Origin of the sequence: Streptomyces sp. NPDC002328, assembly GCF_042890065.1 — a bacterium.
In the GTDB taxonomy this organism is placed as follows: Bacteria; Actinomycetota; Actinomycetes; order Streptomycetales; family Streptomycetaceae; genus Streptomyces.
The window spans coordinates 114263-229605 of sequence record NZ_JBIARQ010000007.1 but is presented as its reverse complement, the minus strand read 5'-3'; the positions used below and the strand labels follow the sequence as shown (position 1 = coordinate 229605).

The 115343-nt window shown below is 71.8% G+C and carries 100 protein-coding genes and 2 pseudogenes (2 of these 102 running past the window's edge); 68 read left to right on the top strand and 34 right to left on the bottom strand.

Annotated elements, in window-relative coordinates:
• Together ACFYX4_RS20410 and ACFYX4_RS20405 are read right to left on the bottom strand one after the other, a co-directional pair.
• Positions 1-2142, bottom strand: partial view of a helix-hairpin-helix domain-containing protein gene (locus ACFYX4_RS20410; RefSeq protein ID WP_389334790.1) — the 5' portion only. Its footprint begins 429 nt before the window's first position; 2142 of the gene's 2571 nt are visible here — the first part of the coding sequence; the start codon lies at positions 2140-2142; its stop codon lies off the left edge, out of view.
• Positions 2139-3125 carry an aldo/keto reductase gene (locus ACFYX4_RS20405; protein ID WP_389334788.1) on the bottom strand — a complete coding sequence of 329 codons (987 nt, stop codon included), beginning with the start codon at positions 3123-3125 and terminating at the stop codon, positions 2139-2141. Before ACFYX4_RS20405 ends, ACFYX4_RS20410 begins: the two co-directional genes overlap by 4 nt.
• A 163-nt stretch (positions 3126-3288) precedes the next feature.
• Here ACFYX4_RS20405 and ACFYX4_RS20400 point away from each other — a divergent pair, with 163 nt between their 5' ends.
• A complete protein-coding gene (locus ACFYX4_RS20400; protein WP_389334785.1) occupies positions 3289-4344 on the top strand; it encodes an LLM class F420-dependent oxidoreductase in 1056 nt (351 codons plus the stop codon).
• A gap of 248 nt (positions 4345-4592) precedes the next feature.
• Positions 4593-5381: a ferritin-like domain-containing protein gene (locus ACFYX4_RS20395; RefSeq protein ID WP_389334782.1), complete on the top strand. Its 789-nt coding sequence runs from the start codon at positions 4593-4595 to the stop codon at positions 5379-5381.
• A 34-nt stretch (positions 5382-5415) separates the two neighbouring features.
• On the opposite strand, the gene corA is transcribed toward ACFYX4_RS20395, so the two are convergent.
• Positions 5416-6411, bottom strand: coding sequence for a magnesium/cobalt transporter CorA (corA, locus tag ACFYX4_RS20390; RefSeq protein WP_389334779.1), 996 nt, complete (start codon positions 6409-6411; stop codon positions 5416-5418).
• Positions 6412-6473: 62 nt separating this feature from the next.
• Between corA and ACFYX4_RS20385 the strand changes: the two genes are divergently transcribed.
• The 4 genes from ACFYX4_RS20385 (at position 6474) to mshC (ending at position 9980) form a co-directional block, all read left to right on the top strand.
• Complete coding sequence (locus ACFYX4_RS20385; protein ID WP_389334776.1) at positions 6474-7160, top strand: histidine phosphatase family protein; 687 nt, start codon at positions 6474-6476, stop codon at positions 7158-7160.
• Positions 7161-7247: 87 nt separating this feature from the next.
• Entirely contained in the window at positions 7248-7838 is a 591-nt protein-coding gene (locus tag ACFYX4_RS20380) for a DUF3090 domain-containing protein (protein ID WP_389334773.1), read from the top strand.
• Entirely contained in the window at positions 7802-8635 is an 834-nt protein-coding gene (locus tag ACFYX4_RS20375) for an SCO1664 family protein (protein WP_389334770.1), read from the top strand. The genes ACFYX4_RS20380 and ACFYX4_RS20375 overlap by 37 nt, the downstream gene beginning before the upstream one ends.
• A gap of 115 nt (positions 8636-8750) precedes the next feature.
• Entirely contained in the window at positions 8751-9980 is a 1230-nt protein-coding gene (gene mshC, locus ACFYX4_RS20370) for a cysteine--1-D-myo-inosityl 2-amino-2-deoxy-alpha-D-glucopyranoside ligase (RefSeq protein ID WP_389334767.1), read from the top strand.
• A 52-nt stretch (positions 9981-10032) separates the two neighbouring features.
• On the opposite strand, the gene ACFYX4_RS20365 is transcribed toward mshC, so the two are convergent.
• The 6 genes from ACFYX4_RS20365 to ACFYX4_RS20340 all read right to left on the bottom strand — a co-directional run bounded on the left by ACFYX4_RS20365 (position 10033) and on the right by ACFYX4_RS20340 (position 17147).
• Positions 10033-10959 carry a PAC2 family protein gene (locus ACFYX4_RS20365; protein WP_389334764.1) on the bottom strand — a complete coding sequence of 309 codons (927 nt, stop codon included), beginning with the start codon at positions 10957-10959 and terminating at the stop codon, positions 10033-10035.
• 142 nt (positions 10960-11101) lie between these two features.
• Entirely contained in the window at positions 11102-11773 is a 672-nt protein-coding gene (locus ACFYX4_RS20360) for a FadR/GntR family transcriptional regulator (RefSeq protein ID WP_389334761.1), read from the bottom strand.
• 167 nt (positions 11774-11940) lie between these two features.
• Positions 11941-13557, bottom strand: coding sequence for an FAD-dependent oxidoreductase (locus tag ACFYX4_RS20355; RefSeq protein ID WP_389334758.1), 1617 nt, complete (start codon positions 13555-13557; stop codon positions 11941-11943).
• A 66-nt stretch (positions 13558-13623) separates the two neighbouring features.
• Positions 13624-15162, bottom strand: coding sequence for a glycerol kinase GlpK (gene glpK, locus ACFYX4_RS20350; protein ID WP_389334755.1), 1539 nt, complete (start codon positions 15160-15162; stop codon positions 13624-13626).
• Between the two features lie 84 nt (positions 15163-15246).
• Entirely contained in the window at positions 15247-16041 is a 795-nt protein-coding gene (locus tag ACFYX4_RS20345) for an MIP/aquaporin family protein (protein ID WP_389334752.1), read from the bottom strand.
• Positions 16042-16382: 341 nt separating this feature from the next.
• Entirely contained in the window at positions 16383-17147 is a 765-nt protein-coding gene (locus tag ACFYX4_RS20340; protein WP_389334750.1) for an IclR family transcriptional regulator, read from the bottom strand.
• Between the two features lie 325 nt (positions 17148-17472).
• Between ACFYX4_RS20340 and metH the strand changes: the two genes are divergently transcribed.
• The 4 genes from metH to ACFYX4_RS20320 all read left to right on the top strand — a co-directional run bounded on the left by metH (position 17473) and on the right by ACFYX4_RS20320 (position 25596).
• A complete protein-coding gene (gene metH / locus ACFYX4_RS20335; RefSeq protein WP_389334747.1) occupies positions 17473-20988 on the top strand; it encodes a methionine synthase in 3516 nt (1171 codons plus the stop codon).
• A 179-nt stretch (positions 20989-21167) separates the two neighbouring features.
• On the top strand, positions 21168-21863 hold the full coding sequence (locus ACFYX4_RS20330) for an HAD family hydrolase (RefSeq protein ID WP_389334744.1): 696 nt from the start codon (positions 21168-21170) through the stop codon (positions 21861-21863).
• A gap of 460 nt (positions 21864-22323) precedes the next feature.
• Positions 22324-23931 carry an ABC transporter substrate-binding protein gene (locus ACFYX4_RS20325; protein WP_389334741.1) on the top strand — a complete coding sequence of 536 codons (1608 nt, stop codon included), beginning with the start codon at positions 22324-22326 and terminating at the stop codon, positions 23929-23931.
• Between the two features lie 84 nt (positions 23932-24015).
• Positions 24016-25596 (top strand): ABC transporter substrate-binding protein, encoded by a 1581-nt coding sequence (locus ACFYX4_RS20320; protein ID WP_389335208.1) that lies wholly within the window; start codon positions 24016-24018, stop codon positions 25594-25596.
• Between the two features lie 70 nt (positions 25597-25666).
• On the opposite strand, the gene ACFYX4_RS20315 is transcribed toward ACFYX4_RS20320, so the two are convergent.
• Together ACFYX4_RS20315 and ACFYX4_RS20310 are read right to left on the bottom strand one after the other, a co-directional pair.
• Positions 25667-26338 carry a response regulator gene (locus tag ACFYX4_RS20315; RefSeq protein ID WP_389334738.1) on the bottom strand — a complete coding sequence of 224 codons (672 nt, stop codon included), beginning with the start codon at positions 26336-26338 and terminating at the stop codon, positions 25667-25669.
• A 14-nt stretch (positions 26339-26352) separates the two neighbouring features.
• A pseudogene (locus ACFYX4_RS20310) lies at positions 26353-27311 on the bottom strand (RecB family exonuclease).
• Positions 27312-27474: 163 nt separating this feature from the next.
• Here ACFYX4_RS20310 and ACFYX4_RS20305 point away from each other — a divergent pair.
• Positions 27475-29073 carry a site-2 protease family protein gene (locus tag ACFYX4_RS20305; RefSeq protein ID WP_389334735.1) on the top strand — a complete coding sequence of 533 codons (1599 nt, stop codon included), beginning with the start codon at positions 27475-27477 and terminating at the stop codon, positions 29071-29073.
• A gap of 81 nt (positions 29074-29154) precedes the next feature.
• On the opposite strand, the gene ACFYX4_RS20300 is transcribed toward ACFYX4_RS20305, so the two are convergent.
• Complete coding sequence (locus tag ACFYX4_RS20300) at positions 29155-29775, bottom strand: class I SAM-dependent methyltransferase (RefSeq protein WP_389334732.1); 621 nt, start codon at positions 29773-29775, stop codon at positions 29155-29157.
• 272 nt (positions 29776-30047) lie between these two features.
• Here ACFYX4_RS20300 and ACFYX4_RS20295 point away from each other — a divergent pair, with 272 nt between their 5' ends.
• Positions 30048-30950: a tRNA (adenine-N1)-methyltransferase gene (locus ACFYX4_RS20295; protein WP_389334729.1), complete on the top strand. Its 903-nt coding sequence runs from the start codon at positions 30048-30050 to the stop codon at positions 30948-30950.
• 208 nt (positions 30951-31158) lie between these two features.
• A complete protein-coding gene (locus ACFYX4_RS20290; RefSeq protein WP_389334726.1) occupies positions 31159-31737 on the top strand; it encodes a hypothetical protein in 579 nt (192 codons plus the stop codon).
• Positions 31738-31837: 100 nt separating this feature from the next.
• Here ACFYX4_RS20290 and ACFYX4_RS20285 read toward each other — a convergent pair whose 3' ends face one another.
• Positions 31838-32143 carry a ferredoxin gene (locus tag ACFYX4_RS20285; RefSeq protein ID WP_389334723.1) on the bottom strand — a complete coding sequence of 102 codons (306 nt, stop codon included), beginning with the start codon at positions 32141-32143 and terminating at the stop codon, positions 31838-31840.
• Between the two features lie 243 nt (positions 32144-32386).
• Between ACFYX4_RS20285 and arc the strand changes: the two genes are divergently transcribed.
• From arc to prcA, 6 genes and pseudogenes are all read left to right on the top strand, one after another.
• Positions 32387-34153, top strand: coding sequence for a proteasome ATPase (gene arc, locus ACFYX4_RS20280; protein ID WP_389334720.1), 1767 nt, complete (start codon positions 32387-32389; stop codon positions 34151-34153).
• A gap of 229 nt (positions 34154-34382) precedes the next feature.
• The gene (gene dop, locus ACFYX4_RS20275; protein WP_389334717.1) at positions 34383-35894 is read left to right on the top strand and encodes a depupylase/deamidase Dop; all 1512 of its coding nucleotides are present in this window, start codon (positions 34383-34385) and stop codon (positions 35892-35894) included.
• Positions 35895-36083: 189 nt separating this feature from the next.
• Positions 36084-36302 carry a ubiquitin-like protein Pup gene (locus ACFYX4_RS20270; protein ID WP_030955201.1) on the top strand — a complete coding sequence of 73 codons (219 nt, stop codon included), beginning with the start codon at positions 36084-36086 and terminating at the stop codon, positions 36300-36302.
• 131 nt (positions 36303-36433) lie between these two features.
• Positions 36434-36640: pseudogene (locus ACFYX4_RS20265) on the top strand (endonuclease domain-containing protein); the annotation flags it as partial.
• On the top strand, positions 36592-37437 hold the full coding sequence (gene prcB / locus ACFYX4_RS20260; RefSeq protein ID WP_389334713.1) for a proteasome subunit beta: 846 nt from the start codon (positions 36592-36594) through the stop codon (positions 37435-37437). The pseudogene ACFYX4_RS20265 and the gene prcB, both read left to right, overlap by 49 nt.
• A gap of 60 nt (positions 37438-37497) precedes the next feature.
• Complete coding sequence (prcA, locus tag ACFYX4_RS20255; protein WP_389334710.1) at positions 37498-38253, top strand: proteasome subunit alpha; 756 nt, start codon at positions 37498-37500, stop codon at positions 38251-38253.
• 59 nt (positions 38254-38312) lie between these two features.
• Here prcA and ACFYX4_RS20250 read toward each other — a convergent pair whose 3' ends face one another.
• Positions 38313-39329, bottom strand: a complete 1017-nt coding sequence (locus ACFYX4_RS20250) for a LacI family DNA-binding transcriptional regulator (RefSeq protein WP_389334707.1) — start codon at positions 39327-39329, stop codon at positions 38313-38315.
• Positions 39330-39416: 87 nt separating this feature from the next.
• Between ACFYX4_RS20250 and ACFYX4_RS20245 the strand changes: the two genes are divergently transcribed.
• The 16 genes from ACFYX4_RS20245 to ACFYX4_RS20170 all read left to right on the top strand — a co-directional run bounded on the left by ACFYX4_RS20245 (position 39417) and on the right by ACFYX4_RS20170 (position 56002).
• Positions 39417-40676, top strand: coding sequence for an MFS transporter (locus tag ACFYX4_RS20245; protein WP_389334704.1), 1260 nt, complete (start codon positions 39417-39419; stop codon positions 40674-40676).
• Positions 40677-40685: 9 nt separating this feature from the next.
• A complete protein-coding gene (gene pafA, locus ACFYX4_RS20240; RefSeq protein WP_037670540.1) occupies positions 40686-42047 on the top strand; it encodes a Pup--protein ligase in 1362 nt (453 codons plus the stop codon).
• 189 nt (positions 42048-42236) lie between these two features.
• Positions 42237-43244 carry an FKBP-type peptidyl-prolyl cis-trans isomerase gene (locus tag ACFYX4_RS20235; protein ID WP_389334700.1) on the top strand — a complete coding sequence of 336 codons (1008 nt, stop codon included), beginning with the start codon at positions 42237-42239 and terminating at the stop codon, positions 43242-43244.
• Between the two features lie 59 nt (positions 43245-43303).
• Complete coding sequence (locus ACFYX4_RS20230) at positions 43304-43675, top strand: FKBP-type peptidyl-prolyl cis-trans isomerase (RefSeq protein ID WP_389334697.1); 372 nt, start codon at positions 43304-43306, stop codon at positions 43673-43675.
• Between the two features lie 172 nt (positions 43676-43847).
• Entirely contained in the window at positions 43848-44810 is a 963-nt protein-coding gene (locus tag ACFYX4_RS20225) for a helix-turn-helix transcriptional regulator (protein WP_389334694.1), read from the top strand.
• 19 nt (positions 44811-44829) lie between these two features.
• Positions 44830-45930: a helix-turn-helix transcriptional regulator gene (locus tag ACFYX4_RS20220; RefSeq protein ID WP_389334691.1), complete on the top strand. Its 1101-nt coding sequence runs from the start codon at positions 44830-44832 to the stop codon at positions 45928-45930.
• Positions 45931-45952: 22 nt separating this feature from the next.
• Positions 45953-46243 (top strand): hypothetical protein, encoded by a 291-nt coding sequence (locus tag ACFYX4_RS20215; protein ID WP_389334688.1) that lies wholly within the window; start codon positions 45953-45955, stop codon positions 46241-46243.
• A 20-nt stretch (positions 46244-46263) separates the two neighbouring features.
• A complete protein-coding gene (locus ACFYX4_RS20210) occupies positions 46264-46458 on the top strand; it encodes a hypothetical protein (RefSeq protein WP_389334685.1) in 195 nt (64 codons plus the stop codon).
• Positions 46459-46718: 260 nt separating this feature from the next.
• Positions 46719-47009: a Sec-independent protein translocase subunit TatA gene (tatA, locus tag ACFYX4_RS20205; protein WP_389334682.1), complete on the top strand. Its 291-nt coding sequence runs from the start codon at positions 46719-46721 to the stop codon at positions 47007-47009.
• A 47-nt stretch (positions 47010-47056) separates the two neighbouring features.
• Positions 47057-48001 (top strand): twin-arginine translocase subunit TatC, encoded by a 945-nt coding sequence (gene tatC, locus ACFYX4_RS20200; protein WP_389334679.1) that lies wholly within the window; start codon positions 47057-47059, stop codon positions 47999-48001.
• Positions 48002-48117: 116 nt separating this feature from the next.
• Complete coding sequence (locus ACFYX4_RS20195; RefSeq protein ID WP_389334676.1) at positions 48118-50967, top strand: DEAD/DEAH box helicase; 2850 nt, start codon at positions 48118-48120, stop codon at positions 50965-50967.
• A gap of 370 nt (positions 50968-51337) precedes the next feature.
• On the top strand, positions 51338-52993 hold the full coding sequence (locus tag ACFYX4_RS20190; protein ID WP_389334673.1) for an ATP-binding protein: 1656 nt from the start codon (positions 51338-51340) through the stop codon (positions 52991-52993).
• Positions 52990-53397: a roadblock/LC7 domain-containing protein gene (locus ACFYX4_RS20185; protein WP_389334670.1), complete on the top strand. Its 408-nt coding sequence runs from the start codon at positions 52990-52992 to the stop codon at positions 53395-53397. The genes ACFYX4_RS20190 and ACFYX4_RS20185 overlap by 4 nt, the downstream gene beginning before the upstream one ends.
• On the top strand, positions 53394-53807 hold the full coding sequence (locus ACFYX4_RS20180; protein WP_389334667.1) for a DUF742 domain-containing protein: 414 nt from the start codon (positions 53394-53396) through the stop codon (positions 53805-53807). Before ACFYX4_RS20185 ends, ACFYX4_RS20180 begins: the two co-directional genes overlap by 4 nt.
• Complete coding sequence (locus ACFYX4_RS20175) at positions 53788-54408, top strand: ATP/GTP-binding protein (RefSeq protein ID WP_389334664.1); 621 nt, start codon at positions 53788-53790, stop codon at positions 54406-54408. Before ACFYX4_RS20180 ends, ACFYX4_RS20175 begins: the two co-directional genes overlap by 20 nt.
• A gap of 91 nt (positions 54409-54499) precedes the next feature.
• Positions 54500-56002 carry a cytochrome P450 gene (locus tag ACFYX4_RS20170; protein WP_389334661.1) on the top strand — a complete coding sequence of 501 codons (1503 nt, stop codon included), beginning with the start codon at positions 54500-54502 and terminating at the stop codon, positions 56000-56002.
• 39 nt (positions 56003-56041) lie between these two features.
• Here the strand turns inward: ACFYX4_RS20170 and ACFYX4_RS20165 are convergent, their stop codons facing one another.
• Positions 56042-57016 carry an RluA family pseudouridine synthase gene (locus tag ACFYX4_RS20165; RefSeq protein WP_389334658.1) on the bottom strand — a complete coding sequence of 325 codons (975 nt, stop codon included), beginning with the start codon at positions 57014-57016 and terminating at the stop codon, positions 56042-56044.
• Positions 57017-57124: 108 nt separating this feature from the next.
• Here ACFYX4_RS20165 and ACFYX4_RS20160 point away from each other — a divergent pair, with 108 nt between their 5' ends.
• Positions 57125-57706 (top strand): GNAT family N-acetyltransferase, encoded by a 582-nt coding sequence (locus ACFYX4_RS20160; RefSeq protein WP_389334655.1) that lies wholly within the window; start codon positions 57125-57127, stop codon positions 57704-57706.
• Positions 57707-57775: 69 nt separating this feature from the next.
• Here ACFYX4_RS20160 and ACFYX4_RS20155 read toward each other — a convergent pair whose 3' ends face one another.
• Both ACFYX4_RS20155 and ACFYX4_RS20150 read right to left on the bottom strand, forming a co-directional pair.
• A complete protein-coding gene (locus ACFYX4_RS20155) occupies positions 57776-58621 on the bottom strand; it encodes a siderophore-interacting protein (protein WP_389334652.1) in 846 nt (281 codons plus the stop codon).
• Between the two features lie 160 nt (positions 58622-58781).
• A complete protein-coding gene (locus ACFYX4_RS20150; protein ID WP_389335205.1) occupies positions 58782-59687 on the bottom strand; it encodes a 5'-3' exonuclease H3TH domain-containing protein in 906 nt (301 codons plus the stop codon).
• Positions 59688-59931: 244 nt separating this feature from the next.
• Between ACFYX4_RS20150 and ACFYX4_RS20145 the strand changes: the two genes are divergently transcribed.
• From ACFYX4_RS20145 to ACFYX4_RS20130, 4 genes are all read left to right on the top strand, one after another.
• Positions 59932-61014, top strand: a complete 1083-nt coding sequence (locus ACFYX4_RS20145; RefSeq protein WP_389334649.1) for a glycine betaine/L-proline ABC transporter ATP-binding protein — start codon at positions 59932-59934, stop codon at positions 61012-61014.
• The gene (locus ACFYX4_RS20140; RefSeq protein ID WP_389334646.1) at positions 61007-62821 is read left to right on the top strand and encodes an ABC transporter permease/substrate binding protein; all 1815 of its coding nucleotides are present in this window, start codon (positions 61007-61009) and stop codon (positions 62819-62821) included. Before ACFYX4_RS20145 ends, ACFYX4_RS20140 begins: the two co-directional genes overlap by 8 nt.
• A gap of 468 nt (positions 62822-63289) precedes the next feature.
• The gene (locus ACFYX4_RS20135) at positions 63290-63856 is read left to right on the top strand and encodes a helix-turn-helix domain-containing protein (RefSeq protein WP_389334643.1); all 567 of its coding nucleotides are present in this window, start codon (positions 63290-63292) and stop codon (positions 63854-63856) included.
• Entirely contained in the window at positions 63856-64575 is a 720-nt protein-coding gene (locus ACFYX4_RS20130) for a helical backbone metal receptor (protein ID WP_389334640.1), read from the top strand. The genes ACFYX4_RS20135 and ACFYX4_RS20130 overlap by 1 nt, the downstream gene beginning before the upstream one ends.
• Here the strand turns inward: ACFYX4_RS20130 and ACFYX4_RS20125 are convergent.
• Positions 64487-65620, bottom strand: coding sequence for a TDT family transporter (locus ACFYX4_RS20125; RefSeq protein ID WP_389334637.1), 1134 nt, complete (start codon positions 65618-65620; stop codon positions 64487-64489). The genes ACFYX4_RS20130 and ACFYX4_RS20125 overlap by 89 nt on opposite strands.
• Before the next feature lie 70 nt (positions 65621-65690).
• Here ACFYX4_RS20125 and ACFYX4_RS20120 point away from each other — a divergent pair, with 70 nt between their 5' ends.
• The gene (locus tag ACFYX4_RS20120; RefSeq protein WP_389334634.1) at positions 65691-66635 is read left to right on the top strand and encodes a LysR family transcriptional regulator; all 945 of its coding nucleotides are present in this window, start codon (positions 65691-65693) and stop codon (positions 66633-66635) included.
• A gap of 43 nt (positions 66636-66678) precedes the next feature.
• Here the strand turns inward: ACFYX4_RS20120 and ACFYX4_RS20115 are convergent, their stop codons facing one another.
• The 3 genes from ACFYX4_RS20115 to ACFYX4_RS20105 all read right to left on the bottom strand — a co-directional run bounded on the left by ACFYX4_RS20115 (position 66679) and on the right by ACFYX4_RS20105 (position 69763).
• Positions 66679-67374: a gamma-glutamyl-gamma-aminobutyrate hydrolase family protein gene (locus tag ACFYX4_RS20115; RefSeq protein WP_389334631.1), complete on the bottom strand. Its 696-nt coding sequence runs from the start codon at positions 67372-67374 to the stop codon at positions 66679-66681.
• A 71-nt stretch (positions 67375-67445) separates the two neighbouring features.
• The gene (eat, locus tag ACFYX4_RS20110; RefSeq protein ID WP_389334628.1) at positions 67446-68903 is read right to left on the bottom strand and encodes an ethanolamine permease; all 1458 of its coding nucleotides are present in this window, start codon (positions 68901-68903) and stop codon (positions 67446-67448) included.
• Between the two features lie 125 nt (positions 68904-69028).
• Positions 69029-69763, bottom strand: coding sequence for a FadR/GntR family transcriptional regulator (locus ACFYX4_RS20105; protein ID WP_389334625.1), 735 nt, complete (start codon positions 69761-69763; stop codon positions 69029-69031).
• Between the two features lie 120 nt (positions 69764-69883).
• Between ACFYX4_RS20105 and ACFYX4_RS20100 the strand changes: the two genes are divergently transcribed.
• The 3 genes from ACFYX4_RS20100 to ACFYX4_RS20090 are packed head-to-tail and all read left to right on the top strand — an operon-like array spanning position 69884 to position 73421.
• Complete coding sequence (locus ACFYX4_RS20100) at positions 69884-71242, top strand: glutamine synthetase family protein (RefSeq protein ID WP_389334622.1); 1359 nt, start codon at positions 69884-69886, stop codon at positions 71240-71242.
• 11 nt (positions 71243-71253) lie between these two features.
• Complete coding sequence (locus ACFYX4_RS20095) at positions 71254-72633, top strand: aldehyde dehydrogenase family protein (RefSeq protein ID WP_389334619.1); 1380 nt, start codon at positions 71254-71256, stop codon at positions 72631-72633.
• Positions 72630-73421 (top strand): 3-oxoacyl-ACP reductase, encoded by a 792-nt coding sequence (locus ACFYX4_RS20090; RefSeq protein WP_389334616.1) that lies wholly within the window; start codon positions 72630-72632, stop codon positions 73419-73421. The genes ACFYX4_RS20095 and ACFYX4_RS20090 overlap by 4 nt, the downstream gene beginning before the upstream one ends.
• 19 nt (positions 73422-73440) lie before the next feature.
• Here the strand turns inward: ACFYX4_RS20090 and ACFYX4_RS20085 are convergent, their stop codons facing one another.
• Entirely contained in the window at positions 73441-74643 is a 1203-nt protein-coding gene (locus tag ACFYX4_RS20085; RefSeq protein ID WP_389334613.1) for an amino acid deaminase/aldolase, read from the bottom strand.
• A gap of 974 nt (positions 74644-75617) precedes the next feature.
• Between ACFYX4_RS20085 and ACFYX4_RS20080 the strand changes: the two genes are divergently transcribed.
• Together ACFYX4_RS20080 and mycP are read left to right on the top strand one after the other, a co-directional pair.
• Positions 75618-77726 carry a hypothetical protein gene (locus ACFYX4_RS20080; protein ID WP_389334610.1) on the top strand — a complete coding sequence of 703 codons (2109 nt, stop codon included), beginning with the start codon at positions 75618-75620 and terminating at the stop codon, positions 77724-77726.
• Positions 77723-78934 carry a type VII secretion-associated serine protease mycosin gene (mycP, locus tag ACFYX4_RS20075; protein WP_389334607.1) on the top strand — a complete coding sequence of 404 codons (1212 nt, stop codon included), beginning with the start codon at positions 77723-77725 and terminating at the stop codon, positions 78932-78934. Before ACFYX4_RS20080 ends, mycP begins: the two co-directional genes overlap by 4 nt.
• An 18-nt stretch (positions 78935-78952) precedes the next feature.
• Here the strand turns inward: mycP and ACFYX4_RS20070 are convergent, their stop codons facing one another.
• Positions 78953-79996 (bottom strand): hypothetical protein, encoded by a 1044-nt coding sequence (locus tag ACFYX4_RS20070; protein ID WP_389334604.1) that lies wholly within the window; start codon positions 79994-79996, stop codon positions 78953-78955.
• A gap of 149 nt (positions 79997-80145) precedes the next feature.
• On the opposite strand from ACFYX4_RS20070, the gene ACFYX4_RS20065 reads away from it, so the two are divergent.
• Positions 80146-80877, top strand: a complete 732-nt coding sequence (locus tag ACFYX4_RS20065) for an SseB family protein (protein WP_389334601.1) — start codon at positions 80146-80148, stop codon at positions 80875-80877.
• A gap of 65 nt (positions 80878-80942) precedes the next feature.
• On the opposite strand, the gene ACFYX4_RS20060 is transcribed toward ACFYX4_RS20065, so the two are convergent.
• Positions 80943-81320: a DUF1844 domain-containing protein gene (locus tag ACFYX4_RS20060; protein ID WP_389334598.1), complete on the bottom strand. Its 378-nt coding sequence runs from the start codon at positions 81318-81320 to the stop codon at positions 80943-80945.
• Between the two features lie 383 nt (positions 81321-81703).
• On the opposite strand from ACFYX4_RS20060, the gene infC reads away from it, so the two are divergent.
• The 9 genes from infC (at position 81704) to ACFYX4_RS20015 (ending at position 91823) form a co-directional block, all read left to right on the top strand.
• A complete protein-coding gene (infC, locus tag ACFYX4_RS20055) occupies positions 81704-82420 on the top strand; it encodes a translation initiation factor IF-3 (RefSeq protein ID WP_389334595.1) in 717 nt (238 codons plus the stop codon).
• A 114-nt stretch (positions 82421-82534) separates the two neighbouring features.
• Positions 82535-82729, top strand: a complete 195-nt coding sequence (rpmI, locus tag ACFYX4_RS20050; RefSeq protein WP_004933563.1) for a 50S ribosomal protein L35 — start codon at positions 82535-82537, stop codon at positions 82727-82729.
• A 102-nt stretch (positions 82730-82831) separates the two neighbouring features.
• Entirely contained in the window at positions 82832-83215 is a 384-nt protein-coding gene (rplT, locus tag ACFYX4_RS20045; protein ID WP_004002577.1) for a 50S ribosomal protein L20, read from the top strand.
• Positions 83216-83522: 307 nt separating this feature from the next.
• Complete coding sequence (locus ACFYX4_RS20040) at positions 83523-84407, top strand: TrmH family RNA methyltransferase (protein ID WP_389334592.1); 885 nt, start codon at positions 83523-83525, stop codon at positions 84405-84407.
• Positions 84408-84481: 74 nt separating this feature from the next.
• A complete protein-coding gene (locus tag ACFYX4_RS20035) occupies positions 84482-85621 on the top strand; it encodes an ATP-binding protein (protein WP_389334589.1) in 1140 nt (379 codons plus the stop codon).
• A gap of 151 nt (positions 85622-85772) precedes the next feature.
• Positions 85773-86894 carry a phenylalanine--tRNA ligase subunit alpha gene (pheS, locus tag ACFYX4_RS20030; protein ID WP_389334586.1) on the top strand — a complete coding sequence of 374 codons (1122 nt, stop codon included), beginning with the start codon at positions 85773-85775 and terminating at the stop codon, positions 86892-86894.
• A complete protein-coding gene (gene pheT / locus ACFYX4_RS20025) occupies positions 86894-89437 on the top strand; it encodes a phenylalanine--tRNA ligase subunit beta (protein ID WP_389334583.1) in 2544 nt (847 codons plus the stop codon). Before pheS ends, pheT begins: the two co-directional genes overlap by 1 nt.
• A 407-nt stretch (positions 89438-89844) precedes the next feature.
• The gene (locus tag ACFYX4_RS20020; RefSeq protein ID WP_389334580.1) at positions 89845-91185 is read left to right on the top strand and encodes a transcriptional regulator; all 1341 of its coding nucleotides are present in this window, start codon (positions 89845-89847) and stop codon (positions 91183-91185) included.
• A 110-nt stretch (positions 91186-91295) separates the two neighbouring features.
• On the top strand, positions 91296-91823 hold the full coding sequence (locus ACFYX4_RS20015) for an NUDIX hydrolase (RefSeq protein ID WP_389334577.1): 528 nt from the start codon (positions 91296-91298) through the stop codon (positions 91821-91823).
• 24 nt (positions 91824-91847) lie between these two features.
• Here ACFYX4_RS20015 and ACFYX4_RS20010 read toward each other — a convergent pair whose 3' ends face one another.
• Together ACFYX4_RS20010 and ACFYX4_RS20005 are read right to left on the bottom strand one after the other, a co-directional pair.
• Positions 91848-92105 carry a hypothetical protein gene (locus tag ACFYX4_RS20010; protein WP_389334574.1) on the bottom strand — a complete coding sequence of 86 codons (258 nt, stop codon included), beginning with the start codon at positions 92103-92105 and terminating at the stop codon, positions 91848-91850.
• A gap of 203 nt (positions 92106-92308) precedes the next feature.
• Positions 92309-93184: a 3-hydroxybutyryl-CoA dehydrogenase gene (locus ACFYX4_RS20005; RefSeq protein WP_389334571.1), complete on the bottom strand. Its 876-nt coding sequence runs from the start codon at positions 93182-93184 to the stop codon at positions 92309-92311.
• 194 nt (positions 93185-93378) lie between these two features.
• Between ACFYX4_RS20005 and ACFYX4_RS20000 the strand changes: the two genes are divergently transcribed.
• Entirely contained in the window at positions 93379-94695 is a 1317-nt protein-coding gene (locus tag ACFYX4_RS20000) for a glycoside hydrolase family 10 protein (protein ID WP_389334568.1), read from the top strand.
• A 1-nt stretch (position 94696) separates the two neighbouring features.
• On the opposite strand, the gene ACFYX4_RS19995 is transcribed toward ACFYX4_RS20000, so the two are convergent.
• Both ACFYX4_RS19995 and ACFYX4_RS19990 read right to left on the bottom strand, forming a co-directional pair.
• Positions 94697-94909, bottom strand: coding sequence for a DUF1918 domain-containing protein (locus ACFYX4_RS19995; RefSeq protein WP_389334565.1), 213 nt, complete (start codon positions 94907-94909; stop codon positions 94697-94699).
• Between the two features lie 51 nt (positions 94910-94960).
• Entirely contained in the window at positions 94961-95881 is a 921-nt protein-coding gene (locus ACFYX4_RS19990) for a DMT family transporter (protein WP_389334562.1), read from the bottom strand.
• Here ACFYX4_RS19990 and ACFYX4_RS19985 point away from each other — a divergent pair.
• Complete coding sequence (locus ACFYX4_RS19985; RefSeq protein ID WP_389334559.1) at positions 95880-97346, top strand: PLP-dependent aminotransferase family protein; 1467 nt, start codon at positions 95880-95882, stop codon at positions 97344-97346. The genes ACFYX4_RS19990 and ACFYX4_RS19985 overlap by 2 nt on opposite strands.
• 115 nt (positions 97347-97461) lie before the next feature.
• Positions 97462-98061 (top strand): histidine phosphatase family protein, encoded by a 600-nt coding sequence (locus ACFYX4_RS19980; protein ID WP_389334556.1) that lies wholly within the window; start codon positions 97462-97464, stop codon positions 98059-98061.
• On the opposite strand, the gene ACFYX4_RS19975 is transcribed toward ACFYX4_RS19980, so the two are convergent.
• Entirely contained in the window at positions 98043-98486 is a 444-nt protein-coding gene (locus ACFYX4_RS19975; protein WP_389334553.1) for a DUF6314 family protein, read from the bottom strand. The genes ACFYX4_RS19980 and ACFYX4_RS19975 overlap by 19 nt on opposite strands.
• A gap of 131 nt (positions 98487-98617) precedes the next feature.
• Here ACFYX4_RS19975 and ACFYX4_RS19970 point away from each other — a divergent pair, with 131 nt between their 5' ends.
• The 6 genes from ACFYX4_RS19970 (at position 98618) to ACFYX4_RS19945 (ending at position 106188) form a co-directional block, all read left to right on the top strand.
• Positions 98618-101128: an alpha-L-arabinofuranosidase C-terminal domain-containing protein gene (locus ACFYX4_RS19970; protein ID WP_389334550.1), complete on the top strand. Its 2511-nt coding sequence runs from the start codon at positions 98618-98620 to the stop codon at positions 101126-101128.
• A gap of 223 nt (positions 101129-101351) precedes the next feature.
• Positions 101352-102380, top strand: coding sequence for an N-acetyl-gamma-glutamyl-phosphate reductase (gene argC / locus ACFYX4_RS19965; protein ID WP_389334547.1), 1029 nt, complete (start codon positions 101352-101354; stop codon positions 102378-102380).
• Positions 102377-103528, top strand: coding sequence for a bifunctional glutamate N-acetyltransferase/amino-acid acetyltransferase ArgJ (gene argJ / locus ACFYX4_RS19960; protein WP_389334544.1), 1152 nt, complete (start codon positions 102377-102379; stop codon positions 103526-103528). Before argC ends, argJ begins: the two co-directional genes overlap by 4 nt.
• A complete protein-coding gene (argB, locus tag ACFYX4_RS19955; RefSeq protein WP_389334541.1) occupies positions 103525-104442 on the top strand; it encodes an acetylglutamate kinase in 918 nt (305 codons plus the stop codon). Before argJ ends, argB begins: the two co-directional genes overlap by 4 nt.
• Positions 104439-105635 (top strand): acetylornithine transaminase, encoded by a 1197-nt coding sequence (locus ACFYX4_RS19950; RefSeq protein WP_389334538.1) that lies wholly within the window; start codon positions 104439-104441, stop codon positions 105633-105635. The genes argB and ACFYX4_RS19950 overlap by 4 nt, the downstream gene beginning before the upstream one ends.
• 7 nt (positions 105636-105642) lie before the next feature.
• Positions 105643-106188 (top strand): arginine repressor, encoded by a 546-nt coding sequence (locus ACFYX4_RS19945; protein ID WP_389334535.1) that lies wholly within the window; start codon positions 105643-105645, stop codon positions 106186-106188.
• Positions 106189-106442: 254 nt separating this feature from the next.
• Here the strand turns inward: ACFYX4_RS19945 and ACFYX4_RS19940 are convergent, their stop codons facing one another.
• The 5 genes from ACFYX4_RS19940 to ACFYX4_RS19920 form a co-directional block, all read right to left on the bottom strand.
• Positions 106443-107180, bottom strand: a complete 738-nt coding sequence (locus ACFYX4_RS19940) for an FAD:protein FMN transferase (RefSeq protein ID WP_389335202.1) — start codon at positions 107178-107180, stop codon at positions 106443-106445.
• Positions 107181-107235: 55 nt separating this feature from the next.
• A complete protein-coding gene (locus tag ACFYX4_RS19935; protein ID WP_389334532.1) occupies positions 107236-108399 on the bottom strand; it encodes an FMN-binding protein in 1164 nt (387 codons plus the stop codon).
• Positions 108400-108478: 79 nt separating this feature from the next.
• A complete protein-coding gene (locus ACFYX4_RS19930; RefSeq protein ID WP_389334529.1) occupies positions 108479-109861 on the bottom strand; it encodes a ferric reductase-like transmembrane domain-containing protein in 1383 nt (460 codons plus the stop codon).
• Between the two features lie 96 nt (positions 109862-109957).
• Positions 109958-110539: a pyridoxamine 5'-phosphate oxidase family protein gene (locus ACFYX4_RS19925; RefSeq protein ID WP_389334526.1), complete on the bottom strand. Its 582-nt coding sequence runs from the start codon at positions 110537-110539 to the stop codon at positions 109958-109960.
• A 73-nt stretch (positions 110540-110612) separates the two neighbouring features.
• Positions 110613-111539, bottom strand: coding sequence for a hypothetical protein (locus tag ACFYX4_RS19920; protein ID WP_389334523.1), 927 nt, complete (start codon positions 111537-111539; stop codon positions 110613-110615).
• 217 nt (positions 111540-111756) lie between these two features.
• Between ACFYX4_RS19920 and ACFYX4_RS19915 the strand changes: the two genes are divergently transcribed.
• From ACFYX4_RS19915 to ACFYX4_RS19905, 3 genes are all read left to right on the top strand, one after another.
• Positions 111757-112950: an argininosuccinate synthase gene (locus tag ACFYX4_RS19915; RefSeq protein WP_389334520.1), complete on the top strand. Its 1194-nt coding sequence runs from the start codon at positions 111757-111759 to the stop codon at positions 112948-112950.
• 114 nt (positions 112951-113064) lie between these two features.
• Positions 113065-114492: an argininosuccinate lyase gene (argH, locus tag ACFYX4_RS19910; protein WP_389334517.1), complete on the top strand. Its 1428-nt coding sequence runs from the start codon at positions 113065-113067 to the stop codon at positions 114490-114492.
• 143 nt (positions 114493-114635) lie between these two features.
• Positions 114636-115343 carry the 5' portion of an aldo/keto reductase gene (locus ACFYX4_RS19905; protein ID WP_389334514.1) on the top strand. It continues 264 nt past the right edge of the window, so 708 of the gene's 972 nt are visible here — the first part of the coding sequence; it begins with the start codon at positions 114636-114638; its stop codon lies beyond the right edge, outside the window.

Genomic DNA, 115343 nt, shown 5'->3' with positions numbered 1-115343 from the left:
GTTGAGCCGCTCCTTGAGCGCGGCGTTCAACGCGCGGGCGCCCGCCGCGCCGCCGTGGCCCGGGGTGATGACCACGGTCTGGTCCGGCGTGATGTCGAAGGCGCGCGGCACGGATTCCGCGACGAGCTGCACGGTCCGGTGCACGGCCTCGCCCGCGTCCCGCACCGGCACGATCACCAGCTCCTTGCCGGGCGCGTCCACCTGGTTCAGCTCGCCGACGCCGATGCCCGAGACCAGTTCGCCCAGCGGCCCCGGGTCGGGCGTGCGTGAGGCGATCTGCGGGCACACGCGCGCGGCGAGCAGGTCGGCGAAGACGCGGCCGGGGCCGGCCGACCACAGCAGCGCCGGATCGCCGCTGAGCACCAGCCGGGCGCCGTCCGGCAGGGACTCCACCAGCACGGCGGCGGTCTCCACGTCGAGCTGCGGAGCGTCCGGCAGGATCAGCAGGTCGAGGCTCAGAGCCCCGTCGGCTTCCCGGCCGGGACCCTCTACGCCGGAGAGCAGACCGGGGACGGTGACGACGGCCTCGTCCGCCTCCTTCAGGAGCGCGGCGAAGCGGCGTCGTCCGTCCGGGGTGTGGCAGGCGGCGACGGCGCGCAGCCCCAGGGCGCGGGCGGCGGCGACCAGGGCCGCGGGTTCGGCGCGGGCCGCCTCGCCGCCGGTGTGCAGCACCAGGCCGTGCGCGGCGACCGCGCGGATCAGCTCGGCCGCGCTGCCGGACGCACCGGCCGCGGCCGGCTCCCACCGCGTCGACGTCTCCTTGCTCAGGGAGTTGACCACGCGGGCGAGGCCGTCGGCGAGGCTCTCCTCCGCGAGCGCGTACCGCTCGAGGCCGACCAGGACCCGTACCGGACGGGCCTCTTCCGCGTCCTCGGCGTCCTCGTCGGCCGCGCCCGGGGCGGGCGCCGGGGCGCCCGGCTCCTCCAGGGCGTCCTGGAAGACGAGGGCCTCGCCCTCGGCGAGCGTGCTCTGCACGGCCGCGTCGGCGTCCGGCACGCCCTGGCGGCCGAGCGCGGTCGTCAGCGTCGGCAGCTCCAGGGCGGTGTGCCCGGCGAGGGCCGCCTGTTCCAGCAGCCACACGGTGACCGCGCGGACCCGGCGTTCGTCGTCGGGCGCGCAGTCCGGGCCGAGCAGCGCCCGCGCGAAGCCGTCGGCCTGTTCCGGCCGCACCCCGGGGACGCGCAGCAGCTGCCACGGGTCCTCGGCGAGCGCGCCCTCGGCGCTGTCGCCGAGGACGGCGGCGACCTGCGGCGCGAGCGACTCGGGAGCGCCGCCGCCGGTGAGCACCCGGCGTACCGCGTCGACGGTCTCCGGAGCCGGCCCCTGCGGGGCGGCTGCCGCCACCGGCTGCGGCCGGCGGGCGGGCTCCGGGGCGGCCTGGCGGCGCGGGGCGGGCTCCGGGTCGGCGAAGACCGTGGCGGACGGCTTCTCCCCGCCCTCGACGGCCCGCACCGCCGCGAGCAGATCGGCGGCCTTGCCGCTGAGCTTGCCGCCGGCGCTGATGGGCCCCTGCCGCTCGGCCTTGCGCCGCTCGATCCGCTCCCGCTCCACCTTCTGAGCAGCAAGCTCCCCCTGAGCCTCAGAAACCCCGGCACCCTCACCATCGGCCGAGCCCTCACCACTGGCCGCAACAGCACCGGCGTCACCCTCACCCGCGTCGCCACCGCCCTCACCCGCGCCGACCTCGCCACCGACCGCCCCAGAACCGGCCTCGCCTCCCTGGGCGTCGGCCTCGCCCTCGTCCGCGTCAGCCTTGCCACCGTCCACCGCAGCACCGGCGTCGTCCTCGGCCCCACGGAACGAGCCATCGCCGTCGGCCCCGGACCCCGCCAGTTCCTCGGCCTCGCCCTCGCCCGCGTCAGCCTTGACACTGTCCGCCGCAGCACCGGCCGAGCCCTCGCCCGCACCGGCCCCGCCGTCGCCCCCGGCCCCCGCCGACTCACCGGCTCCGCCGTCTGCCCCCGCCGACTCCTCGCCCCCGCCCTCGGCCGCCCCCGCGTCGGCCGTGGCCTCGGCTCCGGCTTCCTGCGCCGCCCCGGCAGCCGCAGCCCCGGTAGCCGCCGGTTCGGCAGTCGTCTCGTCGGCCGGGGTCGCCGGCCCGGTGGTCTCCTTGGGCTTCGGGGGGTCCGGCTCCGTGGTCACAGCGTGCTCCAGTCGTGATCGGGATAGCGGTGCACCGGCGCCGACACGTCGTCGAGCGCACGGCAGATCTCGTCAGGAAGACTAAGGGCCTCCACTGACAATGCCGCCGTGAGCTGCTGCGCGTTGCGCGGGCCGACGATCGGCGCGGTCACGCCCGGCCGGTCGCGCACCCACGCGAGGGCGACCTGGAGCGGCGTCACCGCAAGCCCGTCCGCCGCCGTCGTCACCGCGTCCACGATGCGGCTCGCCGTGTCGTCGAGGTACGGCTCCACGAACGGCGCGAAGTGGTCGGAGGCGGCGCGGGAGTCCGGGGGCAGCGCGTCCCCCCGGTACTTGCCGGTGAGCACGCCCCGGCCCAGGGGAGAGGACGGCAGCAGCCCGATGCCCAGGTCCAGCGCCGCAGGCAGCACCTCGCGCTCCACCCCCCGCTGGAGCAGCGAGTACTCCATCTGCGTGCTCGCCAGCCGCGTACGCGTGCCCGGCGCGGCGAGCTGCCAGGTCGCGGCCTTGGCCAGCTGCCAGCCGCAGAAGTTGGAGACGCCGGCGTACCGCGCGCGCCCGCTGGAGACCGCGATGTCGAGGGCCTGGAGCGTCTCCTCCAACGGCGTGTCCGGGTCGAACGCGTGCACGTGCCACACGTCGACGTGGTCGGTGCCGAGCCGGGTGAGGGAGGCGTCGAGCGCGGCGAGCAGATGCCCGCGTGAGCCGTCGAAACGCCGGTCCGGATCCGGCACGCTGCCCGCCTTGGTGGAGATGATCAGATCCCGGCGCGGGATCAGCCCCTCCATGAGCCGCCCCAGCAGGTACTCGGCCTCCCCATCGCCGTACACGTCCGCCGTGTCGACGAGGGTGCCGCCCGCCTCCCAGAACGTCTTCAGGAGGTCCGCGGCGTCATGCTCGTCGGTGTCGCGGCCCCAGGTCAGGGTGCCGAGCCCGATGCGGGACACGCGCAGGCCCGTGCGGCCGAGATGCCTCTGCTCCATGGACGCCGAGATTACTGGCCAGAACTGGGCCGTGGGTTGCCTGTGGATAACCGATTCCCGCCTGGTCGACGCGACCCTCGCCACACCGGCCTGCCCCCGCGGCGGCCCCCGCGCTACTGTCTCCGGGGACAGCGTCGTTACTGATCAGTAAGGGGAATCGGCCATGCAGCTCGGGATCAACCTCGGCTACTGGGGTGCCGGAATGGACGGGGACAACCTCGCCGTGGCCCAGGAGGCCGACCGGCTGGGGTACGCCGTGTGCTGGGCCGCCGAGGCCTACGGCTCGGACGCGGCCACCGTGCTCACCTGGGTCGCCGCCCAGACCGAGCGGATCGACGTCGGCTCGGCCATCTTCCAGATCCCGGCGCGCCAGCCCGCGATGACCGCGATGACCGCCGCCACCCTCGACTCCCTCTCCGGCGGCCGGTTCCGCCTCGGCCTCGGCGTCTCCGGCCCGCAGGTCTCCGAGGGCTGGTACGGCGTCAAGTTCGACAAGCCGCTGTCACGCACGCGTGAGTACGTCGAGATCGTCCGCAAGGCGATGACGCGGGAGCGGCTGTCGTACGAGGGCGAGCACTGGACGCTGCCGCTGCCCGGCGGCCCCGGCAAGCCGATCAAGCTGACCGTGCACCCGGAGCGCGAGCACATCCCGCTGTACATCGCCGCGATCGGCCCGAAGAACCTGGAGCAGACCGGCGAGATCGCCGACGGCGCCCTGCTGATCTTCCCCTCCGCGGACCACCTCGAGGACACCGCGATCAAGCACCTGCGCGCGGGCCGCGAGAAGGCCGGCAAGACGCTGGACGGCTTCGACGTCTGCCCGACCCTGCCGCTGGCCGTCGGCGAGGACAAGGACGTCGAGCGGCTCGCCGACACCTTCCGCCCGTACACCGCGCTGTACGTCGGCGGCATGGGCAGCCGCAAGCAGAACTTCTACAACCAGCTCGCCCGCCGCATGGGCTACGACGAGGCGGCCACCGAGATCCAGGACAAGTACCTGTCCGGCGACAAGCAGGGCGCCGCCGCGGCCGTCCCGCACGAGCTGATCGACCGGACGACGCTGCTGGGGTCCGTGGAGCGCATCGCCGACCGGATGAAGGCCTACGAGGCGGCCGGCGTCACCACCCTCACCCTCGCGCCCGCCGGCTTCTCCCTCGACGAGCGCCTCGCCTCGCTGCGGGCCGGCGCGGAGGCCCTGGAGCTCGCCGGCCTCGCGTAAGAAGAGCGGCTCTCCGCGGAGGGGAGTTTCAGCGGCCGTGGTGGGGGCTCGGGGGTCTTCCCCGCCACGGCCGTCACGAGGAACAACGCGCCGGAGCGCGGGCGGTTACGCCCACGGGGCGACTCCTGCGGTCATCCGGCGGTGATCCTGCGGTCATCCTTTTGGCGGAGCCGCCGGACACACCTGTTGCAGCCCGTTCCGCATCGCATTTGACTCGATCTCCACGGGATGCGGAGAGGCGGCTCACGATGCTCACGGCCAAGAGTCTGTTCCAGGAGATCGTCGACCACGACGAGTCGTTCCGCCTGTTCTGCTCCATCGCCGCCGGCGGGGAGGCGCAGGGCGGCTGGGAGAACGCCCGGATCGCCGCCCTCGTCCCGGCCGGCGAACGCGACCTCGCCCCCAAGATCGCCCGGCACGGGGCCGACGAGGACAAGCACGGCCGGATCTTCGACGCCCTCCTCAAGAGGCGCGCCCTCGCGCCCGTCCCCGTCCCTCCGGAGACCGACTACACGATGCTCCTGGAGCGGGCCGGCATCGGCCTCGCGCACGACAGGCTCAGCGCCGACGCGCAGTTGACGGTGCGGGACATCGTCACCTACCTCGCGCACAGCCGGGTCACCGAGCAACGCGCCTCCGAGCAGATGCAGTTGCTGCGCAGGCACTTCGGCGACCACCCCGACCTCGGCCGCGCGGTGACGATGATCTCCCACGACGAGGACAACCACCTCGCCTACTGCCACGAGGAGTTGCTGCGCCTCGCGCGCGCGGGGCACGGCCGGGCCATCCAGCGGACCCTGCGCGAGAGCGCGCTGACCGAGATCCGCGTCTACCGCGACGTCAGCCTCGCCGTCATGTCCCACATGGGCCGCCTCCTCGGCTGGTCCCGCCCCAAGGCGACCGCCCTCGCGGCCGGCATCCACGCCGTGTACGCCTGGGAGCGCTTCGCGGGCTGGCACCGCATGGTGACCCTGGAGCCCCCGAAGCGGACCGACGCCCTCGGCGGCCCCGCCCCCGCGACCCCGGAGTTCGCCTGACCCGCGCCGCCGCCGCCGCACGCCCGCCGCGGGACTACAACCAGCCCCGCCGCTTGAACAGCCGGAACAGCAGCACCTCCAGCGCGGCCATCACGGCTATCACCACCGGGTAGGACCATGTCCAGCGCAGTTCCGGCATGTGCTCGAAGTTCATGCCGTAGATGCCGGCGATCATCGTCGGCACCGCGGCCATGGCCGCCCACGCGGAGATCTTCCGCATGTCGTCGTTCTGCCGGACGCTCATCTGCGCCAGATGCGCCGACAGGATGTCCGACACCAGCCGGTCCAGGCCCTCCACGGACTCGTTCACGCGCGTGAGGTGGTCGCTGACGTCACGGAAGAAGGGCCGCGCCTTGTCGTTGACGAAGGGCAGTGGCGAGACCGCCGTACCGGTGCCGGCCAGCCGGGACATCGGCGGCGCCAGCGGGCCGCTCGCCCGGCGGAACTCCAGCACCTGCCGCTTGAAGGTGTAGATCCGCGACGCGGTGTGCCGTGAGCCGCCGCCGTCCGGGGAGAACACCTCCGCCTCCAGTTCCTCCAGGTCGGTCTGGAGCTCGGTCGCCACCTCCAGATAGTGGTCGACGGTCGCGTCGGCGATCGCGTACACCACCGAGGTCGGCCCCTTCGCCAGCATCTCCGGCTCGCGCTCCAGGCGCTGCCGCACCGCCGCCAGCGGCGAGCCCTCGCCGTGCCGGACGGTCACCACGAAGGAGTCGCCGAGGAAGACCATCACCTCGCCCGACGAGACCGTGTCGCTCTCCGGCTCGTACACCACCGGCTTCAGCACCAGGAACAGCGAGTCGTCGTACACCTCCAGCTTGGGCCGCTGATGGGCCTTCAACGCGTCCTCCACCGCCAGCGGGTGCAGCGCGAACTCCCGCGTGACGTGGTCGAACTCCTTCTCGGTGGGCTCGTGCAGCCCGATCCACACGAAGCCGCCCGCGGCACGCGCCTCGTCGAGCGCGTCCGAGAAGTCCTGCGGGCCCTCTGTACGGCGCCCGTCTCGGTAGATGGCACAGTCCACGATCACGGAGTGTGTTCTCCTTTCAGCCGGTCCTTTTCGTCCCCCGGCGTACGCCTACCCTGGGCCGCATGCCCACGCTGATCCTCGTCCGGCACGGACGGTCCACCGCCAACACCTCCGGCCTCCTCGCCGGCTGGACTCCCGGCGTCGCCCTCGACGAGCGCGGCAACGAGCAGGCCGCCGCGCTCCCCGGGCGGCTCGCCGACCTGCCGATCGCCGAGGTCGTCGCGAGCCCCCTCCAGCGCTGCCAGGAGACGGTACGGCCCCTCCTCGACGCCCGCCCCGGCCTGTCCCTGCACACCGACGAGCGGATCGGGGAGTGCCACTACGGCGACTGGTCCGGGCGCAAGCTCGCCGAACTCAAGGACGAGCCGCTGATGGAGGTCGTGCAGTCGCACCCGTCCGCGGCCGCCTTCCCGGGCGGCGAGTCGATGCGGGCCATGCAGACCCGCGCCGCCGAGGCGGTGCGCGAGTGGAACGCGCGCGTGGAGCGCGACCACGGCCCCGACGCCGTCTACCTCATGTGCTCGCACGGCGACATCATCAAGTCGCTCGTCGCGGACGCGCTCGGACTTCATCTCGACCTCTTCCAGCGGATCTCCGTCGAACCGTGTTCCATCACCGTGATCCGTCACACCCGTCTGCGGCCCTTCCTGGTACGCCTCGGGGACACCGGGGACTTCGCCTCCCTCGTACCCCGTGAGGAGCCGCCCACCGGGGACGCCGCGGTCGGGGGCGGTGCGGGCGCACCGTGATCGTCGGCCGCAGTAGGGTGAAGCGGTCCGCATACGCGCGTTCACACATGGACGTTCACGTACCCACGATTCCCATGGAGACAGGACGTGTCCCGTCAGGTGTTCCTCTACGACCCCCCGGACCGCTTCGTGGCCGGTACGGTCGGACTGCCCGGGCGCCGTACCTTCTTCCTCCAGGCCACCGCCGGCTCCCGGGTGACCAGCGTGGCCCTGGAGAAGACCCAGGTCGCCGCGCTCGCCGAGCGCATGGACGAACTGCTGGACGAGGTGGTGCGCCGTAGCGGCGGCAGCGCCGCCGTGCCGGCCATGGCGCCCAACGAAGTCGCCGACACCGCCCCCCTCGAGACGCCGGTCGAGGAGGAGTTCCGGGTCGGCACCATGGCCCTCGCCTGGGACGGCGAGGAACAGCGCATGATCGTCGAGGCGCAGGCCCTCGTGGAGCTGGACGCCGACTCCGAGGAGGACCTCGCCGAGGCCGAGGAGCGGCTGCTCCAGGACGAGGAGAACGGGCCCCCGATGCTGCGGGTCCGGCTCAGCGGCGCGCAGGCGCGCGCCTTCGCCAAGAGAGCCCTCGACGTCGTCAACGCCGGCCGTCCGCCGTGCCCGCTGTGCAGTCTGCCGCTCGACCCGGAAGGACACGTATGTCCGCGCCAGAACGGATACCGCCGCGGGGCGTGACGACCGCCGGCCCCGCCCACGCCGAGCTGCTCGCTCGGGGCGAGCTGACCGTGCGCGGACGCATCCGGGACGCCTCCAACGCCGCCCTGTACTGCACGGTCGCCCACGACGGCCGTGAGGCCGCCTGCGTCTACAAGCCCGTCGCCGGCGAAAGACCCCTGTGGGACTTCCCCGACGGCACCCTCGCCCAGCGGGAGGTCGCCGCCTACGCCGTCTCCGAGGCGACCGGCTGGGGGCTCGTGCCGCCCACCGTGCTGCGGGACGGGCCGTACGGCGAGGGCATGTGCCAGCTGTGGATCGAGGCGGCCCCGGAGGACGGGCTGCTCGCCCTCGTCGACGCGCAGGAGCCGGAGCCCGGCTGGAAGGCGATCGGATTCGCCGAGGTCGGCGAGGGGCGCACGGCCCTCCTCGTGCACGCCGACGACGAGCGGCTGCGGCGGCTCGCCGTCCTCGACGCGGTCGTCAACAACGCCGACCGCAAGGGCGGCCACCTCCTCACCACCGGCGACGGACAGTTCTACGGCATCGACCACGGCGTCACCTTCAACGCCGAGAACAAGCTGCGCACCCTGCTGTGGGGCTGGGCGGGGGAGCCCCTGACCGCGGAGGCCGTCGAGGTGCTGGAACGCCTCAGGACCGCCCTGGGGCCCACCGGGGAGCTGACGGGCACGCTGGGCGCGCTCATCACCCAGGCGGAGACCGACGCCACCCGCGCGCGTGTCGACGCGCTGCTGACGTCCGGCACGCACCCGGAGCCGACCGGGGACTGGCCCGCGATCCCCTGGCCGCCGGTCTGAGGCCGCCGGTCCGACCGCGCCACGCACACGGACCCGTCCGGCGCAAGAGTGCCTTCCCGGTCATCCGGGCCGCTCCGGTTCGTGGGCGCAACTTCCGGCCGGTTAGGCTCATGACATGCATGCCTGGCCCGCTTCCGAGGTCCCCGCCCTGCCTGGTCAGGGCCGCGACCTGAGGATCCACGACACCGCGACCGGCGGCCTCGTGGCCCTCGATCCCGGTCCCGTCGCCCGTCTCTACGTGTGCGGCATCACGCCGTACGACGCCACCCACATGGGTCACGCGGCGACCTACAACGCGTTCGACCTCGTTCAGCGCGTGTGGCTCGACACCAAGCGGCAGGTCCACTACGTCCAGAACGTCACCGACGTCGACGACCCGCTCCTGGAGCGCGCCCAGCGGGACGGCGTCGACTGGGTCGCCCTCGCCGAGAAGGAGACCGCCCTCTTCCGCGAGGACATGACCGCCCTGCGCATGCTCCCGCCGCGGCACTACATAGGCGCCGTCGAGGCGATACCCGGCATCGTGCCGCTCGTCGAACGCCTGCGGGACGCCGGCGCCGCCTACGAGCTCGACGGGGACGTCTACTTCTCCGTCGGGTCCGACCCGAACTTCGGCAAGGTGTCCGGCCTCGACGCCGCCGCCATGCGGCTGCTGTCCGCCGAGCGCGGCGGCGACCCCGACCGGCCCGGCAAGAAGAACCCGCTCGACCCGATGCTGTGGACCGCCGCCCGCGAGGGCGAGCCCAGCTGGGACGGCGGCTCCCTCGGCCGCGGCCGGCCCGGCTGGCACATCGAGTGCGTCGCCATCGCCCTGGACCACCTCGGCATGGGCTTCGACGTGCAGGGCGGCGGCTCCGACCTCGCCTTCCCGCACCACGAGATGGGCGCTTCCCACGCCCAGGCCCTCACCGGCGAGTTCCCCATGGCCAAGGCGTACGTCCACGCCGGCATGGTCGGCCTGAACGGCGAGAAGATGTCGAAGTCCAAGGGCAACCTGGTCTTCGTCTCCGGGCTGCGGCGCGACGGCGTCGACCCGGCCGCGATCCGGCTCTCCCTGCTCGCCCACCACTACCGCGCCGACTGGGAGTGGACCGACCAGGTGCTCCAGGACGCGCAGGACCGGCTCGGGCGCTGGCGCGCGGCGGTCTCTCGGCCCGACGGCCCGCCCGCCGAGGCCCTCGTCGACGAGATCCGCGAGGCCCTCGCGAACGACCTCGACGCCCCGGCCGCGCTGGCCGCCGTCGACCGCTGGGTCGCGCTCCAGCAGGAGCGGGGCGGCGCGGACATCGGCGCGCCCGGTGTCGTGTCGCGGGCGGTGGACGCGCTGCTGGGCGTGGCGCTCTAGTCCCCCACGGGCAGAGGGCGGTGCGCTCGGCGCACCGCCCTCTCTCCGCAGCTCATTCCTCCGACGAATCCTCGTCGTCGGACGCGGGCTTGGGCGGCTTCGGCGGCCGGGTCCGCTCCCCGGGGTCGGGCGGCCCGCCGCCGTCCCGGCGCCGCAGATACCGCTCGAACTCGCGGGCGATCGCATCGCCCGACGCCTCCGGCAGCTCCGCGGTGTCGCGGGCCTCCTCCAGCGTCTGCACGTACTCGGCCACCTCGGTGTCCTCCGCGGCGAGTTGGTCCACGCCGACCTGCCACGCGCGCGCGTCCTCGGGCAGCTCGCCCAGCGGGATCCGCACGTCGATCAGGTCCTCCAGGCGGTTGAGGAGGGCCAGCGTCGCCTTCGGGTTGGGCGGTTGCGACACGTAGTGCGGAACGGCCGCCCAGAGGCTGACGGCGGGCACGCCCGCGTGCGTGCACGCCTCCTGGAGGACGCCGACGATGCCCGTCGGGCCCTCGTACTTGGTCTCCTCCAGGTCCATCCGGCGCGCCAGGTCGGCGTCGGACGTGGTCCCGCTGATCGGCACCGGACGCGTGTGCGGGGTGTCGCCGAGCAGCGCGCCCAGGATGACCACCAGCTCCACGCCCAGCTCGTGCGCGAAGCCGAGCAGCTCGTTGCAGAACGAGCGCCAGCGCATGGACGGTTCGATGCCGCGCACGAGCACGAGGTCGCGCGGCTTCTCGCCGCCGACCCGCACCACCGACAACCTTGTCGTCGGCCACGTGATCTTGCGTACGCCGGCCTCCATGAACACCGTGGGGCGGTTCACCTGGAAGTCGTAGTAGTCCTCGGCGTCCAGTGCCGCGAACACCTCGCCCTTCCACTCCCGCTCCAGGTGCGCGACCGCGGTGGAGGCGGCGTCGCCGGCATCGTTCCAGCCCTCGAACGCGGCCACCATGACCGGGTCGATCAGCTCGGGAACCCCCTCGAGCTCGATCACCCAGCGCCTCCTTCCGACGTGCCCTCGCCTGACCACCCAACCTTACGGCGTCGCGCGGGGGCGCCCGCAGCCCCCTTGCACGGGGGAGTGAACGGATCACTGCCCCGTTCACCATGCCCGGACACCCGTCTGACGCAGCCGCTCACAAGGTCGAACGCAGCCACTGCTCCACGCTCGCGATGTGCACGGTCGCCCATGAGCGCGCCGCCTCCGCGTCCCGGTCGCGCAGCGCGGCAAGGATCGCCCGGTGCTCGCGCAGGGTGCCGGCGACGGCGTCCTCCTGGGTCAGACCGCGCCAGATACGGGCCCGGGTGGTGGGCCCGGAGAGGCCGTCGAGGAGCGAGCACAGCACCGAGTTGCCGGCGCTGCGCACGATGCCGCGGTGGAACTCCAGATCGCCGGCGACGAGTTCCTCGACCGACGGCTCCTTGCCGAGCTTGTCCAACTGGGCGTCCAACGCGTCCAGTTGCTGCTCGCTGATGCGCAGGGCGGCCATCGCGGTCGCGGCCGGCTCCAGGATGCGCCGCACGGCGAGGAACTCCAGGACCGTGTCGTCGCGGTGGAAGTCCACGACGAAACTCAGCGCCTCCAGCAGCAGTTGGGGATCGAGGCTCGTCACATAGGTCCCGTCGCCCTGCCGCACGTCCAGGATCCGGATCAACGACAGCGCGCGCACCGCCTCCCGCAACGAGTTCCGGGACAACCCCAGTTCGGCCGCGAGTTCGCTCTCCTTCGGCAACCGGTCCCCGGGCCGCAGCGCACCGGAGACGATCATCCCCTTGATCTTCTCGATCGCCTCGTCCGTGACAGCCATCCCCGACCTCCCTGCCGGCCCGCACCACCCGCATCCAGACATCGGATGTCTGGCCGCCATTATGCGGGCTGACGGCAGACGAGCGGGCTGACGGCAGACGAAAGCTGACGGCAGACGAAAGGGGCGGCTCCGCCGACGCGGAGCCGCCCCCTATGGTCAAGCCGCCGTCACTTCTTGTCGAGGAGCGTCTCCACCTTGGCGCGGACCTCGTCCGTGGCCAGGCCGCGGATGGTCAGGGTGGTGCGGCGGCGCAGGACGTCGTCCGGGGTCTCGGCCCACTCGTTGTCGCGGGCGTAGACGACCTGCGCCCAGATCTCCGGGGCCTCCGGGTGGACGCGCTCGCCCAGTTCCGGGTTCTCGTTGGCCAGGCGGGCGATGTCGAAGGCGAGCGAGCCGTAGTGCGTGGCCAGGTGCTTGGCGGTGTCGGCGGCCATGCGCGGGCCGGGCGCCGGGTTGTCGACCAGCAGCCGGTGGGCGACCGCGCGCGGGTTGGCGACGCCCGGCAGCGGCAGCTTCTTCGGCAGCGAGGAGATCGGCTCGAAGTCGTCGCCCAGCGGGTGGCCCGGCAGCGCCTCCAGCTTCTGCATCACCGTGCGGCCGATGTGCCGGAACGTCGTCCACTTGCCGCCCGCGACCGACAGCATGCCGCCCCGGCCCTCGGTGACGACGGTCTCGCGCTTGGCCTTCGCGGTGTCGCCGGGCCCGCCGGGCAGCACCCGCAGACCGGCGAAGGCGTAGGTGATCAGATCGCGGTCGAGCTGCTGGTCGCGGATGGAGAACGCGGCCTCGTCGAGTATCTGGGCGGTGTCCTTCTCGGTGACCGAGACGTCCGCCGGGTCGCCCTCGAACTCCTCGTCGGTGGTGCCGAGCAGGAGCATGTCCTCCCAGGGGAGGGCGAAGGTGATGCGGTACTTGTCGATCGGGGTGGCGAGCGCCGCCCGCCACGGGGAGGTGCGCTTCAGGACCAGGTGGGCGCCCTTCGACAGCCGGATCGACGGCGCGGCCTTCGGGTCCTCCATCCGGCGCAGGTGGTCCACCCAGGGACCGGTGGCGTTCAGCACCAGGCGGGCGTTCGCGCCGAACTCGTCGCCGGAGAGCCGGTCGCGCAGGTCGGCGCCGGTCACCCGGCCGTTGGTGAAGCGCAGCCCGGTCACCTCGGCGTGGTTCAGCACCACCGCGCCCGCCTCGACGGCCGCGCGGACCGTCATCAGGGCCATCCGGGAGTCGTTCATCTGGTCGTCGCCGTACACGGCCACGGCCTTGAGGTTGTCGGTGCGCAGCTCGGGCACGTCCTGCGCGGCCTTGGCGGGGGAGAGCAGGTGGCCCACCCCGTCGCCGAAGGCCGACAGGGCGGAGTAGGCGAACACGCCCGCCCCGAGCTTCGCCGCGCCGTGCGGCCCGCCCTTGTACACGGGGAGGTAGAACGTGAGCGGGTTCGCCAGGTGGGGGGCCACCTGGCGGGAGACCGCACGGCGCTCGAAGTGGTTCTCCGCCACCAGCTTCACCGCGCCGGTCTGCAAGTAGCGCAGACCGCCGTGGAGCAGCTTGGAGGAGGCGGAGGAGGTGGCGCCGGCGAAGTCGCCGGCGTCGACCAGGGCCACCCTCAGGCCGGACTGCGCGGCGTGCCAGGCGGTGGAGATGCCCAGGATGCCGCCGCCGATCACGAGGAGGTCGTACGACGCCTTGGAGAGCTGCTCCCGGGTCTCGGCCCGGCTCGGGTTGGAGCCGGAGGCCGGGTGCGTACCCAGGGCAGGCACGGACTGGAGGGTGGACTGACTGGTCATATCGGGTTCTTACTCCTCATCAGAGCTCCGGCCGGGGCCGGCTTCGAAGCGGGGAGCCGGCTCTCGTCAGCTCTCGTCCTCGAGCCAGCCCATGGTCCGCTCGACGGCCTTGAGCCAGCTCTTGTACTCACGGTCGCGGGTCTCCGCGTCCATGCGGGGGGTCCATTCGGCGGCCCGTCGCCAGTTGGCGCGCAGGTCGTCGGTGTTGGTCCAGAAGCCGACGGCGAGGCCGGCGGCGTAGGCGGCGCCGAGGCAGGTCGTCTCGGCGACCATCGGGCGCACCACGGGCGCGTCCAGGAAGTCCGAGAGGGTCTGCATCAGCAGGTTGTTGGAGGTCATGCCGCCGTCGACCTTGAGGGCCGCGAGCTCGACGCCGGAGTCCTTCGTCATGGCGTCGGTGATCTCACGGGTCTGCCAGGCGGTGGCCTCCAGGACGGCGCGCGCGAGGTGCGCCTTGGTGACGTACCGGGTGAGGCCGGCGATCACACCGCGGGCGTCGGAGCGCCAGTACGGGGCGAACAGGCCGGAGAAGGCCGGCACGAAGTACGCGCCGCCGTTGTCCTCGACCGAGAGCGCGAGGGTCTCGATCTCGGCGGCGGTGGAGATCAGCCCCATCTGGTCGCGCATCCACTGCACCAGCGAACCGGTGACGGCGATGGAGCCTTCGAGGGCGTACACCGGCTTCTGGTCGCCGATGCGGTAGCCGACGGTGGTGAGCAGCCCGGAGTACGAGTTGATGATCTTCTCACCGGTGTTCATCAGCATGAACGTGCCGGTGCCGTACGTCGACTTGGCCTCGCCCTCGGCGAAACAGGTCTGGCCGAACAGGGCCGCCTGCTGGTCGCCGAGCGCGGAGGCGACCGGGATGCCGCCGAGCAGGTCGCCGAGCTTGCCGCCGGTGATCTCGCCGTACACCTCGGCGGAGGAGCGGATCTCGGGGAGCATCGCCAGCGGGACGCCGATGGACTCGGCGATCTTCTCGTCCCACTCCAGCGTGTGCAGGTTCATCAGCATGGTGCGCGAGGCGTTGGTGACGTCGGTGTAGTGCTTGCCGCCGTCGACGCCGCCGGTCAGGTTCCAGATGACCCAGGTGTCCATGGTGCCGAAGAGGATGTCGCCGGCCTCGGCGCGCTCGCGCAGGCCCTCGACGTTGTCCAGCAGCCAGCGGGCCTTGGGGCCGGCGAAGTAGGAGGCCAGGGGCAGGCCGGTCTCGCGGCGGAAGCGGTCCTGGCCGACGTTGCGGCCGAGTTCCTTGCAGAGGCCGTCGGTGCGGGTGTCCTGCCAGACGATGGCGTTGTGGACGGGCTCGCCGGTGTTCTTGTCCCACAGCAGCGTGGTCTCACGCTGGTTGGTGATGCCGATGGCCTTGATGTCGTCGCGGGTGATGCCGGCCTTCTCGACGGCTCCGGCGACGACCTCCTGGACGTTGGTCCAGATCTCGTTGGCGTCGTGCTCGACCCAGCCCGGCTTGGGGAAGATCTGCTCGTGCTCCTTCTGGTCGACGGAGACGATGCGTCCGTCGCGGTCGAAGACGATGCAGCGGCTGGAGGTGGTGCCCTGGTCGATCGCCGCGATGAAGGGGCCGGCGGTGTGGGCGTCGGTCACTGTGTGCTCCTGGGAGTTCCGTGGGTGAGGGGCGTTACGTACGGCGCGTGCTCGCTGTGCAAGGTGTGCAAGGTGCAGCCTGGTCTAAGCGAAAGCGACGTTGTAGATGCCCGCGGCGATCGCCGCGCCGATCAGCGGACCGACGACCGGGATCCAGGCGTAGCTCCAGTCCGAGCCGCCCTTGTTGGGCAGGGGCAGCAGGGCGTGCACGATGCGCGGACCGAGGTCACGGGCCGGGTTGATCGCGTAGCCGGTCGGGCCGCCGAGGGACAGACCGATCGAGACCACCACGAGCGCGGTCACGAGTGCGCCCAGGGTGCCCAGGCCGTTGCCCTTGTCGTTCAGGCCCTGCGTGAGGACGGCGAGCACCAGCACGATGGTGCCGATGATCTCCGTGGCGAGGTTCTGCACCGCGTTGCGGATCTCCGGGCCGGTGGAGAAGACGCCCAGGACCGGGCCCGCGCCCTTCTCCTGGGCCTCCACGGCCTTGGCCGTCGTGTCCTGCGCGCCCGGACCGCCGACGATCTCACGGTCGGTGAGGTGGGCGTGGAACTGGCCGTAGTAGGCCACCCAGACCAGCGCCGCACCGATCATGGCGCCGAGCACCTGTCCGGCCCAGTAGGTCGGAACGTTGCTCCAGTCGCCGTCCTTGATCGCGATGGCGAGCGTGACGGCCGGGTTCAGATGGGCGCCCGAGAGCGGGGCCGAGGTGTAGACCGCCGTGAGGACGGCGAAGCCCCACCCGAAGGTGATGGCGAGCCAGCCGGCGTTACGGGCCTTGGAGGCCTTCAGCGTGACGGCCGCGCAGACGCCGCCGCCGAGCAGGATGAGTATGGCGGTACCGATGGTCTCGCCGATGAAGATGTCGGAGCTGGACACCCGCGACTCCTTTGTCCTTCGTCCAGGGGACCGAACCCCGGGTCCCTCCGGGGGTTCGAGCCGCCCTCGGGGGTGAGAGCGATGCCGGCCCATGGCGTTGTCACACTCTAGCGCGTATTGCCGGTAGGTGTTCGACAATGCCGACCGATGGACGGGAGTCTTGCTCCGGCGTTCCGCGCACGTCAAGAGCTCTGTAATCGAAAGCAGGATCGTTATTGATCGGCCCCGGCTATCGAACCGGCGCTCGACGGTGTCCCTGATGTCCCTTTCAGGGTATGGCGAGGGCCGGAACGCCGTACGGCGTCCCGGCCCGCTCACACGTACTTCTCAGAACCGCTTTCTCAGAACCGCGCGGCGCCCAGGTCGCGCGAGACCGCGCGGGCGCAGTCCCGCACCGCCGCGATCAGCTCGGGGCGCAGCTCGCCCTCCCGGCACAGCCGCTCCACGGCCCCCGTGATGCCGACCGCCCCCACCGGCATGCGCCGCCGGTCGTGGATGGGCGCGGCGATCGAGGCGACGCCCTCCCAGGTCTCCTCCACGTCGGCCGCGTAGCCACGCGCGCGCGTGAGGTCCAGGAGCTGCTCGAAGTCCTCCGGCTCGCACACCGTGCGGTCCGTGAAGGGTTTGCGGTCGGCCTCCAGCGCCTCGCTGTGCGCGACCGGGTCGTACGCCGACAGCACCTTGCCCAGCGCCGTGGAGTGCAGCGGCTGCATGGCCCCGATCTCCAGCACCTGCCGGCTGTCGTCGGGCCGGAAGACATGGTGCACGACCAGCACGCCCTGCTGGTGCAGCACGCCCAGATGGACGCTCTCACCGCTGGAGCGGGCCAGGTCGTCCGTCCACACCAGGGCGCGGGCCCGCAGCTCGTGCACGTCGAGATAGGTGGTCCCCAGGCGCAGCAGCTCCGCGCCCAGCTGGTACCGCCCGGAGGCGTCGTCCTGTTCGACGAAGCCCTCCTGCTGGAGGGTGCGCAGTATGCCGTGGGCGGTGCCCTTGGCCAGGCCCAGCGACGAGGCGATGTCCGACAGGCCGAGCCGCCGCTCGCCGCCCGCGAGGAGCCGCAGCATCGCGGCCGCCCGTTCGAGCGACTGGATGTTCCGTGCCATCGCCGTCCTGCCTCCGTCCCCTCGCGCGTCCACGCGCGGCAACCGCCGTCGTCGTTCGGCAATGTCGAACACTACCGGTCCATGCCGACCTCTCGCTAATGGTCGGTCGGAAGGTGTCACATCCCTTGCCCCTCACGGGTGAACCCTCGTCGATCTCGTCCGTCCCGTGGACGCCCTGACCATAAGCCCACCGACCCGGCTACTCTGGCGGCGAGCGCCCTCCACGGGAAGATCCGTGCGCCGCCCCGACCGGGCGGCTCCCGGGAGCGACCGCGGGGCCGGCGCCGAAGAAGCCGACAGCCGTCGCATCCGAGGGAGCCCTTACATGGCCTCTGTGCCGCCGACCCCTTCCGCCGACAGCCGGACCCGTGTGTCCGCGCTCCGTGAGGCCCTCGCCACCCGGGTGGTGGTCGCCGACGGAGCCATGGGCACCATGCTCCAGGCGCAGGAGCCCAGCCTCGAGGACTTCGAGCAGCTCGAGGGCTGCAACGAGATCCTCAACGTCACCCGTCCGGACATCGTCCGTTCCGTCCACGCCGCGTACTACGACGCCGGCGTCGACTGCGTCGAGACCAACACCTTCGGCGCCAACTACGCGGCCATGGCCGAGTACGACATCCCCGAGCGCGTCCACGAGCTGTCCGAGGCGGGCGCCCGCATCGCCCGCGAGACGGCCGACGAGTTCGCCGCCCGCGACGGCCGCACCCGCTGGGTCCTCGGCTCCATCGGCCCCGGCACCAAGCTGCCCACCCTCGGCCACGTCGCCTACACCACCCTGCGCGACGCCTTCCAGCAGAACGCCGAGGGCCTCATCGCCGGCGGCGCCGACGCGCTCATCGTCGAGACCACGCAGGACCTGCTCCAGACCAAGGCGGCCGTCCTCGGCGCCCACCGCGCCCGTGAGATCGCCGGCCTGGACGTGCCGCTGATCGTCTCCGTCACCGTCGAGACCACCGGCACCATGCTGCTCGGCTCCGAGATCGGCGCCGCCCTGACGGCCCTGGAGCCGCTCGGCATCGACATGATCGGCATGAACTGCGCCACCGGCCCCGCCGAGATGAGCGAGCACCTGCGCTACCTGGCCCGCAACGCCCGCATCCCGCTGTCCTGTATGCCCAACGCGGGCCTGCCGGTGCTCGGCAAGGACGGCGCCTCCTACCCCCTGACCGCGCCGGAACTCGCCGACGCGCAGGAGACCTTCGTCCGGGACTACGGCCTCTCCCTGGTCGGCGGCTGCTGCGGCACCACGCCCGAGCACCTGCGCCAGGTCGTCGAACGCGTCCGCGACCTCACCCCCGTCGAGCGCAGCCCGCGCCCCGAGCCCGGCGCCGCCTCCCTCTACCAGACGGTCCCCTTCCGCCAGGACACCTCCTACCTGGCCATCGGCGAGCGCACCAACGCCAACGGCTCCAAGAAGTTCCGCGAGGCCATGCTGGAGGCCCGCTGGGACGACTGCGTCGAGCTGGCCCGGGAGCAGATCCGCGAGGGCGCGCACATGCTCGACCTGTGCGTGGACTACGTCGGCCGGGACGGCGTCGCCGACATGGAGGAACTGGCCGGCCGCTTCGCCACCGCCTCGACCCTGCCGATCGTGCTGGACTCGACCGAGGTCGAGGTCATCCGGGCGGGCCTGGAGAAGCTCGGCGGACGCGCCGTCATCAACTCCGTCAACTACGAGGACGGCGACGGCCCGGAGTCCCGCTTCGCCAAGGTCACCCGCCTGGCCCAGGAGCACGGCGCCGCGCTGATCGCCCTGACCATCGACGAGGAGGGCCAGGCCCGCACCCCGGAGAAGAAGGTCGAGATCGCCGAACGGCTCATCGACGACCTCTCCGGCAACTGGGGCATCCGCGAGGAGGACATCCTCGTCGACACCCTGACCTTCACCATCTGCACCGGTCAGGAGGAGTCCCGGGGAGACGGCATCGCCACCATCGAGGCGATCCGCGAACTCAAGCGCCGCCACCCCGACGTGCAGACCACGCTGGGTCTGTCGAACATCTCCTTCGGCCTCAACCCGGCCGCCCGCATCCTGCTGAACTCCGTCTTCCTCGACGAGTGCGTCAAGGCGGGCCTGGACTCGGCGATCGTCCACGCGTCGAAGATCCTGCCGATCGCCCGCTTCAGCGAGGAGGAGGTGGCCACGGCCCTCGACCTCATCTACGACCGTCGCGCCGAGGGCTACGACCCCCTCCAGAAGCTGATGCAGCTCTTCGAGGGGGCCACCGCCAAGTCCCTCAAGGCCGGCAAGGCCGAGGAACTGGCCGCCCTCCCGCTGGACGAGCGCCTCAAGCGCCGCATCATCGACGGCGAGCGCAACGGCCTGGAGGCCGACCTCGACGAGGCCCTCGCGAGCAGGCCCGCCCTCGACATCGTCAACGAGACCCTCCTGGACGGCATGAAGGTCGTCGGCGAGCTGTTCGGCTCCGGCCAGATGCAGCTGCCGTTCGTCCTCCAGTCCGCCGAGGTCATGAAGACCGCCGTCGCGCATCTCGAACCGCACATGGAGAAGTCGGACGCCGAGGGCAAGGGCACCATCGTGCTGGCCACCGTGCGCGGCGACGTCCACGACATCGGCAAGAACCTCGTCGACATCATCCTGTCCAACAACGGCTACAACGTCGTCAACCTCGGCATCAAGCAGCCGGTCTCCGCGATCCTGGAGGCGGCCGAGGAGCACCGGGCCGACGTCATCGGCATGTCCGGGCTCCTGGTCAAGTCCACGGTGATCATGAAGGAGAACCTGGAGGAGCTCAACCAGCGCGGCCTGGCGGCCAGTTACCCCGTCATCCTCGGCGGCGCCGCCCTCACCCGCGCCTACGTCGAACAGGACCTCCACGAGGTCTACGAGGGCGAAGTCCGCTACGCCCGCGACGCCTTCGAGGGACTGCGCCTGATGGACGCCCTCATCGGCGTCAAGCGCGGTGTGCCCGGCGTGAAGCTGCCCGAGCTGAAGCAGCGCCGGGTCCGCGCCACGGCCGCCGTCGAGGTGGAGGAGCGCCCCGAGGAAGGCCACGTCCGCTCCGACGTCGCCGTCGACAACCGCGTCCCCGAACCGCCGTTCTGGGGCACCCGCGTCATCAAGGGCATCCAGCTCAAGGAGTACGCCTCCTGGCTGGACGAGGGCGCCCTCTTCAAGGGCCAGTGGGGCCTGAAGCAGGCCCGCACCGGCGACGGCCCCACCTACGAGGAGCTCGTCGAGACCGAGGGCCGGCCCCGGCTGCGCGGCCTGCTCGACAAGCTCCAGACCGAGAACCTCCTCGAAGCGGCCGTCGTCTACGGCTACTTCCCCTGCGTGTCCAAGGACGACGACCTCATCCTCCTGGACGAGCACGGCAACGAACGCACCCGCTTCACCTTCCCCCGCCAGCGCCGCGGCCGCCGCCTGTGCCTCGCGGACTTCTTCCGCCCGCAGGAGACGGGGGAGACCGACGTCGTCGGCCTCCAGGTCGTCACCGTCGGCTCCCGCATCGGCGAGGAGACCGCCAAGCTCTTCGCCTCGGACTCCTACCGCGACTACCTCGAACTGCACGGCCTGTCCGTGCAGTTGGCGGAGGCGCTCGCCGAGTACTGGCACGCGCGCGTGCGTTCGGAACTGGGCTTCGCCGGCGAGGACCCGGCCGACATCGAGGAGATGTTCGCGCTGAAGTACCGGGGCGCCCGCTTCTCCCTCGGCTACGGCGCCTGCCCCAACCTGGAGGACCGCGCCAAGATCGCCGAACTGCTCCAGCCCGAGCGGATCGGCGTCCAGCTCTCGGAGGAGTTCCAGCTCCACCCCGAGCAGTCCACCGACGCCATCGTGATCCACCACCCGGAGGCCAAGTACTTCAACGCACGGTGACGACCCCGCGCGTCGGGCCCGCGGCGAACGCCCCCACCCGACGCGGCACGCCCCGACGCGGCGCGCCACACAGAGCACACTGATCGGATAAGTCGTACACTGGTCGGTCCCCCGTAGGCCGGTTGCCTCTTCGTGAGAATTGGGCAGCCGGCCTGCTCGTCCCTCAAGGAGGTACGTGGATGACCAGTACGGTTCCCGCGCTCGGCACCCGCACGGCCGAGGGCTCGGCCTTGCAGGCCGTGCTCCTCGACATGGACGGCACCCTGGTGGACACCGAGGGCTTCTGGTGGGACGTCGAGGTCGAGGTCTTCGCCGGCCTCGGACACGCCCTCGACGACTCCTGGCGCCATGTCGTGGTCGGCGGCCCCATGAGCCGCAGCGCAGGGTTCCTGATCGAGGCCACCGGCGCCGACGTCACCCTCGCCGAACTCACCGTCCTGCTCAACGACGGGTTCGAGGACCGCATCACCCGCGCCCTGCCCCTGATGCCCGGAGCCGCCCGGCTGCTCGCCGAACTCGCCGAGCACGAGGTCCCCACGGCCCTCGTCTCCGCCTCGCACCGGCGCATCATCGACCGTGTCCTCGCCTCGCTGGGCCCGCAGCACTTCGCCCTGACCGTGGCCGGCGACGAGGTCGCGCGGACCAAGCCGCACCCCGACCCGTATCTGTTCGCCGCCGCCGGACTGGGCGCGGATCCGGCCAGATGCGCCGTCGTCGAGGACACCGCGACCGGCGTCGCGGCGGCCGAGGCCGCGGGCTGCCATGTCGTCGCGGTCCCCTCCGTGGCGCCCATCCCGCCGGCCGCCCGCCGGACCGTCGTACCCTCCCTGGAACACGTCGACCTGACATTTCTGCGCGGCCTGATGGCCGCCTGAAGACCGAGAGGCATCGTCCGGCGACCGAAATAGGTCACCACGTTCACCCAGCGTGCACCGCCGATAACAAAAGAATTCGGCGGGCGTGCGCGCGGTGAATTCGGATCATCACCGACGGCTGAATTCCGCTTCCCGCGCACCCCCCGGAGCCTGTGACGTTCCCCACGCGAAGCGGGGTCGACAGGGACGCCTCCGTGTGCTGTTCGCCCCCGTACGGGCGGTCTCGGCGCGCCCTTGTGTCCCGATTGGCGGTGCGCTGCACGAAACATTCCCCGCTCGGGTTTTCGGTGTGTCCACGCCCGGTTTCGCTGCGTGATGGGCTTTCAACTCCGGTGGCTGCGAACCGTCGTGCCGACGCGGACTAATCTCGACGCGAGAACATCGCAGTTACCCCCGTGATCCGCCGCGACACCCCTGCATGCCGGGTACACGGACTTGAGAGCTCTGGAGAAACTCGAGCATGAACCGCAAGACTTTGGTGTTGCCGGCCGTCGTCGGTCTGCTCGCGCCCGCGCTCGCCGCGTGCGGTGGGTCCGACAGCGGGAGCGGGAGCGGGAACGCCATCGTCGTCGGCACCACCGACCGGTTCACCGCCACGAAGGACGCCCCCGCGCCCTTCGACCCGGCGTACTCCTACGACGTCGGCACCTGGAACATCCTGCGCCAGACCGTGCAGACCCTGATGATCCAGCCCAAGGGCGAGGGCGACCCCGTCCCGGAGGCCGCCAAGAGCTGCGGCTTCACCGACAGCGGCAACGAGCGCTACGCCTGCAAGCTGCGCGACGGCCTGAAGTTCGCCAACGGCGACGCCATCACCGCCGAGGACGTCAAGTTCTCCATCGACCGTGCCCGCGCCATCAAGGCCGACTCCGGCGTGTTCGCACTGCTGTCCACCATCGACACGGTCGAGACGCAGGGCGACGACGAGGTCATCTTCCACCTCAAGACCGCCGACGCCACCTTCCCGTTCAAGCTGTCCACCCCCGTCGCCGGCATCGTCAACCCCGACGACTACGACAAGGGCAAGCTGCGCGACGGCTTCGCGGTGGACGGCTCCGGCCCGTACACCCTGAAGACGGAGACCGACGGCGACGCGGTGACCAAGGCCGTCTTCACCAAGAACCCCGACTACCAGGGGACGCTCGACGTGAAGAACGACACCGTCGAGATGGTCTCCTACGAGGACGCCGACGAGATGGGCACCGCCCTCGACAAGGGCGACATCGACGTCATGACCCGCACCATGACGCCGGAGCAGATCAAGAAGCTCTCCGACACCTCCGGCGAGAAGAAGGAAGACCTCGTCGAGCTGGCCGGCCTGGAGATCCGCTACCTCGCCTTCAACACCACCGCGCCCACGGTCAAGACCAAGGCCGTCCGCCAGGCGATGGCCCAGCTGATCGACCGCAGCGAACTCGTCTCCGCGGTGTACGGCACCCAGGCCGAGCCGCTCTACTCGCTGGTCCCGGCCTCGATCACCGGCCACTCCAACTCGTTCTTCAACACCTACGGCGACCCCGACCCCGCCAAGGCCAAGGCGCTGCTCAAGGCCGCCGACGTCAGCACCCCCGTGAAGCTGACCCTGAACTACACCACCGACCACTACGGCGCCGCCACCAAGCAGGAGTTCGAGCAGCTCCAGAAGCAGCTCAACGCCGGCGGGCTGTTCGACGTCACCATCAAGGGCACGCCCTGGGAGACGTTCGTCCCGGCCGAGCGCAAGGGCGAGTACGAGGTCTACGGCATGGGCTGGTTCCCCGACTTCCCCGACGCCGACAACTTCCTCGCCCCGTTCCTGGACAAGGACAACTTCCTCAAGTCCCCCTACGCCAACGGCGAGATCATCGACGACCTGATCCCGCAGTCCCGCCGGGTGGCGGACCGGCTGACCGCCGCCAAGAGCCTGACGGAGATTCAGGACATCGTGGCCAAGGACGTCCCGGTCATCCCGCTCTGGCAGGGCAAGCAGTACGTCGCATCCAGCGACGACATCACGGGCACGGCCTACGTGCTCAACTCTTCGGCCACCCTCCAGCTGTGGGAGCTCTCCCGCGGCGTGAGCGGCTGACGCACCTCCCCCACATCCTCGGGGCCAGGACCTGCGGCGGCCGCGGCTTTCGAGGACATGAGAACGACGACAAGGCACACCTACGTGAACATGCGCAACCAGTGGCCGCTCCTGCCGATCATGGCGGGGCTGGCCTCCGGCCTGTTGACCGGATGCGGCTCGGAGAACGGGGACTCCGGGGGCGACGGCTCCTCCGTGGTCATGGGAATGTCCGACGACGTGCTCGCCACGGACCCCGCCTCCGGGTACGACCCGGGCTCATGGCTGCTGTTCAACAACGTCTTCCAGTCGCTGCTGAGCTTCCCCAAGGGCGGCACGGAGCCCGAGCCCGACGCGGCCGAGAAGTGCTCCTTCACCGACACGCAGACCAAGGTCTACAAGTGCACGCTGAAGGACGGCCTGAAGTTCAGCAACGGTGACGCGCTCACGTCCGAGGACGTCAAGTTCTCCTTCGACCGCATGCTGAAGATCAACGACGACGCCGGCCCGGCGATCATGTTCCCCATGCTCGACAAGGTCGAGACGCCGGACGACAGCACGGTGATCTTCAACCTGAAGGTGCCCGACGCCACCTTCCCCAGCAAGATCGCCTCGGGCGCCGGCTCCATCGTCGACCACCGGTCCTACGACGCCGACGGCCTGCGCGAGGGCGGCGAGGCCCTCGGCTCCGGCCCGTACAAGCTGGAGTCCTTCGGCGAGAACGAGGCCGTCTTCTCCGTCAACGAGAACTACAAGGGCAACGCCGAGGTACAGAACACCGGCGTCACCCTGAAGTTCTTCAAGGGCGACCAGGGCGCCCTGAAGAAGGCCCTCCTCGCCGACGACATCGACATCGCCTACCGCGGCCTCACCGCCGCCGACATCTCCGAGGCCGAGCAGAGCACCGACACCTCGGGCGTGGAGATCGTCGAGGGCAGCAGCGCCGAGGTCCAGCACCTCGTCTTCAACATGGACGACCCGGTCGCCGGGAAGCTCGCCGTCCGCAAGGCGATGGCGTACCTCATCGACCGCGAGGCCCTGATCGAGGACGTCTACCGGGGCACCGCCACCCCGCTGTACTCGATCATCCCGGCCGGCATCGGCGGCCACAACACCGCCTTCTTCGACCGCTACGGCGCCCGCCCCTCCAAGGCCAAGGCCGCCGCCGCGCTCGAGAAGGAGGGCATCACCGAGAAGGTGAAGCTCACCCTGTGGTCCACCCCGTCCCGCTACGGACCGGCCACCGACCAGGAACTGAAGGCGATAGCCGCCCAGCTCAACGCCAGCGGCCTGTTCACCGCCGACGTCAAGTCCGTCGCCTTCGACCAGTACGAGAAGGACATCGCCGCCGGCAAGTACGGCGTCTACGTCAAGGGCTGGGTGCCCGACTACCCGGACGCCGACAACTTCACCGCCCCGTTCTTCGGCGACGGCAACGTGCTGGGCAACAACTACGCCAACGACACCATCACCGGCACGCTCATCCCGCGCACCGCCGCCCAGAGCACCCGCTCCTCCACCGAGGAGGACTACGGGCAGCTCCAGGACATCGTCGCCGACCAGCTGCCCGTCCTGCCCGTCTGGCAGGCCAAGCAGTACGCCGTCGTCCACGAGGACGTCTACGGCCTGGAGAACTGCCTCGACGCCTCGACGGTGTTCCGCTTCTGGGAACTCCGCAAGGGCTGAGCCCCCTCGCAGCGACCACGAAGGGCGCCCCCCGTCGACACGACAGGGGGCGCCCTTCGCCGCACTACGGCTACTGCGCCCCGGGGCGCACCAGCCCGCTCTCGTACGCGTACACCGCGGCCTGCACCCGGTCGCGCAGCCCCAGCTTGGTCAGCACATGCCCGACATGCGTCTTCACGGTCGTCTCGCTGACGAACAGGTCCGCCGCGATCTCGGCGTTCGACAATCCGCGCGCCACCAGCTTCAGCACCTCCACCTCACGGTCGGTGAGCGTGTGCAGGGTGTCCGGCACCGGCTCCTCGCCCGACGGCAGATGCGTCGCGTACTTGTCGAGCAGCCGACGGGTGATGCTCGGCGCGAGCATCGCCTCGCCGTCGGCCACCACCCGGATCGCCTGCACCAGTTCGTTGGCCGGCGCGTCCTTCAGCAGGAACCCGCTCGCCCCCGCCCGCAGCGCCTCCACGACGTACTCGTCGAGATCGAAGGTCGTCAGCACCAGCACCTTCGCCGGACCGTCCCGCTCCGGTCCGGTGATCTGCCGAGTCGCCTCCACACCGTCCATGCGGGGCATGCGGATGTCCATCAGAACCACATCGGGCTGGAGGGCCCGCACCTGATCGAGGGCCTGCAAACCGTCACCGGCCTCGCCGACCACCGCGATGTCCTGCTCCGCTTCCAGAATCATCCGGAAGCCGGTGCGCAGCAGCGGCTGATCGTCGACCAGTAGGACGCGGATGGCCACGTAAGTCTCCTTCGCTAGTCCGGCCCCATTCTGCCCTGCGCCCCGACCGCGGACGTGACCGCCCTCACCCCACGGGCAGCGGATAGGGCGGGGGAGTGCCGCCGAACTCCGGGCAGTGCGCCCGGTGATCGCACCAGCCGCACAGCTTCGTCGGCCTCGGCCGCCACTCGCCCGTCTGCGTGGCCCGCCGGATCGCCTCCCACAACGCCAGCAGCTTGCGCTCCACCCGCTCCAGGTCGGCCTGGACCGGGTCGTACGTCAGCACGTCCCCGCTGCCCAGGTACACCAGCTGGAGCCGACGCGGGATCACGTTCTTCAACCGCCAGACCACGAGGGCGTAGAACTTCATCTGGAACAGCGCGCCCTCGGCGTACTCCGGCCTCGGCGCCTTGCCCGTCTTGTAGTCGACGATCCGCACCTCGCCGGTGGGCGCCACGTCCACCCGGTCGATGATCCCGCGCAGCGTCAGCCCCGACTCCAGCTCGGCCTCCACGAACAGCTCACGCTCGGCGGGCTCCAGCCGCGTCGGGTCCTCCAGCGTGAACCACCGCTCGACGAGCCCCTCCGCCTCCGTCAGCCAGCCGGCCAGCCGCTCGCCCTCCGGATCGTCCGCGAACAGCTCCACCAGCTCCGGCCTGGACTCCCGCAGCCGGTCCCACTGGCCGGGGATCAGCGACTTGGCCCGCGGGGCCGTCCGCTCGACCGCCGGGGCGTCGAAGAGCCGCTCCAGGACCGCGTGCACCAGGGTGCCCTTCGTCGCCGCCGCGCTCGGCTTCTCCGGCAGCCGGTCGATCACCCGGAACCGGTACAGCAGCGGGCACTGCATGAAGTCACCGGCGCGGGACGGGGACAGCGAGGCGGGCGGCACGGCGACGGCCTTCCTCTCGCCGGCCGGTCCGACCGCCGCCCGCGGCTCCGGCTCCGCCGCACCTCCGTCGCCCGCTCCGGCGACCTGCTCGCTGCTGCTCTCCATGCCCACAGACCTTACGGCCCGCCACTGACAGTCACCCACTCCCGCCCACGACGGCGGGAACTCAGGGTGCCGGGGCGAAACAGGTCACCACGGCCGCATACCATCGGTCCCGAGACCCTTCCGCCCGGCTGGAGCGGAAGACGCTTCGAAACGAGGGGACACCGTGGTGGAAAGCGGCGGGAGCGGGCGGCCGCGGCCGGAGAACGACAAGCCGGCCGACCACCCCACGACACCTCCACCCCCCTCCACCCCCACCCCGGCCACCGAGCCGCCCCCCAACCCCAGCTCGCCGCCCGCGACTTCCCCCACGCCGGGCCCCGAAGCACCGGAACCGGGCGCCCCGGAGCCCGACGAAACACCCACGCGAGACGGCGCCCCGGAGCCCGGGGAAGCGCCTGCGGGTGGGGGTACGCCTGCGGACGATGGGGCGGCTGCGCCAGGGGGTTCGCCTGCGACGGGCCCGGGTGGTGGCGGTTTCGGGGAAGGCGGTTTCGGGGAACGTGGTGATCTTCACCCTGAGCGGCCTCATGCGCATAGCTCCGCCGGCGGTGGTCGCGGGACCGTTCTCGGGGAGGGGGGCGAGGGGAAGGGGCGGCCGCCCAAGGCTCCTGAGCCTCGTGGGGGGCTGCTGATGGGACGGCCCTTCGGCGTGCCCGTCTACGTGGCCCCCAGCTGGTTCCTCGTCGCCGCCCTCATCACCTGGGTGTTCGGCGGCCAGCTCGACCGGGTCCTGCCCGAGCTCGGCGCCGCCCGCTACCTGGTCTCCCTCTTCTTCGCGGTCGCCTTCTACGCGTCCGTCCTCGTCCACGAGCTGGCCCACACCGTCGCCGCCCTCCGCTTCAAGCTCCCGGTGCGCCGCATCCAGCTCCAGTTCTTCGGCGGGGTCTCCGAGATCGAGAAGGAGGCCGAGACGCCCGGCCGCGAGTTCTGGCTGGCCTTCGTCGGCCCGCTGCTCTCCCTCGTCCTCGCCGGCGTCTTCTACCTCGCCCTGCAACCCGTCGAGCCCGGCACCGTCCCCGGCGTGCTGCTGGCCGGCCTGATGATCTCCAACCTCATCGTGGCCGTCTTCAACCTGCTGCCCGGCCTGCCCCTCGACGGCGGCCGGATGCTCCGCGCCGTCGTCTGGAAGATCACCGGCAAGCCCATGAGCGGCACCGTCGCCGCCGCCTGGGTCGGCCGCGCCCTCGCCGTCTCCGTCCTCGTCGGACTGCCGCTGCTCACCCAGTCCGGCGCGCTCGGCGACGCGGCCGAGGACAGCGTCGGCATGGACACCGTGATGGACGCCCTGCTCGCCGCCATCCTCGCCGCGATCATCTGGACCGGCGCCGGCAACAGCCTGCGCATGGCCCGGCTGCGCGAGCACCTTCCCGAGCTGCGCGCCCGCAACCTCACCCGCCGCGCGGTCCCCGTCGAGTCGGCCACGCCGCTCTCCGAGGCCCTGCGCCGCGCGAACGACGCCGGCGCCCGTGCGCTGGTCGTCGTCGACGCCCACGGCGAACCGCTCTCCCTGGTCCGCGAGGCCGCCATCGTCGGCGTACCGGAACACCGCCGCCCCTGGGTCGCGGTCAGCGGCCTCGCCCAGGAGCTCACCGACGGCATGCGCGTCTCCGCCGAACTGGCGGGCGAGGACCTGCTGGACGCCCTGCGCGCGACCCCCGCCACCGAGTACCTGGTCGTCGAGAACACCGGCGAGATCTACGGAGTGCTGTCCGCGGCGGACGTGGAGCGGGCCTTCGTCAAGGCGATGGCCAGGCCGAGCTGAGCACGGGCCGAGCCGGGCACCGGCCGAGCCGAGCACCGGCGTTCCCCGGTCTCAGCCCGGCCCCGGCCCCGGGCCAGCGCCTCAGCTCGGAGCGGTCCCCACCAGCACGAACTCGTTGTACGGGAACACCTTGCCGACCGCCCGGGGGAACGGGAAGGAGAACGTCCGGGCCACGCTCAGGCCCGCCTTGTCGGCGTGCCGGCGCAGTTCCTCGAAGCCCACGAAGCGGACGTGGGTCGCGTCGGTCTTGTAGCCGGCCTCCTGCGGAGTGATCAGCACGACCCGGCCCCCCGGCTTGACCAGCGGCAGGTACTGGGCGAGGACGTCGACCGCCAGGGACTCGTCCATGTGCTCCAGCACGTGCGCGCAGAGCAGGCTGTCGAACGAACCCGGACCGCAGTCCGGCGCCTTCGCGAGCTCCTCGGGCACGTACGCGTTCAGGCCACGCTCACGACAGGTCGCCACCGAGTGGGCGTTGTGGTCGACGCCCACACTGTCCGGACCGCAGTTCAGCAGGTTCCGCCCCAGGCCACAGCCCACGTCGAGGACCCGGCCGAGCCGCAGCCGTTTGAGGTTCCATCGATAGGGCGCCTGGGTGGGCAGGAACCGCTTGATCCCCGAGGTCTCCAGCCGGGCGAGCCGCTTGGTGTAGTCGGAGCCCTCCGTGCTCGCCTCGGGCTTTCCGTTCTTGGCCTCGGACATCGATGACCGCCATTCCCAGGAGTGAAAGATCGACCTTACGGCCATCGTGGGGGATCCTCATCGGGCCGAGGTCGGGCCGAGCGCAGAGCTGTCCCGCCCACCTCGTGTCCCATGTCCCATCCGACACGTGACCTGATCCACAAGGCTAAGAGCCCCAAGGGGACTGGTAAAGCTGAACCGGCCGATGCGCCGGAAGGCAATTCGGATCGCGCCCCGCCCCACCCGCCCCCCGCGTGGTCGGCGACCCCCGCAAACGCCGGTAGGCTGTTCACATGTCCGAACCGACCGGTGCCGCCCGCAGGCGCGGGCCCTTCAAGGTCGGGGACCAGGTTCAGCTGACCGACCCCAAGGGCCGCCACTACACGTTCACGCTCGAGGCCGGGAAGAACTTCCACACCCACAAGGGTTCCTTCCCGCACGACGAACTGATCGGCGCTCCCGAGGGCAGCGTTGTCCGCACCACCGGGAACGTCGCCTACCTCGCGCTGCGCCCCCTGCTCCCCGACTACGTCCTGTCCATGCCCCGCGGGGCAGCCGTCGTCTATCCCAAGGACGCGGGGCAGATCCTCGCCTTCGCCGACATCTTCACCGGCGCGCGCGTCGTCGAGGCCGGCGTCGGCTCCGGCTCCCTCAGCAGCTTCCTCCTGCGCGCCATCGGCGACCAGGGCATGCTGCACAGCTACGAGCGCCGCGAGGACTTCGCCGACATCGCCCGGCAGAACGTCGAACGCTACTTCGGCGGCCCGCACCCGGCCTGGCAGCTCACCGTCGGCGACCTCCAGGACAACCTGAGCGACACCGACGTCGACCGCGTCATCCTCGACATGCTCGCCCCCTGGGAGTGCCTGGAGGCCGTCTCCAAGGCGCTCGTGCCCGGCGGCATCCTGTGCTGCTACGTCGCGACCACCACCCAGCTCGCCCGGACCGTCGAGTCCATCCGCGAGATCGGCTCCTTCAACGAGCCGACCGCCTGGGAGACGATGATCCGCAACTGGCACATCGAGGGCCTCGCCGTCCGCCCGGACCACCGGATGATCGGCCACACCGGCTTCCTGCTCACCGCTCGCCGCCTCGCCGACGGCGTCGAGCCCCCCATGCGCCGCCGCCGCCCCGCCAAGGGCGCCTACGGCGAGGACTACGCCGGCCCCAACGCCGACGGAGGCACCGGCCGCTAGGAACGCCTCAGCGCAACGCGACGACGCCGTGGCCGAGTTCCGGGGACGACCCCGGAACTCGGCCACGGCGTCACCGTGTTGAGACGTTCATCCGGGTCTACGCCCCTCGTCCGGATCCGCACCCCGCCGTTCCCCCGCGTCTGTGACGTGTGGCACGATGCTGGCCTCCCCACCCCCACCGGCACAGCCCTCACAGGAGACGCTCCTAGTGCAGCAATCCGCCGTCCCGGAACTGGCACACACCCACGCCCGACCGATCCACTGGGTCGCGACCGCCACCGCCGTGGCCGCCGTCGTCGCCCTCTCCTCGGTCCTCGGACCCGGACCGGCGACAGCCGCCCAGGCGGCCGGCCCGAACGCCGAGCCCGCCCCCGCGAGCACCGCGCCGCCGGCCACCACCGGAGTCGACTTCCCGATCGAATGCGGCCCGGTGAGGGCCCTCGTCGTCAAGAAGGCCACCGGAGACCTCGACGGCGACGGCAGGCCCGAGACGATCGCGGTCGTCCACTGCGACTCCGCCATGGGCACCCCGCCCGACGGCGTCTACGTCCTCACCCAGGGCCCCGGCGTGAGCGGTCCGCGCCTCGTCGCCACCCTCGTCGCACCCAAGGAACGCCGCACCGTCACCGCCCTGTCCGTGCGGGACGGCGCCGTGCTCGCCTCGTACCTCGGCTACTCCTCGGCCGACGTGCCCAGTTGCTGCCCCGACGTCAAGGAAGCGGCCAAGTGGCGCTGGAAGGACAACGTGTTCGTCCGCTCCACGCCCGCCGACGCCCACAGCGTCTGACGCCGCCCGGCGCCCGCCCGACGGTCCTGTGAGAAATCAGACAGCGCCGAACGCGAGCAACTGGCGTATCACACAGGCGTGACGGGCCGTGCGCGCCCGCTCACTCCGCGTCAGGGCCGTAGACCTCGACGCTGTCCGAAACCCTTCGCACATGGATGCACTCACCGGGACACTCCCGCGCCGAGTCCACGACATCGGTCAGCAACGGCAGGGGAATCGGCGTCGTCGCGCCCTTGGCCTGAAGAAGCTCCTCGTCCGCACCTTTGACGTAGGCCAGCCCGTCGATGTCCAGCTCGAACACCTCCGGCGCGTACTGCGCGCAGATGCCGTCGCCGGTACAGAGATCCTGGTCGATCCAGACCTCCAGCGCCTCGCCGCCGACAGCCGCCTCCTGCTGCACGCCCATATCTCCTGCCGTTTATTGCCGAGTCGCACGGGAACCATGCGAGCTCTGACGGGTGTTGAACACTTCGACCCTACCTCCGGCAGCTTTCCAATCATGTTCGGTGGGTATTCCCCTGGCGTGAGGGAGAGCGCAAGGGTGAAGATCGGACACACCTCGACAGTCTTTGTGATCTAGGGGTTTCAATCGACACCCACCCAGGTAGGGTCTGGAAGCGTCCAGCTCCCCTTGGAGGAGGTGAGGACCGTGGCAGCCCACGACGACGACATGAACCGCGGCATCCGCCCGGGACGAGGGTCCGACGACCCGGCCGGGCAGATTGCCTACCTTGAGCAGGAGATCGCCGTCCTGCGGCGCAAGCTCGCCGACTCTCCGCGACACACGAGGATTCTCGAAGAGCGGATCGTCGAGCTACAGACCAACCTGGCCGGCGTGTCCGCTCAGAACGAGCGACTCGCCAACACACTCCGTGAGGCCCGCGACCAGATCGTGGCCCTCAAGGAAGAAGTCGACCGGCTCGCCCAGCCGCCGGCCGGCTTCGGTGTCTTCCTTCAGGCGAACGAGGACGGCACCGCCGACATCTTCACCGGCGGCCGCAAGCTCCGGGTGAACGTCAGCCCCGGCGTCGAGCTCGAAGAGCTCCGGCGCGGCCAGGAACTGATGCTCAACGAAGCGCTCAACGTGGTCGAGGCCATGGAGTTCGAGCGCGTCGGGGACATCGTCACCCTCAAGGAGATCCTCGAGGACGGCGAGCGCGCCCTGGTGCTCGGGCACACCGACGAGGAACGGGTGGTACGGCTCGCCGAGCCGCTGCTGGACGTCACCATCCGGCCCGGCGACGCCCTCCTGCTCGAACCCCGCTCCGGCTACGTCTACGAGATCGTCCCCAAGAGCGAGGTCGAGGAACTCGTCCTCGAAGAGGTCCCCGACATCGGCTACGAGCAGATCGGCGGACTCGGCGGCCAGATCGAGGCCATCCGGGACGCGGTCGAGCTGCCGTACCTCTACCCGGACCTGTTCAAGGAGCACGAACTGCGGCCGCCCAAGGGCGTCCTGCTGTACGGGCCCCCCGGATGCGGAAAGACGCTCATCGCCAAGGCCGTCGCCAACTCGCTGGCCAAGAAGGTCGCCGAGGTCACCGGCCAGGCCGCCGGCAAGAGCTTCTTCCTCAACATCAAGGGCCCCGAGCTCCTGAACAAGTACGTCGGCGAGACCGAGCGGCAGATCCGCCTCGTCTTCCAGCGGGCCCGTGAGAAGGCCAGCGAGGGCACCCCCGTCATCGTCTTCTTCGACGAGATGGAGTCCCTCTTCCGCACCCGCGGCTCCGGTGTCAGCTCGGACGTGGAGAACACCATCGTCCCGCAGCTGCTCGCCGAGATCGACGGCGTGGAAGGCCTCCAGAACGTGGTCGTGATCGGTGCCTCCAACCGTGAGGACATGATCGACCCGGCCATCCTGCGCCCCGGCCGGCTCGACGTGAAGATCAAGATCGAGCGTCCGGACGCGGAAGCCGCCAAGGACATCTTCGGCAAGTACCTCACCGAACGCCTCCCGCTGCACGGAGACGACCTCGGCGAGCACGGCGGCGACAAGACCACCACCGTCCAGAGCATGATCCAGACGGCCGTGGAACACATGTACGCCGAAACCGAGGAGAACCGCTTCCTGGAAGTCACCTACGCCAACGGCGACAAGGAAGTCCTCTACTTCAAGGACTTCAACTCCGGCGCCATGATCGAGAACATCGTGGGCCGCGCCAAGAAGATGGCGATCAAGGACTTCCTGGAGAAGAACCAGAAGGGCCTCCGCGTCTCCCACCTCCTCCAGGCCTGCGTGGACGAGTTCAAGGAGAACGAGGACCTGCCCAACACCACCAACCCGGACGACTGGGCCCGGATCTCCGGAAAGAAGGGCGAGCGGATCGTCTACATCCGCACCCTCATCACCGGAAAGCAGGGCTCGGACACCGGACGCTCCATCGACACGGTGGCGAACACCGGACAGTACCTGTAAAGACAGGGCGGCTGCGGGTGCCCTCCAGGGGGTACCCGCAGCCGACTGTTTTTCGGGCACGGCTGGAGCAGGCAATGACGCAAATGATCTCCCCACCAGCGCAGAGCCGTTCTAGGCTCTTCCGTACCGCCGGGCGCAGTGCGGGGACGGGCACCGCACACGCACCGGAGCACCCGCGGTACTGGAGTGGCGCCCATGACCGAGGGTGCCGCCGGGCAAGGAGGGCCGCATGACCGTACGGCGAGTAATGGGCATCGAGACGGAGTACGGGATCTCCGTCCCCGGCCACCCGAACGCCAATGCCATGCTCACCTCGTCCCAGATCGTCAACGCCTACGCGGCGGCGATGCACCGGGCCCGCCGGGCCCGCTGGGACTTCGAGGAGGAGAACCCGCTGCGGGACGCGCGAGGCTTCGACCTCGCCCGCGAGGCCGCCGACGCCAGCCAGCTCACCGACGAGGACATCGGGCTCGCCAACGTGATCCTCACCAACGGCGCCCGTCTCTACGTCGACCACGCGCACCCCGAATACAGCTCCCCCGAGGTCACCAACCCCCGCGACGCCGTCCTCTGGGACAAGGCCGGCGAGCGGATCATGGCAGAGGCGGCGGAGCGCGCCGCGGCGCTTCCCGGCGCCCAGCCGATCCACCTCTACAAGAACAACACCGACAACAAGGGCGCCTCCTACGGCACGCACGAGAACTACCTGATGAAGCGGGAGACCGCCTTCTCGGACATCGTGCGCCACCTCACGCCCTTCTTCGTCTCCCGGCAGGTCTTCGCCGGCGCCGGACGCGTCGGCATCGGCCAGGACGGGCACGAGCACGGCTTCCAGCTCAGCCAGCGCGCGGACTACTTCGAGGTCGAGGTCGGACTGGAGACCACCCTCAAGCGCCCCATCATCAACACCCGCGACGAGCCCCACTCCGACGCCGAGAAGTACCGCCGGCTCCATGTGATCATCGGCGACGCGAACCTCTCGGAGATCTCCACCTACCTCAAGCTGGGCACGACCGCGCTGGTCCTGTCCATGATCGAGGACGGCTTCATCGCCGTCGACCTCGCCGTCGACCAGCCCGTCCGCACCCTGCACCAGGTGTCGCACGACCCGACGCTCAAGCGCCTGGTCACCCTGCGCAGCGGGCGCACGCTCACCGCGGTGCAGTTGCAGATGGAGTACTTCGAGCTGTCGCGCAAGTACGTGGAGGAGCGGTTCGGCGCGGACGCCGACGACCAGACCAAGGACGTCCTCGCGCGCTGGGAGGACACCCTCACCCGGCTGGAGAACGACCCCATGAGCCTCGCCGGCGAACTCGACTGGGTCGCCAAGCGGGAACTCATGGAGGGCTACCGGCGCCGTGACGACCTCGACTGGGACGCCGCGCGGCTGCACCTCGTCGACCTCCAGTACGCCGACGTACGGCCCGACAAGGGCCTCTACAACCGGCTGGCGGCCCGCGGGCGGATCAAGCGCCTGCTGGACGAGCCGGAGGTCGAGCGGGCGAAGTCCAAGCCCCCGGAGGACACACGCGCGTACTTCCGCGGCCGCTGCCTGGAGCAGTACGCCGACGACGTCGCCGCGGCCTCCTGGGACTCGGTCATCTTCGATCTCCCGGGCCGGGACTCGCTCCAGCGCGTCCCAACCCTCGAACCTCTTCGCGGAACGCGAAATCACGTCAAGGAGCTTCTGGACCGCTGCCGGACGGCAGAAGACCTGGTCAGGGTCTTGTCGGGCGGCTGAGCGGGTACTCGGCCGGACCCGGGCGCGCGGGGTGGAAACCCCGCCGTCCGGGAATCATCGAGGCAGCCCCCGTACGTTGAGGAAACTGCGGGGCCGATGTCGGACCCTGCTTGTAGGGTCTGATCATCACCGATCGGCAGGATGCCGACCTGTCGACCCATGTCGGGCGAACTGAGCGGGGTGAGGGTTATGGCGACCAAGGACACCGGCGGCGGCCAGCAGAAGGCGACGCGCTCCACGGAGGAGGTCGAGGAGCAGGCCGCGGAGACGCAGGCCTCGGAAGACCTCAAGGAACGCCAGGAGAAGCTGAGCGACGACGTCGACTCGGTTCTCGACGAGATCGACGACGTCCTCGAGGAGAACGCCGAGGACTTCGTTCGAAGCTTCGTCCAGAAGGGCGGCGAGTAGCCTTCGAATCGAAGGCCTCGGGGGTGCTCGAATTGGATGGCGAAGGTGGCGTCAGGCGTCGCTCGCGGTGGGAGAGCTCCATGCCGCGAGCGACGTCCGCCGTCGACGCCGGCGGCGCCCGAAGCGCCCGCGTGATCTGCGCAAATGCCCCCGCCGCGGATGTGGATCACCGCCACAAGACGGGTAGGGTCCGTGGCGTACCGTGCTTCAACTGCAATTCGGCCATCGGCAAGTTGGGAGACGATCCCGACGCTGTTCGTCGGGCAGCCGCTTACCTGGAAGGAACTCCGTGGAAGCCAACACTCGTAGCACCGGGCGTCTGCCAGCTGCCTTCCTGACGCCTGGGTCCTCGTCCTTCATGGACTTCCTCGCCGAGCAGCAGCCCGAGCTGCTGCCCGGGAAGCGGCAGCTGCCTCCGACGCAGGGTGTCCTGGAGGCGCCGCACGGGACGACGATCGTGGCCGTGACGTTCCCCGGCGGCGTCGTGCTCGCCGGTGACCGCCGGGCGACCATGGGCAACGTCATCGCGCAGCGGGACATCGAGAAGGTGTTCCCGGCGGACGAGTACTCGGCCGTCGGCATCGCCGGCACGGCCGGTCTGGCCGTCGAGATGGTCAAGCTGTTCCAGCTGGAGCTGGAGCACTTCGAGAAGGTCGAGGGCGCCCAGCTGTCCCTGGAGGGCAAGGCGAACCGGCTGTCGACGATGATCCGTTCCAATCTGGGCATGGCGATGCAGGGCCTGGCCGTGGTGCCGCTCTTCGCCGGCTTCGACGTGGACCGGGGCAGGGGCCGGATCTTCTCCTACGACGTCACGGGCGGCCGTTCCGAGGAGCACAACTTCGCGGCGACGGGCTCCGGCTCGATCTTCGCGCGCGGGGCGATGAAGAAGCTGTTCCGTGACGACCTGAACGAGGAGCAGGCCACGACGCTCGTCGTGCAGGCCCTCTACGACGCGGCAGACGACGACTCGGCGACCGGCGGTCCCGATGTCGCCCGCCGGATCTACCCCATCGTCACCGTGATCACCGAGGACGGATTCCGCCGTCTCACCGAGGACGAGTCCTCCGAGATCGCCCGCTCGATCCTGGCGCGCCGTCTGGAGCAGCCGGACGGTCCGCGGGCCGCGCTGCTGTAGCGGGCCGGTTCTCCCGCTTGAGGTGATCGAGTGACTTCCACAGAAAGGGACGGATAACCGGTGTCGACGCCGTTCTATGTCTCACCCCAGCAGGCGATGGCCGACCGCGCGGAGTACGCGCGCAAGGGCATCGCCCGTGGCCGCAGCCTGGTCGTGCTCCAGTACGCCGACGGCATCGTCTTCGTCGGCGAGAACCCGTCCCGCGCGCTGCACAAGTTCAGCGAGATCTACGACCGGATCGGCTTCGCCGCGGCCGGCAAGTACAACGAGTACGAGAACCTCCGCATCGGCGGCGTCCGCTACGCCGACCTGCGCGGATACACCTACGACCGGGACGACGTGACCGCGCGCGGTCTCGCCAACGTCTATGCCCAGACGCTGGGCACGATCTTCTCCTCGGCCGGTGAGAAGCCGTACGAGGTGGAGCTGGTCGTGGCCGAGGTCGGCGAGACGCCGGACGGCGACCAGATCTACCGGCTGCCGCACGACGGGTCGATCGTCGACGAGCACGGTTCGGTGGCGGTCGGCGGCAACGCCGAGCAGATCAGCGGGTATCTCGACCAGCGTCACCAGGACGGCATGTCGCTGGCGGAGGCGCTGAAGCTGGCGGTGCAGGCCCTGTCCCGGGACACCAACGGCACACAGCGGGAGATCCCGGCGGAGCGTCTCGAGGTCGCGGTGCTGGACCGGACGCGACCGCAGAAGCGGAAGTTCAAGCGGATCGTCGGCCGGCAGCTCGGGCGGCTGCTGGAGGCGGGCGGCGCGGCCACGGAGGCCGAGAGCGCCGAGGACGCCGACGGTTCCGACGAGGAGTGAGCGGCTTCGTGCCCGCGTGTGCCCCCGGCCGGTGATGGCGGCCGGGGGCACACGGCGTCTCAGGGGCCGCCGGGCGGCGCTGTGGAGCCCCGGACGACGAGCTGGACGGGGATGTCGCCCTCCTGCGGTGCGCGGCCGTCCAGGACCGCCAGGAGGGCGTTCATGCCCCGTTCCCCGAACAGCTCGGCGTCCAGGCGGACGGTGGTCAGCTCCGGGTCGAGGGCGCCGGCGAGGGCGAGGTCGTCCAGGCCGGTGACGGAGAGGTCGTCGGGCACGCGCAGGCCCAGGCGGCGGGCCGCCTTGTAGACGCCGGCGGCCAGTTTGTCGTCGTCGCACACCACGGCCGTCGGGCGGGCGTCGGGGTTGTTGAGGGCGGCCTCGGCGGCGGTCAGGGCGCCGTCGATGGAGATCGGCGCGGGCGCCGTGCGCACCGTGGTCCCCGGGGTCGCGCCGAGCCGTGCGGCCAGCTCACGCGCGCGTACCCGGAACGTCCAGGAGGGGATGTCGGCCGCGAGGTGCAGGAAGCGCCGGTGTCCGAGACCGAGCAGGTGGTCGGCGATCTGGCGGACGCCGTCGGCGATGTCCAGGTTGACGGTGGCCGCGCCGAGGCTGCCCGCGGGGTCGCTGTCGAGCATGACCAGGGGCAGCTGGTCGCCGCTGATGGCGGTGAGGGCGTCGGCGGCCATGGAGGAGGCGATCACGCCGTCCACGGCGGCCTGCGCGGAGGCGAAGGGGTCGCGGGCGGGGCCGACGCCTTCGGGGGAGGGGTACAGGACGACGCCGAAGCCGTGCTCGGCGGCGACGCGGGCCGCGCCGGTGTAGACGCCCGCGAAGAACTCCGTGGTCAGCGCCGGCACCACCAGCAGGACGGTGCGGGTGCGGCCGAGGCGCAGATGGCGGGCGGCGAGGTTGGGCCGGTAGCCGAGTTCGCGCGCGGCCTGCCGTACGCGTTCGGCGGTGGTCTCGGAGACGCGGCCGCGCCACTTGTCGCCCAGGACCAGCGAGACGGCGGCCTGGGACACTCCCGCGGCCTGCGCGACGTCACGGCTGGTGGGGCGGGTGCTGCCTCGTGCCACCGTGGGCGTGCTCCTTCGTCTGGACTGGCGAACAGCGCACATGGTACGTATGACGGAGGACGTTATACGTACAACGGAGGCGGGACGATGGCCGCGGGATACGCCGAGATCCTCAAGGCGAGGCACGCCGCCCGGCTGCTGGCCGGCACGCTCGTGGGGCGGCTGCCCAACGCGACGGCCGCCATCGCGATCGTGCTGTACGTCCGGGGCGAGGGCGGCGCGTACAGCCTCGCGGGGGCTCTCGCGGCCGTGTACGGCGTCGCCAACGCCGTCGGCCAGCCCCTGCTCGGACGGCTCGTCGACCTGTACGGCCAGCCGCGCGTGCAGCTGCCCGCCGCGCTCGCCTCGGCCGTCGCGATGGCGGCCTTCGCCCTGGCCGGCACCGGCTCGCTGCCGCTCGCGTACGCCGCCGTGGCCGCCGCCGGGCTCTTCACCCCGCCCCTGGAGGGCGGCCTGCGGGCGCTGTGGCCCTCGGTGCTCCGCCGGGAGGACCAGGTGCACACGGCGTACGCGCTGGACGCGGTGGCGCAGGAGGTGATGTTCACCGTCGGCCCGCTGCTGGTGACCGTGTGCGTGTCGCTGTGGTCGCCGCAGGCGGCCCTGATCGTCATCAACGCCATAGGCGTGCTCGGGGCGCTCTCGGTGGTCGTCTCGCCGCCCTCGCGCGCGTGGCGCTCCGCCCCGCGCGAGGCGCACTGGCTCGGCGCGCTGCGCTCACCGGGGCTGCTCGTGCTGCTCGCGGCCTTCCTGTTCGTCGGCATCGCGCTCGGCTCCATCACGGTGGCGTCCGTGCCGTACGCGGACGACCACGGGGGTGACGTCGTCTACGGCTGGCTGATGGCCGCCGTGGGCCTCGGGGCGCTCGTGGGCGGCATGGCGTACGGGGCGCGGCAGTGGACGGGCGCGCCCGAGCGGCGACTGCGGGTCCTGGTGGCGTTGCTGGCGGTGTGTTACCTGCCGCTGATGCTGATGCCGGACGCGGTGGGCATGGTGGCGCTGACGGCGCTCGCAGGGGTGTTCCTGGCGCCCGCGCTCGCCTGTGCCTTCGTCATCGTCGACCGGCACGCGCCGCGTGGCACGGTCACCGAGGCGTTCTCCTGGCTGGTGACCATGTTCACCGTGGGCATGTCGGTCGGAACGGGCGTGGCGGGGCCGGTCGTCGAGGAGGGCGGCGCGCTGTGGGGATTCGCCGTGCCGGGCGCGGCGGGCGCGGTGGCATTGCTGGTTCTGCTGGCCACGGGAAGGGTACTCGCAGTTCCCGCCGTGAGTGCGGTGGTTGCGGCTTCATCGGAAAATGATCCAAACCGTGCTGCCGAACCCCGTTTCAGTTCCGGTGATCGGGCGTAATGTTCAGTCATGGACCGCCGCATTTTCGGGCTGGAGAACGAGTACGGCGTCACGTGCACGTTCAGGGGACAGCGCCGCCTGTCGCCTGACGAGGTGGCGCGGTACCTCTTCCGCCGTGTCGTGTCATGGGGCCGAAGCAGCAATGTCTTTCTGCGGAACGGCGCCCGCCTCTATCTCGACGTGGGATCGCATCCGGAATACGCGACGCCGGAATGTGACAACGTGACCGAACTGGTCACCCACGACAAGGCCGGCGAGCGCATTCTAGAAGGACTCCTGGTGGACGCGGAACGACGCCTGCACGAGGAAGGAATCGCGGGCGACGTCTACCTCTTCAAGAACAACACCGACTCGGCGGGCAACTCCTACGGTTGCCACGAGAACTACCTGGTGGCCCGGCACGGGGAGTTCTCCCGGCTCGCGGACATCCTCATCCCGTTCCTGGTGACCCGGCAGCTGCTGTGCGGGGCGGGCAAGGTGCTCCAGACGCCCCGCGGGGCCGTCTACTGCGTCAGCCAGCGCGCCGAGCACATCTGGGAGGGCGTCTCCTCGGCGACGACCCGTTCCCGGCCGATCATCAACACCCGCGACGAGCCCCACGCGGACGCCGAGCGCTACCGCCGGCTGCACGTCATCGTGGGCGACTCGAACATGTCCGAGACGACCATGCTGCTCAAGGTCGGCGCGACCGACCTGGTGCTGCGCATGATCGAGGCGGGCACGGTGATGCGGGACCTGACCCTGGAGAACCCGATCCGGGCGATCCGAGAGGTCAGCCATGACATCACCGGCCGGCGCAAGGTGCGGCTGGCCAGCGGCCGTGAGGCCTCGGCGCTGGAGGTGCAGCGCGAGTACTACGAGAAGGCCGTGGACTTCTGCGAGCGGCGCGGCATCCGCACGGGCACCGTCGAGCAGGTGCTGGAGCTGTGGGGCCGCACGCTGGACTCCATCGAGTCCGAGGACCTCGACCGCATCGGCACCGAGATCGACTGGGTGATGAAGTACAAGCTCATCGAGCGGTACCGGGCCAAGCACAACATGACCATGTCGCATCCGCGGGTGGCGCAGATAGACCTCGCGTACCACGACATCCACCGTCGTCGGGGTCTGTACTACCTGCTGGAGAAGAAGGGTCAAGCCACCCGGATCTGCAACGACTTGAAGATCTTCGAGGGCAAGTCGGTTCCGCCGCAGACCACTCGGGCCCGGCTGCGCGGCGACTTCATCCGCCGGGCGCAGGAGCAGCGCCGGGACTTCACCGTCGACTGGGTGCATCTCAAGCTCAACGACCAGGCGCAGCGCACCGTGTTGTGCAAGGACCCGTTCCGTTCGGTGGACGACCGGGTGGAGAAGCTGATCGCCGGAATGTGATCGCCGGTAGGTGAGCGAGCGCGTCGCGGCGGAAGAGCCGGAACGCGAGGAGGGCGCTGTACGTTTCCCGTACGGCGCCTTTCGCGTGTCGGCGGCGCTGTCCCGGGCCGGAACCGGGATCGGCGCGCAAACGTCAGTAAGGTAGCGCGCACGCCATCAGTAAGATCGACCGATTACGAGGCCCCCACCGTGCGCCGACGCTCACTCATTCTCGCCGCCGTACCCGCAGGACTGGTCACGCTCGCCGGATGCGGCGACGAGAAGTCCGACTCGTCGAGCACGGCGGACGGCAGCGCGTCGCCCTCGGCGTCGGCCCCTTCCGCGGCCGCCACGCCGAAGATCGTGGACGGGCCGCTGCCGGCCATCACCGCGGGCACGAAGTTCGACGAGAAGCCGACGGTCGCCAAGGGCTCGGGCAAGCCCTCCGACCAGCTCGCCGTGAAGACCGTGATCGCGGGCGGCGGCAGGACCGCCGCGGAGAACGACTATGTCCAGGCCAACTACCTCGGCCAGATCTGGGACACGGCGAAGGTCTTCGACAACTCCTACGACCGGGGGACGCCGCTGCTGATCCAGCTCGCCCAGGGCAGCATCATCGACGGCTGGCGGTACGCGCTGACGGGCAAGAAGACCGGCAGCCGGGTGGAGTTCTCCGTCCCGCCGACCTGGGGTTACGGCCCTGAGGGCAACGCGCAGGCGGGTATCAAGGGCACCGACACGCTGGTGTTCGTGGTCGACCTCCAGGCCACGTTCAACGCGAAGAGCTCCGCCGAGGGCAAGGACGTCCCGCAGACCGACGCCGCCCTGCCCAAGGTCGGCACCAACACCGACGGCAAGGCGCCCTCGGTCGACGTGCCCAAGACCGACCCGCCGAAGAAGCTCGTGTCGAACTACGTCATCGAGGGGGACGGCGAGGAGGTCAAGGCCGAGAACACCCTGTTGGTCCAGTACCAGGGCGTGCTGTGGGACACCGGCAAGGAGTTCGACTCGACGTACGGGCGCGGCGCGCTGACGTCGTTCCCGCTCCAGAACGTCGTCAAGGGCTGGGCGCAGGGTCTGACCGGCAAGAAGGTGGGCAGCCGCGTCGTCATCGTGATCCCGCCGGAGCTCGGCTACGGCGACAACCCGCCCGCGGACAGCGGCATCAAGAAGGACTCCACGATGGTGTTCACGGTGGACATCCTCGCGAAGATGTGACGCCGCCGTGATGTAAGACTGTGGTGTTGCCTTTCCGCGAACCAGCAGGAGCGTAAGACGTGAGCATCGACAAGCCCGAGATCGACTTCCCGGAGGGCGCGCCCCCGAAGGACCTCGAGATCAAGGAGATCTGGGAGGGCGACGGCGAGGTGGCCCAGGCCGGCCAGACCGTCACCGTGCACTACGTCGGCGTGTCCTTCAGCACCGGCGAGGAGTTCGACGCCAGCTGGAACCGCGGGACGCCGTTCCGCTTCCCGCTGGGCGGCGGCCGGGTCATCAAGGGCTGGGACCAGGGTGTGCAGGGCATGAAGGTGGGCGGCCGTCGTCAGCTGACGATTCCGGCCCACCTCGCCTACGGCGACCAGAGCCCCACGCCGGCGATCAAGCCGGGCGAGACGCTGATCTTCGTGGTGGACCTGCTCGGGGTCTGATCGCCGTACGTGAAGCATCGCCGTACGTGAAGCCACGACTGATCATTGTGTGACCGGTCGTGATCACTTGGAGCCCATGCCTGTCCGGGCATGGGCTCTCGGCTTTTGCCGGGACACCGCGGAGCGGTACGGTCATCCGTCAGAAGCACCATAAGGAAGGCGAAGGGCGTCGATGGCCATTGCCAAGGCCGAGCGGCTGATGAACCTGGCGCTGTGCCTGCTGGGGACGCGGCGGCCGCTCAGCAAGCGCGAGCTGCGCGACTCCATTGAGGCTTACGTGGAGGCCGGTGCGGCGGGGGCCGACGACTCCTTCAACCGGATGTTCGAGCGGGACAAGGACGATCTGCGCGAGCTCGGCCTGGTCATCGAGACCGTGGAGAGCCTCGACGGCGAGATCGGCTACCTCGCCCGACGCGACAGCAACCGCCTGCCGCCCATCACCCTCGACGCCGAGGAGGCCGCCGCCCTGGGGCTGGCCGCCAAGGTGTGGCAGCAGGCCCGCCTCGCCGGCGCCGCCAGTGGTGCCCTCCAGAAGCTGCGCGCCGCGGGGCTCCCCGAGGACGTCGACCCGTACGAGGCGCACGGGGCGCTGGAGCCGCGCATCCCGGTGCACGAGGCCGCGTTCGAGCCGCTGATGCTGGCCTGCCGCGACCGCCGCCCGGTCGTCTTCGACTACCGCAAGGCCACCGCCGCGCACCCCGAGCCCCGGCACGTCGAGCCGTGGGCGCTGGAGTGCTGGCGCGGCCACTGGTACCTGGCGGGCTTCGACCGCGACCGGGGCGCCGAGCGGGTCTTCCGGCTGTCCCGGATCACCGGCAAGGTGCGCTCGCGCGGCGGGCGCTTCACCGTGCCCGTCCCCGACGTCGTCACCGTCCGCGAGACCGTCGCGAGCTGGGCGGGGGAGACCGCCGACCGCAGCGCTCTGATCCGGCTGCGCGCCGACGCCGGGTACCCCTTGCGGGCGAAGGCCACGGCGGTGCGGGAACTCGGCGACGGCTGGGACGAGTTGGAGATTCCGTACGGGCACGGGCTGGACGCGTGGCTGGTGGAGTTCGGGCCGGACGTGGTGGTCCTGGAGCCCGCCGAGCTGCGGGCCGACGTGGTGGACCGGCTGCGTGCCGTGGCCAAGGGCTGAGGGGGAGCGGAAGAGAACTGTGGCAGGCAAACCGGTCAGGCCCGCGAACGCCATCGACCAGACGCGGCGGATGCTCTCCCTGGTGACGTATCTGCGCGAGCGCCCCGGCGCGCGCGTCGAGGACGTGGCGCGCGCCTTCGGGATCACCGAGGACGAGCTGGTCTCCGACCTCGACGTGCTGCCCATGTGTGGCACGAGCTTCCGGGGCGGCGATCTGCTGGACATCGACACCGACGGCGAGCGCATCTGGTGGCACAACCCGGCGGCGCTCGGCGCGGAGGCCGCCGAGCCGCTCCGGCTGGCCGCCGACGAGGCGACCGCGCTGCTGGTCGCCGCGCGGGCCGTGGCGACCCTGCCCGGACTGCGCGAAGGCGACCGCCAGGCGCTGCTGCGCGCCACCGCGAAGGTGGAGACCGCGGCCGGCGAGGCGGCGGGCGCCAGCTCCCGGCTCTCGGTCACCTTCGAGTCCGAGGGCGGCGTCTTCGCCGACGTGGACCGGGCGATCTCCGAGCGGCGCCGGCTGTGGATCCGGTACTACTCGCCCGCGCGGGACGAGCTCACCGAGCGCGAGATCGACCCCATCCGCCTGGTCAGCGTCGGGCACACGTACGTGGAGGCCTGGTGCCGCCGCTCCGAGGCGCGCCGCACGTTCCGTCTCGACCGGGTCGCCGAGATCCGCATCCTCGACGAGCCGTCCGCCCCGCCCGAGATCGAGCTGCGGGACCTGTCGGAGGCGCTGGTGCAGCCGGCCGCCGAGGACCCGGAGGTCGTGGTCGAGGTCGGCCCCGGCGGTCGCTGGGTCGCCGAGTACTACCCCCACGACAGCGCCGATGAACTTCCCGACGGCGGCCTGCGTATCACTCTGCGCACGCCCGACCCGGCGTCGCTGCGCCGCCTGGCCCTGCGCCTCGGCCGCGACGGCCGGATCGTGTCCCCCGAGGCCCTCGCCGACAGCGCCCGCCGCGCGGCCCGCGAGGCCCTGGCGGCGTACGAGGGGGCTCAGGCGGACGAGGCGCGGCAGGTGAACGGAATCACCGGAGGCGACTCGGGCGGGACCGCGCGGATGGTCGTCGGCGCGGCGGACGCCGGGAGCGCTTGCGGCGGTGTGGGGTCCGGATGAGCTACGGGCGGGAGCGACGGTCGTGAGTGAGTCTGCGGTGTCCGGTGTACGGGGAGTGTCCGTGGCCGCGGCCTTCGCGGGGATGAGAAGCGTCGCCCCCGTCGTGTTCAGGGCCGGCTGCCCCGACTGCCGGGGCCGGTTCGAGCTCGGCGCGGGCGCGCTGCGTCTGGTGCTCGGCGCCTCCAGCCGCACCACCTTCTACTCCTTCACCTGCCCCGAGTGCGGGGCCGCCGTGCGCAAGCCGGCCGGGGAGCGGATCGTCGAGCTGCTCACCGGCGGCGGCGTGCGGACCCTGCGGCTCCACACGGCGTAGGACGGTCTAGGCTCGGCGACATGTTCTGGCCGATGTTGGCGGTAGCCGTGGGGTTCCTGGGTCTCGCCGTGCTCGCGGTGTTCGCGGCGCGGGTCTTCCGGGAGGCGCAGCGTCTGGGACGGCAGGTGGAGGACTCCGCCCGCCGTATCGACAGGGCCGCCGGGGAGCTGGAGCGGGCGTCCCTCAGTGCGGCCCGCGCTGTCGACAGCCTGTGAGTGCGGCCGACCGCTCCTGTGAGTCCCCGGCGTCGTGCGTTTTGGGCCACTTCGCCCTCCCGTCGCGACGGTCCCGACAGGTACGCTGCTGGTCGCGGTCCCGAAAACGAGGCCAGGACCGCTGACCGGGAGTACGCACGGGGATTGCCTCACGTTTACCCCTGAGCGTTACGATCGCTGTCGACACGACCGTTCGGACACACGTCCGACCGATCGGACAGCACCCCCACCCAGCCGCCTCGGTGAGAAGGTAAAGACTTATGTTCGGAAGGCTCGGCGCCCCCGAGATCATTCTCATCCTCGTCGTCATCATCCTGCTGTTCGGCGCGAAGAAGCTTCCGGACATGGCCCGCTCGCTCGGCAAGTCCGCGCGCATCCTCAAGAGCGAGGCCAAGGCGATGAAGGAAGAAGGCAGCGGCAACACGGCCACTCCGGCGGGCCCGCCCAACCCCGGCGAGCAGACCCCCTCGCAGCGCACCATCCAGGCCGCTCCCGGCGACGTGACCAGCTCGCGCCCGGTCAACGAGCCGACGGACACCACGAAGCGCTGACGCAGGGCCGGTGACCTCCGGCCCGCCGCACGAGATGGGAACGTGGGTTGCTCAAGCCTGCCCGCAAGAAGGAGAAGGACCCCGAGGGGCGGATGCCCCTCGTGGAGCACCTTCGTGAGCTGCGTAACCGGCTCGGGAAGGCGGTCCTGGCGATCGTGATCGCGGCGGCCGCGGCCGCGGTCTACTACCAGGACATCATCGACCTGCTCACCGAGCCGATCCAGAAGTCGGTGGGCTGCGCGACGCCGTTCTCCGAGCTGGCCAAGCAGAGCACGGGGGCCTGCGGCAACATCACGATGTCGGGCCTCATGGGCCCGTTCACGTTGATGATCAAGGTATCGCTGACGGCGGGCGTCGTGATCGCCAGCCCGGTCTGGCTCTACCAGCTCTGGGCGTTCGTCGCGCCCGGCCTGCACAAGCACGAGCGGAAGTACGCCTACGGCTTCGTGGCCAGCGGCGTCCCGCTCTTCCTCGCGGGCGCGTGGTTCTCGTACCACGTGCTGCCCGCCGCCGCGGTCGTGCTGCTCGAGTTCACCCCGTCGGGAGCGGTCAACCTTCTGCCGCTGGACGAACTGCTCGACCTCGTGACCCGCATGGTGATCGTCTTCGGTCTCTCCTTCGAGCTGCCGCTGCTGCTGGTCATGCTCAACATGACCGGCATGGTCCGCGGCAGCCGGATGCTGGGCTGGTGGCGCGGCATGATCATGGGCGTCACCGTCTTCGCCGCGTTCGCCACGCCGACGGTCGACCCGGTCTCGATGCTCTCGCTCGCCACGCCGATCATCGCGCTGTACTTCCTCGCCACGGGCTTCGCCCTGCTGAACGACCGCCGCAGGCGCCTCCGGGAGGCCGAGGGCCCCGCCGACGACGAGGCGTCCGAGCTCGACCTCACCCCGGCGGACATCGGCGAGATCGAGCAGGTGTCGGCGACCCGCGCCCTCCCGGAGCAGACGTCCCGGGAACGGGTCAACGGCTACGACGACGTCACCTGACCCGACCCACCAGACGCCCCGAAGGCCGGACGGATTCCGTCCGGCCTTTCCGCTGCGCCCGCACACCGGTGCCTGACCTGCGCGGATCATATGTTTGATGAGGGCGGATCCGGATAATGATCGTCCTGTTGTCAGTGGGGCCCGGTACGCTCGAAAGCACGATGACAGAGGACCTCTCACCGGCCGAGCGGTACGCGGCTGCGCGCAGGCGCGCTGTCGAGCAGGCCACCGCGCTCGCGTCCTTCCGCGAGATGTACGACTTCGGTCTCGACCCGTTCCAGATCGAGGCGTGTCAGGCACTCGAGGCGGGCAAGGGCGTCCTGGTGGCCGCCCCCACCGGCTCGGGCAAGACGATCGTGGGCGAGTTCGCCGTCCACCTCGCCCTCCAGCAGGGCAAGAAGTGCTTCTACACGACGCCCATCAAGGCGCTGTCGAACCAGAAGTACTCCGACCTGTGCCGTCGCTACGGCGCCGAGAAGGTCGGCCTGCTCACCGGCGACAACAGCGTCAACTCCGACGCCCCGGTGGTCGTGATGACCACCGAGGTGCTGCGGAACATGCTGTACGCCGGTTCGCAGACCCTCCTCGGTCTCGGCTACGTGGTGATGGACGAGGTGCACTACCTCTCCGACCGCTTCCGGGGCGCGGTGTGGGAGGAAGTGATCATCCACCTCCCCGAGTCGGTCACCCTGGTCTCGCTCTCCGCGACCGTGTCCAACGCCGAGGAGTTCGGCGACTGGCTGGACACCGTCCGCGGCGACACCGAGGTGATCGTCTCCGAGCACCGACCCGTGCCGCTGTTCCAGCACGTGCTGGCCGGACGGCGGATGTACGACCTGTTCGAGGAGGGCGAGGGCCAACGGAAGGCCGTCAACCCCGACCTCACGCGGCTGGCCCGCATGGAAGCGAGCCGGCCCTCGTACCAGGAGCGTCGGCGCGGCCGGATGCGCGAGGCCGACCGGGAACGCGACCGCCGGCAGCGCTCACGGGTGTGGACGCCGGGCCGGCCCGAGGTGATCGAGCGGCTCGACGCCGAGGGGCTGCTGCCCGCCATCACGTTCATCTTCAGCCGCGCCGCCTGCGAGGCCGCCGTCCAGCAGTGCCTGTACGCCGGGCTGCGGCTCAACGACGACGAGGCCCGTGAGCGGGTCCGCGCCCTCGTCGAGGAGCGCACGGCCGCCATCCCCCACGAGGATCTGCACGTCCTCGGCTACTACGAGTGGCTGGAGGGCCTGGAGCGCGGCATAGCGGCCCACCACGCGGGCATGCTGCCGACGTTCAAGGAGGTCGTGGAGGAACTGTTCGTCCGCGGCCTGGTCAAGGCCGTCTTCGCGACCGAGACCCTAGCGCTGGGCATCAACATGCCCGCCCGCTCGGTGGTGCTGGAGAAGCTCGTCAAGTGGAACGGCGAACAGCACGCCGACATCACCCCCGGCGAGTACACCCAGCTGACCGGCCGCGCGGGCCGGCGCGGCATCGACGTCGAGGGACACGCCGTCGTGCTGTGGCAGCGCGGCATGAACCCCGACCACCTCGCCGGCCTCGCCGGCACCCGCACCTATCCGCTGCGCTCCAGCTTCAAGCCGTCGTACAACATGGCGGTCAACCTGGTCGAGCAGTTCGGGCGGCACCGTTCGCGCGAGCTGCTGGAGACGTCGTTCGCCCAGTTCCAGGCCGACCGGTCGGTCGTCGGCATCTCCCGGCAGGTGCAGCGCAACGAGGAGGGCCTGGAGGGCTACAAGGCCTCCATGACCTGCCACCTCGGCGACTTCGACGAGTACGCGCGACTGCGCCGCGAACTCAAGGACCGCGAGACCGAGCTGGCCAAGCAGGGCGCCGCCCACCGGCGCGCCGAGGCGGCGGTGGCGCTGGAGCGGCTCAAGCCGGGCGACGTCATCCACGTCCCGACGGGCAAGTACGCGGGCCTCGCCCTGGTGCTGGACCCGGGGCTGCCCGCGGGGCGGGCCAACGGCCACCGCGGCTTCGACCACCACGACGGACCGCGCCCGCTCGTCCTGACCGCGGAGCGGCAGGTCAAGCGGCTGGCCTCGATGGACTTCCCGGTGCCGGTCGAGGCGCTGGATCGGATGCGGATCCCGAAGACGTTCAACCCGCGCTCGCCGCAGTCCCGTCGGGACCTCGCCTCCGCGCTGCGCAGCAAGGCCGGGCACATCCCGCCGGAGCGGGCCCGCAAGAAGCGGTCCCAGGCCGCCGACGACCGGGAGATCGCCCGGCTGCGCACGGCGCTGCGCGCCCACCCCTGCCACGGCTGCGACGAGCGCGAGGACCACGCCCGCTGGGCCGAGCGCTACCACCGGCTGCTGCGCGACACCTCGCAGCTGGAGCGGCGCATCGAGGGGCGCACCAACACCATCGCCCGCACCTTCGACCGGATCGTGGCGCTGCTGACCGAGCTGGACTACCTGCGCGGCGACGAGGTCACCGAGCACGGCAAGCGGCTCGCCCGGCTCTACGGCGAACTCGACCTGCTGGCGAGCGAATGCCTGCGCGCCGGGGTCTGGGAAGGGCTCGCGCCCGCCGAACTCGCCGCGTGCGTGTCGGCGTTGGTGTTCGAGGCGCGGGTCGGCGACGACGCGATGGCGCCGAAGCTGCCCTCCGGCAAGGCGAAGGCCTCGCTCGGCGAGATGGTGCGGATCTGGGGCCGGCTGGACGCTCTGGAGGAGGACTTCCGGATCAGCCAGACCGAGGGCGTCGGCCAGCGCGAACCCGACCTCGGCTTCGCCTGGGCGGCGTACATGTGGGCCTCGGGCAAGGGGCTCGACGAGGTGCTCCGCGAGGCGGAGATGCCGGCGGGGGACTTCGTGCGGTGGTGCAAGCAGGTGATCGATGTGCTGGGGCAGATCGCGGCGGCTTCTCCTGCGGAGGGCTCCGGTGTGGGGCGGGCTGCTCGTAAGGCTGTTGATCAGTTGCTGCGGGGGGTTGTCGCCTACTCGTCTGTGGGGTGATTGTTCGTCGGCGGGTGCGGGGAGGCTGTGGCTGGTCGCGCCCACGCGGCGGAGCCGCATATCGGCTCCGCCCCGCGCCCCTGGTGTAGTTGTCGTGACGTTAGTTGTTTTGTGCCCCTGCCTCACCCGTTGTGGTGGGGCTTTTCGTTTGTCTGGTCTTCATTACTTCTTGTGTTCGAGTGGGTGCTGTGGGTTTGAATCGACCGACGTTACTCCAGGTGTCGGGGTGGTTTCAGGCGGTTGCCGAATGCGACGCGGCGTTGATCCGGTCGGACTAAGCTCGCCCGCGGCGCACCGAGTTGAGGTGTATTCGTGCGCTTGTTCCCGAATATTCCGAAGATGCAGACATATCCCTACAGAGGGTGCCCCTATGGTGAGTGTTCAGGCCCCACCCGGCCGCCGTGGACTGGCGTACGCCCGCGTGCTGTTGCTCCCCGCGATACTGATGGCCGCGGCGACCGGTGCCGCCGTCGCCCTGGTGGCGGCATCGGCCCGGCCCGCCGTCGGCGTCTGCGGAACCCTCGCCACTCTCCTGGTGACCGCCGCCGGCGCCGAGTCCGCACGCCGCGGCAGGCGACTGCGGGAGCTGCGCGTCGAACAGGAGCGCCGCGTCGCGGAGTTCGAGCGGCGGATCCTCGCCCAGGACGAGCTGAACCTGCGCATCGCGCACAACTACCTGCCCCGCACGGTGAAGTGGATGCGCGGCGGGAACTCACCCGACGAGGTGATCCGCCACCTCGGCGCCACGGACCCCTCCTTCCGTGATCTCGGCGAGGGGCAGAGGGTCCTCCTCAAGCGGTCCCTGGAGGCCGTCGACCACGAGCAGTCCCTACGGGAGTCCACTCAGCGCTCGTTCGTCAGCATCGCCCGGCGCGTGCAGGCCATCGTCCACCAACAGGCCTACGAGCTGCGGGAGATGGAGGAGGACCACGGCCGCAATCCCGAGGTCTTCGACGACCTGCTGCGCATCGACCACGGCAACGCGATGATCGGCCGTCTCGCCGACTCCATCGGTGTGCTCGGCGGCGGCCGGCCCGGCCGCAGCTGGCCCCGGCCGGTGCCGCTGTACAGCGTGCTGCGCGGCGCGATGTCCCGGATCCTGGAGTACCGGCGCATCCAGCTGAACTCCATCGCCAAGGTCAACATTCGCGGCCGGTCCGTCGAACCGCTGATCCACGCGCTCGCCGAACTCCTCGACAACGCCACCCGCTACTCGCCCCCGCAGAGCAAGGTGCACGTCAACGCCGTCGAGGTGCAGACCGGCATCGCCATCGAGATCGAGGACGCCGGCGTCAGCCTCAGCGAGGAGTCCCGCGCCCGGGTCGAAGGCATGCTCGAGGAGGCCAAGGAAGGCGTCGACATCCAGGAACTGGGCGGCAACCCGCGCCTGGGTCTCGCGGTCGTCGGTCGTCTCTGCACCTCCTTCCACCTCGACGTGGCGCTGCGCAAGTCGGCGTACGGCGGCGTCCGCGCCGTGCTCATGGTGCCGAGCGAGATGATGACCACCGACCCGGCCCCCGGCTTCGCGCACGGCATCGGCGCCACCGCCGTGCCCGAGATGACCCTCAACGACGCGGTCGAGGGCCCCAAGCGTCCGCCCAAGAAGCGCCGCCCCACCAGCCCGCGCATCCCCGCCGGCGTCTCGCTGACCGACGACGAGGTCCCCGAGATCACCGAGTGGACGGAGAAGGGCCTTCCGCAGCGCCGCAGCAAGATGAAGATCCCGATCTCCCAGCGGTACGCCGAGGCGGCCGAGTCCGAGCGCCTGGAGCGTGAGGGCACGCCGGACGTCTGGACGCAGGCGGCCCGCGCCGAGGAGGAGGCCGCGGCCAAGGCCAGGTCCGAGAAGAAGAGGTCCGAGCCCGGAGTGGCGTTCGAGGCCTTCTGGGAGGGCCTCAAGAAGGACAACCCGGGCGTCCACCCGACCGACTTCACCCGCAACCCGACCGCATATCTGCACCTGATCGAGGACAAGGCCGAGACCCCGGCCGAGACCCGGGCCGACGACGAGGGGGACCTCACGTGATCCAGCAGCGCGCCAACTTCGACTGGATGCTCAAGGAGCTCTACAGCGGCGTCCCGGGCATCCACATGATCGTGGTGCTCTCGGCCGACGGCCTGCGCCTCGCCCGCTACGCCGGCGACCCCGACGCGGCCGACCGCGTCGCCGCCGCCTGCGCGGGCCTCCAGAGCCTGGCCGGCGCCGTCGCCCAGGAGATCCCCTCCACCGACGGCGACATGAACCTCGTCGTCATCGAGATGGAGGGCGGCTACTTCTATCTGATGGCCGCCGGCGCCAACGCCTACCTCGCGGTCCTCGCCGACGTGCGCTGCGAGCCGGGCCGGATGAGCGGCATGATGCGCGATCTCGTGGTCCGCATCGGCGCCCATCTGACCAGTCCGCCCCGCCGCAACGAGCAGAGCGTATGACGCCTCCTCTGCGCCGACGGCGACAACCCCTGCCGGAACCTCCCGAACTCCTCGTCCAGCCGCCGCGGGAGGACGACGAGGAGGAGGAGAAGAACGTCGAGCGGCTCTACACCATCTCGGCCGGCGACGGCGAGCGCGCGCCCCTCGACCTCGTCACGCTGATCGTGACGCGCGCCGAACCGCCCTCCTCCGCCACCCCGGAGCAGCTGTCGGTGCTCCGGATGTGCCGGGCGCCGCTGGCGGTGGCCGAGGTGTCGGCCTACCTCGGCCTCCCGTTCAGCGTGGTGACGGTGCTCCTCACCGAGATGCTGGCGGCCGACCTCGTGCACGCGCGCGCCCCGATCGTCCGGCAGCAGCTACCCGACCGTTCCCTCCTCGAAGCGGTGATGCATGGACTTCAACGGCTCTGACGTGATCCCCGGCCCACGGGCCGAGGACCGTCTGCCGCACTCCACCCAGGCGGCGGCCAAGATCGTCATCGTGGGCGGCTTCGGCGTCGGCAAGACGACCATGGTCGGCTCGGTCAGCGAGATCAAACCGCTGACCACCGAGGAGACCATGACTCAGGCCGGCGTCGGCGTCGACGACGACTACGGCTCCGACACCAAGACCGCCACCACCGTGGCGATGGACTTCGGCCGGATCCGCATCACGGACCAGGTCGTGCTGTACCTGTTCGGCACGCCCGGCCAGGAGCGCTTCTGGTTCCTGTGGGACGGCCTGTTCGAGGGCGCGCTCGGCGCGGTCGTCCTCGTCGACACCCGTCGCCTGGAGGTCAGTTACGAGGTGATGGGGCGGCTGGAGGAGCGCTGCGTGCCCTTCGTCGTCGCCGTCAACACCTTCCCCGACGGCCCCCGTTACGCCGTGGAGGACCTGCGCGTCGCCCTCGACCTCCCGCCGGCGGTGCCGATCGTCGAGTGCGACGTACGGCGCCGGGCCTCCAGCCGTGACGTGCTGACGACGCTGGTGGGCTTCCTCCAGTCCCTGCAACTGAGCGGCAGCCTGCGCTGACTTCGCCCTTCGCGTGAAGTCCCCGTCTCGCCGCCCCCGTTCGGCTGCCCCCGCCCCCGACACAGAATCCCCCAGTTTCGGAGCGATCCAAGTGACGCCTGAGAACCCCACGACGGCAGGCCCCCCGGACCTCGACCTCGATCCGCCCCCCGGCTGCCCCGCGCACGGCGGTGGCCCCGGAGGGCTGAAGCGGCTGTACGGCCCCGGCGCCGAGGACCTGAGCGAGCTCTACGAGCGGCTCCGGGAGAAGCACGGCCCCGTGGCGCCCGCCCTGCTCCACGACGACGTACCGGTGTGGGTGGTCCTCGGCCACGCCGAGAACCTGCACATGGTGCGCACCCCCTCGCAGTTCAGCCGGGACAGCCGCGTCTGGACGCCCCTCCTCGAAGGCATGGTCAAGCCCGACCACCCGCTGATGCCGCACATCGCCTGGCAGCCGATCTGCGCCCACGCCGAGGGCGACGAGCACAAGCGGCTGCGCGGCGCGGTCACCACGGCCATGAAGACGCTCGACGACCGCAGTCTGCGCCGGTACATCAACCGCTCCTCCCAGCGGCTGGTCAACGAGTTCTGCGAGAAGGGACGGGCCGAGCTGGTCACCCAGTTCGCCGAGCACCTTCCGATGGCCGTCATGTGCCACATCCTCGGCATGCCCGAGGAGTACAGCGACCGGATGGTCCACGCGGCCCGCGACGCGCTCAAGGGCACCGAGACGGCCATCGCCAGTCACACCTACGTCATGGAGGCGCTGAGCCGGCTCACCGCCCTGCGGCGCGCCCGGCCCGAGGACGACTTCGCCAGCCACCTCGTCACCCACCCGGCGGGACTCACCGACGACGAGGTCAGGGAGCATCTGCGGCTGGTGCTGTTCGCCGCCTACGAGGCCACCGTCAACCTCCTGTCCAACGCGCTGCGCATGGTCCTCACCGACCCGCGGTTCGTCGCCCGGCTCAACGGCGGGCAGATGACGGTGCCGGAGGCGGTCGAGCAATCCCTGTGGGACGAGCCGCCGTTCAGTACCGTCTTCGCCTACTTCGCCAAGCACGACACGGAGTTGGGCGGTCAGCGCATCCGCAAGGGCGACGGCCTGCTGTACGCGCCCGCGCCGGGCAACGTCGACCCGCGGGTGCGCCCCGACCTCTCCGCCAACATGCAGGGCAACCGCTCGCACCTCGCCTTCGGCGGCGGTCCGCACGAGTGCCCCGGCCAGGACATCGGCCGCGCCATCGCCGACGTCGGCGTCGACGCGCTGCTGATGCGGCTGCCGGACGTCCAACTGGACTGCGACGAGGACGACTTGCGCTGGACGGCGTCGATCGCGTCACGGCATCTGGCGGAGCTGCCGGTCCACTTCGAGCCGAAGCCGCAGCAGGACGTGATGTCCCATCCGTCGCACGGCGCGTCCGCGCGGCCCCCGGGCGGGGGCATGACGATGACGGTCGTCCCGCCGCCCGTTGCCCGCTCGGCGAGCCCCGCGGAAACCGCACCCGGAGCGAGCGGACCGCGCACCACCCCGCTTCCCCGGCCGGCTCCCCGGCCGGCCCGCCGGCCGAACGCCTGGCGCCGCTTCCTGGCCTGGTGGCACGGCTGCTGACCCCGAGCCCCTCAGCCCCTGACCCGAGCCGGAGCCCGCTCAGCCCTTCCAGTCGTCGTACGACGACCAGGCGGCCAGCGTCCGTCCGCTCCGCAGCCGGTGTTCCGCTCCCGTGACCGGATCGGTGAACTCCAGCTCCCGCGCCAGCAGTTGCAGCGGGCACCGGAAGTCGCCGTCCGGCACGGGGTCGTTCACCTCGGGGTAGAGCGGGTCGCCGAGGAGAGGCACACCCAACGAGGCCATGTGGACGCGCAGTTGATGGGTCTGCCCGGTCAACGGGGTCAGCCGGTAGCGGGCGAGGCCGTCACCGGCCCGGTGCTCGATCAGCTCGACGCGGCTGACGGCGTTCGGCTCGCCCGGCACCTCGCGGGCGGTCAGCGTCCCGCGCTCCTTCACGATCCGGCTGCGCACGGTGACCGGCAGGGCGAGCGACGGTTCGTACGGGGCGACGGCCTCGTACACCTTCCGGACGCGGCGGTCGCGGAACAGGCTCTGGTAGGCGCCGCGTTCCTCCGGGCGGACGGTGAACAGCACCAGTCCGGCGGTGAGCCGGTCCAGCCGGTGCGCGGCCCCGAGCGCCGGGATGCCCAGCTCGCGCCGCAGCCGCGCCAGCGCGGTCTCGGTGACATGGCTGCCGCGCGGGGTGGTGGCCAGGAAGTGCGGCTTGTCGGCGACGACGAGGTGCGCGTCGCGGTGCACGATCACCAGCGGGAACGGCACCGGCGTCTCGACGGGCGGCTCCCGGTGGAACCACACGAACATCCCCGGCACGTACGCCGCGTCCGCGCCCACCGGCCGTCCGTCGGCCCCGACGATCAGCCCCGCCGTGAACATCCCGTCGACGAGCTCGGCCCGGGCGGCGCCGAACCGTTCCCGCAGATGCTCCCGCACGGTGGCCCAGCGGCTCTCGCCCTCGCCCGTGCCCGTGCTCACGCCGGGCAGCCTGACCCGGACCGGGTCGATCCCGTCGCGCTGCGGGAGGGGCGAGGGCGGGGGAGGGGTGCGGCGTCTCATCGGGGTCAAGGGTACGGCGGCCGGGGTCAGGGGCACGGCGGCCGAGGAGTGCCGGGGCGGCGGGAAAACTTGTTGGAGCGGCCGCCACCCGTCGGCAGGATACGGATCATGCCCTTTCTCACCCGACCGACCCTGCCCGCCGGAACGCTCTCCCGCATACCGCAGCCCGTGCTCCCCACCGGCGACGGGCTGGTGCTGCGCCCGTGGCGGCCCGGGGACGCGCCCGCCGTCCACGCCGCCTTCCAGGATCCGCTGATGCACCAGTGGTACGTCCGGGCCGCCGACTCCGAGGAGGAGGTCGCCGGCTGGATCGAGGAGTGGCTGGGCGCCTGGCGCGAGGAGCGCACCGCCCAGTGGGCCGTCGCGGACGCGGACACCGACGTGCTGCTGGGGCGGGTGGCGCTGCGCGAGATCGTGCTGGGCGACGGCGTGGCCGAGGTGGCCTACTGGACCACGGCGGCGTCCCGTGGCCGGGGCGTCGCGGCGCGCGCCACGACCACGCTCTCCCGGTGGGCCCTGGACGACATCGGCTTCCACCGGCTGGAACTCCTCCACGCCACCGCGAACGAGGCCTCCTGCCGGGTGGCCGCGAAGTCGGGCTTCTCCCTGGAGGGCACCAAGCGCAGCGCCGTCCTGCACGCGGACGGCTGGCACGACATGCACCTCCACGCACGTGTGCGGGGCGACTGACACACCCCCGAGCGTCAGGTCGGGTGCGGGCCCCCGGGTGCGGACGGGGCGGGGGTCACGCGGCGGGGGTCACGCCGACGGGGGCGCGGTCTCCTGCTCGGCTTCCACGCGGGCGTTCCACTCGCGCTTGGAGGCCTGCCAGCCGTCCTCGTTGTGGCCGAGACGCCAGTAGCCGGAGATCGAGAGGTCCTCGCGCGGGATCCCGTGCTCGACGCGCAGCAGTTTGCGCAGGTCCTTCACGGTCGCGGCCTCGCCGTGGACGAAGGCGTGCAGACGACCCGCGGGCCACTGGAGCGCCCGAACGGTCTCGACGAGCTTCTCGCCGACCGGCCGGTCGCCGCGGTGCAGCCAGACGACCTCGACGTCGGAGTCGATCTTCTGCTCCTCCTCGGGGCCGGCCACCTCGATGAAGGCGTGGACGACGGCTCCGACGGGCAGCGACTCCAGCGAGGCCGCGATCGCGGGCAGGGCGCTCTCGTCGCCGGCCAGCAGATGCCAGTCGGCGGCCGGATCGGGGGCGTAGGCGCCGCCGGGGCCCAGGAAGTGGATCGTCTCGCCCGGCTGGACGCGGGCGGCCCACGGACCGGCGAGGCCCTCGTCGCCGTGGAGCACGAAGTCGAGGGTCAGCTCGCGGTGCTCTGCGTCCCAGTGACGCACGGTGTACGTCCTGGTGACGGGCCAGTGCTCGCGCGGGAACTCCCCCCGGATCCGCTCCAGGTCGAAGGGCTCCGGGTACGTCACGCCCTCGGCGTCGAACAGCAGTTTCACATAGTGGTCGGTGCAGGACCCGGCGTCGAACTCCGCCAGGCCCGCGCCGCCGAGGACGACGCGCTGCATGTGCGGGGTGAGCCGTTCGGTACGGACGACCTGGGCGGAATGGGGCTTCCGCGGACTCCGTGCCGGACGTTCTGCCATGACGACCTCCCATTTGAATATGGTTAGGTTTACCTAAGTTAGCACCCCACCCCCTGCGAGGCCCCCCGTTCCCGGAGGTGAATTCACCTCTTTGGCAAAGCATGACTTTCGGCCATCGGGGAGGGCACCCCCTCGGGCGCCCTTCCGGCGAGAGCAATGCTCACGCGCCGAGCGTCACCAGCAGCCGCTGCAACGAGCCGCCGAGGCCCCAGCGCCGCGCCAGTCCCTCCAGTGTCTCCGGTTCTCGCGGTCCACGGGGAAGCGCGACCTCCACTTCCGGCAGCGGCACGTCGCCGGCGACCCGGACCACCTTCGGCGCGACGGCCACGTACGCGCGTGCCTCGTCGAGCCGCTTGCGCTGCGACGGTGTGAGCTTCGCCGCCGGGTCGTCGACCGCCGCCATGATCCCGGCCAGGTCGCCGAACTCGGCCAGCAGCTTGGCCGCGGTCTTCTCGCCGATGCCGGGCACCCCCGGCAGGCCGTCGCTCGGGTCGCCGCGCAGCAGCGCGAGGTCCGCGTACCCGCGGCCGTCGACCCCATACTTTTCGCGCAGCCACGCCTCGTCCGTGAGCTGGAGCGTGCCGACGCCCTTGAGCGGATACAGCACCCGCACCCCGCGCGCGTCGTCCACCAGCTGGTACAGGTCGCGGTCGCCGGTGACGATGTCCACCGGGCCCTTCGCCCGCGCGGTGAACGTGCCGATCACGTCGTCCGCCTCGTAGCCCGCCACCCCCACGCGCGCGATGCCGAGCGCGTCCAGCACTGCCTCGATCACGGGGACCTGCGGCGAGAGGGTGTCCGGGATCTCCTCCTCGTCCGGGCCGGCCGCGCGCTCCTCGGCGACACGGTGCGCCTTGTAGGAGGGGATCAGCTCCACCCGCCAGTCCGGCCGCCAGTCCGCGTCCATGCAGGCGACCAGCTCGTCCGGCCGGTGGTCCTTCACCAGGCGGTCGATGAAGTCCAGCAGCCCGCGCACGGCGTTCACCGGTGTGCCGTCGGGCGCCTTCACCGAGTCCGGGACGCCGAAGTAGGCGCGGAAGTAGAGCGAGGCGGTGTCGAGGAGCATCAGTCGTCCGGTCACGCACGCATCATGCCGCACGCCACCCCCGTGGCCCGCCGGTCTTCACTCCCGTGACACGTGTGAAAAGCCTGTGAGCTGGCCCACTGGCGCGTTTGTGACGTTCGGACCAGGGCAGGCGCGGGCTCGGAGCGGTGCCGGTCGCGTTGTCGACCGCCCTGGCGAGGCCCTCAGCCCCCAACGAGGCCTTCGGCACGACCTCCTCCCTTGCCCCCGATCCGAGAAGGTATGTGTGTCCGCAAGGCTTGAGGCCGAACATCTGTACAAGGTGTTCGGCAGACGACCGGACGAGGCAGTCGAACGGCTCCGTGGCGGAGCCGACCGTGAGGAGCTGCGGAGCGACGGCACCACCGCCGCCGTCATCGACGCCTCCTTCACCGTGGACCCGGGCCAGATCTTCGTCGTCATGGGCCTGTCCGGCTCCGGTAAGTCCACGCTGCTGCGCATGCTGAACGGACTGCTGGAGCCCACCGCGGGACGCGTCCTCTTCGACGGCCAGGACCTGACCGCGCTCGGCGACCGCGAGCTGCGCGAGGTCCGCGCCCACAAGATCAGCATGGTCTTCCAGCACTTCGCGCTCTTCCCGCACCGCAGCGTCCTCGACAACGCCGCCTACGGCCTCGCCGTCCAGGGCGTCCCGCGCGCCGAGCGCGAGGAGCGCGCCGCCGAGGCCCTGCGGCTGTGCGGCCTCGCCGGCTGGGAGAAGTCCTGGCCGGACGAGCTGTCCGGCGGCATGCAGCAGCGCGTCGGCCTGGCCCGCGCCCTCGCCACCGACGCCGACCTGCTGCTGATGGACGAGTCCTTCAGCGCGCTGGACCCGCTGATCCGCCGCGACATGCAGGACCAGCTGCTCACCCTCCAGCAGACGCTGAAGAAGACGATCGTCTTCATCACCCACGACCTCAACGAGGCCATGCGCCTCGGCGACCGCATCGCCGTCATGCGCGACGGCCGGATCGTGCAGACCGGCAGCGCCGAGGACATCCTCGTGCGCCCCGAGAACGACTACGTCGCCTCCTTCATCCAGGACGTCGACCGCTCCCGCGTGCTGACCGCCGCCGCCGTCATGGACACCGACGTCCGCGGCGACGAGGGCCGCTGCGGCTGCGCCACCGCGACCCCCGACACGCCGTTCACCGAGCTGTGCGCGATCAGCGCCCGCGTGCCCCACCCGGTCGCCGTGCTCGACGCCGACCGCGCCCCCGTCGGCGTCGTCCACCGCCGCCGCCTCGTCGGCTTCATCGGCGACGAACGCGCTGCGGAGACCGGCTGCGACAGTCCGCGCACCGAAGGGAAGGAGGCCGCCCGTGCCTAGGCTCCACCTCGGTGACTGGGTCGACTCCGGAGTCGACTGGCTCGTCGCCCACATGTCCTGGCTCTTCGACGCGATCAAGACGGTCGTCGAAGGCATGTACGACGGCATCGACGCCGTGCTCACCGCCCCCGAGCCGCTGCTGCTCGCGGGCATCCTCGCGGTGCTCGCCTGGTGGCTGCGCGGCCTGGTCGCGGGCGTCCTCGGCTTCGCCGGCTTCGCGCTCATCGACTCCCTCGACCTGTGGGAGGAGGCGATGTCCACCCTGTCCCTGGTGCTCGTCGCCACGGTCATCGCCCTGGTGATCTCCGTCCCGCTGGGCATCTGGGCCGCCCGCTCCAAGGCGGTCAGCGCGACCCTGCGGCCCGTCCTGGACCTGCTCCAGACGATGCCGTCGATGGTCCTGCTGATCCCGGCGATCCTCTTCTTCGGCATGGGCGTCCCCGCCGGCGTCATCGCCACCCTGATCTTCGCGCTCGCACCCGGTGTGCGCATGACCGAACTCGGCATCCGCCAGGTCGACGCCGAGCTCGTCGAGGCCGCGGAGGCCTTCGGCACGTCACCCCGCGACACCCTCCTGCGCGTGCAGCTGCCGCTCGCCCTGCCCACCATCATGGCGGGCGTCAACCAGGTGATCATGCTCGGTCTGTCGATGGTCGTCATCGCCGGCATGGTCGGCACCGGCGGCCTCGGCGGCGCCGTCAACGAGGCCATCGGCCAGCTCGACATCGGCCTCGGCTTCGAGGCCGGCCTCGGCATCGTCGTCCTCGCCATCTACCTGGACCGCATGACCGGCGCCCTCGGCACCCGCATCTCCCCGCTCGGCCGGCGCGCCGCCGCCAAGGCCCGTACGACGGTGTGGACCTACCGCCCCCGCCCGGCCGTGGCCGTCGCCGGGGTGTCCGCCCTCGCCCTCGTCGCCGGCGGCATGGGCGTCCTCGGCCCCCGGGCCGGCACCGCCGAGGCCTCCGCCACGGACATCGGCAAGGGCAAGGAGATCACCATCGGCTACATCCCGTGGGACGAGGGCATCGCCTCCACGTTCCTGTGGAAGGAGCTGCTGGAGGAGCGCGGCTTCGAGGTGAAGACCACCCAGTTCGCCGCCGGCCCCCTCTACACGGGCCTCGCCACCGGTCAGGTCGACTTCCAGACCGACTCCTGGCTGCCCACCACGCACGCCGAGTACTGGAAGAAGTACGGCAAGCAGCTCGACGACCTCGGCAAGTGGTACGGCCCCACCTCGCTGGAGCTGACCGTCCCGTCCTACATGAAGGACGTGAACTCGCTGGCGGACCTCAAGGGCAAGTCCGCGCAGTTCGGCGGGAAGATCACCGGCATCGAGCCCAGTGCCGGGATGATGGGCCTGCTCAAGGACAAGGTCCTCAAGCAGTACGGCCTCGACGGCTCCTACAAGGTCGTCGACGGCTCCACCCCGGCGATGCTCGCCGAGCTCAAGCGCGCGTACGCCAAGAAGGACCCGATCGTGGTCACGCTCTGGTCGCCGCACTGGGCGTACAGCGAGTACGGCCTGAAGAAGCTGAAGGACCCGCAGGGCGCCTGGGGCGAGGGCGACGGCGTGCACACCCTCTCCCGCAAGGGCTTCGCCGCCGACAACCCCGAGGTCGGCAAGTGGCTGGAGAACTTCTCCATGGACGAGAAGCAGCTCACCGGCCTGGAGGCGGAGATCCAGAAGGTCGGCAAGGGCAAGGAGCAGGACGCCGTCCGCGGCTGGCTGAAGAAGAACCCGGGGCTGCTCGACAAGTGGGCGCCCGTGGCCGGCGCCGGCGCGCAGAGCAGGGCGGCCGGGTGACCTGACAGTCCCGCCACCGCCCGACGAGGGGCGGGCCCCGACGTACGCCTCCGACGCGTGCGGAGGGGCCCGCCCCTTCGTGCTGCCCGCGATCCTCACGGCAAGGATCCGGCCAACCACGCAGCGCTACGCCCACACCCCGGCTCGCCCGCCCGCCGGTCGGCGGCGCAGCCCGCTCCACCAGCGCGATCACGCCCGGCGCCCGACGGGAACACGGGACGGCTCTGGCACATTGAAACGGGAGAACGCGGGAACCGCCGTGACGCCGTCCCCGCCCCGCGGACCCGCCGCGATGATCGACTGGCGCGATCTGTGAGGTCCCGCGCGCCCGCATGTGTCCTCGATGTGACGGGCACATGAAACGGTTTGCCGAAGATGCGTAGGGTGCAGAGAACTCATCAGAAGAGGTGCGCCCGAACCGGGGCACACGGGTAGTCGGAGCGACGCGCGAAGGAGGGAGCCAGGGCGATGGGCGACCACAAAGAACAGCCCCTGCGGGTGGGCGCGGCCGTCCGGCGGCGACGCCGGTCCCTGGACCTCACCCTCGCCGTCGTGGCCGAGCGCAGCGGTCTGTCGGTCCCGTTCCTCAGCCAGATCGAGAACGACCGGGCCCGCCCCAGCACCAGTTCCCTGGAGAAGGTCGCCGACGCCCTGCGCACCACCGCCGTCGAACTCCTCGCCGCCGCCGACCCGGCGTGCAGTGTCGACGTCGTGCGCGCCGAGCTGACCGAACAGGGCCCCGAGCCGCGCTCCCGCTCCCTGGTGCGCGGCCACCACCAGATGCACGCCTCGGAGTTCACCGGCGACCACGAGGCCGGCCGCGAGTTCCAGTACCGCAACGACCAGTTGATGTACGTCGCCGACGGGGCCGTGGAGATCGAGGCGGAGGGCCGCGCCTACCGTCTCGGCCGCGGCGACACCCTCTACCTCACCGGCGGGGTCCGCCACCGCTGGCGGGCGACCGTGGCGGACACCCGGGTGGTCGTCGTCGCGGTGGCGGAGCACATCGAGGCGGTCCGGAACCGGAAGCGGTAGTGCGGGTCGTCTCCCTGGTCCCCTCGCTCACCGAGGCCGTCGCCGTGTCCCTGCCCGGCGTCCTCGCCGGTGCCACCGACTGGTGCACGCATCCGGCCGGCCTCGACGTCCCCCGGCTGGGCGGCACCAAGAACCCGGCGGTCGAGGACATCGTCGCCCTCGCCCCCGACCTGGTCGTCGCCAACGAGGAGGAGAACCGGGGGCCCGACCTAGCCGCCCTGCGCGCCGCGGGCGTCGATGTGCTGGTCACTGAGGTGCGGGAGGTGCCGCAGGCCTTCCGGGAGCTGGCCCGGGTGCTCCACGCGTGCGGGGCGCGCACCCGCCCGCGCTGGCTCGACGAGGCGGAGGAGGCGTGGGCGGACGTGACGCCGTGCGAGCCCCGCAGGAGCGCGATCGTCCCGATCTGGCGCCGCCCCTGGATGGTCCTGGGCCGGGAAACCTTCGCCGGGGACGTCCTGTCCCGCCTGGGCGTCGACCACCTCTACGCGGCCCACGAGGACCGCTACCCGAGGATCCCCCTGGACGAGCTGCGCGCCGCCGCCCCCGACCTGGTCGTCCTGCCCGACGAGCCCTACCGCTTCACCCCGGCCGACGGCCCGGAGGCCTTCCCCGGCCTGCCCTGCGCGCTGGTCAGCGGACGGCACCTGACGTGGTACGGACCCTCGCTCGCCGCGGCGCCACGGGTACTCGCCTCGGCGCTGCGAGCAACTCGCCCCTGACCAGCCCGCGGACGGTGCGCGCGGCGACGACGGCCCACACGGCGACCAGCACCACGTACAGCCCCGTCGCCGGCAGCGCGAACGCCGGGAGCCCGGTGTGCCGGGCCAGCGCCGCCGCCCCCGTCACACAGGTCCCGACGGGGAAAGTGAACGCCCACCACGTCATCGTGAAGCCCATCCCGAGGCGGCGGGCGCGCACCACATGGGCGGTGGCCAGGCCCAGCCACAGCAGCGCGAAACCCATCACGGGCACCCCGTACAGGACGGCGAGCAGCGTGAACGCCTGCGCGTGCGGCGCGGGCACCACTCCCGGGGCGACCTGTGCGAACTGCCCGACGGCGGTGGTGGACTGACCGAGCGGCCCGAGGACGAGGAACAGGGTCGGCGTGAGCGCGAGGGGCAGCGGACCGCCGGTGAGCAGGCGGCCGAACACGACCGGCAGCATGACGAGGGTGGCCAGCAGGCTCAGCCCGAACAGCGCGAAGCACAGCACGAGGAGCGTCTCGCGCGGCTGCCCGGCCGGCAGATGCGGCACGAGCAGCGGCCCCGACGCGGCCGGCACCATCGGCGTCACCAGCGGCAGCAGCCACACGGGCGTGGCCTGGTGCGGCTCCACCCGGTGGCGTACGGCCATCAGGTACGGCACGGCGACGGCGACCGTGAGTCCGAGGACCGTGCCGGCGGTGAACAGTACGGCGTCGAGGGCGAGGGCGGCCGGCACGCCGATCCAGTCCCGGCCGACGGTGAGCGCGCCGCCGCCGACGGCCACCAGGGCCATCGCGGGACAGCCGTAGAAGGGGGCCGTCGCCGGGTCGAGGAGATGGGCGCGGGCCTGGTCGCGGTGGCGGCGCCAGTGTAGGGCGCGGGCGACGAGGAGGGTCGCCAGCAGGACGAGGGAGAGGGCCCAGACGGCGGCGCAGAGCGGGCGCAGGCCCGGCAGGGAGTGGGGGAGCGAGGCCCCCGCGGTGGCGACGATCGCGGTGCCCATGACCGTGGCGTACCAGTTCGGGCCGAGATGGCGTACGGACAGGGCTGTGGTGACCATGGGCCCACCGTCGCGCGGGCCCGCCCCCGCGACCAGGGAGGATGTCTCTATGGGGGCATAAACTGGGCTTATGAGCAGTCGGGCTGATGGCGAGCGTGGTGGGGACGGGGCCGGCGGGGGCGCGGGGTCGATCGCGCATCGGGTGCCCGATCTCGGGGCGCTGGAACTGCTGCTGGCGGTGGCCCGGTTGGGCAGTCTCGGTGCGGCGGCGCGCGAGCTGGGCATCACCCAGCCGGCCGCGAGCAGCCGGATCCGCTCCATGGAACGGCAGCTCGGCGTGGCCCTCGTGGACCGTTCGCCGCGGGGGTCCCGGCTCACGGACGCGGGCGCGCTGGTGACCGACTGGGCGCGGCGGATCGTCGAGGCGGCGGAGGCGTTCGACGCGGGGGCGCAGGCGCTGCGGGACCGGCGGGACTCCCGGCTGCGGGTGGCGGCGAGCATGACCATCGCCGAGTACCTGCTGCCCGGCTGGCTGCTGGCGCTGCGCGCGCAGCGGCCGGACACGGCGGTGTCGCTGCATGCGGGGAACTCGGCGGCGGTGGCGGAGCGGTTGCTGTCCGGGGAGGCGGATCTGGGGTTCGTGGAGGGGCTCAGTGTGCCGTCGGGGCTGGACTCGGCGGTCATCGCGCACGATCGGCTGATCGTCGTGGCCGCTCCCGCGCATCCCTGGGGGCGTCGGCGGCGGGCGCTGTCCGCGCAGGAGCTGGCGTCCACGCCGTTGATCCTGCGGGAGAAGGGGTCGGGGACCCGGCAGGTGCTGGACGCGGCGCTGGGGGGCCTCGCGCGGCCGCTGATCGAGCTGTCCTCGACGACGGCGGTGAAGGCGGCGGCGGTGAGCGGGGCGGGGCCCGCGGTGCTCAGCGAGCTGGCGGTGGGGGAGGAGCTGGGGACGCGACGGCTGGTCCGGGTGCCGGTGGAGGGGGTGCTGCTGGCGCGGGACCTGCGGGCGGTGTGGCCTGCGGGGCACCGGCCCACGGGGCCCGCGCGGGAGTTGCTGTCGCTGACGCGGGGATAGGGGTGGGGGACGGGAGGGGGCAGCCGGGCCTGTGGGAAAGGGTTCAGCCGGGCCTGTGGGCCGCTGCCCTTGTCAGGCCCTGCATCACGCGGAGGTCCTGGGCCATCTCGGGGTGCCATTGCACGCCGAGGGCCCAGCCTCGCGCCGGCGGGAGTTCCAGTGCCTCCACCGTGCCGTCCGTCGCGTACGCCGACGGGAGGAGGTCCGTGCCGAGGCGGTCGACTGCCTGGTGGTGGAAGGTCGGGACCGTCGTCTCCTCAGGGACGAGGCCCGCGTACAGGGTGCCCGGGACCGGCTTCACCGGGTGGCTGCCGAAGACGCCGACCACCTCGGCGTGGCCGTCGAGGTGCTGGACGAGGGTGCCGCCGAGGGCGACGTTCAACAGTTGCATGCCCCGGCAGATCCCGAGCAGGGGCGTGCCGGCGGCCAGCGCCGCGCGGATCAGGGCCAGCTCCCACGCGTCGCGCTCGGGCGCGGGCGGACCGCAGCGCGGGGAGCGTTCGGCGCCGTAGTGCGCCGGGTCGACGTCGGGGCCGCCGGCGACGACCAGGCCGTCCAGACGCGCGACGGCCTCGGCGGCGTGCGCCGGGTCGTCGGGCGGCAGCATCGCGGCGATGCCGCCCGACGCCTGCACGAGCCGGGGATAGCCGACCGGCAGCAGGGCCGCCTCCAGCTCCCAGACGCCCCAGCGGGCGCCGGGCTCCAGATACGTACTCACACCGATCAGCGGCCTTGCCACGCGTGCTCCTCGCTCTTCGTTTCTTCGCTCCGGGGACGACATACGGACGTACGGACGTACGGACGGTCCGGTCAGTCCCGTGTCAACTCTGCCTCGGCGGCGGCCAGCGCCGCGAACTCCTCCTCCGGGGCCTTCGCCACCAGGTGCTTGCGGCTGTAGAGCCCGAAGTAGACCGCCGCGACCGCGTACACCACGAGCGCGATGACCGCCGCCGTCACGTCCACCAGGAACGTGGCCACCAGCGCCGAGCACGCGAGGACCAGCGCGACCGACGAGGTCAGCACCCCGCCCGGCGTACGGTACGGCCGCTCCAGGTCCGGCTCGCGGCGGCGCAGGACGATGTGCGACAGGGACATCAGCGCGTAGCTGATCGTCGCGCCGAAGACGGCGATGTTCAGCATCCGCCCGCCGTCGCCGGTGCCGGCGGCCAGCGCGAAACCGATCGTGCCCGGCACCAGCAGCCCCAGGTAGGGCGCCTTGCGGCCGCTGGTGAGCGACAGGAACCGGGGCAGGTAACCGGCGCGGGACAGTGCGAACAGCTGCCGGGAGCCCGCGTAGATCAGGGAGAAGAACGAGGCCACGAGCCCGGCCAGGCCGGCGTAGTTCACGAAGCGGCTGAGCGTGGTGGCCTCGCCGTCCGGCTGGAGCGCCTCGACGAGCGGGTTGCCGGCCGCCTGGACGGCGTCGGAGCCGCGCGCCCCGGCCGCGGCGAAGAAGGTGATCACGGCCAGCACCACCAGGATGCCCATCGACCAGCGGATGGCCTTGGGCAGCGTACGGGCCGGGTCCCGGGTCTCCTCGGCGGCGAGCGGCACGCCCTCGACGCCCAGGAAGAACCACATGCCGAAGGGGAACGCCGCCCAGATGCCGAGCAGCCCCATGGGGAGCCAGGAGTTCGCGCCGAGGGCGGAGGTGTCGACCGGGATGTCGTCGAGCGAGGACGCGTCGAAGTCGGGCAGCGCGCCCACCGCGAACACGAGGAGGGCGAAGACCGCGATGCCGGTGACGACGAAGCTGAACCGCAGGGCCTCGCCGACGCCCCACAGATGGATGCCGATGAAGATCACGAAGCAGGCCAGGTAGACGGGCCAGCCCGACTCCAGGCCGAACAGGCCCAGCGACTCGACGTAGTCGCCGATGAAGATCACGATGGCGGCCGGTGCGAGGACGTACTCGATCAGGATCGCCGTACCGGTCAGGAAGCCGCCCCACGGGCCGAGCGCCCGGCGCGCGAAGCCGTAGCCGCCGCCCGCCGTGGGCAGGATCGCGGACAGCTCGGCGAGCGCGAAGACCATGCAGGCGTACATGGCGCCCATGAGGACGGTGGCGATCGCCAGGCCGCCGAAGCCGCCTTCCGCCAGGCCGAGGTTCCAGCCGGAGAAGTCGCCGGAGACGACGTAGGCGACGCCGAGGCCGGTCAGGAGCACCCAGCCTGCGCTGCCGCGGCGCAGCGCACGGCGTTTCAGATAGTCGTCCGCCTCGTCGGCGGTGCGGGTGGGCGTGGATTCCGGCGTGGATTCCAGGGACATGGCGCGACTCCCCACGGGGGCGGTGGACGAACGCAAAGGACTCAATGGAATGGATGCATACCTTTGCGGGCCGAGTGTGGAGAAGGCAATACCCCTGCGTTAACCGCCCGTAAATCCGTGCCTGCTCACCCCAGGAAGCCCCGCAGCAGCGCCGCCGTCCCCGCGCAGTGCTCGCGCATCATCTCCCGCGCCCCGTCCGCGTCCCCGTCCAGCACCGCCTCCACGATCGCCGTGTGCTGGCGCTGCGAGTGCTCCAGGTTGCGCACCAGCAGCGGGATGCAGTCCAGCAGGTCGTTGACGCTCGCGCGGACCGCCGCGTACCGGGCCGCCAGCGACGGCGAGCCGCACAGCTCGGCGAGCGTGAGATGCAGCAGCGTGTCCAGCCGGCGGTAGTCGGCGAGGGGCGCGTCGTGCGTGCGGGCCAGCGCCTCGCGCAGTCGGGCCGCCTGCGCGTCGTCCAGGCCGTGCGCCGCGCACAGCCCGGCCGCGCCCACCTCCAGCACCTCCCGGAACCGCAGCACGTCCTCGACGTCGATCCGCTCGATGCGCCGCCGCAGCTCGTCCTCGCCGCCCGCGTCGGTCCGGTGCAGCACGAACGTTCCGCCGTAGCGGCCGCGCCGCGCCTCAACCAGACCCTGGTCCTGGAGCACCTTCAGCACCTCGCGCAGCGTCACCCGGCTGATCCCCAGCCGCTCCGCCAGCTCCCGCTCGGCCGGCAGCCGCTCCCCGCCCGGCACCAGCCCCAGCCGGACGACCTGGAGGATCTGCTCCAGCGCCTCCTCGAAGCCGTTGCCCGCGCGCACCGGCCGCAGCACCGGCGTCAGCCGGTCCTCCGGGCCGCCTTCCGCATCCAGAGCCATATGGTCGCGCCCCCTTCCCAAACAATGGTTCTCGGCAATACCTTATGGCTCTCGGCCCGGCCGACAGAAGCGCGCGGCAGCCCGAAGGACAGCGCGCAGCAGCCCGAAGGAGACCTTCCCGTGGCAGACCGCACACCCCCGCTCAGCGTCGAGGAACTCCACGCCCTCGTAGCCGGCGGTGAGATCGACACTGTCGTCCTGGCCTTTCCCGACATGCAAGGGCGGCTCCAGGGCAAGCGGTTCGCCGCCCGGTTCTTCCTCGACGAGGTGCTGGAGCACGGCACGGAGGGCTGCAACTACCTCCTCGCCGTCGACGCCGAGATGAACACCGTCGACGGCTACGCCATGTCCTCCTGGGACCGCGGCTACGGCGACTTCGCGATGCGCCCCGACACGAGCACCCTGCGCCGGGTGCCCTGGAACGAGGGCACCGCCCTGCTGATCGCCGACCTCGCCTGGAACGACGGCTCCCCGGTGGTGGCCGCGCCCCGCCAGATCCTGCGCCGCCAGCTCGAACGCCTGGCCGAGCACGGCTACACCGCCCAGGTCGGCACCGAGCTGGAGTTCATCGTCTTCAAGGACACCTACGAGCAGGCCTGGGACGCGAACTACCGGGGCCTCACCCCGGCCAACCAGTACAACATCGACTACTCGGTCCTCGGCACCGGCCGCATCGAACCGCTGCTGCGCCGGATCAGGAACGAGATGGAGGCCGCCGGCCTGACCGTCGAGTCGGCCAAGGGCGAGTGCAACCCCGGCCAGCACGAGATCGCCTTCAAGTACGACGAGGCCCTCACCACCTGCGACCAGCACGCCGTCTACAAGACCGGCGCCAAGGAGATCGCCGCCCAGGAGGGCGTCTCGCTCACCTTCATGGCCAAGTACGACGAGCGCGAGGGCAACTCCTGCCACATCCACCTCTCGCTCGCCGACGCGGCCGGCGACAACGCGATGGCCGGACCCGACGGCATGTCCGACGTCATGCGGTACTTCCTCGCCGGACAACTCGCCGCCCTGCGCGACTTCTCGCTCCTCTACGCCCCCCACATCAACTCCTACAAGCGGTTCCAGCCCGGCTCCTTCGCGCCCACCGCCGTCGCCTGGGGCCACGACAACCGCACCTGCGCCCTCCGGGTCGTCGGCCACGGCCGCTCCCTGCGGTTCGAGAACCGGCTCCCCGGCGGCGACGTCAACCCCCACCTCGCCGTCGCCGGACTCGTCGCGGCCGGCCTGTACGGCATCGAGCACAAGCTCGAACTGCCCGAGGCCTGTCCGGGCAACGCCTACACCGCCGACTACGCCCATGTGCCCACCACCCTGCGCGAGGCCGCCGAGCTGTGGGCGAACAGCCCCATCGCGCAAGCCGCCTTCGGCGACGAGGTGGTCGCGCACTACAGCAACATGGCGCGCGTCGAACTCGCGGCCTTCGACGCCGCGGTGACCGACTGGGAGCTGCGCCGCTCCTTCGAACGCATGTGAGAGGTCCTGCCTTGTCGTACGAGCACGAGCTCCAGGTACTCAACCCGGCCACCGAGGAGGTCCTCGCCACCGTCCCGGCCGCGAGCGCCGAGGACGTCGACGCGGCCGTCGCACGGGCCGCCCGGGCGCAGACCGCGTGGGCGGCGCTCGCGCCCGGCGACCGCGCCCGCCTGCTGCGCCGGTTCGCCGCCACCGTCGACGCCCACCTGGAGGAACTGGCCCTCCTGGAGGTCCGCGAGGCCGGGCACACCGTCGGCAACGCCCGCTGGGAGGCGGGCAACGTCCGCGACCTGCTCGACTACGCGGCCGGCGGAGTGGAACGCCTCACCGGCCGGCAGATCCCCGTCGCCGGCGGCATCGACGTCACCTTCCTCGAACCCCTCGGCGTCGTCGCCGTGATCGCGCCGTGGAACTTCCCGATGCCCATCGCGGCCTGGGGCGCCGCCCCCGCCCTCGCCGCCGGCAACGCGGTGATCCTCAAGCCCGCCGAGACCACCCCGCTCACCGCGCTGCGCCTCGCCGAACTCGCCCTGGACGCGGGCCTGCCCGAGCACCTGTTCCAGGTGCTGCCCGGCGCGGGACCGGTGGCCGGCGACGCGCTCGTCGAACACCCCGGCGTCGCGAAGATCGTCTTCACCGGGTCGACGGCCGTCGGCAAGCAGGTCCTGGCCAAGGGCTCCGCCCTCCTCAAGCGGATCACCCTCGAACTCGGCGGCAAGAGCCCCAACATCGTCTTCGCCGACGCCGACGTCGAGGCCGCCGCGGCAGCCGCCCCCATGTCCTTCCTCGACAACTCCGGCCAGGACTGCTGCGCCCGCACCCGCGTCCTCGTCCAGCGGTCCGTGTACGACCGCTTCCTCGAACTCCTCGTCCCCGGCGTCGAGTCCGTCGTCGTCGGCGACCCCGCCGACGAGAACACCCAGATGGGGCCGCTGATCTCCCGGACCCAACTGGACCGCGTCCGCGCGTACGTCACGCCCGACGCCCAGGGCATCCGCGGCAAGGCGCCCGAGGGGCCCGGCTTCTGGTTCCCGCCCACCGTCCTCACCGGCGTCGCGCCCGACGCGCCCGTCGCCGTGGAGGAGGTCTTCGGGCCCGTCGCCGTGGTCCTGCCCTTCGACGACGAGGCCGACGCGATCCGCCTCGCCAACGACACCCCGTACGGCCTCTCCGGCTCGATCTGGACCCGGGACGTCGGCCGCGCGCTGCGCGTCTCGCAGGCCGTGCGGGCCGGCAACCTGTCCGTCAACTCCCATTCCAGCGTCCGCTACTGGACCCCGTTCGGCGGCTTCAAGCAGTCCGGAGTCGGGCGCGAGCTCGGCCCGGACGCCCTGGCCGCCTTCACCGAGACCAAGAACGTCTTCATCAGCACGGAGGGCTCCGCACAGTGACCGCAACGCCTGACGAGATCATCTGCCGCCGACTGGTCGGCCGTACCGCCGTCGTCACCGGAGCCGGCAGCGGCATCGGCCTCGCCGCCGCCCGCCGGCTCGCCTCCGAGGGCGCGCACGTCGTCTGCGCCGACGTGGACGAGGTCCGCGGCAAGGCCGCCGCCGAGGAGGTCGACGGGATCTTCGTGAAGGTCGACGTCACCGACCCCGAGGAGGTCGAGGCCCTGTTCCGCACGGCCTACGACACCTACGGCAGCGTCGACGTCGCCTTCAACAACGCCGGCATCTCCCCGCCCGACGACGATTCCATCCTGGAGACCGGACTCGAGGCCTGGAAGCGCGTCCAGGAGGTCAACCTCACCTCCGTGTACCTGTGTTGCAAGGCCGCCATCCCCTACATGCGCCGCCAGGGCAGGGGCTCGATCATCAACACGGCGTCCTTCGTGGCCCGGATGGGCGCGGCGACCTCGCAGATCTCGTACACCGCGTCCAAGGGCGGCGTCCTCGCCATGTCCCGTGAACTGGGCGTGCAGTTCGCCCGCGAGGGCATCCGCGTCAACGCCCTGTGCCCCGGGCCGGTCAACACCCCCCTGCTTCAGGAGCTGTTCGCCAAGGACCCCGAGCGGGCGGCCCGCCGCCTCGTCCACATCCCCCTCGGACGGTTCGCCGAGGCCGAGGAGATCGCCGCCGCCGTCGCCTTCCTCGCCAGCGACGACTCCTCGTTCGTCAACGCCTCCGACTTCCTTGTCGACGGCGGTATCTCGGGGGCGTACGTGACGCCGCTTTAGGGCTTGTGCGGGCCGGCGCTCAGAGGAACGTGTGGCCCTCGCCGCGGTACGTGGGCGCGGTCGCCGTCACCGCGTCCCCCTCGATCAGGTGCAGCACGTCGAACCGCTCGCACAGCTCACCGGCCTTCGCGTGCCGGAACCACACCTTGTCGCCGATCAGCAGGTCGTCCGCGGGTGAGCCGAGCAGCGGGGTCTGCACCTCGCCGGGGCCCTCCTGCGGGTCGTAGCGCAGCCCCTCCGGCAGATACGGCACCGGCAGCCGGTCCGGCCCGGCCGCGCCCGAGGCCGGGTAGCCGCCGCCGAGGACGGTGACGATCCCCACGCCCGGCCGGCGCACCACCGGCTGGGCGAACAGGGCGGCCGGACGGCCGGTGAACGACGTGTAGTTGTCGAACAGCCGCGGCACGTACAGCCCCGAGCCGGCCGCGATCTCCGTGACCGCGTCCTCGGCCGCGGTGTGCTGCACACTGCCGGTGCCGCCGCCGTTGACGTACTCCAGGTCCGGCGCGACGGCACGCACCGCGCGCACCACCGCGGCGCGCCGCTCGGCGAGTTCACGCCGGGCGGTGCTCTGCATCAGCCGGATCGCCCGCGAGCGCAGCGGCCGGCCGGCGAGCGCGTCGCCGACGCCCGCGATGTGCCCCTCGTAGGCCATGACGCCCACCAGCCGGAAACCCGGCCGACGGGCCACTGCCCGTGCCAGGTCGGCGACTTGGGCGGGGGAGTGCAGCGGGGAGCGCAGCGCGCCGACCCGCACCCGGCCGCCGAGCAGCTTCAGCGAGGTGTCCAACTCCAGGCAGACACGCACCACTTCGCGTCCACCGGCCCGCGCGGCGTCGATCAGGTCGAGCTGCGCGATGTCGTCGACCATGACGGTGACGGCGGCGGCGAGCTTGGGATCGCCGGCCAGTTCGGCGAAGCCGGCGCGGTCGGCGGAGGGGTAGGCGAGCAGGATGTCGTCGAATCCCGAGCGCGCCAGCCACAGCGATTCGGCCAACGTGAACGACATGACGCCCGCGAAGCCGTCCCGTGCGAGGACGCGTTCCAGCAGCGTCCGGCAGCGGACGGACTTGCTGGCCACCCGGATCGGCTTACCGCCCGCCCGGCGGACCAGATCGTCCGCGTTGGCGTCGAAGGCGTCCAGGTCGACGATCGCGAGAGGGGCTTGGAGGTGGGCGGTGGCCCGGTCGTAACGGGCCCGGTCGGTGGCGCGCGCAGTCATGGACGCAGCCTGCCAGACCGGATTACCGCAGGGTAGGGGGACGATACGGGCAGATGCCCCCGGGGTCGGCGACTGGTTCCCGTTACCGCAGGAACTAGCCGTAGAGTGACGCGCACGCACGGAGGGACGGCTCCGGTCGGCATCCGTGCCGGGATGCCGGTCCGCCCGTGCGGGTATGCGTGCCCGAACGGACCAGCCGCGTTCGCACCGGGCCGCCCGGGCGGCAGTACGGCCCGAGCAGGAGAACGACGGCCCGGGCACGAGGAAACGGGGGGTGCATGAGCACGGAAGCACGCCGCGCCACCGTCCCCCCACGCCCCACCACACCCCCCCGCCCAACAGCCCCCCCACGCCCGACAACACCCCCAGCACCGCCCCCGGGCTCCCCGGTCACCCCGGGCTCCGCGGGCACCCCGGGCTCCGCGGGCACCCCGGGCTCCGCGGACACGCCGGGCACCCCGGGCTCCCTGGACACTCCGGGCTCCGCCGAGCCCCGGAAGCGCGACGAGGCCCCGCCGGCCTCGGGCCCGGCCACGGGCGACTCTTCCAACGGCCCACGCCCGACCCCGGCCTCGGGCGGGCCCACCCCGCTGGACGCCCCGCTGGGCACAGTCCCGGCTGCCCCTCCGGTGAAGCCTCCAGCGGGGCCTGCTTCCGCCGGCAGCCGCCCGGCCGCGCCCTCGGGCAGGCCGACCGCTGCGGGCGGCCCTCCTGCCACGGCCCCGGGTGTCCCTCCGGCGAGGCCCCCGGCGGGTCCCGCTTCCGCCGGGGGCCGCCCGGCCGCGCCCTCGGGCAGGCCGACCGCTGCGGGCGGCCCTCCTGCCACGGCCCCGGGTGTCCCTCCGGCGAGGCCTCCGGCGGGTCCTGCTTCCGCCGGCAGCCGCCCGGACGCATCCTCGGCCGGGAGTTCGGCCCCGTCCGATCAACCCGCCCCCCGCTTCCCGCACTTGCGGCCCCCTCAGCACACGGACTCCATGACCCCGCCCCCGCCGCCCGCCTCGGCCCGCTTCCCGGACGCACCCCCGGCCCGAGACGCCGGCTGGACGACCCGGCCTCCCCGCCTGCCCGCGCAGAACCCCGAGACCCGGCCCTCTGCCCCCGGCTCGGCGGACGTGCCGCCCCCGCGCCCGGCCACGGCCCGCCCGGTGCGCCTGGAGACCATCCGTCCCGCCGCCTCGGACGGCACGGACGGCGGCCGTACCCCCGGCCCGGCCCGGCCCGACGGCCCCGAGGGCGACGGCCCCGCGCGTCCGGGCGTCACCCGCCCGGCCCGCCTGGACGGCACCCACCCCGCCGGGGCGGGCGGTGCCCGTTCCGCCGCCGGTCCGGAAGGCACCCGCACCCCGGGTCCGAGTCCGTCGCGCCCGGCCCGCCTGGACGGGATGCGCACGGCAGGCCCGGAGGGCGAGGCCCCGCCCCGCGTGGACGGCACGCGTCCGGCCGCCCCGGAGGGGGACCGCCCGGCCCGTCCCGGCGTGACCCGCCCGGCCCGCCTGGACAGCACCCGCCCCACCCCCACGAACACCGACCGCCCCGCCGGTCCGAGCGGCACAGCAGCCTCGAACGACGAACACCCCGCCCGCCCGGGGACGCCCGCACCCGGCAACCGCCCCACCCACCCGGGGACGGCCGCCCCGTACCCCGACCATCCCGCCCGCCCGGCGCCAGCCGCCCCGGCCGGCGAACGTCCCTCCCGTCCGGGTACGGCCGTGCCCGGCAGCGACCGTCCCGCGCGCCCGGCCGACGCCACCCCGCACCCGGATCGACCCGCTCGCCCGGCTGCCGCTCCGGGCGGTGACCGTCCCGCCCGGCCGGGTACGGCCTCCTCTGACACCGGCCGCCCCGCCCGTCCGGGGACTACGGCCCCGTACCCCGACCGCCCCACCCGTCCGCCGGTCGTCGCCCCCGTGGGCGAACACCCCGCCCGTCCAGGCACCGCCGCTCCGAGCGGCACTCCCCTCGACAGTGGTCCTCGGCCCAGTGGTGATGCCGCTCAGGCTCCTGTGTCGGGGGCCGCCTGGACGCCGTTGCCCCGGGGGTGGGCGCCTGCCCCCGTTCAGCCGCCGAGGGACTCGCTGTCCAGTGCCGTGCCGGGGCAGAGCTCGGCCTGGTCTCCCGCGTCGCCCGTGCGGCATCCCGACTTCGACGTGCCGGCGGACCGGGAACGTCCCGCCGACCCCCCGGTCGTACCGCCCCGCCCGCCCGCCGACCCCGTCCTCGGCGGCGGTCCCACCCCCGACCCCGCCCTCTCCTGGAGCGCGCCGACCGCCCCCGGCCACGGGGCCACGCGGCCCGAGGGGTACGGCAAAGCGCCGAGCGCGAGCCGCAGACGCTTCCGCGGGCACACGCTCGCCGCCGCCACCTGCGTCGTCCTCGGACTCGGCCTCATCGGCGGTGCCGTCACCGGCAGTTGGCTCGTCGGGGACACCGCCGACGCGGGGAAGCGCAGCGCCTACACCGCCGCCGCCGGCCTGTGGCACAACGTCCCCGTCGACCAGCTGTTCCCGCCCACCGTGGACGGCCAGGGCGCGGGCCCCGGCGGCGCCGACCGCACCTGGACACGGGTCGCCGTCGCCCCCGACAGCGGCTGCGCCGGCGCCCTCGACCCGCTGCTGCTCCAGGCCCTCGCCCCCGTCGGCTGCTCCCGCCTGCTGCGCGCCACCTACACCGACGCCACCCAGAGCTACGTCACCACCGTCGGCCTGCTCTTCACCAAGGCCGACGCGGCCGGCATGCGCGCGCTGGACGCCCGGTTCGACAAGGAGGGCCTGGCCCGCCGCACCGACCTGATGCCCCGCCCCTACGCCGCCCCGGACACCGTCGCCGCCGCCTTCGGCGACGCCCAGCGCGCCTCCTGGACGGTCTCCGTCCTCACCGACGCGCCCGTCGTCGTCTACGCCGTCTCCGGCTGGGCCGACGGCCGTACCGTCGCCGCCCCCGAACCCGCCGCCCAGGCCACCGCGTCCGGCGCCACCACCGCCCCGGCCCAGGCCGGCCTCGGCAACGAGGCGAAGGGCCTCGCCGACCGCGTCGAACGCGGCCTGCGCAAAACCGCCGCCGCCCCCTCGGAGCAGCCCTCATGATCCGCCGCAGGACGACGCACCGGGCCGGCCTGCTGTCCTGCCTCCTCGCCGCCTCCCTCGCCCTCCTGCCCGCCGCCCCCGCGCACGCCGACGGCATACGCGCCCAGCAGTGGGGACTGGAGGCACTGCACACCGACGAGGTCTGGCAGACCACCAAGGGCGCGGGCATCACCGTCGCCGTCCTCGACACCGGCGTCGACGCCGAACACCCCGACCTCTCCGGCAACGTCCTCACCGGCAAGGACCTCGTCGGCTTCGGCGCACAGCGCGGCGACAGCGCCTGGGCCCACCACGGCACCGCGATGGCCAGCATCATCGCCGGCCACGGACACGGCTCCGCGCGGAGCGACGGCGTCATGGGCATCGCCCCCGAGGCGAAGATCCTCCCGGTCCGCGTGATCCTCGAGGACGACGACCCCGCCCGCACCAAGGCCCGCAACAACCGCGGCAACGCCCTCGCCGAAGGCATCCGCTGGGCCGCCGACCAGGGCGCCGACGTCATCAACCTCTCCCTCGGCGACGACTCCGCCTCCGCCCACCCCGAACCCGCCGAGGACGAGGCCGTCCAGTACGCCCTGAAGAAGGGCTCCGTGGTCGTCGCCTCGGCCGGCAACGGCGGCGAGAAGGGCGACCACATCTCTTACCCGGCCGCCTACCCGGGCGTCATCGCCGCGACCGCCGTCGACCGCTACGGCACCCGCGCCGCCTTCTCCACCCGCCGCTGGTACGCCACGGTGAGCGCGCCCGGCGTGGACGTCGTGATCGCCCACCCGGACCGGAAGTACTACCAGGGCTGGGGCACGTCCGCCGCCGCGGCCTTCGTCTCCGGCGCCGTCGCCCTCGTCAAGGCCGCCCACCCGGGCCTGACCCCGGCGCAGATCAAGAAACTGCTGGAGGACACCGCCCGCAACGCCCCCACCGGCGGCCGGGACGACTCCCGCGGCTTCGGCCTCGTCGACCCGGCCGCCGCGATCAAGGCGGCCGGCTCCCTCAAGCCCGAGGGGCTGCGGTCCGCGGCCCACGGCCAGCAGTACTTCGGCCCCGGCCCCGACGTCGAGAAGGCCGAGGACGACACGTCGAGCTGGGCCGGCCCGCTCGCGGGCGGCGCCGGGGGAGTGCTCCTGGTCGCCGCGGTCCTCCTGTGGCGCGCCCGCCGCGAACAGGAGCGCAGGGAACGGCAGTACCAGGAGCAGTACGACGTCCTCTAGACGTCCCTTCGACGTCCTCTAGGCGGACGTCAACGACGACACCGCCGCCTTCGCCGCCGCCTCCACCAGCGTGATGCCGCTCGCCTGCGTCGCGTTGCCGTCCGAGAGCACGGCCACCAGGCAGTCGTGCCCGCCGGCGGTCACCCGGCCGATGCTGTTGACGTCCCACAGACCGGTCGTGCTCCGGGCCAGCCACCCGTTCTTCAGCTTCCAGGCGGAGCCGTCGGCCGCGGCCGAGACCCCCCACCGCTGGCCCACGGCTATCTCCCCCATCAGCCCCTGGAGATAGGCCCGCGATGCCTCGCTCAGCTCCGAGCCCGCCGAGCCCGCCGAGCCCGCCGAGCCCGCCGAGCCTGCCGAGCCCTCCGCGAACACCTGCCGCAGCAGGGCGAGTTGATCGGCGGCCGTGGTCTGCGTCAGCCCCCACAGCGCACTGTCGCCGCCCTCGGTCTCGGTCAGCCCGAACCGCTCGTTCGCCGCGTCCAGCCCGTCGGCCCGCCCGATGGCGTCCCACAGCGCCGACGCCGAGACGTTGTCGCTGTTCCCGATCATCGCGGTCGCGTACGTCCGCTCCCGCTCGGTCAGCCGCCGCCCCTCGTCCTGCGCCCGCAGCAGCAGCGTGGCCAGGATGTCCACCTTGACGATGCTCGCCGTGTCGAAGAGGCCCGAGCCGTACACGGCGCTCGCACCGGAGCCGAGGTCGAGCACGGCCACGGACAGCGCCGCCCGGTCCGGCACGGTTACCGACGCCAACGCCTTCGCCAGCAGCGCGTCGCGGTCCACCGCGGATTCCGCCTCCGCCTCCGTCCCTGTGCCTGCCCCTGTCCTTGCCCCTGTGCCGACCACCGGCTCCACCGACGCCTCCCCGCTCACCGACGTCGAGGCCGACGGCGTCGCCGCCGACGATACGGCGTGCGCGCCGGCGTCGGTCTGGGCCCTGACGTACACGGTCCCGGCGGCGGTGGCGCCGAGGACGGCCACGGAGGCGAGCGCGGAGCGGACGAGGGGGCGACGCCGAGGCGGGCGAGCGCGGCGGCTGCGACGTGCTCCGGAGGACTCCATGCCGCGATGCTGGACGCGGTGACTGTGCGTCCTGTGAGACGCAGGTAAGAAGTACGTCAGCGAAGTTCGAGAAACCTGTGAAAGCGGTCTCCGCCGTGTTTCCGGCCCCGCACAAGCCCAGCAGCATCCCACCGATAGGGTCGGTGACCGTGGCGAACAAGAACATTCCCGACCCCGGCTTCTCCGACGACGACGGCTCCGCCGATCCCCGGCTCGCCGCCGCCCTCGCCGCCTGGGCCGAGGACCGCACCGCCGTGGGCCCGGTCCTCGACGCCCTCAAGGGCGCCCGGCTGCTCGTGCCCGTCGTGGCCGTGCTCGGGGAGGTCGAGGAGGACGAGAACGGGCTGCGCCGCGAGAAGAGCAGCGACATGGCCGTCCCGACCCTGAAGGCGGGCGCCCGCACCGCGCTGCCCGCGTTCACCTCCACCGAGTCCCTCGCCCGCTGGGACCCCGAGGCCCGCCCCGTCGCCGTACCGCTGCACCAGGCCCTTCAGGCCGCCGCGCACGAGAAGGCCGACACGGTCGTCCTCGACCTGGCCGGTCCGGTCCCCTTCGAACTGACGGGGCCGGCGCTGCTCGCCCTCGCCGAGGGCCGCACCACGACCGACCCGCTCACCGACCCGGCGGTGCTCGCCGCGGTCCGCGGGGCCGTGGCCGCCGAGCCCGCCGTCCTGAGCGCCCACCTCGGGCCCGGACAGGCCGACGGCACCCTCGCCCTCGTCCTGGACCCGGCCGCGGCCCCCGCCGAGGCCGCCCGGTCCGTGGCCCGGCGTCTCGCCGCCGACGAAACGCTGAGGGCCCGCCTGGTGCGCGGCCTCGACCTGGCACTCCTGCCGGCCGGGACGACGCCTCCGGGCGAGCCCCTGTACGTACGCGCGTAGCCGACGGCCACGGCCGTCCGGACGGCCGCGGACCGGCCCAGGTCCAGGCGCAGACCGGCCCAGGTCTAGCCGTAGACCGGCCCCGTGTACTTCTCGCCCGGTCCCTGGCCCGGCTCGTCCGGGACGATCGACGCCTCGCGGAAGGCCAGCTGGAGCGACTTCAGGCCGTCGCGCAGCGGGGCCGCGTGGAAGGAGCTGATCTCGGTCGTGGACGCGTCGAGGAGACCGGCGAGGGCGTGCACCAGCTTGCGGGCCTCGTCCAGGTCCTTGTACTTGTCGCCCTCGTCGGTCAGACCGAGCTTCACGGCGGCGGCGCTCATCAGGTTGACGGCGACCGTCACGATCACCTCGACCGCCGGCACCTCGGCGATGTCGCGGGTCATCTCGTCGAAGCCGGCGGCGCCGGGGTTCTCGGGAGTGCCCGAGGAGGAGGTCTCACTCATGCCCCACACGATAGGGCCAGCGGTATGCCCTCTTGACAGCAGGAGGCGGGAGACACCGGATTAGCGCACGCCTCCATGAGCTGCTAATCTCGTGTAACGACCGGTCGGACACGCGTGCCCCTCAGCAGGCGGGTCCGGCCCACAAGTGGAGGCTCCGAACTCCCACCCGACCACCCTCCGGGGCGGCGGGTCACCCCGGTCAGGCGGCCACCATCGTTCCGTACGGACGATGGAGTCGCCCGGTAGCGCGCCCCGCGATCCCTCGCGACGGTGCTCCGGTAGTGCTTGGAGCCCCGCATGTGATCGTTCGGGGCATTTTTTGTGCTTCGGCGTGGTTATAGGTCTAACGACACAGACGTTACGCGGCCGTCCGCCAGGCTGCCGTGTGGTGCTACATAGGAGGATCCATCAGCGCCGAGCCCCGCATCAACGACCGGATTCGCGTTCCCGAGGTGCGACTTGTCGGTCCCAGTGGCGAGCAGGTGGGCATCGTCCCCCTGGCCAAGGCACTGGAGCTTGCGCAGGAGTACGACCTGGACCTGGTCGAGGTCGCGGCGAACGCCCGCCCGCCGGTCTGCAAGCTCATGGACTACGGGAAGTTCAAGTACGAGTCGGCCATGAAGGCCCGTGAGGCGCGCAAGAACCAGGCGCACACGGTCATCAAGGAGATGAAGCTCCGGCCGAAGATCGACCCGCACGACTACGACACCAAGAAGGGTCACGTCGTCCGGTTCCTCAAGCAGGGCGACAAGGTCAAGATCACGATCATGTTCCGCGGTCGTGAGCAGTCCCGGCCCGAGCTGGGCTACCGACTGCTCCAGCGTCTCGCGGAGGACGTCCAGGACCTCGGGTTCGTCGAGTCGAACCCGAAGCAGGACGGCCGAAACATGATCATGGTTCTCGGTCCGCACAAGAAGAAGACCGAGGCCATGGCCGAGGCCCGGCAGGCGCAGGAGGCCCGCAAGGCCGAGGCGAAGGCCAACCCCGGCCGCTCGCAGAACGCCGCGGACGCCGACGCCGTGAACGCGGACGCCGCAGACGCCGTGGACACGGACGCAGTGAACGCCGAGGCCCCTGCCGAGGCTTCCGCCGAGGCGTGATCCCGTGGGGACGCGAGTCCCCTGGACGTAAACCGATACAAGAGCGACGCTCCACCAGTGCCCGGTTTCCACGACCGGGCATCGGAGCGCCACCGACGAGGAGAGAACGGCGCTATGCCGAAGAACAAGTCGCACAGCGGTGCCAGCAAGCGCTTCAAGGTCACCGGCTCCGGCAAGGTGCTCCGTGAGCGCGCCGGCAAGCGCCACCTGCTCGAGCACAAGTCGTCCCGCGTGACGCGTCGCCTCACCGGCAACGCCGAGATGGCCCCGGGCGACGCCGCGAAGATCAAGAAGCTTCTCGGCAAGTGACGTCGGGCGCGGATCTTCTTCCCGCGCCTGATCTCTGACCGGGACCCAATCGATACCGGGTCGTGTGAGTCCAACCACGGCCCCGCTACAAGGAGTCAACAAGTGGCACGCGTCAAGCGGGCAGTCAACGCCCACAAGAAGCGCCGGGCGATCCTCGAGCAGGCCTCCGGCTACCGCGGTCAGCGTTCGCGCCTGTACCGCAAGGCCAAGGAGCAGGTCACCCACTCGCTGGTCTACAACTACAACGACCGCAAGAAGCGCAAGGGCGACTTCCGTCAGCTGTGGATCCAGCGCATCAACGCCGCTGCCCGCGCCAACGGCATCACGTACAACCGCTTCATCCAGGGTCTGAAGGCCGCGAACGTCGAGGTCGACCGCAAGATCCTGGCCGAGCTGGCCGTGAACGACGCGGGTGCGTTCGCCGCGCTCGTCGAGGTCGCGCAGAAGGCGCTGCCGAGCGACGTCAACGCCCCCAAGGCGGCGTGACGCCGCGCCGGCTCTAGGCCGACGTGAGTGAACGGACCCGCAGGCCCCCTGGCCTGCGGGTCCGACTGCGTCCCCGGCCCCGGTCCTCGCCCCCGCCGCCCCTACCCGTCCCGTACCTGGGGGCCGCGCCCCCAGACCCCCGCTTCGGCCCTGGACGGGCCTCGTCCTCAAACGCCGGACGGGCTGAAACAGCCCCTCCGGCGTTTGAGGAGCGGGGTCCGGGGGCGGAGCCCCGGGGACGGGACGGGTAGGGGCGGCGGGGGCGAGGAAAACCGTCTCCTGTCCCGCCTCCCACCGAAGGTGCCCCATGCCCCCCGCCACCCCCGACCTCATCTCCCCCCGCTCCCCCCGAGTCTCCGCCGCGAGGCGACTCGCCAGGCGGAACTTCCGGGGCAAGGAGCGCCTGTTCCTGGCGGAGGGCCCGCAGGCCGTGCGGGAGGCCGCCGCACACCAAGCTGGCACCGGCACGGGCTCCGGCTCCGGCACCGAAGCGACACTCGTCGAACTCTTCGCCACCCCCGAGGCCGCGGAGCGCTACGCGGACATCATCGGCGAGGCACGAGCCGCCGGCGCCCGCGTCCACCTCGCCGCCGAGCAGGTCATCGAGGACATCTCCACCACCGTCACCCCGCAGGGCCTCGTCGGCGTCTGCCGGTTCCTCGACACCCCCTTCGACGACATCCTCGCCGCCCGCCCCCAGCTCGTCGCCGTCCTCGCCCACGTCCGCGACCCCGGCAACGCCGGCACCGTCCTGCGCTGCGCCGACGCCGCCGGCGCCGAGGCCGTCGTCCTCACCGACGCCTCCGTCGACCTGTACAACCCCAAGGCCGTACGGGCCTCCGTCGGCTCGCTCTTCCACCTGCCCGTCGCCGTGGGCGTCCCCGTCGAGCGCGCCGTGGCCGGGCTCAAGGACGCCGGGGTGCGCATCCTCGCCGCCGACGGGATCGGCGCGCACGACCTCGACGAGGAACTCGACAAGGGCGCCATGGGCGGACCGACCGCATGGGTGTTCGGCAACGAGGCCTGGGGCCTCCCGGAGGAGACCCGCGCCCTCGCCGACGCCGTCGTCCGCGTCCCGATCCACGGAAAGGCCGAGAGCCTGAACCTCGCCACCGCCGCGGCCGTATGTCTCTACGCGTCGGCCCGTGCACAGCGCGCCCCGGGAGGGTGCCGCTCCGTCACCGACCGCTAGGCCCGCTCCGAACCGGCCTAGTAGGGTGACCAGCTCGGGGGCCCCTCAGTCGTCTGAGAGGTGGGGTACGGGGAATGAGCGTCGGCATGAGCAGTACGCGGGAAGCACGGGCCGTGCCGCACGACTCCACGCCCCGCCCGCCCGGTGACGCCGCGGGCCTCGGCGTCGACCCCGACGACCTGCCCGACGGACTGGTCGTCGCCGACGAGCACGGCCACGTCGTCTGCTTCAACGCCGCCGCCGAACGCATCACCGCCGTCTCCGCCGAGGACGCCCTCGGCAGCCGGCTGGAGCAGGCCCTGCCGCTGGAGGACCTGGAGGGCCGCCGCTGGTGGCAGCTGACCGATCCGTACGGCGGGCTCGCCACCCGGACCCGCCAGCCCGAACGCAACCTGCTGCTGCCCGGCGGGCGCGAGGTGCTCGTCTCCGCGCGCTACGTCCGCGGCGAGCCCACCGGGCCCGTCCGCCGCGTCGTCGTCTCCCTGCGCGACACCGAGGCGCGCCGCCGCACCGAGCGCAGCCACGCCGAGCTGATAGCGACGGTCGCCCACGAACTGCGCTCCCCGCTCACCTCAGTGAAGGGCTTCACCGCCACCCTCCTCGCCAAGTGGTCGCGGTTCACCGACGACCAGAAACGGCTGATGCTGGAGACGGTCGACGCCGACGCCGACCGCGTCACCCGGCTCATCGCCGAGCTGCTCGACATCTCCCGCATCGACTCGGGCCGGCTGGAGGTGCGCCGCCAGCCCGTCGACATGGGCGCCGCCGTCGGCCGGCACATCCAGGCCTACGTGGCCGCCGGCCAGCCCGCCGACCGCTTCCTGCTGCGCGTCGAGCAGCCGCTGCCCGCCCTGTGGGCCGACCCCGACAAGGTCGACCAGGTGCTCAGCAACCTCATCGAAAATGCGGTGCGGCACGGCGAGGGAACCGTCACCATTGACGTCACGCCCGCCCCGTCCCCCCGCGAGGGAGAGGACGTCGGCACATCGGTCATCGTGAGCGACGAGGGCGCCGGCATCCCGGAGGAGTCCATGAACCGCGTCTTCACCCGCTTCTGGCGGGGCAGCAAGCGCGGCGGGACGGGCCTCGGGCTGTACATCGTCAAGGGCATCGTCGAAGCCCACGGCGGAGCCATCACGGTCGGCCGCGCCCAAGGCGGCGGCGCGGAGTTCCGATTTACGTTGCCCGTGAGCACCCCGGCGTATCTCACCTGAGAGCCGGCCGGGCAGCCCGCGGGCGCATCCGTCCACCTCCACCCCGTTAGACTCGGCCTTTGGCACCTTTGTGTCCCATGGACGGCCCTCTGACCTCTGCGTGAGTCGGTGACGGGGACCTTCAGCCAGCCAACCGGAAGCACGGGAAGAGATGTCGGCACCGAATAAGTCGTACGACCCTGTCGAGGTCGAGGCGTTGAAACCGGAAGAGATCGAGCGCATGCGGGACGAGGCGCTCGCCGCCTTCGCCGCCGCGGACTCCCTCGACGCGCTCCAGGAGGCCAAGGTCGCCCACACCGGCGGCGCCTCCCCGCTGGCCCTCGCCAACCGCGAGATCGGCGCGCTGCCCCCGCACGCGAAGGCCGCCGCCGGCAAGCTCGTCGGCCAGGCCCGCGGAGCGGTGAACAAGGCCCTCGCGGGCCGCCAGGCCGAGCTGGAGGACGAGCGCGACGCGCGCGTGCTGGTCGAGGAGGCCGTGGACGTCACGCTGCCCCACGACCGCGTCCCGGCCGGCGCCCGCCACCCGCTCACCACGCTCTCCGAGCGCATCGAGGACGTCTTCGTGGCCATGGGCTACGAGGTCGCCGAGGGCCCGCAGGCCGAGGCCGAGTGGTTCAACTTCGACGCCCTCAACATCGGCCCGGACCACCCGGCCCGCGGCGAGGCCGACACGTTCTTCGTGCAGGGCCCGCAGGGCGGCGCCGAGTCCGGCGTCGTGCTGCGCACCCACACCTCGCCCGTGCAGATCCGCTCCCTGATGGAGCGCGAGCTGCCGGTGTACGTGATCTGCCCCGGCGTGGTCTACCGCACCGACGAGCTGGACGCCACCCACACCCCCGTCTTCCGCCAGGTCGAGCTGCTCGCCGTGGACGAGGGCCTCACCATGGCCGACCTCAAGGGCACCCTCGACCACATGGTCCAGGCGCTGTTCGGCGAGGGCATGAAGACCCGGCTGCGGCCGAACTTCTTCCCCTTCACCGAGCCGTCCGCCGAGATGGACATGGTGTGCTACGTCTGCCGCGGCGAGTCCGTCGGCAACCCCGACCGCCCCTGTCGCACCTGCTCCTCCGAGGGCTGGATCGAGCTCGGCGGCTGCGGCATGGTCAACCCCAAGGTGCTGACCGCCTGCGGCGTCGACCCCGAGAAGTACAGCGGGTTCGCCTTCGGGTTCGGCATCGAGCGGATGCTGATGTTCCGCCACAACGTCGAAGACATGCGAGACATGGTCGAGGGTGACGTCCGGTTCACCCGGCCGTTCGGGATGGAGATCTGATGCGGGTCCCGCTTTCTTGGCTGCGGGAGTACGTCGACCTGCCGGCCACCGAGACCGGCCGTGACGTCCAGGCCAAGCTCATTTCGGCCGGTCTGGAGGTCGAGACCGTCGAGCACCTCGGCGCCGACCTCAAGGGTCCGCTCGTCGTCGGCCAGGTGCTGACCATCGAGGAGCTGGAGGGCTTCAAGAAGCCGATCCGCTTCTGCACCGTCGACGTCGGCCAGGCCAACGGCACGGGTGAGCCGCAGGAGATCGTCTGCGGCGCCCGCAACTTCGCCGTGGGCGACAAGGTCGTGGTCGTCCTCCCCGGCGCCACCCTGCCGGGCGGCTTCTCGATCGCCGCGCGCAAGACGTACGGCAAGACCTCCCACGGCATGATCTGCTCCAGCGACGAGCTGGGCATGGGCGACGACGGTGCCCACGGCATCATCGTGCTGCCGCCGGAGACCGAGGTCGGCAAGGACGCGATCGAGCTGCTGGAACTGGTCGACGAGGTCCTGGACATCGCCGTCACCGCCAACCGCGGCGACTGCCTGTCCCTGCGCGGGGTCGCCCGCGAGACCGCGATCGCCTACGGCCTGCCGCTGCGCGACCCCGCCCTCATCGACGTGCCGGGACCGAACGCCTTCGGCTACCCCGTCCAGGTCTCCGAACCGGTCGGCTGCGACCGCTTCACCGCCCGCACCGTCACCGGTCTGAGCCCCGAGGCGCGCTCCCCGATCTGGCTGCGCCGCCGGCTCCAGAAGGTCGGCATGCGCCCGATCTCGCTCGCCGTCGACGTCACCAACTACGTGATGATGGAGCTGGGCCAGCCCCTGCACGCCTACGACCGCTCCCTCGTCCGGGGGACGATCGGCGTGCGCCGGGCCCAGGAGGGCGAGAAGATCGCCACCCTCGACGGCGTGACCCGCACCCTGCACGCCGAGGACCTGGTGATCACCGACGAGCGCGGCCCGATCGGCCTCGCCGGCGTCATGGGCGGCGCCGACACCGAGATCGCGGACCTCCCCCAGTCTCGAACGGACTCGACCGGGGGGACCCCCATGGACGGCGGCACCACCGACGTCGTCATCGAGGCCGCACACTTCGACGCGGTCACCGTCGCCCGTACGGCCCGCCGTCACAAGCTGTCCTCCGAGGCGTCCCGGCGCTTCGAGCGCGGCGTCGACCCGCAGGCCGCGGCCGCCGCCGCGCAGCGCACGGTCGACCTCCTCGTGCTGCTCGCGGGCGGCACCGCCGAGGCCGGCGTCACCCAGATCGCCGCGCCGTCCGCGCCGCACACCATCACCGCTCCGGCCGACCACCCGGACAAGGTCGCGGGCGTCGTCTACGGCCGGGAGACCGTCGTCCGCCGGCTCCAGGAGATCGGCTGCGACGTGTACGGGCAGGACGAGCTGATCGTCACCGTGCCGTCCTGGCGTCCCGACCTCGCCGAGGCCAACGACCTCGCCGAGGAGGTCATCCGGCTGGAGGGCTACGAGAACCTGCCCTCCACGCTGCCCAAGCCCCCGGCGGGCCGCGGGCTCACCTCCCGGCAGCGGCTGCACCGCCGCGTCGGCCGCGCCCTGGCCGGCGCCGGGTACGTCGAGTCGCCGAATTACCCGTTCATCGGCGAGGGCGTCTTCGACCAGCTCGGCCTGGCCGCCGACGACCCGGCGCGCCGCGTCGTCAAGCTGGTCAACCCGCTCAACGACGAGGAGCCGGCGCTGCGCACCTCGCTGCTGCCCGGCCTGCTGGCCGCGCTGCGGCGCAACGACGGCCGGGGCTCGCACGACCTCGCGCTGTTCGAGACCGGGCTGGTCTTCCTCCCCCGCGAGGAGCGCCGCGCCGCCGGTCATCTGCCGGTCGACCGGCGTCCGACCGACGAGCAGCTCGCCTCGCTCGACGCCGCCCTGCCCGTCCAGCCGCGCCATGTCGCCGTCGTCCTCGCGGGCGCCCGCGAGCAGGCCGGCTGGTGGGGCCGGGGCCGCCCGGCCGACTGGGCCGACGCCGTCGAGGCGGCCCGGACGGTCGCCCGTGAGGCCGGCGCCGAACTCATCGTCCGCAGCGGCCAGTACGGGCCGTGGCACCCGGGCCGGTGCGCCGAGCTGGCCGTCGTCGTCGACGGCGCGGAGCGGGTCGTCGGACACGCGGGCGAACTGCACCCGCGGGTCCTGAAGGCCCTGGGCCTGCCCGCCCGCACCTGCGCGATGGAGCTGGACCTCGACGCCGTGGAGCAGGTCGGCGACGACACGCCCCGGGCGCCGAGCATCTCCACGTTCCCCGTCGCCACGCAGGACGTCGCCCTCGTCGTCGACAAGTTCGTCCCGCACGCGGACGTCGAGTCCGCGCTGCGCGAGGGCGCGGGCGAACTGCTGGAGGGCATCCGGCTGTTCGACGTGTACGAGAACGAGGAGCAGCTGGGCGAGGGGCGCAAGTCGCTGGCCTACGCGCTGCGCTTCCGCGCGGGGGACCGGACGCTGACGGTCGACGAGGCGTCGGCCGCGCGGGATGCTGCGGTCGCCCTGGCGGGCGCGCGGACGGGGGCGGTCCTGCGGGGCTGATGTCCGTCGCCGGCTGCCGCTGGATCGTGGCTGGTCGCGCAGTTCCCCGCGCCCCTGGGGGCAAGGGGCTGCGCCCCAGCCCCCAGCGGCGACCCGCCCCGTAGGGGCGCGGGGCTGTGACATATGCGGCTCCGCCGCGTGGGCGCGACCAGCCACAACGAACCCGCGCCCGACAACGCACCCGGAGTAGCAACGCACCCCCCGGCCACTCCCGCGGAGCGAACCGCCGGGCCGTCGCTTTTCGAGGGGGAGCCGACGGCCCGGCGAACCTCTTGCGAGGCATTTCAGTCAACAGGCTGTGCACGCTCCGCGACAGCGCGCACACGGTTCGGGTGCGCGCACTCGGTTCACACCCCGTGTGAAGGCGGAGCCACTACTCTGGCGGCACCGAGCCACCGGGGGCACCCATGCAGCCCAACACACTGCTCGACGCGATCCTGGACGAGGCGGGGATCTCGCACGCGGGCCTGGCCGCCCACGTCAACCAGGCGGGACGGTCACGGGGGCTCGCCCTGCGCTACGAGCACACGGCCGTCGCACGGTGGCTGAAAGGGCAGCGGCCGCGCGGTCAGGTCCCCGACCTGATCTGCGAGGTGCTCGCCGCCCGGCTGCAACGCCCCGTCACACTCGACGACATCGGCCTCGGCGTCCCCGGCGAGCCCGCCACCCCGCACGGCGCCTCGCTGTCCGGGTTCGTCGAGCGGGCCACCGCCCTGTGGCGCTCCGACGAGCAGCAGCGCCCTCATATCCTGGGCGCCCCCGCCGTCACCGGCACGCCCGCCGTGATGCCGGTGTGGGAGTGGGAGAACCCGCCCGAGGACGTCGACGTCTCGCGCGGCGGCCGGCACCGGGTGACGCCCGCCGACATCGAGATGCTGCGCGCCGCCCGCGCCCACTACGAGCAGATGTACCGCAAGACGGGCGGCGTGGCGACGCGCAGCCGTATCGTCGGTTTCCTGAACGCGGAGGCGGCCCCGCTGCTGCGCGGCGGCTACACCGACGCCACCGGCCGTCAACTGCACCGCGCCACGGGCGGGTTGGTGGCGATCGCCGGCATCTGCGCGTACGACTCGGACGCGCACGGTCTCGCGCAGCGCTACTTCCACCAGGCGCTGCGCCTCGCCAAGGCGAGCGGCGACCGGGGGCTCGGCGCGTATGTGATCGCGCTGCTGGTCAACCAGGCGCTGTTCATGCGGGAGCACCGGCAGGCCGTCGCCTTCGCGGAGGCCGCGCTGCGCACCGCCGGCAAGCACATCACCCCCGCGCTCGCCTCCGACCTGTACGCGATGCAGGCGAAGGCGTACGCGCACCTCGGCGACGGCACCAGCGCCCTGTCGTGCATCCGGCGTGCCGAGACGGCCGCCGAACGCATCCTGCGGGGGCGCGAACCCGACGAGACCGGCTATGTCCAGCCGGGTCTGGTCAACGTGCAGGTGGCGGAGGCCCTGTTGAGCCTCGGCGACCTCACGGCCGCCGCGGAGCACGCCACGGCGGCGGTCGGCACCCCGGCCCACGACCGGGGCCGGGTGCACCGGCTGGCCATGCTCAGCACGATCGAACTGCGCCAGGGCAATGCCGACAAGGCGGTGGCCATCGCCGTGGAAATGGCCGAACAGGCCCGGGGGATGGAGTCCCAGCGGCTGCGCGACAGACTCCGGGCGGTGCGCGAACACCTCGTGCGCAGCGGCTGCGTGGGCACGGCCGAGGCGGCCGAACTCATCGACGGAGCCCTGCGCGTACCGCTGTAGCCGGCCCTTCCGAGACCGTCCGGATACCGCCCCAGCCTGAGCGCCGGGCACCGGCGAGCCACAGTCCCTGCTGCGATATTGCCCCTTACTCGACGGAAGGTGGCAGAACCGTGCAGTGGACGAAACAGAACGAACGAACTGTGTATGAAAACCGCTGGTTCAGCGTCAACCTGGCCGATGTGGAGCTGCCGGACGGCCGGCACCTCGACCACTTCCTCATACGGCTGCGGCCGGTCGCCGTGGCCACGATCGTCAACGAGACCAACGAGGTCCTGCTGCTCTGGCGGCACCGCTTCATCACCGACAGCTGGGGCTACGAACTCGCCGCGGGCGTCGTGGAGGACGGGGAGGACGTCGCCCGCGCGGCGGCCCGGGAACTGGAGGAGGAGACCGGCTGGCGACCGGGGCCCCTGAACCACCTCATGAGCGTGGAGCCGTCCAACGGCCTCACCGACGCGGTCCACCACATCTACTGGTCGGACCGGGGCGAGTACGCCGGACACCCCGTGGACGACTTCGAGTCGGACCGCCGGGAGTGGGTGCCCCTGAAGCTCGTACCCGACCTGGTCGCCCGGGGGGAGGTCCCGGCCGCCAACATGGCGGCCGCACTGATGCTGCTGCACCACAGGCTCGGTTGATCCCCCCGCCGCGCCCTGCCGGCGCTACCGCCCGAACGCCTGCCACACGGTCACGACGAGCGCGCCGACGGCCGTGACCACCGCGATCGACGGCAGCGGCCAGCGCGCGTGTTCCAACGTGCTGACCCGGGCGCTCAGTTCGTCGGCCTCCTTGGCGGTCTCCTCGGTGCGGTGCGTCAGCAGGGCCAGGCCGCCCTCGACGCGGGCGTAGGCCACGTCGAGCCGACGGCGTAATTCGGCGAGTTCTCCATGGACGACGGGATGCTCGGGGTCGACGGTCACGTGTCCGCTCCTTTCCGTAGTCGTCTCACATCCCTTGCATGCGCATGATGAGTCAACCCGCCCGGCGGGCCGGAGGGGAGAGTGTGCGCGCGGCATATGCGGGCCCGACGCGCACACGCCGTGTGAACGCCGCGGGCCCGGCGCTCCACAGGGGGAACGCCGGGCCCGAACGGGACGCGGTGAAGGTGAGAACGCGGGGGCTGTCAGGCGTACGTGTAGAAGCCCGAGCCCGTCTTGCGGCCCAGCCGGCCGGCGTCCACCATGCGCTGGAGCAGCGGGGGAGCGGCGTACAGCGGCTCCTTGTACTCCTCGTACATGCTCTGCGCGACCGAGGCGACCGTGTCCAGGCCGATCAGGTCGGACAGCTTCAGCGGGCCCATCGGGTGGGCGCAGCCCATCTCCATGCCGTTGTCGATGTCCTCGCGGCTCGCGATGCCCGTCTCGAACATCCGGATTGCGGAGAGCAGGTAAGGGATCAGCAGCGCGTTGACGACGAAGCCGGAGCGGTCCTGGGCGCGGATGGAGTGCTTGCCCAACAGCTTCTCGGCGAACAGCTGCGCCCGCCCGAGCGTGCCCTCGGAGGTGGTCAGCGCCGGGATCAGCTCGACGAGCTGCTGCACCGGGGCCGGGTTGAAGAAGTGGATGCCGACGACGTGGTCGGGCCGGGAGGTGGCGACCGCCAGCTTCACCAGCGGGATGGAGGAGGTGTTGGAGGCCAGGATCGCGTCCGGACGCGTCACGACCTGGTCCAGCACCTGGAAGATCTCGGTCTTGACCTGCTCGTTCTCGACCACGGCCTCGATCACGAGGTCACGGTCGGCGAACTCGCCGAGGTCCGTGGTGAAGCCCAGGCGCGCCTGCGTGGCGTCCCGCTCCTCCGCGCTGATCTTGCCGCGGTCGGCGGCCTTGGCCAGGGAGTTGTACAGCCGGGTGCGGCCGATCTCCAGGGCCTCACCGGTGGTCTCGGCGACCATGACGTCGAGTCCGGCGCGTGCGCAGACCTCGGCGATGCCCGCCCCCATCTGGCCGCAGCCCACCACTCCGACGCGTGAGATGTCTCCCGCTGGGATGCCTGTCACATCGTCCCTTTCCCGCGCAGACTCGATGCGCTGACTGGATGGCTGGGGAAGAACCGCCGGGTCTTCGACGGCTCTGCTCCGATCGTGCACGTTACTAGCAAGTATCGATGATCGATCGCCGGGGTGGGGGCATGCTGTGCGCGGTGGACGATCCGTGACCGCACGGATCCACGGAGTGTGTGGGGAAGTGCGCGATGGGGCGACTGACTCGGCGGGCGTTCGCGCTGGCCGCGTTCGCGGCGGGCTCCGCCTTCACGACGACCGGGGCGTCCGCGACCGTGCGGCGGCCCTCCGGACCCGGTGAGGGCGGCGGGGCGGTCGGCAGCGGTACGGGCGGCGGCGCAGTCGGCGGCGCAGGCGAAGGTGCGGTCGGCGGCGGCCGGGCGACGGCGGAGATGCGGGGCATGTGGCTCGCGACCGTCGGCAACCGCGACTGGCCCTCCCGCACCGGGCTGACCGCCGCCCAGCAGCGCGCCGAGCTGATCGGCTGGCTGGACCTGGCGGTCCGCAACCGCCTCAACACCGTGATGTTCCAGGTGCGGCCCACGGCGGACGCGCTGTGGCCCTCGCCGTACGAGCCGTGGTCGCAGGTCCTCACCGGCGTGCAGGGCAAGGCGCCCGGCTGGGATCCGCTGGGCACCGCCGTGAAGGAGGCCCACGCCCGCGGCCTCGAACTGCACGCCTGGTTCAACCCGTACCGGGTCGCCACCCACACCGACCCCGCCCGGCTGGTCGCCTCCCATCCCGCGCGCAAGCACCCCGACTGGGTGGTGCCGTACGGCGGGAAGCTCTACTACAACCCGGGTCTGCCGGAGGTCCGCGCCTTCGTGCAGGACGCGATGCTCGACGCGGTGAAGAAGTACCCGGTGGACGCCGTCCACTTCGACGACTACTTCTACCCGTACCCGGTGGCCGGCCAGACCTTCGACGACGCCGCCGCCTACGACCGCCACGGCGCGGCCTTCCCCAGCCGGGCCGCCTGGCGGCGCGACAACATCGACCGGCTGGTGCGCGAGACGGCGGCCCGGATCAAGGCCGCCCGCCCCGGCACCCAGTTCGGCGTCAGTCCCTTCGGCGTGTGGCGCAACGCCGCCACCGACTCCCGCGGCTCGGACACGACCGCGCTCCAGTCGTACGACGCCGTCCACGCCGACACCCGCAAGTGGGTGCGCGAGGGCTGGATCGACTACATCGTGCCGCAGCTGTACTGGCACGTCGGCTTCTCCGCCGCCGACTACGCGAAACTCGTGCCCTGGTGGGCGGAGGTGGCGCGGGGCAGCCGGACCCGGCTCTACATCGGGGAGGCGCTGTACCGGGCGGGGGATCCGGCGCAGTCGGCAGCCTGGCAGAACCCGGCCGAGCTGTCCCGGCACCTCGCCCTCGCCGGGAACCGTCCCGAGGTCCGCGGGCATGTGTACTTCGCCGCCAAGGACGTGCGGACGGACCGGATCGGGGCCATGGCGCGGGTGATCGCCGACCACTACGGGCAGCCGGCGAAGCCCCCGCGCTGACCTACGGTCGTACCGTCGTTCCCTGGCCCTGTGTCCGGTGGCGGATCTCGGTGTCCGGTCCGGGCGAGCACAGACCCTCGTGCCCGTCCTCGAAACGGACGCGGTACGGGGGGTTGCCCTCCTGGCCCAGCACTTCGACGATCTCGCCGACCTTGTCGTGTTGGCCGACCACTCTGCCGTGCTGGATCAGCTGGTCGCCCGTGGTTGCACGCATCTAGGGGCCTCCTCACCGTGCGGGGGGAGCACTTCGGCGCGAGCACGCCCTTCAGCCGCGCGCCCGCTGGGTGACGGCGATGCAGACCAGGACCGCCGCGGCCGTCAGCGGGGCGGCCGGCGTCAGCTGTTCGCCCAGGAGCAGCACCGACCACACCAGTGTGAGCAGGGGCTGCGCCAACTGCAACTGGCTGGCCTTGGGAATCCCGACGGCCGCCATGCCCCGGTACCAGACGACCAGACCGAGGAACTGCGAGCCCACCGCGACCCACAGCAGCCCGGCCGCACTGTGCGCCGTCAGCTGGACCGGCTCGTAGGAGAGGGCCACGGCGGCGGCCGGCGCGGTGAGCGGCAGACACAGCACCAGCGCCCAGCCGATGACCTGCCAGCCCGGCATGGTTCGGGCCAGCCGCCCGCCCTCGGTGTAGCCGGCCGCGCACACCAGCAGCGCCCCGAACAGATAAAGGTCGGCCGTCGTGAGCGCGCCGCCGCTCTGCTGCACCGTGAACGCCCCCACCGCGCACGCCCCGGCCAGCGCCGCCGCCCAGAAGGTACGGGACGGGCGCGAGCCGACCCGCAGGGCGGAGAAGAGCGCGGTGGTCAGCGGCAGCAGCCCGACCACGACGGCCGCGTGCGCGGTGGTCGAGGTCCGCAGGGCGAGCGTGGTGAGCAGCGGGAACCCGACGACGACCCCGGCGGCGACGACCGCGAGCCCCGGCCGGTGACGCCGGGCCGGCAGCGGTATCCGCAACGCGAGCAGACAGCCGCCCGCGATCAGCGCGGCGAGGACGCTGCGCACGGCGACCAGCGTCCACGGGCCGAAGCCCTCCAGCCCCCAGGCGGTCGCCGGGAAGGTCAGGGAGAAGGCGACCACCCCGAGAGCGGCCTGGAGGGTGCCGAAGCCGCTCCCGCGAGGACGAGGGGTGGTGACCGCTATCGTCGGAAGGGCGGTAGCGCTACTCTGAGTCTTCATGCATGAGCGTAGCAGTGTGACTGAGCTGGCCGATCAGCTGCGGCAGGAACTGGACCGCTACTCTCCCGGTGGAAAGCTCCCGTCGAGTCGTGCCCTCGTCGAACGCTTCCGGGTGAGCCCGGTGACCGTCTCGCGCGCCCTCGCCCAACTCACCGCCGAGGGGCTCGTGGTGACCCGCCCCGGCGCCGGCGCCTTCCGGGCCCGGCCGCCGCGCACGGCCGCCGCACCCGCCGGCGACACCTCCTGGCAGGAGGTCGCGCTCAGCGCGGACGGCGCCGCCGACCTGGTGCCGCGCTCGGTGGACGCCTCCGGCGTCACCGTCTCGCTCGCCGCCCCGCCGCCCGGGGTGATCGAGTTCAACGGCGGCTATCTGCATCCCTCCTTGCAGCCGGAACGCGCCATGTCCGCGGCCCTGGCCCGGGCCGGACGACGCCCCGGCGCCTGGGGGCGACCGCCCATGGAGGGGCTGCCGGAACTGCGCGAGTGGTTCGCCCGCACCATCGGCGGGACGGTCACCGCGGCCGAGGTGCTGGTCGCCGCCGGCGGCCAGGCGGCGCTCACCACCGCCCTGCGCGCACTGGCCCCGCCCGGCGCGCCCGTGCTCGTCGAGTCGCCGACCTACCCCGGCATGCTGGCGATCGCCCGCTCCGCCGGGCTGCGGCCGGTCCCCGTCCCCGTCGACCGGGACGGCGTCAGACCGCGGCTGCTCGCGGACGCCTTCCGCGCGACCGGCGCCCGGGTCTTCGTCTGCCAGCCGCTGTTCCAGAACCCCACCGGCGCGGTCCTCGCCCCCGACCGGCGCGGCGAGGTGCTGCGCATCGCGCGGGAGGCGGGCGCGTTCGTCGTCGAGGACGACTTCGTCCGGCGGCTCGCGCACGAGGACGCCGGGCCGCTGCCCCGCCCGCTGGCCGCCGACGACCCGGACGGCGTCGTCGTCCACGTCGGCTCGCTCACCAAGGCGACCTCGCCCAGCTTCCGGGTCAGCGCGCTGGCCGCCCGCGGCCCGGCCCTGGAACGGCTGCGCGCCATCCAGGTCGTGGACACCTTCTTCGTGCCCCGTCCGCTCCAGGAGGCCGCCCTCGAACTCGTCGGCTCACCGGCCTGGCCACGCCATCTGCGGTCGATCGCCGCCGAGTTGAAGACCCGGCGCGACACGATGACGGCCGCTCTGGCGCTGCGCCTGCCCGAACTGTCCCTGCCGCACGTCCCGTCCGGCGGCTACCACCTCTGGCTCCGGCTCCCCGACGGCGCGGGGGTCGCCTCCGAGGCCTGCGGCCCCGGGGGAGAGACGGCGTTCACGTCCGCCGCCCTGCGCCAGGGCGTCGCCCTCGCCCCCGGCCGCCCCTACTTCAGCGCCGAGCCCCCCGCCGCACACGTCCGCCTCAGCTTCGCGGCGGTGGCGGGAACGGAGGAGATCACCGAGGGGGTACGACGGCTGCGGGCGGCCTGCGATCAGGTGTACTGACCAGTGACGTTGCCCGCGTGACTGGTCGGCGGCCGGCCGGTGGACGGCGCGGGGTCCGAGAAGTTCTCGGCCGACACCCCTTGACCTGCCTACTTGCTGGTTCCACCATCACCGCATGGCACTCCGGGTCACGTTCGTCGCCGCCGCGCGCAACACCCCGCAGCTGGCGGAGCGTTTCGAGGACGACCGGCCGCTGGACCACGCGGCCTGGGACGAGGTGCAGCGCGTGGTGGGCGAGCTGCTGCCGCTCGCGGCGGCCGAGCTGCGCTACTGCTCGCCGACCCCGCGCAGCCGCGCCACCGGAGACGCCCTCGGCTATGCCCCGCTCGTCCAACTCGCCCTGCGCGACTGCGACATGGGCCGGTGGCGCGGCTTCACCCTGGGCGAGGCGATGGCCCGGGAGCCGCAGGCCGTGGACGCCTGGCTGGCCGATCCGCGGTCCGCGCCGCACGGCGGTGAGTCGCTGCTCGCGTTCATCTACCGGGTGGGCGGCTGGCTCGACACCCGGCCGGTGGAGGACGGCTGCCGGATCGTCGCCGTGGCCGAGCCGAGCGTGATCCGGGCCGCCCTGGTGTACGCGCTGAAGGCGCCGCCGGCGTCGTACTGGAACATCGACGTGCGTCCGCTGTCGACGACCACCGTCACCGGCCGCGACGGGCGCTGGAACCTGCGCTTCGACGGGACGTCGGCGTCGCCTCAGCCCTCGCGCACGTAGTCCGTCGTCAGCAGCAGGTCTTTGGCCGGGCCGCGCACCCGCCACACCGTGCGCCAGCGGTCGGCGTCCGCGACCGTGAACTCGCCGCGGTAGAGGTCGGCGGAACAGGGATGGTCGGCCGTGTGCCGTCCGGTCGTCAGATCCAGGAGATGGAAGGGGCGGCCGTCGGCGAAGCGGACGTCCGCCGTGCCGGGGGCGGGCCCCGGCAGGAAGCGCAGGGTCCGCTCGGCGGGGCGCGGCACGCCCTGCCAGGTGAAGGTCCCGGACTCCTCGTGCAGCATCCCGCCGCCGTCCAGTGGTCGGAAGGCGGTCGTGCCGGTGAAGACGCCGGTGTCGCCGCTCGCGAGATCCCTTACGGATCGCTCGGTGCGCCAGCGTCCGGCCAGATGGGCCAGCGCATCGGGGACTGGCCAGAACTCGCCCATGGGCGTTCACCCCCCTCACATCCGTTGCGGTGGACCCATTGACGCCCTGGGGCACCCTCTCTATCTTGCCGTTCGAAGTGCTGATCAATGTCCGATATTTCGAACGTCAAGGTCTGAGCCGCGGAGTATCCATGTCACGCAGCACCACCCCCACCCGCAGCACCCACTCCACCCGCTGGAGAACCGGTCTCACCGCCACCGCCCTCCTGACGGCGACCGCCCTCCTGCCCGCCCCCGCACACGCCGAGGCCGTCACCGACTACACGATCACCGTCGATCCCACCGCCCAGGGCGCGAAGATCGACGACACGATGTACGGCGTCTTCTTCGAGGACATCAACCGCGCCGCCGACGGCGGTCTGTACGCCGAACTCGTGCAGAACCGCTCCTTCGAGTACTCCACCGTCGACAACCGCTCCTACACCCCGCTCACCTCCTGGACGGTCGACGGCGCGGCCCAGGTCGTGAACGACGCCGGCCGCCTCAACGAACGCAACCGCAACTACCTTTCCCTGGCGGCCGGTTCGTCCGTCACCGACGCCGGCTACAACACCGGCGTCCATGTCGAGCAGGGCCAGAAGTACGCGTTCTCGGTCTGGGCCCGCGCCGCGAGGGGCACCCGGCTGACCGTCTCGCTCCAGGACGCCGACGGCGCCCTCGCCACCGCCCGCCGGGTCACCGTGCGCGACGGCGGCTGGGCCCGGTACGAGGCCTCCTTCACCGCCGCCCGCACCAGCAGTACCGGCCGGCTCACCGTCGCCTCCGACGGCGCGGCGGCCCTGGACATGGTGTCGCTGTTCCCGCGTGACACCTACAAGCGCCAGCCCAACGGCCTGCGCAAGGACCTCGCCGAGAAGGTCGCCGCCCTGAAGCCCGGCTTCCTGCGCTTCCCCGGCGGCTGCCTGGTCAACACCGGTTCCATGCAGGACTACAGCGAGGCCTCCGGCTGGCAGCGCGCCCGCGCCTACCAGTGGAAGGACACCGTCGGCCCGGTCGAGGAGCGCGCCACCAACTCCAACTTCTGGGGCTACAACCAGAGTTACGGACTCGGCTACTACGAGTACTTCCGCTTCGCCGAGGACATCGGCGCCATGCCGCTGCCCGTCGTGCCGGCCCTGGTGACCGGCTGCGGCCAGAACAAGGCCGTCGACGACGACGCGCTGCTCAAGCGCCACATCCAGGACACCCTGGACCTCATCGAGTTCGCCAACGGCCCCGCGACCTCCACCTGGGGCAAGGTGCGCGCCGACATGGGCCACCCCAAGCCCTTCCACCTCACCCACCTCGGCGTGGGCAACGAGGAGAACCTCCCGGTCGAGTTCTTCCAGCGCTTCCAGCAGTTCCGCACCGCGATCGAGGCCCGGTACCCGGACATCACCGTCGTCTCCAACTCCGGTCCCGACGACGCCGGTTCGACCTTCGACAAGGCCTGGCAGCTCAACCGCGAAGCCAAGGTCGACATGGTCGACGAGCACTACTACAACAGCCCGCAGTGGTTCCTCCAGAACAACGACCGCTACGACTCCTACGACCGCCGCGGCCCCAAGGTCTTCCTCGGCGAGTACGCCTCCTGGGGCAACGCCTTCAAGAACGGCCTCGCCGAAGCAGCCTTCATGACCGGCCTGGAACGCAACGCGGACATCGTGAAACTCGCCTCCTACGCACCGCTGTTCGCCAACGAGGACTACGTGCAGTGGAGCCCGGACATGGTGTGGTTCAACAACCACGCCTCCTGGAACTCGGCCAACTACGAGGTCCAGAAGCTGTTCATGACCAACGTCGGCGACCGCGTCGTCCCCTCCGCCGCCAGCGGCACGCCCTCGCTCCAGGGCCCCATCACCGGGGCCGTCGGCCTGTCGACCTGGGCCACCAGCGCGGCGTACGACGACGTCAAGGTGACCGGCGCGGACGGCGCGACGCTGCTCGCCGACGACTTCTCCGGTGACGCCTCCCGCTGGACCCACACCGGCCGCGGCAGTTGGACCCTGACCGACGGGCAGTACGTCCAGACGGACGCCGCCGCCGAGAACACCATGGTCTCGGCCGGCGACGTCGCCTGGCACGACTACGACCTGCATACGAAGGCCACCAAGAAGTCCGGCAAGGAGGGCTTCCTCGTCGCCTTCGGCGTGAAGGACACCGGCAACTACTACTGGTGGAACCTCGGCGGCTGGAACAACACCCAGAGCGCCGTCGAGCAGGCCGTGGACGGCGGCAAGTCGACGCTGATCTCCAAGGCGGGGACCATCGAGACGGGTCGCGCCTACGACATCGACATCAAGGTGCGGGGCCGCCATGTCACCCTCTACCTCGACGGCCAGGAGTGGGGCAGCTTCACCGACGACAAGCCGGCCGAGCCGTTCCGCCAGGTCGTCACCGAGGACCAGAAGACCGGCGACCTGATCGTCAAGGTCGTCAACGCCCAGGCCGCGGACGCCCGCACGAAGATCGACCTCGGCGGCGCCCGCGTCTCCTCCAAGGCCCAGGTGACCACGCTGGCCGCGGCCCCCGACGCGGTCAACACCGAGACGCAGACCCCGGTCACCCCGGTGACCTCCACCTTCACCGGCGTCGCCGACCGGTTCGACTACACCTTCCCGGCGAACTCGATCACCTTCCTGCGGATCAAACAGAAGAAGTAAGGGGCCGGCACGACCGAAGCGCCCAGGGTGGGACCGGAGGCAGTCGACCGGTCCCACCCGCGCGTATGCGGACCGGATGCGGCCGCCGGCCCGTGTGGCCCGCGTCCCGCGTGGTTACCCGGGGGTCCGGATGGGCATCGATCGCCGGGGGTCCCGCCCTGTGGATAGATTGCATAAACGTGCAGCGAAACGTATAGTCATGCCATTGCAGGAGGAGGATTCCATGGCGGTACGTGCGGCAGTGGCCGGAGCGAGCGGGTATGCGGGCGGCGAGGTGCTGCGCCTGCTGCTCTCGCACCCCGAGATCGAGATCGGCGCCCTGACCGGCAACACCAACGCGGGGCAGAAGCTGGGCGCGCTCCAGCCGCACCTGTTGCCGCTCGCCGACCGGGTGCTCCAGGAGACCACCGCCGAGGCCCTCGCCGGACACGACGTCGTCTTCCTCGCCCTCCCGCACGGGCAGTCCGCCGCCGTCGCCGAGCAGCTCGGCCCGGACGTCCTCGTCGTCGACATGGGCGCCGACTTCCGGCTGAAGGACCCGGCCGACTGGGAGCGGTTCTACGGCTCCCCGCACGCCGGCACCTGGCCCTACGGTCTTCCCGAACTGCCGGGCGGCCGCGCCGCGCTGGAGGGGTCCAAGCGCATCGCGGTCCCCGGTTGCTACCCCACCGCCGTCTCCCTCGCGCTGTTCCCGGCGTACGCCGCCGGGCTCGCCGAGGCGGAGGCCGTGATCGTCGCCGCCTCCGGCACCTCCGGCGCGGGCAAGGCGCCCAAACCGCATCTGCTGGGCAGCGAGGTCATGGGCTCCATGACGCCGTACGGCGTCGGCGGCGGCCACCGGCACACCCCCGAGATGATCCAGAACCTCAGCGGGGCCGCCGGGGAACGGGTCTCCGTCTCCTTCACGCCGACCCTCGCGCCGATGCCCCGCGGCATCCTCGCCACATGCAGCGCCAAGGCGAAGGACGGCGTCACCGCCGAGTCGGTCCGCGCCGCCTACGACAAGGCCTTCGCCGACGAGCCCTTCGTGCACCTGCTGCCCGAGGACCGCTGGCCCGCCACGGCGTCCGTGTACGGTTCCAACGCCGTTCAGGTGCAGGTCGCGTACGACGAGGCCGCGGGGCGCATCATCGTCGTCAGCGCCATCGACAACCTGACCAAGGGCACCGCCGGCGGTGCCGTCCAGAGCATGAACATCGCCCTCGGGTTCCCCGAGGACACGGGACTTTCCACGATCGGAGTCGCACCGTGAGCGTCACGGCAGCCAAGGGGTTCACGGCGGCGGGCGTCGCCGCCGGGATCAAGGAGAACGGCAACCCGGACCTGGCCCTCGTGGTCAACACCGGGCCGCGCCGCGCCGCCGCGGGCGTCTTCACCTCCAACCGCGTCAAGGCCGCGCCGGTGCTGTGGTCGGAGCAGGTCCTCAAGACCGGCGAGCTGACCGCCGTCGTCCTCAACTCCGGTGGCGCCAACGCCTGTACGGGCCCCAAGGGCTTCCAGGACACGCACGCGACCGCCGAGAAGACCGCCGACGTCCTCGGCGTCGGCGCCGGCGAGGTGGCGGTCTGCTCCACCGGCCTCATCGGCGTCCTGCTCCCGATGGACAAGCTCCTGCCGGGAGTGGAGACCGCCGCCGCCGCCCTCAGCGAGCACGGCGGCGAGAAGGCCGCCATCGCCATCAAGACCACCGACACCGTCCACAAGACGTCCGTCGTCAGCCGGGACGGCTGGACCGTGGGCGGCATGGCCAAGGGCGCGGGCATGCTCGCCCCCGGCCTCGCCACCATGCTCGTCGTCCTCACCACCGACGCCGACGTCGACAGCGCGACCCTGGACCGGGCGCTGCGCGCCGCCACCAAGGTCACCTTCGACCGCGTCGACTCCGACGGCTGCATGTCCACCAACGACACCGTGCTGCTGCTCGCCTCCGGCGCCTCCGAAGTCACCCCCGGCGACCAGGAGTTCGCCGAGGCGGTCCGCGCCGTCTGCGACGACCTCGGCCAGCAGCTCATCCGGGACGCCGAGGGCGCGAGCAAGGACATCAAGGTCGAGGTGATCAACGCCGCGACCGAGGACGACGCCGTCGAGGTGGGCCGCTCCATCGCCCGCAACAACCTCCTCAAGTGCGCCATCCACGGCGAGGACCCCAACTGGGGCCGCGTCCTGTCCGCCATCGGCACCACCTCCGCCGCCTTCGAGCCGGACCGCCTCAACGTCGCCATCAACGGCGTCTGGGTGTGCAAGAACGGCGGCGTCGGCGAGGACCGCGAGAAGGTCGACATGCGCTACCGCGAGGTGCACATCGTCGCCGACCTCGCCGCCGGCTCCGCGACCGCCACCATCTGGACCAACGACCTCACCGCGGACTACGTCCACGAGAACAGCGCGTACTCCTCATGAGCACCACTCGCAAACACACCGCCCTGCCCAAGGCGCAGATCCTCATCGAGGCGCTGCCCTGGCTGGTCCGCCACAACGGCAAGACCGTCGTCATCAAGTTCGGCGGCAACGCCATGGTCGACGAGGAGCTGAAGGCCGCCTTCGCGCAGGACGTCGTGTTCCTGCACCACGCCGGCCTCAAGCCCGTCGTCGTGCACGGCGGCGGCCCGCAGATCAGCGCCGCCCTCGACAAGCACGGCATCGTCAGCGAGTTCAAGGCCGGCCTGCGCGTCACCACCGAGGACGCCATGGACGTCGTACGGATGGTGCTGGCCGGGCAGGTGCAGCGCGAGCTGGTCGGGCTGCTCAATCAGCACGGGCCGCTCGCCGTCGGACTGACCGGCGAGGACGCGCACACCATCACCGCCACCAAGCACCTGCCCGAGATCGACGGCGAGCCCGTCGACATCGGGCGGGTGGGCGAGATCACCTCGATCGACACGGGCGCGATCGAGGCCCTGCTCGCCGACGGCCGCATCCCGGTCGTCTCCTCGATCGCCCGCTCCGAGGACGACGGGCATGTCTACAACGTCAATGCTGATACGGCGGCTGCGGCACTCGCTGCGGCACTGGGCGCCGAGACCCTCATGGTCCTCACCGACGTCGAGGGCCTCTACGAGGACTGGCCGAACTCCGACGAGGTGATCAGCCGCCTCACCGCTTCCCAACTGGAGAAGCTGCTGCCGGAGTTGTCGGCCGGCATGGTCCCGAAGATGGAGGGCTGCCTGCACGCCGTGCGGGGCGGCGTCACCACCGCCCGCGTCATCGACGGGCGGGTCCAGCACTCGATCCTGCTGGAGATCTTCACCGACGAGGGAATCGGCACGATGGTCGTGGCCGACGGGAACACGAGCGAACAGGGGGAGTCGTCGTGAGCAACCAGGAACTGACCGCGCGCTGGCAGGGCGCGCTCATGAACAACTACGGCACCCCGCGGATCCCGCTCGTCCGCGGCGAGGGCACGAGGCTCTGGGACGCCGACGGCAAGGAGTACCTCGACTTCGTCGGCGGCATCGCGGTCAACGCCCTCGGCCACGCCCACCCCGCGGTCGTCGAGGCCGTCAGCACGCAGATCGCCTCGCTGGGCCATGTCTCCAACCTGTTCATCGCCGAACCGCCCGTCGCCCTCGCCGAACGGCTCCTGCGGCTCTTCGGCCGCGACGGCAAGGTCTACTTCTGCAACTCCGGCGCCGAGGCCAACGAGGGCGCCTTCAAGATCGGCCGGCTGACCGGGCGCACCCACATGGTCGCCACCCAGGGCGGCTTCCACGGCCGCACCATGGGCGCCCTCGCGCTGACCGGCCAGCCCGGCAAGCGGGAGCCGTTCCTGCCGGTGCCCGGCGACGTCACCCACGTCCCCTACGGCGACGCCCAGGCGCTGGCGGCGGCCGTGACCGAGGAGACCGCGCTCGTGATCATCGAGCCGGTCCAGGGCGAGAACGGGGTCGTGGTCCCGCCCGCCGGCTACCTCAAGGCGGCCCGCGCGATCACCGCCGCCACCGGCTCGCTGCTCGTCCTGGACGAGGTGCAGACCGGCGTCGGCCGCACCGGGAACTGGTTCGAGTACCAGGCCCACGAGGGCGTCCTGCCCGACGTCGTGACGCTGGCCAAGGGTCTCGGCGGCGGGCTGCCGCTCGGGGCGACGGTCGCCTTCGGACGGGCCGCGGAGCTGCTTTCGCCCGGCCACCACGGGACGACCTTCGGCGGCAACCCCGTGGCGTGCGCCGCCGGGCTCGCCGTCCTCGACGCCATCGAGAACGAGGGGCTCCTGGAGAACGTCAAGCGGCAGGGCGAGAGGCTGCGGGACGGAATCGAGGGTCTCGGCCACCCGTTGATCGATTATGTCCGGGGAGCGGGCCTCCTCCTGGGTATCGTGCTCACCGAGCCGCTCGCGCCCCAGGTGCAGCAGGCGGCTCAGGAGGCCGGACTCCTCGTGAACGCGCCCGCCCCCGACGTCGTCCGGCTGATGCCGCCGCTGAACCTCGGCGACGACGCGGTCGACGCGCTCCTCGGGGCGCTGCCCGGCATCCTCCAGGCAGTGGGCGGGGAAGGACGATCCGGGGAATGAGACGACGATGAGCCAGGCGCAGGACCACGAGCAGCCGGGGGTGAACGGGCCTGCCGTGCCGCAGACCCGCACCGCCCGTCACCGCCGGATCGTGGACATCCTCAACCGGCAACCGGTGCGCTCCCAGAGCCAGTTGGCGAAGGTCCTCGCCGACGACGGGCTGAGCGTCACCCAGGCGACGCTCTCCCGGGACCTGGACGAGCTGAACGCGGTGAAGATCCGCAACAACGACGGCGACCTGATCTACGCGGTGCCGAGCGAGGGGGGTTTCCGGACGCCGCGTGCTCCGCTGGGGGAGTCGGCGAAGGAGGAGCGGATGCGGCGGCTCTCTCAGGAGCTGCTGATCTCGGCGGAGGCTTCCGCGAACCTCGTCGTTCTGCGTACCCCTCCGGGGGCCGCGCAGTTTCTCGCCTCGGCGATCGACCAGGCCGAGCTGCACGACATCCTCGGGACGATCGCCGGCGACGACACACTGCTCCTGATCAGCCGCGAGCCCACCGGCGGCCAGGCCCTGGCCGACCACCTGCTCCGCCTGGCCCAGAACGGCCACTGAGCCCCGCGGCGCGGTGCTTCGCCGACTGCGGGCGCGTCGGGGCCGGTCGCGCCAACGCGGCGGAGCCGCACATCGAAACAGCCCCGCGCCCCTGGGTGGGACCAGCCGGCGGCGCTGTCGCAGTCGCTGTCTTCATAGCTGCGGGCAATCGTGCCGCTGGGGCGATGGGGGAGGGTGGGCGCAGCGGCACCCCGTAGCGCGGGTGAGCGGAACCCCGGCCCGAGCAGCGACCCCGGTCAAGGCTGGGAACCCGTTCAGCCCAGTCGCCGCGCCAACCCCCCGGTGCACCGCACCTCGTCGCCTGCCGTGATCAGCAGCGCCTCCACGTCCGGCAGCGACTCCAGCCAGCGCAGCCCGTCCCGCGACCCCATCGCGAACGCGGCCGTGGCCCAGCAGTCCGCCCAGGTCAGTTCCGGCGTGACGACGGTGACGGCGACGAGGTCCGTCACCGCGGAGCGCCCCGTCCGCGGGTCGACGATGTGCGCGCCCCGCTCCACCGTCCCGGACGTGGCCACGGCCAGCTCCTCCGCCCCCGCCGCCGACACCACCGCCGCCAGCCCGCCCGGCCGCAGCGGATCCGACACCCCGACCCGCCAGGGCCGGTCCGGCCCGGGGACGCCCAGCAACTGCACGTCCCCGCCGCCGTTCACGCTCACCCCGCTCACCCCGGCCGCGGCGATGAGCCGGGCCGCCTGCTCGGCGGCCCACCCCTTCACGATCCCGGTCGGGTCGAGCCGGCCCTCGTAGCGCATGCTGAACCAGCCGTCGCTCACCCGCTCCGCCTCGGCGCCCAGTTCCAGCACCTCGGCGACCTCGGGATCGCACTCCTCGACGCTCAGCTCCCCCCGCATCAGCCGGGAGACCTGGCTGTCCTCGCGGTAGGTGCTGAACACCTCGTTCACCCGGTGCAGCCCGGCGACCGCCTCGTCCAGCGCCGCCCGTACCGCCTCGGGTTCCCCGCCGCGGACGTCGAAGGAGAAGACCGTCCCCATGACCTCCTCCGCGTGACGCACCGCGGCCGGAGCCTGCGCCGACTCGGCCACCGTCTCAGCCACCGGCCTGGTCCAGCGCGGACTGAAGGGACTGCTTGTAGCCCCCGCTGGTGTAGGTGGCGCCGGAGACGGCGTCGATGTCGGCGTTGCCCGCCGCCACCGCGGCCTGGTTCAGCTTGGGCATCGCGTTGCCGTTGATCTGGTCGCTCTGCCCGCCCTTGGGCTGCTGGACGGCCTCCGCCTTGGTGATCTTGCCGCCCGTGACGGTGATCCGGACCTGCACGGGCCCGTACTGCGTCTGCACCGTGTCGCCCGTGAAGGTGCCGGACGCCTGAGCGCTGCCGGACCCCTGCGAACCCGACCCCTGCGAACCGGAGCCCTGCGACCCCGACCCCTGCGACGCACCGGACCCCTGGGAACCCGAGCCCTGCTGCGACCCAGACCCCTGCTGCGACCCCGCGCTCGCGTTGGCCTTGTCGATCGCCGACTGGAGCGACTTCTTGTAGCCGGCGCTGGTGTAGGTCGCCCCGGACACCGCGTCGACGTTCGCGCTCTGCGCGGTGACGACGGCCTGGCCCAGCTTCGGGACGGCGTTGGCGGTGATCTGGTCGCTCTGGCCGCCCTTGGGCGCCTGGACCGCCTCCGACTTGGTGATCTTGTTGTTCTGGACGGTGATCCGGACCTGCACGGCCCCGTACTGCGTCTGCTCCGCGTCACCGGTGAACGTGCCGGAGACCTGCGCCGCGCCGCCGGACCCCTGCCCCTGGCCCTGACCCTGACCCTGGGCGGACGCCCCCGCGCTCGCCTTCATCTTGTCGATCGCCGACTGGAGGGACTTCTTGTAGCCCTCGCTGGTGAAGGTCGCGCCGGACACCGCGTCGATGTCGGCGCTCTGCGCCGTGACCGCCGCCTGGTTCAGCTTGGGCATCGCGTTGCCGTTGATCTGGTCGCTCTGCCCGCCCTTGGGCTGCTGCACGGCCTCCGCGGCGGTGATCTGCCCGTTGGCGACGGTCACCCGGACCTGCACGGGCCCGTACTGCGTCTGCTGCGCGTCACCGAGGAACTGGCCGGCTCCGGCGGCCTGGGCGCCGCCCTGGACCGACGACTGCGGGGGCAGTCCACTGGCCGCCGCGCCGGCCGGGTCGGAGTCCGGCTTCAGCGTCAGCAGCAGAACGATCCCGGACACGGTGGCGGCGCTGGCGAGCACAATGCGCCGCATAGGGTGGCTTTTCTTCATCGCTCCTGGTTCCCGATTCCCGATTCCCGTTGTTTCCCGTGGATCCGTGGATTTCCGTCGCTCACATCTCGAACGACTCGTGGTGGATGCGGCGGGCGGGGACCCCGGCGCCGCGAAGTGCCTCGTACACGCCCTGGGCGAAGCCGTTCGGCCCGCACATGAACACGTCGTGTTCCTCGATGTCCGGCAGCTTGCGCTGGAGGGACTCCGCCGAGATGTCGGGGCGCTCCCCGTCGGGGCTGTTCACCGCGTACATCAGCCGGGCCCCGCGCTCGTCGGCGATCTTCGACAGCTCGTCCCACAGGGCCAGGTCCTGCGTGCTGTTGGCCCGGTAGAGCAGCGTGATGTCACCGGCGCCGCCGGGCAGCGTCTCGAACAGCGCCCGCATCGGCGTGATGCCGACGCCGCCGGCCACCAGCAGCACCTTGCCGCGGCTGCGGCGGGACGCCGTCATCGCGCCGTAGGGGCCCTCGGCCCACACCTTGGTGCCGGGCGTCAGCTCGCGCAGGGCCTCGCTGTGGTCGCCGATCGCCTTGACCGTGATCCGCAGCAGGTCGGGGCGGGGCGGCGCGGACAGCGAGTACGGGTGGGAGCTGAAGCGCATCCCCGGCGCCATGAAGCGCCAGCGGAAGAACTGTCCGGCCTCCGCGCCCATCCGGTGCAGCTTGTTGCCACCGATCAGCACCGACACGATGCCGGGCGTCTCCTCGATGACCGCCTCGACGTACATGCGGTGCCGCAGGTTCAGCCGGAGCGGCGTGATGATCCGGTACCAGACGACCAGCGCGGTGACCGAGCCGTACAGCACGTACCAGACGGTCTTCGCGGTCGGCTCGACGGCGAAGTCGTTCCCGGTGGTGATCTGGTGCCAGAACGTCAGGAACACGGCCGCGTACGTCAGCAGGTGGATGTGGTACCAGGTGTCGTACGGCATCTTGCGGCGCACCGGGCCGATCGAGACCAGGCCGATCACCACCAGCAGACCGGTGCCGATGGCGGCCTTGCCCATGTCCGGCAGCTGGTTCACGGAGTCGACCGTCTGCTGCACGATGTCGCCGAGCGTCTTGCCGGCCTGGAGCGCGTATCCCCACATGATGAGGAACACGTGCGCGAACGTGAGGCACAGCGTGTACCGGCCGCTCATCGCGTGCCAGCGCGCCACCCGGTCCGAGCCGACCCGTCGCTCCAGGGCCGGGACCCGGGCCATCTGGAGCACGACGAGAGCCATGAGGTACCCGGCGAGCAGACCGGTGATCCGGCCCGCGTTGAGGATTTTTCCGTTGGTGTCCGCGATGGACGGCGTGTTGTTCCACCACAGCCACAGCACGCCCGCCGCGCCCGCCCATACGGCGATCAACAGCGGAACGGCCGGGGAGCGGCGAGGACGGATGCGGCGCATCGTCTGGCGGCGGGCGGCACGGCCGCCGGCGATCGTCGTGGTCACGGTTCCTCCGTGGGTACTGACCCTTGGCCCACAGATACGTGCAGGAAGCGCGGAGTGTTCAGACCCCCCCGGGACGACCTGTGACGCGCCGCCGCGTCACAGCGGGCGCAGCGGCAGGGGCAGCCCCGGCAGCCCGTCCAGGCTCGTCGCGATGTGCTCCTTCTTCGCGAAGTACGCGCTGAGCGAGGCGTCGTCCTCCCGCGCGAACCGCTTTGCGTGCAGGTCGCGGTCCTCGTCGTACGTCATGCGCGGCACCGCGTACCCGCAGCTGTCGCGCACGACCTCGGCGTGCACGACGATGATCGCGCGCAGGCCGTGCGGGGCCGGGTCGATGTCCGGGAAGCGGGTGAGGAGTTCACCGAAGCGGGCGTCGTCGCGGAAGACGGGCTCGCCCCTGCCGTGCACGCGCACGATGTTCGGCGGTCCCTGGAACGCGCACCACATCAGGGTGATACGGCCGTTCTCCCGCAGGTGCGCGACGGTCTCCGCGTTGGACCCGGCGAAGTCGAGGTAGGCCACGGTGTGTTCGTCGAGGACGACGAACGAGCCCTTGAGGCCCTTGGGGGAGAGGTTGACCGTGCCGTCGGCGGACAGGGGCGCGGTCGCGGTGAAGAAGAGGGGCTGCTCCTCGATGAACGTACGGAGCCTGCCGTCGATGTGCTCATAGGTCTTTCCCATGAACGACGATTATGGACGCGGCGGAGGCCGCCCCGGTCGACATTTCGTCGGGGCGGCCTCCGGTCCGGTCACGTCACTGGTTGAGCGCGCACGGCGCGAGGGCGTCGAGGCCCTGCGGCTTCTCGGCGGTGCGGCCGATCGCGGTGGCGATGCGGTTGACGGTCGCGACGCGCTTGTCCTCCAGCGGGCCGAGGATCGCGTTCTGGACGAAGTTCGGGCCGCCCTGGCCGACGGTGTCGATCAGGCGCTGGTTGGCCTCGGCGATCTGGGTGTTGAGGAGCGCGAGGTTGCGGTCGACCTCGGCCTGCGCGGAGGCCGGGATCGCGGGGAGCTGCGAGGCCACGTCCGGGCAGCTGATCGTACCGGGAGCACCGGCCTGACCCGCGTCCCCGGCGTTCCCGGCGTCACCCGCGTTGCCCGCGTTGCCGGCATCCCCGGCGTTCCCCGCGTCACCCGCATTGCCGGCGTCACCCGCGTTGCCCGCGTCCCCGGCGTTCCCCGCGTTGCCCGCGTCCCCGGCGTTGCCCGCGTCACCGGCCGCCGCGCCGCCGCCCGCGTTGAGCGTGCACGGCGCGAGGGCGTCGAGGCCCTGCGGCTTCTCGGCGGTGCGGCCGATCGCGGTGGCCATGCGGTTGACGGTGGCGACGCGCTTGTCCTTCAGCGGGCCGAGGATCGCGTTCTGGACGAAGTTGGGGCCGCCCTGGCCGACGGTGTCGATCAGGCGCTGGTTGGCCTCGGCGATCTGGGTGTTCAGCAGCGCGAGGTTGCGGTCGATCTCCGCCTGCGCGGAGGCCGGGATCGCGGGGAGCTGCGAGGCCACGTCCGGGCAGCTGATGGTGCCGGGGGAGGCGGCGAGAGTGTTGGCGTTCGCGGTGCTGCTCTTGGACGACTCCCCGGCGAGGGCGGAGTTCACGACCACGGCGCCGGTCAGCGCCAGAGCGGCGGCGCCGCCGATGACCGCCACACGACGCTTGTTGTACTTCGGAAGAGCCCTGGACATGCGGATGCCTCACTTGGGTTCACGTGGGTCAGGAGTGGTTTACAAACGCGGCGCCGGCGTTCGGTGCTGAGTACGGGTAAGCGGTTGCCGTTGTTCAAAGCTCCGCCAAAAACTTCTCCGCCCGCGATTTTGTCCGGGTTTCGGGGACCGGATTGACGAACCATGCAGACTCCTGCATACTCATGCATGTCAGCGAATGCACTGTGAGGAGAAACCCGTGACCGAGCGCGTCGTACTCGCCTACTCAGGCGGTCTGGACACCTCCGTCGCCATCGGCTGGATCGCCGAGGAGACGGGCGCCGAGGTCATCGCCGTTGCGGTCGACGTCGGCCAGGGCGGCGAGGACCTGGACGTCATCCGCAAGCGCGCCCTCGCGTGCGGCGCCGTCGAGGCCGAAGTCGCCGACGCCAAGGACGAGTTCGCCGACGAGTACTGCCTCCCGGCGATCAAGGCCAACGCCCTCTACATGGACCGCTACCCGCTGGTCTCCGCGCTCTCGCGGCCCACGATCGTCAAGCACCTCGTCGCCGCCGCCCAGAAGCACGGCGCCACCACCGTCGCCCACGGCTGCACCGGCAAGGGCAACGACCAGGTCCGCTTCGAGGCCGGCATCGTCGCCCTCGCCCCCGACCTCAAGTGCATCGCCCCGGTCCGCGACTACGCCATGACCCGGGACAAGGCCATCGCGTTCTGCGAGGAGAAGAACCTCCCGATCGCGACCACCAAGAAGTCCCCGTACTCCATCGACCAGAACGTCTTCGGGCGCGCCGTCGAAACCGGTTTCCTCGAGGACATCTGGAACGCCCCGATCGAGGACATCTACGAGTACACGCAGAACCCGGCCACCCCGCGCGAGGCCGACGAGGTGATCGTCACCTTCAAGGAGGGCGTCCCGGTCGCCATCGACGGCAAGCCCGTCACCGTCCTCCAGGCCATCCAGCAGCTCAACGAGCGCGCCGGCGCCCAGGGCATCGGCCGGATCGACATGGTCGAGGACCGTCTCGTCGGCATCAAGTCCCGCGAGGTGTACGAGGCTCCCGGCGCGATCGCCCTGATCACCGCCCACCAGGAGCTGGAGAACGTCACCGTCGAGCGCGAACTCGCCCGGTACAAGCGGCAGGTCGAGCAGCGCTGGGGCGAACTGGTCTACGACGGCCAGTGGTTCTCCCCGCTCAAGCGCGCCCTGGAGGGCTTCATCGACGAGGCCAACGCGCATGTCTCCGGCGACATCCGGATGACCCTGCACGGCGGTCGCGCGGTCGTCACCGGCCGGCGCTCGGAGTCGTCCCTGTACGACTTCAACCTCGCCACCTACGACACCGGCGACACCTTCGACCAGGCCGCGGCCAAGGGCTTCATCGACATCTACAGCCTGTCGTCGAAGATCGCCGCCAAGCGCGACCTCGCCTGAGCGCCTGCGCCTGCGGGACACCTCACACGCACTAGCCTGACGACCGCCTCCTCACTCACGTCGTGGGGAGGCGGTGGCACATCCGGAACCGGAACCTCCCGAGGAGCACAGCAAGTGAGCAGCAACAGCGGTGACGTACGGCTCTGGGGCGGCCGTTTCGCCGACGGTCCCGCCGAGGCCCTGGCGAAGCTGTCCGCGTCCGTCCACTTCGACTGGCGGCTCGCGCCCTACGACATCGCCGGTTCGCGCGCCCACGCGCGCGTGCTCCACAAGGCGGGTCTGCTCACCGAGGACGAGCTGACGGACATGCTCGCCGGCCTGGACCGGCTGGAGGCGGACGTGGCGTCCGGCGACTTCGTCGGCACCATCGCCGACGAGGACGTCCACACCGCCCTCGAACGCGGTCTCCTGGAGCGCCTCGGCCCCGACCTCGGCGGCAAGCTGCGCGCCGGCCGCTCCCGCAACGACCAGGTCGCGACCCTGTTCCGCATGTACCTGCGGGACCACGCCCGCGTCATCGGCGGCCTGATCGCCGACCTCCAGGACGCGCTGATCGGGCTGGCGGAGGCCCACCCGGACGTGGCGATGCCCGGCCGCACCCACCTTCAGCACGCGCAGCCGGTGCTCTTCGCCCACCACGTCCTCGCGCACGCGCAGTCCCTGTCCCGGGACGCCGAGCGGCTGCGCCAGTGGGACGAGCGCACGGCGGTCTCCCCCTACGGCTCCGGCGCGCTCGCGGGCTCCTCCCTGGGCCTCGACCCGGAGGCGGTCGCCCAGGACCTCGGCTTCGAGCACGGCAGCGTCGGCAACTCCATCGACGGCACGGCGTCCCGCGACTTCGTCGCCGAGTTCGCCTTCATCACCGCGATGATCGGCGTGAACCTCTCCCGGATCTCCGAGGAGATCATCATCTGGAACACGAAGGAGTTCTCCTTCGTGACCCTGCACGACGCGTTCTCCACGGGCTCGTCGATCATGCCGCAGAAGAAGAACCCGGACATCGCCGAGCTGGCGCGCGGCAAGAGCGGCCGTCTGATCGGCAACCTCACCGGCCTGCTGGCCACGCTCAAGGCGCTGCCCCTCGCCTACAACCGCGACCTCCAGGAGGACAAGGAGCCGGTCTTCGACTCCTGCGACCAGCTGGAGGTCCTGCTGCCCGCCTTCACCGGCATGATCGCCACCCTCACCGTGCACCGCGAGCGCATGGAGGAACTGGCCCCGGCCGGCTTCTCGCTCGCCACCGACATCGCCGAGTGGCTGGTCAAGCAGGGCGTGCCGTTCCGCGTCGCGCACGAGGTCGCCGGCGAGTGCGTGAAGGTCGCCGAGGCCGAGGGCAAGGAACTGGACGAACTGACGGACGACCAGTTCGCGAAGATCTCCGCCCACCTCACCCCCGAGGTGCGCACGGTCCTCAACGTCCCCGGCGCCCTGGCCTCCCGCAACGGCCGAGGCGGCACAGCCCCGAGCGCGGTGGCGACCCAACTGACAGAGGTGAAGGCGGACGTAGCGGCTCAGCACGCTTGGGCTGCTGAGAAGCGGTAGGAGAGGGTCTTCAAGGGGCGCGGGGCTGTATCGATCTGCGGCTCCGCCGCGTGGGCGCGACCAGCCACGATGCTGCCGCAGTCGCCATCGCACCCCACAACCCACCCCCTGAGGCGAAGGACATCCCGCGTTACTTTGTCGGTATGTCCTTCGCCCGACTGGCCTCAGCAATGACCCCCACCTGCCACATCGGCCTCGGCCTCGCCGCAGTCGCCCGCCCCGGCTACATCACCCTGGACCGCGCCCAAGCCCTCGGAGAGAACCGCAGCGTCGAATCGCTGCGCACCCGCACCCACGAACTCCTCGACGCCGCCTACGCCCAGGGCGTCCGCTACTTCGACGCGGCCCGGTCCTACGGCCGCTCGGAGGAGTTCCTCGCGGACTGGCTCGACGGCGACCCCGGCCGGAACGACGTGGTCATCGGCAGCAAATGGGGCTACACCTACACCGCGAACTGGACCACCGACGCCGAGAAACACGAGGTCAAGGACCACGGCCTCGCGACCTACGAGCGTCAGCGCGCCGAGACCGCCGAACTCCTCGGCGACCGGCTCGACCTGTACCAGATCCACTCGGTGACCCCGGACAGCCCGGCCCTCGCCGACAAGGAACTCCACGCGCGGCTGGCCGACGCCGCCGCGCGGGGCGTGACCGTCGGCTTCTCCACCAGCGGCCCCGCCCAGGCCGACGCCGTCCGCGCCGCCCTCGCCGTCACCGTCGACGGCGAGCCCCTCTTCCGTACCGTCCAGTCGACGTACAACGCCCTGGAGACCTCGGCCGCCCCGGCGCTCGCCGAGGCCCATGCCGCCGGGCTCACGGTGATCGTCAAGGAGGGCATGGCGAACGGCCGC

Coding starts and splice junctions, on each gene's coding strand:
- ACFYX4_RS20285 (WP_389334723.1), bottom strand. CDS start 32,143: ATGGGCGTGCAGCAGGAGGCGGCTGTCGGCGGCGAGGCGCTGGAGGTC.
- ACFYX4_RS20085 (WP_389334613.1), bottom strand. CDS start 74,643: ATGACTGCGCGCGCCACCGACCGGGCCCGTTACGACCGGGCCACCGCC.
- ACFYX4_RS20405 (WP_389334788.1), bottom strand. CDS start 3,125: ATGGAGCAGAGGCATCTCGGCCGCACGGGCCTGCGCGTGTCCCGCATC.
- ACFYX4_RS20160 (WP_389334655.1), top strand. CDS start 57,125: ATGCCCTTTCTCACCCGACCGACCCTGCCCGCCGGAACGCTCTCCCGC.
- argC (WP_389334547.1), top strand. CDS start 101,352: ATGGCGGTACGTGCGGCAGTGGCCGGAGCGAGCGGGTATGCGGGCGGC.
- ACFYX4_RS20105 (WP_389334625.1), bottom strand. CDS start 69,763: ATGGCTCTGGATGCGGAAGGCGGCCCGGAGGACCGGCTGACGCCGGTG.
- ACFYX4_RS19980 (WP_389334556.1), top strand. CDS start 97,462: ATGGCACTCCGGGTCACGTTCGTCGCCGCCGCGCGCAACACCCCGCAG.
- ACFYX4_RS19935 (WP_389334532.1), bottom strand. CDS start 108,399: ATGCGGCGCATTGTGCTCGCCAGCGCCGCCACCGTGTCCGGGATCGTT.
- ACFYX4_RS20070 (WP_389334604.1), bottom strand. CDS start 79,996: ATGGAGTCCTCCGGAGCACGTCGCAGCCGCCGCGCTCGCCCGCCTCGG.
- ACFYX4_RS20135 (WP_389334643.1), top strand. CDS start 63,290: ATGGGCGACCACAAAGAACAGCCCCTGCGGGTGGGCGCGGCCGTCCGG.
- ACFYX4_RS20360 (WP_389334761.1), bottom strand. CDS start 11,773: ATGGCTGTCACGGACGAGGCGATCGAGAAGATCAAGGGGATGATCGTC.
- ACFYX4_RS19985 (WP_389334559.1), top strand. CDS start 95,880: ATGCATGAGCGTAGCAGTGTGACTGAGCTGGCCGATCAGCTGCGGCAG.
- ACFYX4_RS20080 (WP_389334610.1), top strand. CDS start 75,618: ATGACCCCGCCCCCGCCGCCCGCCTCGGCCCGCTTCCCGGACGCACCC.
- ACFYX4_RS20120 (WP_389334634.1), top strand. CDS start 65,691: ATGAGCAGTCGGGCTGATGGCGAGCGTGGTGGGGACGGGGCCGGCGGG.
- ACFYX4_RS20270 (WP_030955201.1), top strand. CDS start 36,084: ATGGCGACCAAGGACACCGGCGGCGGCCAGCAGAAGGCGACGCGCTCC.
- ACFYX4_RS20325 (WP_389334741.1), top strand. CDS start 22,324: ATGAACCGCAAGACTTTGGTGTTGCCGGCCGTCGTCGGTCTGCTCGCG.
- ACFYX4_RS20385 (WP_389334776.1), top strand. CDS start 6,474: ATGCCCACGCTGATCCTCGTCCGGCACGGACGGTCCACCGCCAACACC.
- ACFYX4_RS20225 (WP_389334694.1), top strand. CDS start 43,848: ATGGCCATTGCCAAGGCCGAGCGGCTGATGAACCTGGCGCTGTGCCTG.
- metH (WP_389334747.1), top strand. CDS start 17,473: ATGGCCTCTGTGCCGCCGACCCCTTCCGCCGACAGCCGGACCCGTGTG.
- rpmI (WP_004933563.1), top strand. CDS start 82,535: ATGCCGAAGAACAAGTCGCACAGCGGTGCCAGCAAGCGCTTCAAGGTC.
- eat (WP_389334628.1), bottom strand. CDS start 68,903: ATGTCCCTGGAATCCACGCCGGAATCCACGCCCACCCGCACCGCCGAC.
- ACFYX4_RS20165 (WP_389334658.1), bottom strand. CDS start 57,016: ATGAGACGCCGCACCCCTCCCCCGCCCTCGCCCCTCCCGCAGCGCGAC.
- ACFYX4_RS20020 (WP_389334580.1), top strand. CDS start 89,845: ATGCAGCCCAACACACTGCTCGACGCGATCCTGGACGAGGCGGGGATC.
- ACFYX4_RS20175 (WP_389334664.1), top strand. CDS start 53,788: ATGGACTTCAACGGCTCTGACGTGATCCCCGGCCCACGGGCCGAGGAC.
- ACFYX4_RS19990 (WP_389334562.1), bottom strand. CDS start 95,881: ATGAAGACTCAGAGTAGCGCTACCGCCCTTCCGACGATAGCGGTCACC.
- ACFYX4_RS20355 (WP_389334758.1), bottom strand. CDS start 13,557: ATGACCAGTCAGTCCACCCTCCAGTCCGTGCCTGCCCTGGGTACGCAC.
- tatA (WP_389334682.1), top strand. CDS start 46,719: ATGTTCGGAAGGCTCGGCGCCCCCGAGATCATTCTCATCCTCGTCGTC.
- mshC (WP_389334767.1), top strand. CDS start 8,751: ATGCATGCCTGGCCCGCTTCCGAGGTCCCCGCCCTGCCTGGTCAGGGC.
- argB (WP_389334541.1), top strand. CDS start 103,525: ATGAGCACCACTCGCAAACACACCGCCCTGCCCAAGGCGCAGATCCTC.
- ACFYX4_RS20190 (WP_389334673.1), top strand. CDS start 51,338: ATGGTGAGTGTTCAGGCCCCACCCGGCCGCCGTGGACTGGCGTACGCC.
- mycP (WP_389334607.1), top strand. CDS start 77,723: ATGATCCGCCGCAGGACGACGCACCGGGCCGGCCTGCTGTCCTGCCTC.
- ACFYX4_RS20395 (WP_389334782.1), top strand. CDS start 4,593: ATGCTCACGGCCAAGAGTCTGTTCCAGGAGATCGTCGACCACGACGAG.
- ACFYX4_RS20330 (WP_389334744.1), top strand. CDS start 21,168: ATGACCAGTACGGTTCCCGCGCTCGGCACCCGCACGGCCGAGGGCTCG.
- ACFYX4_RS20000 (WP_389334568.1), top strand. CDS start 93,379: ATGGGGCGACTGACTCGGCGGGCGTTCGCGCTGGCCGCGTTCGCGGCG.
- ACFYX4_RS19970 (WP_389334550.1), top strand. CDS start 98,618: ATGTCACGCAGCACCACCCCCACCCGCAGCACCCACTCCACCCGCTGG.
- ACFYX4_RS20040 (WP_389334592.1), top strand. CDS start 83,523: ATGCCCCCCGCCACCCCCGACCTCATCTCCCCCCGCTCCCCCCGAGTC.
- ACFYX4_RS19925 (WP_389334526.1), bottom strand. CDS start 110,539: ATGGGAAAGACCTATGAGCACATCGACGGCAGGCTCCGTACGTTCATC.
- ACFYX4_RS20150 (WP_389335205.1), bottom strand. CDS start 59,687: ATGCTCCTCGACACCGCCTCGCTCTACTTCCGCGCCTACTTCGGCGTC.
- ACFYX4_RS19975 (WP_389334553.1), bottom strand. CDS start 98,486: ATGGGCGAGTTCTGGCCAGTCCCCGATGCGCTGGCCCATCTGGCCGGA.
- ACFYX4_RS20245 (WP_389334704.1), top strand. CDS start 39,417: ATGGCCGCGGGATACGCCGAGATCCTCAAGGCGAGGCACGCCGCCCGG.
- ACFYX4_RS20300 (WP_389334732.1), bottom strand. CDS start 29,775: ATGTCCGAGGCCAAGAACGGAAAGCCCGAGGCGAGCACGGAGGGCTCC.
- ACFYX4_RS20060 (WP_389334598.1), bottom strand. CDS start 81,320: ATGAGTGAGACCTCCTCCTCGGGCACTCCCGAGAACCCCGGCGCCGCC.
- ACFYX4_RS19920 (WP_389334523.1), bottom strand. CDS start 111,539: ATGTCCAGGGCTCTTCCGAAGTACAACAAGCGTCGTGTGGCGGTCATC.
- pafA (WP_037670540.1), top strand. CDS start 40,686: ATGGACCGCCGCATTTTCGGGCTGGAGAACGAGTACGGCGTCACGTGC.
- ACFYX4_RS20195 (WP_389334676.1), top strand. CDS start 48,118: ATGATCGTCCTGTTGTCAGTGGGGCCCGGTACGCTCGAAAGCACGATG.
- dop (WP_389334717.1), top strand. CDS start 34,383: ATGACCGTACGGCGAGTAATGGGCATCGAGACGGAGTACGGGATCTCC.
- pheT (WP_389334583.1), top strand. CDS start 86,894: ATGCGGGTCCCGCTTTCTTGGCTGCGGGAGTACGTCGACCTGCCGGCC.
- ACFYX4_RS20210 (WP_389334685.1), top strand. CDS start 46,264: ATGTTCTGGCCGATGTTGGCGGTAGCCGTGGGGTTCCTGGGTCTCGCC.
- ACFYX4_RS20035 (WP_389334589.1), top strand. CDS start 84,482: ATGAGCGTCGGCATGAGCAGTACGCGGGAAGCACGGGCCGTGCCGCAC.
- ACFYX4_RS19995 (WP_389334565.1), bottom strand. CDS start 94,909: ATGCGTGCAACCACGGGCGACCAGCTGATCCAGCACGGCAGAGTGGTC.
- ACFYX4_RS19940 (WP_389335202.1), bottom strand. CDS start 107,180: ATGGGGACGGTCTTCTCCTTCGACGTCCGCGGCGGGGAACCCGAGGCG.
- ACFYX4_RS20375 (WP_389334770.1), top strand. CDS start 7,802: ATGTCCGCGCCAGAACGGATACCGCCGCGGGGCGTGACGACCGCCGGC.
- pheS (WP_389334586.1), top strand. CDS start 85,773: ATGTCGGCACCGAATAAGTCGTACGACCCTGTCGAGGTCGAGGCGTTG.
- ACFYX4_RS20340 (WP_389334750.1), bottom strand. CDS start 17,147: ATGGCACGGAACATCCAGTCGCTCGAACGGGCGGCCGCGATGCTGCGG.
- ACFYX4_RS20400 (WP_389334785.1), top strand. CDS start 3,289: ATGCAGCTCGGGATCAACCTCGGCTACTGGGGTGCCGGAATGGACGGG.
- ACFYX4_RS20180 (WP_389334667.1), top strand. CDS start 53,394: ATGACGCCTCCTCTGCGCCGACGGCGACAACCCCTGCCGGAACCTCCC.
- ACFYX4_RS20295 (WP_389334729.1), top strand. CDS start 30,048: ATGTCCGAACCGACCGGTGCCGCCCGCAGGCGCGGGCCCTTCAAGGTC.
- ACFYX4_RS20125 (WP_389334637.1), bottom strand. CDS start 65,620: ATGGTCACCACAGCCCTGTCCGTACGCCATCTCGGCCCGAACTGGTAC.
- ACFYX4_RS20155 (WP_389334652.1), bottom strand. CDS start 58,621: ATGGCAGAACGTCCGGCACGGAGTCCGCGGAAGCCCCATTCCGCCCAG.
- ACFYX4_RS19945 (WP_389334535.1), top strand. CDS start 105,643: ATGAGCCAGGCGCAGGACCACGAGCAGCCGGGGGTGAACGGGCCTGCC.